Origin of the sequence: Rugamonas rivuli (assembly GCF_009380165.1) — a bacterium.
GTDB classification, from domain to species: domain Bacteria; phylum Pseudomonadota; class Gammaproteobacteria; order Burkholderiales; family Burkholderiaceae_D; genus Rugamonas; species Rugamonas rivuli.
This window is the reverse complement of the sequence record NZ_WHUF01000001.1, coordinates 513951-629293: the sequence shown is the minus strand read 5'-3', so window position 1 is coordinate 629293 and position 115343 is coordinate 513951. Positions and strand designations below refer to the sequence as shown.

The window sequence follows — 115343 nt, the reverse complement described above, 5'->3', positions numbered from 1 at the left end:
CCTGGGCCGCTTGCTGCAGCAGCGCGAGCTGGGCACCGCGGCCGAGGTGGTGCATTACCTGGAGGAGAAAGCCGGCCTGGGCGCGCGCTCGCTGTTCGGACCGGGCCGCATCACCGCCGTGAAGGAAGACACGACGGGCGGCTTCGACGTCGGCAAGGTCAGCATTGAAAGCGACGACGGCCTGTGCACGGTGGTGTACCAGAACGAATCGCTGCTGGCCTGGAACAGCGCGCAGGGCCAGCCTATCGGCATGGCGCCTGACAGTCTGGCCTATTTCGTCGAAGGCGAAGGGCAGCAAGTGTTTTCCAACGGCGACCTGCTGCTGGCCGACGGCACGCTCAACCCGCAAGTCCAGGGACGTCCGGTCAGCGTGATCGGCATAGCCGCAGCCGCGCCATTGCGCATACCGGGCGGCCTGATCCTGGATAGCTTCATGGAACAAGTGGGCAAGCTCGGTTATCTTGGCCCCTATCTGCCGCTGTTCGACAACGGAGGTGTCAAATGAAAAAACAATACCGCATCTGCATCCTCGCGCCGGTCAACACCGACCAGTTCAACCAGATGCTGCTGAACGCGGTGCAGCCGGTGATACCGGACGATGTCACGGTAACGGTGCGCAATCTGTCGGCGGGCCACAACTGCATTGAAAGCCGCATCGACCTGCTGCACAACGGCTATCCGGTGGTCGAGGCGGCGCGGCAGATCGCCCAGGATGGCTTCGACGGCATCTGGCTCAGCGACTTCGACATGTGCGGCGTGGAAGCGGCGCGCGAAGCCATCGACATTCCCATCATCGGCGGCTTCCCGACCTCGGCCTTCACCGCCCTCGCCCTCAGCGAGCGCTTCTCCATCATCACCATCCTGGAAAGCACGCTGGCGATGCAGCGCGGCCACGTGCCGGCCTATGGCTTGAGCGAGTCCTTCGCCTCCATCCGTTCGATCAACATCCCGGTCGACAAGCTGAGCGACCTGGACCTGGTGGTCAAGCTGACGCTGGAGCAAGCCACGCTGGCCGTGCAGCAGGATGGCGCGCAATCCATCCTGCTCGGCTGCACCGGCTTCGTCGGCGTCGCCGCCGAGGTCACGAAGCGCTTGCAGGCGGCCGTGGGCATGTATGTGCCGGTGGTCGATCCCAACCAGGCCGGCTTCAGCTTCCTGGTGTCGCTGGTGCGCATGGGCTTGCGTCCAAGCCGGGCCAGCTACAGCAAGTACGCCGGCTAGACCTTCCCGGATTCGTCCGCCTCCGCGTCCTGCGATGGACGAATCCGTCCGCGCGGTTTTCGCCGCGCAGCCGCGCTCCCTCTGGGCGCGGCGCCATCCGACGATGGCACGCCGCTTGCTGTAGATCCTCCTGTGTCCGTTACGTCGCCGCTCCGGCGGCGGCCGGATCCTGAGGTTCTCACAGCGAGGTTATCCTGGAAAGCACACTACAGACAGATCCGACCGCGGCCGTCGTCACGCTGTGGTCCGAGATCAACCCCGTGGCCGCCTACCTGTGCGGATGCCTGCCCACGCTGTCGACGCTGTTCAAACCCACGGCCCACAACGTCAAGGAAATGCGCTGCCGCATCCACGCGCTGCGCCAGCAATTGCCGGCCGTCGCCGACGTGCACCTGCGCGCCACCGCCGATGCGTTGCTCAGTTCCTTGCAAGCGCAACTCGACCTGCCGCATCCCAGCGGCGCCGGGCCGTCCGGCGCCGGCATGGGCGGCGTGCGCGCCGCCGCAGACGGCCTGATCCGCGTCTTCCTCGAACGCGACACGCAATTGCCCTGCCTGGCCGATTATCTGGATGCGGTGCACGAGCTGGTCAACTTCGAAGCGCTGCGCTGGTGGGGCCATGATTTCAATGTGATGGTGCGGCGCGAGTGCCTGAACGCGGCGCATCAGCTGCGGACCGCGCTGGCGCGGCTGCAGCAGGCGTGGCCGGAATTCAGCGGCCGCATCAACGCCATCCTGGCCGCGCTGCGCGAATACCAGATGCTGTTCGATGTCGAGGGCCTGGGTTCCGACAGCTTCAGCGTGTACTGGCCGGTGCTGAGCGCCTGGGACGCCATCGCCGGACCGGCGCGCGCGCCCGGCTTCCCGGCCTGCCTTCAAGCCTGCTATCAGCTGCAGGAAAGCCCGCGCGAGATCGCCGCCCTGGCCCAGGCCTGGCTGGAGCAGGAGCTGCCGCTGGCGCAGAACGTCGCCCGCAAGATCGCCGCCCTGCCCTTCGCCGCCGGCGCCGGCAGCCTGCAGGCGGTCTGGTGCCGCGTCAACACGCACTACGCGGTCGACTGCCACGCGTGGATGGCGCGGGTCACGCGCGCCTGCGACGACTACGGCGCCCGCTACCTGGCCATCCGCGATACCGGCGCGGTGTTCGGCGACGACACCTGGCGCTGCCCGCCGGCGCCGCGGCAGACGTCGATGTTCGCCATGATCAACGCGCTGGCGCGTGGCGCCTCGCGCAGCCAGCGGCTGGCCATCTCGCCCCGCCTGGCCGCTTCGCCGCTGCTGGGCCTGCAAACGGCGCTGGCGGTGCCGATGAGCGAAGGCATGGCCTTTTGCCTGGAATTCGAATACTGGGATGCGGCCCGCCAGTTGCTGGCCGTCGCCGCGCCCGATCCGGTGCAGGCGGCCTACCTGTCGCTGTACGGCGCCATCCCGGAAACCCAGGCCGAGGGCGTGCTGTGCGCCCAGCTGGAAACCTATATCCGCCGCCTGATCCGCTACGTGCGCGCGCTGTGCGACGTCCGCGTCCACAACGGCGAGATGACCTACACCGACTTCATCGCCTGGGCGGCCGGCACCACCGGCCTGTCCATGGAAACGCTGCACAACGAATGCTTCGGCCTGATGGCCTCGCCGGGCCGCGCCGCCAGCCACGCGGTCGGCGCGGCCGCCTACGCCTTGCTGCGCCAGCAAAACCAGGCGCGCGGCGTCAGCGCGCAAGCCTTCCATTCGGCCGCATCGCGCCAGCGCGTCTATCCCTGGCCGATCGGCAAGGCCTTGCTGGCGCAAGGTACGACCTTTCAATCCGGCGCCGGCTAGTTCCGACGGCGCCGCCATCGGCCGCCGACGGGCGGCACGATGTCACATAGACCATTCCGGCGACGGCCGGGACTTGGAGAGTGCCATGCCCGCAGCAAAAAATGGAAGCGACCTCGATGCTCAGTCCCGGGAACTCAAAGGCCGGTACAGAAGGCAGTTGTTCGAGGCCATGGAAAGGCACATGAAACAGCAGGAACGCGACCAGGCCGGTCCGCAGCGACGCGTGGCCGCCAACGCAAGGCTGGCGCAACCGTCCGGGCCGCTGCGCGTGGGCATCGTCGGCGGCGGCATGTCCGGCATGTACACCGCGCTGCTGCTGGAACACCTGGGCATCGGCTACCACCTGTTCGAGGCGTCGGGCGAGCGCATGGGCGGCCGCGTGAAAACCCACTACTTCAACGATGGCCCGCACCAGTATGCGGAAATGGGCGCCATGCGTTTCCCCCACACCTGGATGCAAACCCGGCTGTTCAACTTCTGGGATTACCTCAACAAGACCAGCGGCGAAGTGCCGGGCGCCCGCACCATTCCCCGGATTCCCTACATCCTGTACGACCACAGCACGGCCGCCGATGCCGGCAACCTGCTGTGCTTCAACGGCCGTCCGCCGGCCACCCGCAACGCCGTCGCGGAAGATAATTCTCTGCTCGGCTTCGACGATTTCTTCAAGGCCGATGAATACGCCTACTTCAAGGACAGCCAGGGCCGCCTGAAGCCGGCCCAATCGCTGCTGACGGCCGCGCTGGCGCCCTTCATGGAGCTGCTCGAAGCCGGCGAGATCGACGCCGCCTGGGACCGCATGCTGCGCTTCGATGCCTATTCCGGCCGCAGCTATCTGCAGGAAATCGGCGACGGCACACGGCCCTACCCGGCCACCATCGTCGACTACATGGAGACCGTGCTCAGCTACACCGGCGTGTACGACCTGGCCTTCACCGAAATGTTGCTCGACAATTTCTCCTTCGAAGAAAAAACCTGGTCGGCGATGGAAGGCGGCACCGACCGCGTCACCCAGGAAATGGTCAAGCGCATTCCGGCCGAGCGGGTGCAGATGGGCGCGCAGATATTCCGCGTCGAAGACCGCGCCGGCCGCACGGTGCTGCACTATCAGCGCGGCGACGGCGCGCTGCCGCAACAGGCGGAGTTCGACCACGTCGTCATGACCTTGCCGTTCAGCGCGCTGCGCTTCGTCGACACGCCGGCCAGCTGGTCGCCCGCCAAATACGACGCCATCCGCACGCTGAAGATGACCAACGCCGTCAAGATCGCGCTCGGCTTCAAGACCCGCTTCTGGGAAAGCGCCGGCCCCCACAGCGCCCACATGGCTGGCGGCCAGAGCAACACCGACCTGCCGGTGCGCAGCGTGGTCTACCCGTCGTTCGGCATCGGCGAGCCTGGCCCTGCCTATCTGCTGGCCAGCTACTGCTGGCAGAACGACGCCGACAAATTCGCCCACCTCACCGAGCAGCAGATGTTCGACGCCTGCCTGCGCCACCTGGTCACGCTGCACGGCGAAGTCGCGCGCGAGCAGTACCTGGGCCACGGCGCGGCGGTCGCCTGGAACCAGGAACCGCTGGCCGGCGGCGGCTTCGAGTTCTTCGGCCCCGGCCAGTTCACGCGCAAATTCCTGGCCGCGCGCGAACCGCAGGGCGGCGTCCACTTCGCCGGCGAGCATCTCGACATGGTGCACTACTGGATCGCCGGCGCCTACGACTCGGCCTTCCGCTGCGTCTGGGAAGTGCTGGTGCAGGAAGGCTTGATGGACCGCGCCATGATGACGCGCCTGCGCGATGCGCTGGGTGGCGGCCTGATCCTGCCGACCATGATTCCGTATTTCGGCGACGCCGGGCTCGAAGCGCTGGCCCGCGACGTCTTTTTCGACCAGGCCCAGGCCTGATCCCGTCACATCTTTCCTTCCCACCTTGAACAGGAGCATGCCATGAACCATCACGACAAATCCTACGGCGGCGTCGCCGCCTACACCGCCGGCCTGCGCGGCCCGGTCCACAGCCACCAGCAAACCGCCAGCGCGCCGGCAGCCCTGGCGCGCGCCAGCGACGTGTCGGCGCCACAATTTGTCTTCAGCGGCCTGACCGCGACCGACCTGAACTACGATACCAGCGAATACCCGGTAGCCGGCACCTTCGCCGGCGTGTTGCCGCCATGGCTGAACGACATCGCCACCATCCCTGCGGACTGGCAACGTACAGCGGAGGACGCCCAGGCCGCCGGAGTTCGCGAGACACAGCGGGTGGCCGCGATGGACTACATCAGCAAGAACGTGCCCGGCCAGAAGTACACCGGCCCCAGCACCGCCCAGATCATCGCCCAGCGCTACACCCAGGGCATGTGGACCGGCGACACCAGCATCTTCAGTCCGGCGCAGATCACCGCGCTGACCACGCACTGGATCGCCGACGACGCCGAGCTGGCCCGCCAACGCCTGGGCGGCGCCAATCCCAACGTCATCAAGCTGGCCGACTCCTCCAACTACGACATCGCCGCCTGGATCGCCAAGGCCGGCAACGGCGCCGCGCTGGCCGGCCTGCAGACGACGCTGATCAACGCCCAGCGCGACGGCTGCCTGTTCGTCTGCGACTACCGGCCGGTGCTGGGCGCCGCCGTCACCGGGCAACTGGTGGTCAAGGGCCGCCACCTGGCCGCGCCGCTGTGCTTCTTCACCATCGGCAGCGACAACACGCTGATGCCGCAAGCGATACAGATCTCCGCCACCGACCCCGGCGCCTACATCTTCACGCCGACCGATCCGGCCGACACCAAGGGCGACGCCTGGCTGCTGGCCAAACTCTGGGTAGGTTCGGCCGACCAGCAATGGTGGTTCAGCGGCTCGCACCTGTTCAACACCCACACCATCGACATGTTGTTCGGCACCGCCGCGCTCAACCAGATCCAGACCGGCGCGCTGGCCGCCGAACATCCGCTGGTGATCCTGGCCAAGCCCTTCCTGGAAAAATCGTTCAACGTCAACAGCGGCGTGATCAACATGCCGGGCACGCAGGGTAAAGGCATCTATCAAAAAGGCGGCTTCTGCGACAACGTGCTGCCGACCGGCCGGGTCGGCCTGTACCAGGTCATCAACAGCCTGTACCAGAACTACCGCTTCGACCAGAACGCCTTCCCGGCGCAGATGGATAGCCGCGGCCTGAACGCCGGCGCCATCACCAAGGTTGCCTTCCCTTACCGCGACGACGGCCAGCGCTGGTGGACGGCGCTGAACGGCTTCGTCGCCGCCATCGTCGCCGCCGGCTATGCCAGCGACGACGCGGTCGCGGCCGACTCCGGCCTGAACTCGTGGATGCGCACCGTGCAAGGCGCCTTCAACCACGACGGCACGGCCCGTTTCACCTGGACGCCGACCAAGGCTTACCTGACCAGCGTGTTCAGCAACCTGCTGTTCACCTGCTCGGTGCAGCATACGTCAGTCAACAACAATATGTTCAACGGCTGGGGCTTCACGCCCAACGGCGCATTCGCCATGCAGGCCGCGCCGCCCGCCAATGCCGCCGCCGTGTCGTCCCAGACGGTGCTGGATTCGCTGCCGGACCCGCAATCGCCGGCGGCGCTGGCCAATGTGATCCAGCCGCAGATCTCCTTCGTGATGGGCGGCACCTCCACGGTCTCGGAAACGCTGGGCGTCGACTCCGGCAGCCCAGCCGCCATGCAGGCCGTCTATCCCTACGCGGCCGGCTCGGCGCAGCAGGCGGCGGTGAGCGCGTTCTGGAATGTGGTCTGGGAAGGCGGCTCGTCGGTGGCGGCCGCGATCAGCGCCAACCAGCAGGCCCGCATCGCGTCCTGGCATGGCGCCTTGCCGGTGCCTAACAGCCTGGCCTACTACTACCTGAGCGCGGAGCTGGTCTCCTGGCAGTCGCCGCAGTACCTGAACGCGGCGACCACCAACGCCATCCAGATCTGACCGCTCTCATCCCAACATCGACCATCGACCATCGAGGATACGCCATGCCGCTCAATTATCTACTGTCGCATAAACAATACCGCCGCCAGTTTGGCGCCCCCGAAACCGTGGTCGATGCCAAGCAGGCGGACGCCGCCGGCGCCAGCCTGCTGCGCGTGCAGGCGGCCGGCGCCGGTGAAACCGTCGCCACCTACCTGAACAAGCGGCTCGCCGAAATCGGCGTGCGCCATGTCATGGCCATACCCGGCGACTACATCAGCGAATGGGTGGAAACCCTGGACACCGAAGGCAATGCCGGCCTGATCCGGGTCCACCCGAACAATGAAATGTGCGCCACCTACGCCGCCGACGGCTGCGGCCGCGCCACGCCCGGCTCGGTGGGCTGCGTCGCCACCACCTACGGCGTCGGCGCGCTGAACGCCGTGCAGGCGGTGGCCGGCGCCTTCGTCGAAAACGTGTCCATGGTGCTGATCAACGGTTCGCCGTCGGCCGCCCAGTTCAACTCGCAGCGCGACCAGGGGGTGCTGTGGCATCACATGTTCGACGGCGCCTTCACCGACCTGCGCGTGCTGCGCGAAGTCACGCGCATGGCCGTGCGCATCGACAATCCCGCCTATGCTCCCGACCTGATCGATGCCGCCCTGACCGCCTGCATCACCGACTCCAAGCCGGTCTACATCGAGATCGGCAACCAGATGGAATTGCTGCCGGTGCCCTCCGTGGCGACGCGTCCCAAGCTGCTCAAGTCGCCCGTGCCGCTGCCGCAGATATCGCTGGACGAAGCCGTCGCCGCGACCCTGCCTGTGCTGCTGAAGGCCAAGCGGCTGGTGGTGCTGGGCGGCGTGGAAATCGCCCGCTTCGGCCAGCAGACCGCATTTGCCGACCTGCTCAAGACGCTGCAGGCGCCATATCTGTCCAGCCTGCTGGGCAAAGGCATCCTCAGCGAATACGACGCGCCCTACTTCGCCGGCACCTACAACGGCAAGAATTCCCAGGCCAATGTGCAGAACCTGGTGCGCGGCGCCGACCTGATCCTCAGCCTGGGCGTGCAGGAGACCGACTTCAACTTCTCCGGCCTGGCCAACACCGACTACGACCCGGCCATGCCGCCCAAGTTGCCGATGAGCGCGGCCATCGAAGTGCGCATGGGCGCGGCACGCCTGCATGGCGGCCAGGCGGGCGGCCTGTACTGGGGTGACGTTGCCCTCGGCTCCTTCATTCTCGCGCTCAACGACGTCATCGCCAATCCCGGCGGCGCGACCATGCAGCGGCTGTGCGCCGCCTACCCATCGCTGCTGCCGATCCAGCAAGCGCTCCAGCAGGCCCAGGGCAAGCTGCCGGCCGCGCCCTTCCCCGGCATCGAAGGCCCGGTGTGGGATATTCCCGTGCCGTCCACCTACGCGCCCGACGCCCAGATCACCTGGGACAGCTTCAAATCGCTGCTGCACCATGGCTATCTGAACACCTTCGGCAACGACGAGAACGGCGAAGCTCCGGTCGTGCTGGCCGACACCGGCCTGACCTTCTACAACCTGAACAACATCAAGTCGCCGCAGAACGGCTATATCGCCCAGCTGGCGTGGGGGGCGATCGGCTACTCGCCGGCTGCCAGCTGCGGCGTCAAGCTGGCGCTGCAGGCCAACGGCAGCAAGCGCCGCGTGATTTCCGTCTCCGGCGACGGCGCCTTTGCCGAAAGCTGCAACGCCATCGGCACGCTGGCCGAAATGGGGCTCGACAATGTGGTGTTCGTGATGGCCAACGGTGTGTTCGCGATCGAGCAATTCCTGATCAACCCCCAAGCCTTCAGCAGCAGCCCGCAGGCGCCGGCCTTCGCGGCATTGACGCGGGTGCCGCAGACCGCGCTGTGGGACTGGGTGGCCCTGGCCAAGGGCTTCGGCGGCGTCGGCTACGAAGTGACCAGCAACGCCGAACTGGCGGAAGTGATCGGCAAGATCAAGGCCGGCTCGCCTCCGCCGCCGCAAGCGGGCGGCGCATGCGCCACCGGCTGCTGCACCTTCGACGACGGCACGCAGCCGGCGCCGCGCTCCACGTTCACGCTGGTGGCGGTGCGCAACGTCTGCAAAGACCTGCCCAGCAACACGCGCTGGAAACTCGGTGGCGACGCCCCCGACTCTCCACACGCCATCGTTTGAACTGAAAGGACGCCATCCATGAGCAAGAGCATCCAGGACCTGCTGGCGGAGCAGGACGATCCTGTCATTATCGAATACCTGGCCATCATCAAGAACGGCCTGCCCAAGACCAAACAGCCGAAGAAAATCGCCATCGTCGGCGCCGGCATGGCCGGCCTGGTGTCGGCGCAGCTGCTGGCGGAAGCCGGCCACGAAGTGACGATCTTCGAAGGCGACAGCCGCATCGGCGGCCGCATCCTGACGCTGAGGGGCGAACGCTACTTCGGCCGCCAGGATCTGTACGGCGAGGCCGGGCCGATGCGGTTGCCGCTGCAGATCCACCATCTGCTGCGCACCTACATCTGCAAGTACTCGGTGCCGGTCAACTTCTTCTACCAGGTGGACGTGCAGCGCGACACCATCAAGCCGCAGGACCAGCACGCGGTGTTGTGCGGCAGCGCCATCGCCACGCCGCCGGCCAAGGCCTACCAGTCGTGGACCTATGTGAACGGCATCAAGCTGCGCACCGGCGACTACCTGCACCAGGAATATCCGGCCAAGGCGCTGGGCTACGACCTGACCAACCTGCCGGAAGCGCAGCAGCGCATGAACGGCCCCGCGCTGCTGGCCAGCGTGACCGACTTCGTCAAGGACTTCGTCAACGCCGCGCCGCGCGACAACTGGCCGGAAGCGATCGCCCGCTACGACAGCTATTCGATCAACGGCTTCCTGCGCAAGTACTCGCTGCTGTCGACGGAGGGCGTGGAGTTCGTCGAAGTGATGCAGAACCTGGAAAGCCGGCGCGCGCTGTCCTTCGTGCAGAACCTGATCGAAATGTCGCTGATTAACTCCGACAATATGTACTGGGAGATCACCAACGGCACCGACAATCTGGTGCGCGCCTGGATAGCGCCGCTCAAGGCCGCCGGCGTGCAGGTGTGCTTCAACCAGTGGCTGAAAGGCGTGGAATGGTCCGACAGCGGCGAGCGCGCGCACCTGGCCTTCCAACCCTACGACGCCAAATGGGACGGCACGATGACGCTGGGCGCGGAGCTGGCCGTGTCGGGGCAACCCGCGCGCATCAGCGCCGACCACGTGATCCTGACCGTGCCCACGCCCTGTCTGCGCACGGTGGACTTCAGCCCCATGCTGCCGCATAGCAAGCGCAAGATGATACGTGAGCTGTACTACGACTCCGCCTCCAAAGTCCTGATGAGCTTTGACGAGCGCTTCTGGGAAACCCGCGACAACATCTGGGGCGGCGGCTCGCTGACCGACCTGGCCAACCGCACCATCTACTACCCCAGCCACGGTTTCGGCGAAGCGGCCGGCGTGCTGTTGGCCAGCTACACCTGGGAAACCGAGGCGCGCGGCTGGGGTTCGCTCAACAACGCCCAGCGCATCCAGTTCGCGCTGGACGGCGTGGCGCAGGTGCACGGCGACTACGTGCGCAAGCACTTCATCGCCGGCCACTCCGTCAACTGGGACGAAAGCCCGCTGGCGATGGGCGAAGCGGCGATGTTCGCGCCCGGCCAGCTCAGCGAGCTGCAAGCCGATGTCGCGCCACCGGTCGGCAATCTGCATTTTGCCGGCGACTGGACCACGCTGCGCCACGCCTGGATCGAAGGCGCAATCGAATCCGGCATCCGCGTGGCGCTGGAGATCGAGCCGACGCCCGCCGCCAAAGCCCAGCCGCTGATGTTCACGGCGATACCGCCCACCATACTTTGATCGGGAATCCATCATGGTTAAGCAAATCACACCACCGAACGTGCACTACCAGGTCGCCGTCCACCCCGAACGCCATGAGCTCACGGTGCATATGCGCCTGAACGGCGACTTCGCCCACGGCGCCATGCGCCTGGAAATCCCCACCTGGGTGCCGGGCGACTACAGCTTCGCGCCGCTGGCGCGCGACCTGTTCGAACTGCGGGCCCACGACACCGCCAGCGGCAAGCCGCTGGCCGTACGGCGCGACGGCTGGCAAGCCTTCGTGGTCGACGGCTGCGAGGGCGACGTCAGCGTCAGCTACCGCGCCACGGCCTATGCGCCTGAAATCGGCGAGCAGTCCGGCATCCTCGATAGCGACTACGCGGTGCTGATGGGCGCGCGCTATCTGCACAACGCCAACCACACCGGCACCTGCACCGTCAGTTACGAGCTTCCCCAGGCCTGGCTAGGGACGATCCACCATCCATCCGGCGCGGTGCAGCTGGACGCCCACAGCTGGCGCTATCCCAGCTACGAAATCCTGCTCGACACGCCGGTGGTGATGGGCCGCTATCGCCTGTTGGAGCGCAACGTCCAGGGCACGCCGTTCTACTTTGCCTTTGTCGACGGCGGTGTCGGCATGGAGGAAAGCGTAGATGCCTTCGTTGACCGGGTCGCCAAGGTGTCGGCGGGTTTCGGGCGCATGTTTGGCGGCTTCCCCTTCGAGGACTACACCTTTGTGCTGAGCCTCAATCCGGACAACGAGTGGGGACTGGAGCACCTGACCAGCACCATGTGCGGGCTGGGGCCGGACGTCTTCGTCGACCCGGACCAGAATGCCATCGGCGTGCGCGTCTGCGCCCATGAGCTGTTCCACGCCTGGAATGTGCGGCGCCTGCGCCCTGCTCCCCTCATGCAGCTGGAGCATGCGCTGACCTGCGGCAGCTTCAGCGAAGGGCTGTGGATGGCCGAAGGCTTTACGCGCTACTACGAGTTCCTGTCCTGCGCCAGGGCCGGCGTCTACAGCCCCGAGCAGTTCTTCAGCTGCGTGGTCGGCTATCTGGAACACCTGCGCGCCGTGCCGGCGTATGAGCGCGTGAGCGCTGCGGATTCGTCGCTGGCGACCTACCTCAATCACAGCCCGAAATTCCCGGGTCGGACCGCAAGCTGCATCGACTACTACGACAAGGGCATGCTGATCGCCTTCGACATCGACGCCACGCTGCGCCTGGGGCCACGCCAGCAGACGCTGGACAGCACCTTCCGCGGCTTCTTCGACGAGTACCTCAGCGGAGGCCCGCAATACGAGGGCTACACCAACGCCGACGTGATCAGCTACTTCAATGGCCAGCGCGATGGCCTGGGCAAGTTGATCGAGGCGGCGGTCTGCCATCCGGCGGGCTTGACGACGGATACGCTGCTCCCGCAGCTGGGGTTCACCCTGCAGCACACCACGGTGCGGCAGCTGGGCATCATGTTCCTGAACCAGAACGCGCCGGCCATCTACAACGTGTTGGACGACACGCCGGCGGGCGCCAGCGGACTGGCGGCGGGCGATGTCATCATCGCCGTCAATGGCTTCCCGTACACGCAGGCGGCTTTGTCCTGGGCCGCCGGCCATACGGAGCCGGTGACGCTGGAGGTGCGGCGCGGCCACCGGCAGCTGTCGTTCACGGTGGTGCCGGCGCCGCAACGCAAGATCGGCAACCTGGTATGGGAAGGCGACGCGGCGCAGGCCGCCCGCATCGGCACCTGGCTGGAAAGCCATTTCGAACCGGCGCCGGGCCAGCGTTTCGCTACCGATTTCTACGAGAACTTCCACGGTATCGAAACGGTCTTGTAGCAGCGTCGTTGCGCAGCTGCTGCGCGCTGGATTAGCCGCCGTAGAGTTGTACGCCGCTGCGTTCCGACGAACGCAGCGCCTCTCCCGCATGTTCGCGCATGCCCTGCTCGTAGCGGGCGATGGCGTGGTCCAGCGTGCAGGCACCGGTGGCGGCCATCGATAGCTGCCGAACCAGCAGGTCCGCATCCAGCAGCGCGGTATTGCAACCCAGGCCGCTGGCTGGACTCATCACATGCGCTGCGTCGCCAAGCAGCGTCACCCTGTCCTGCAGCCAGACCTGCGGCGGCGGGGCCTGGCGCACCGGCAGCATCGCGCTCATGCCGGCGGGCGTCGCGGCAAACAAGGCACGCAGTCCCGGCGCCCAATCGGCGCTGACATCGGCGATGCACTGGCGGATGTGCGCATCGGTGGCGGGCAGGCTCGCACCGGCAGCCAGGCCGAGTCGCTCGCGCATGCCGATCATGGCCCAGTACAGATAGTTCCTGGCGGGCGTGAGGCCGTACTCCGCAACGCCGGCGGCCAGCGAGAACCGCATCGCATCGATCACGACCGCCAGCCCGGTAGCGAAAATCACCGTGGTGCCGCCGTACAGCACTGGTGCGATCTGGTGGTGGCCGCCGGCATCGAACGGCACTTTGCCGTAGATGCATACCGCGCCGGTATCGCGGCCCTGCGCCTCCGGGAAGCATTGCGCCGCCATGCGCGAGCTGCCGCCATCGGCGCCGACCAGCAGGTTGCTCCGGTAGCTGCTGCCGTCCGCAAAATCGAAAGCCACCTCGTTATCGTCGTGCTGCCGCACTTCACGCAGCTCCTTGTTGAAGTGCACACGGTCGGCGATACCGCACATCAGCACCTCGCGCAGGGTCTGGCGGTGCACCTTGAGCTCTGCGCGCTCCTCTTTGTGCTCGCCGTCCTGCCAGGCTTCGATCCACTGGTTGGCGCTGTTCAGCTGAGTATCGAGCGCATGAACGTTGGGCAGGTCATCGGCGCAAGTGGCCGTGAACAATTCAAACAGCTGCGGCGGCAGGCAATGCCGCAGCGCCGCCTGTCCATCCGCATTGATACGGATGCGGAAGCCTTGCGAGCGGCTGTCCAAGGCCGAATCGCGTTCAAACACATCGAACGGAATGCCTTGCTGCTTCAGGCCCTGCGCCAGGCACAAGCCGCCCAGCCCACCGCCGATGATCGCGACATGAAACGTATTCTTCTGCATGATTGATATGTCCTTTCCTGTTTTGACAGTCGTCAGTATTGGACAATCGGGCCATGCAGTGATAACGTTGTTTGGTCTATAAATAATGAATTTGAGCCATGCCAAGGAATTTGAGCGAACGGCGCGACGGACCTGCCCTGATTGCGCTGTGGGGCGACACCAGCGAGGATAAGGAATTCCAGCTCGGTACGCGGGAGTACGATTGGCACCACCACCATCGCGGCCAGGTGTTTTGCGTGGAGAGCGGTTTGGTGCGCGTGCGCACCGCCAGCGGATCGTGGCTGCTGCCGCCGCATCGCGCCGGCTGGATACCGCCGGGCGAGCCGCACCAGGTCAGCATCACCGGCGCGATGAGCGGCTGGAGCCTGCTGCTGACACCCGCTGCCAGCGTGCAGCTACCGCCGCATCCCACCGTCATCGGCGTTACCGAAATCATGCGCGCACTGGTGCGGCAGGCGGTCGACTGGGCCGGACAAAAGGCGCTGACACCACCGCAGGAGCGCATCATGGCCGTGCTGCTGGATGAATTGCAGCAGCAGCCGCAAGCCGCCCTGCACCTGCCGATGCCGAAAGACCGCCGGCTGCTGCGCATCACGACCGCCCTCGCCGCCGCGCCTGCGGATGAGCGCAACCTGGCGGAATGGGCGGCGTGGGCGGGCCTGTCCGCGCGCAGCATGAGCCGCCTGTTCCGCAGCGAGACCGGATGCAGCTTCGGCCAATGGCGGCAGCAGCTCCTGCTGTCCATCGCGCTGGAGCGGCTAGCCCAGGGCGTATCGGTGAACGCGGTGTCCGATGCGCTGGGCTACGCCACGACCAGCAACTTCATCGTCATGTTCAGGCGCCACTTCGGCGACTCACCGGGACGCTATTTTCGCGCCGCCGCTCATCCCTGACCGGGCAGCGGCGACGATCCGCGCGCTGCGCTTGCGCCACCACACCAGCACACCCGTCACGGACAGCGTCGCGACGATCACGCCCATCAGCGAAATCAGCACCCGCCCCGGTATGCCGAGGATGCGGCCCGAATGCAGCGGGAACTGGGCCTGCACGAAGATGTCGGCCGCCGTCCCCTTCCACGGCTGGCGGTCGCCGAGCAGCGCGCCGCTGCGGCCATCGTAGTACAGCTGCCGGTGGCCTACGCCGCCGGCGCCCTGCTCGTCCTGCGGCTGGAAGAACGCCACCGTGTAGATGCCATACTCCCGTGAATACGACATATTCCCCGCCGGCTCGCGCCAACCGCGCCGCGCCGCTTCCGGGGAGGCCTGCGCCAGCACCTGCTGGAATGTCAGCCCGGCGGCGAAAGGCCGGTTCGGCGCGTTCGGGCTCCGCACATCGAACGGCGAAGGCGTGACGTTCGACACCAGCGACATCACCGGGAAGAACACCTCCCGGTAGAGGTTCAGCGAGAACGCGGTGAAGGCGATGATGAACAGCAGAATCCATGTCCACAAACTGAGCGCGCGATGCAGATCGAAATTGAACTTGGTGCTGCCTGCGCCGAAGCGTATCAACCATGCGGGCCGCCAGCGCTGCCACCAGCTCTTGGGCTTGGGCCCGGCCGCCGTAACCGCAGTCAGCGCCGGCGTCCGACGGCGAACCGGCAGCGTCAGATAGAAGCCGACGAAGCTGTCCACCGTCCAGATCATCGCGATGCCGCCCATCAGCCACAGGCCCCATTGCTCGATGCCCCACATCTGCGGAATATGCAGCGTGTAGTGCAGCTGGTAGAGGAAGGATACGAAGGTCTCGCGCGTGATCGGCCAGGCCGCGCCCCACTTGCGCGTGCCCAGCTCCGCTCCGGTGACAGGGTCGACGAACACCTGGTTGTACGGCGCCGGATACAGCTCGCCGGTGGCCGGGTTCACGCGGGGCTCCACGTAGAAATCGAGCGAATGCCCCGGTTCTGCCGCCATCGGTATCGACAGCACCTGCATCTGCGGATGGCGCGCTTCCACGGCCTGCGCCAGTTGCAGCGCGGGCAGCGCCGGGCCGGTGCCGGGAGCGTTGGTCAGGTGCGGGTTAAGCAGCTCATCGAGCTCGTGATCCCAGGAGATCACCGCGCCGGTGACACCGCTGATGAAAAGGAAGCCGGCGATCAGCAAACCGGCCCAGCGATGCAGCAAAGTAGCCAGGCGCCGCATCATTGCACCGCCCGCAAAGATTCAGCCGTCGGCGCGCTTTCCTGCCGGGCGATACGGCGCAGCGCGCCCATCTCGCCCAGCAGCAGGGTCGCGCCCAACGCTGCGCTCAGCGCGGCGGCTATCGCCATGCTGGCGATCAGGCCATTCAATCCCCACACCGGCGGCAGCAGGAACAGCAGCGGTATCAGCATGTAGCCGTGCGGCGCCAGTACCAGCCAGGCCGCCTTGCGGCTGCGCTCCGCCGCCTGCAACGCCACCACCGCCACCATGTGGAAGCCGAACAGGCAGAAAGCCAGATGGAACACGCGGCAAGTCGTCACCGCCAACTGCTGCACGGCCGGATCGGTGGTGAACCAGGTGACGATCACCGGTGCGAACACGATCACCAGCGCGGAATAGACGATGGCAAAACCGCTGCAGATGGTGAGCATCAGACGCGTCGCTTGCAGGAAGCGCGCACGCTGGCCGCCTCCCCAGCTAAAGCCGAGCAAGGCTTGCGCTCCCAGGCAGAAGCCCACCAGCGGCAGGCTGCCGCCGGTGAGGATGCGCAGGCCTATCGCCACCGCTGCCACAGCGGTATCGCCATAAGTGGCGGCGTTACGGTAGATCAGCGCGAAGGCTACGGCCGCCAAGCCGGTGGACATGGCCGCCGGAACGCCGACCGATACCACCTGCCACAAGCCCTGCCAGTCGATTTTCACATGGCGCAGTGCGACATGGATTTTGCCGACGCGTTTGTAGAAGTAGACGGCATAAGCCAGCAAGGCGGCCAATGCGGAGATCAGCGTCGCCCAGGCCGCGCCTGCCACACCCATCTCGTAGTGGAAAATCAGGATGGGATCGAGGATCACGTTCAGCGCGAAGGAGCCGATCAACGTCCACATGCTGAAGCGCGTGTTGCCCTCCGAGATGGCGATGAAGTCGCACAGCATCTGCAGCAGTATCAACGGTGCGCTGTAGCAGAAGATGGTGGCGTAGACGGTCGACGCGGGCATGGCGTCGGCCGTGGTGCCCATCGCGGCCAGCAGCGCAGGCAGCAAGGGGATCAGCACGGCCGCCATGACGCAGCCGGCGGCCGCCAGCAGCACCATGACGGTGCTGGCGGTGCGGTTGGCCTGCTGCTCGTCGCCGGCGCCCAGCATGCGGGCGACGCAGCTGGCCACACCGACGCCGGCCCCCTCGCCTATCGCGCCGAACACGATCAGCAGCGGAAAGCAGATGCTGATCGCGGCAATGGCATGTACACCCAGCTGGCTGACGAAAAACGCATTCGCCAGCTGGTGCATGGCATTGGCCGACAAGCCGATCACCGCCGGCAGCGCCAATGTGAACAACAGGCGCTTCAGGTGCGGCGACTCCATATCCGGCAAGGCGGCACTAACGAAACTCATTCGACTTCCTCCATTACAGCGTTGTCAGCGCGAGCGGGACGCGGCGGTTTGGCCGCCAGTTTGTCCACCAGCGACAGCGCGATTTCGTGCGAGCGTATCGCCAGCACGGACAGCAGCGTATCGGCCAGGCCGTGTGTGGTCTCGGAAGAACCCTGCACGAAGATCGGCGCCTGCACGTGCGCGGGCGTGGCCAGCTGGTAGTGGCGGCCGATGGTGAAGCCTTCCAGCTCGTGTTCCAGTTCGGCCAGCAGCGAGCGGCTGGTGTCGCGCAGATAGCCGGTGGCGGCGATCACGCGGTCGTAGCGTTCCTGGCGCAGGCCTGCGCCTGCCTGGGCCAGCGACAGCGTCAGGCTTTGCGTATCGCAGTCCACCTGCTCGATAGCGCAGGAACTGAGCACCCTCACCCGTTCGCTGCCATCCACGCGCTGCGCGTACAGCATGGCGCTGATGCGTTCAATCAGGTCGCCATCGACGACGGCGTAGTTCGTGTGGCGGAATTCCGCCAGCAGCGACTGGCGCACCTGCTGCGATTGACCGAAGAAGAAATCGGTGTAGTCCGGATCGAAGATGTGGTTGATCGACGGGCCATCCTCCGATGGCTTCAGCGTGGAGCCGCGCAGGATCAGGTCCACCTTGGCGTTCGGATAACGCGACACCAGGTCGAGGAAGATCTCCGCCGCGCTCTGGCCGCCGCCGACCACCGCCAGCCGATGCTCGCCTGCCGCGTCGAGCGGACGGCGTTCGATCTCGCTCAGGTAGCGCGACGAATGGATGATGCGGTCATCGTTCTTCTCCGCCAGGCAGGCGGGCACGAACGGCCGGCCGCCGGGCGCGAACACCAGGCTGCGCGTGCGGCGCGTGCGCTCGCGGCCCGCCGCGTCGGCGGAATGCACCTGCAGCGCAACCACGTCCCGGCCCTTGTATTCCGGGACCACGCGGGTGACGCTTTCGCCGTAGCGGCAATGGGTGTCGAAGTGGCCTGCGGTCCAGCGCAGATAGTCGTTGAACTCGATCCGGCTCGGGAAGAAGGTCTTCTGGCTGATGAAGGCCTCCAGCCGATTGTGCTGGCGCAGATAGTTCACGAACGAGTAAGGGCTGGTCGGATCGCGCAGCGACACCAGATCCTTCAGGAAGGAGATCTGCATATCGGTCCCCGGCAGCAGCATGTCGCCGTGCCAGGTGAAGCGCGGCTGGCGCTCGATGAAGCAATGCGACAGCTCGCGGCCGCGCTCCAGCAGAATCTCGTCGAGCGCAATCGCCAGCGCCAGGTTGGACGGGCCGAAGCCGACGCCGACGATGTCGTAGGTGCTAGGTTCAGTGTACATGGTCTGCTCCTCAGGCTTTCGGGCTCGGATGCCACAGGCGGTTGCTGAAGAACTTCTCGCGCAGCAGCATCACCAGCGTGGCGCGCTTGTGCGGGAAATCGAAGTCCTTGACGGCGGCAAAGCCCGAGCGCTCCAGGTTGCGCACCTGGCGATGGTGGCTGGCCGCAGGCTCGCCGACGATGCGCTGGGTGCGCGGCTCGTCCAGGAACATGTAGTGCATCAGCGACGGCAGCCAGGCGCTGATGTACTGGCCGCCCGAGTAGGCCTGCTCGCCCACCAGCACGTGCCAGCCGCGGTCGTAGTCGTCGGCCGCGTAGTAAGGACCGAGGCGGTTTTCCTGCGCCCAATACACTTCCATGTAGCCGAAGGGCACGCGGTCGAACTCCGCGATCAGCGGCAGCATGTGCGGATCGGCCAGGCGGCCGCTCAGGTAGGCGCGCTGGTAATCCAGGTCGCCCTCTTCCTGGAAGAACTGGGCCACGCGCGGATCGTTCATCCATTTGTGCATGGTGTGCAGGTCCTGCTCGACGTCGGCGGCGCGGAAGGCGATGGTCTGGCCGAGCCATGGAATGAAGCGCTCGTACACATAGCCATGCGGCTTGGCCGGGCGCTGCGGGTGCCAGCGCTCACCGGTGCGTACATGGTTTTGCGGGTAGATGGCCGGCGCCTGCGGCAGCCAAAGCTGCGGCAACTGCCAAAGCATCGCCGGGGCCACCGTCATCGACGGGCCGCTTTCACGGGCCACGCCGCTGCGCAGCAGTTCGGCCTTGATCTCCGGCCATTCGCCTGCGTGCAGGCGCAGCGCGGTCAGTTCCGCGCGGCTGGCGCTCAGCGATTCCAGCGCCGCCAGCAAGGCTTGCTGCAGCAGCGCCGGTGGTTGCGGCGCTCCCGATTTACGGGCCAGCCAGCACTCGTTGCCGATATCGACGTTCAGTTGCAGCACCGGCTGGCCGTTGCGGGTGACGGCCAGCGTGTCGCCGGCATGGGCCACGTCCAGCGCTTGTCCGGACAGGATCGCGCTGCTGAAGTGCGCGGGGTTGACAGTGTCGTTCATGCTTTATCCTTCGTATAAATCGTATGGAGGAATGGCTGGCACCGTGTTACCACACGTAGCGGGCTGTGATTTGGGCCTGGCGTTGAGCGGCGAAGTTACAGGTGCCGTCGGTGCAGTTACCCAGGTAGACCTTGTTGGTCAGGTTGTTGATGTTGAGTGCGAAGTCCCAGTGGCCAAAGCGATAGCCGAGTGCTGCATCGGCCAGCGTTACGCCGGGGTTCTCGAAGGTGTTGGCGTCGTCGCCGAAGCTGACGCCGATGCGGCGCACGCCCAAGCCGGCACGCCAGCCGCCATCGAAGCTGCGCTCCGCCCATCCGGCCAGGTTCACGCGTGGCACCAGCGATGGGCGCTTGCCTTCGTTGCCGTCGTTATTGCGGATGATCTTTGCATCCAGTCCGGTGAAGGAGCCGTTGACTTTCCAGTTCTTGTCCAGCTTTGCTTCCGCTTCCAGCTCCAGGCCGCGCACGCGCACTTCTCCGCGCTGGATCTGGGCGCCGACGCCCAGGTGGTCCGGGTCGGCGGTCAGCACGTTGCTCTTGCGAAGATCGAACACGGCGGCGGTCAGCAGGGCCGGACGATCCAGCGGCGCCCATTTGACACCCAGTTCCACCTGTTTGCCTTTTTCAGGCACGAAGTTGCGGCCATCGAAGGTCTGCCCCATCACCGGGCGGAAGGAGGTTGCATAGCTCAGGTAAGGCGATACGCCGTTCGGTCCGAGCCAGGTCACGCCCAGGCGGCCGGTGGTGGCGTTGTCCTTCTGGCTGTTCTTCGCGGCGTTGAAGTAGTCGTCGTTGTCGATGTTGCTGCGGTCGCGGCGCAGGCCCGCCGTCAGCAGATACTGGCCGTCGAACTTCATCTGGTTTTGCGCGTAGATGCCGGTTTGCGTCAGGGTGCTGCGCTTGTCTTCGTACTTGTCCGGCACGCCCACAGGCTGGCCGTAGACCGGCGCGATCACGTCCAGCGCTGGTGCTTCACCGAGGTAGTTCTGGCCTTCCTGCACGGCGCGGCTGTAGTCGATACCCGCAACGAAGGTGTTATCGATGTTGCCGAAGCGGCTGGTCCACTCGACGTTCTGGTCGGCCGCGAACACGCGCGCCTTCTGCTGGGCCGAGAAATTGGCGCGGTCGATGGTCCGCAGGTCGTCGTGCAGCGCGGTCATGTACAGGCTGTGGTAGTCGACCTTCTCGGTCGCGTAGCGCAGGTTCTGGCGAACCTTCCACGCTGGCGAGAAGCGTTTTTCGAACACATAGCCCACGCTGCGCTGTTCAGTCTTGAAGTGGTCCAGCCCCGGCTCGCCGACGAAACGGCTGGCGGGAATCTGGCCATACGGACCTGGCTTCTGCGTGCCCACCGAAGGCAGGTAGAAGTTGGGCGGCACGTTGTCGTTTTGCAGATAGGCCAGCAGCGTCAGCGTGGTGTCGGCATCCGGATGCCACGTCAGCGACGGCGCGAAGTACTGGCGGTTGTCCTTGGTGTAGTCGATGGCGCTCTTGGCTTCGCGGGCCAGCATGGTCAGGCGGTACAGCCACACGCCCTGTTCGTCCAGTGGCCCACCGATATCGGCGGCTACCTGCTTGCGGTCGTAGCTGCCGTAAGTGACTTCGACTTCACCCAGCCGGCCTGCGGTCGGGCGCTTGCTGACGGCGTTGACCATGCCGCCCACCTCGGCCTGGCCGTACATGACGGAGCTTGGGCCGCGCAGCACTTCCAGGCTTTCCAGGCCATACGGCTCCATCGTGAAGCCGGTGAAGCCGCGCGTCGGCAGATTCAGGCCGTCGCGGAATACGCCGTTGGAGCCGGTTTCGAAGCCGCGTATCATGTACTGGTCGAAGCGCGGATCGACGCCGAAGCTCTCGGTCTGCATGCCGGCCGTGTAGCGCAGCGCTTGCGGGATGCCTGGCGCCTTTTGCGCATCCAGCCGCTCGCGGTTCAGTACCGAAATCGATTGCGGCACTTCGATGATGGATGTATCGCCCTTGCTGCCTACGCTGCTGCGCTTTGCGACACCATCGGCCTGGCCTTGCACGACGACCGTGGCCATCGTGGCCTCGGCTGGGGTTGCGGCTTCCACCTCGCTTGCGCCGGCGTTCATGTGATAGCCGCCCATCAGCAGGATGGCGCTGGCTACGGCGCGGGCTAAAGGTGTCAGGTCTTGCTTGTTCAACTGATGTCGCATCGGGTAAAGCCTTCTTTTTCAGGGGGTGGATGGTTATTGGGCCAGCGATTGCGCGACGCTTTGCGCAAAGCTCTGGTGGAACTGCGGATCGGCGATGATGCTCAGGTGCGTGCTGCCGGGGATCGGATGTACCCGTTCGACCTTGCCGGACTGCTTGCGCCAGTCGATCACGTTCATCCCGCGCAGCAGCGAGTCTTCCGCAATCCAGGCGTGGATGCGGCAGTCGAGCGGCTCCAGCGTGTAGTCGCGGAACACCAGCGCGTTCTCCATCAGCGTCCAGAAGATATGTTCGCGGCTGCCGATGTCCGGGCCGTCCAGCGGCAGCGATTCCGGGCTGTTGTTCACGTAGTGCAGGAACTGGGTGTAGACGGTGGCGTCCATGCGGCCCAGCAGCAGCTGCCAGCGGTCGCGCATTGTGCTGACGGCCAGCCATGCATCGATATCGCTTTGCAGGCGCTGGCGCAGCGACGGCTCCAGAGGCTTTTCGCCGCCGACCGCAAACTCCGCATCGAGCGCGCAGACGTCGAGCATGCCGACGAAGCGTACGTCGACGCTGTCGCCCAGCAGCCGTGCCGCTTCGTACGCCAGGATGCCGCCCCACGACCAGCCGAGCAGCATCACCGGCAGGCCGGCGCTGTGGCTGCGGATATGGTCGGCGTAGCGCGCCGCGAGTGCCGATACGGCCAGCGGTTCGCCGTCGCCGCCGGACAGCGAGTGGCAGATAAAGCCGGTGGCCGGCTGGTCGGGGCCGAGGTAGTTCACCAGCCCCGTGTACTCCAGGGTGCTGACCAGCAGGCCGGGGAAGCAGTACAGCGTAGGCTTGCTGCCGCCACGGCGCAGGCATACGACCTCGCTGCCGGCCAGGTTCCGGTCGGTGAGCGCGCGCGCCAGGCTGGCGATGTCCGGATAGTTGAACAGATCGACGATGCCCAGGCCGTGGTCGGGCAGCCGCTTGTCCAGCATGGTCAGCACGCGCAGCGCGCTGAGCGAGTCGCCACCCAGTTCGAAGAAGTTATCGGCGGTGCCAACCTGCTGCAGTTGCAGCACTTCCTGCCAGATCGCCACCAGTTGGCGTTCCAGGTCCGTCGACGGCTCCACCACTTCGCGCCGTTCCTGCGTCGGCAGCGGCAGCGCCTTGCGGTCGATCTTGCCGTTGGGCGTGAGCGGCAGGCTGTCGAGCATGACGATGGCGGCGGGCACCATGTAATCCGGCAGTTGCGCGGCCAGGCGGTGTCGCAGTGTTGCGCCGTCTATCGCTGCGCTCTGGTCGGCCACCGCATAGCCAACCAGCCTTGCGCCTTGCGGCGTCTGATGCAGCACGACGACCGCTTCACGCACGCTATCCAGCTTGCCGAGGGCCGCTTCTATCTCGCCCAGTTCGATACGGAAGCCGCGCACCTTGACCTGATGATCGAGACGGCCCAGGTATTCGATGATGCCGTCGGCACGCCAGCGCACCTGATCGCCGGTGCGGTACATGCGGCCGCCGTCGGCCGTGAACGGATCGGGGATGAAACGGTCCGCCGTGGCGGCAGGCTGGCCGTGGTAGCCGCGCGCCAGGCACGCGCCGCCGATGTGCAGCTCGCCCGCCACGCCGGGCGGTACGGGATTGAGGTCGGCGTCGAGCACATACGCCCGCCGTGGACCGACGGCACGGCCGATGGGCGCGAAGGCGCCGTCGAAACTGGCGCTGGCCGTGGTCTTCCATGCCAGCGGCGAGATCACGGTTTCGGTCGGGCCGTAGCCGTTGATCAGGCATTCCGGCGACAGTGCGCGCTTGAGCTGTTCGAAGGTGGCGCGCGGCATGCCCTCGCCGCCGAAGGACAGCAATCGCAAGGAGGCGGCGTCGCTGCGGCCTTCGGCCCATTCGGCCAGTTGCTGTACATAGCTGGTCGGGAAGCCGGCATTGTTGACGCGGTGCTCGCGCATGGCCGCATGCGTTTCGGCCGCGCTCCACAGCGCGCCGCCGCGCAGCACCACGCACCCGCCCACGATCAGCGGTACGATCCAGCGTTCATGGGCGCCGTCGAAGCTGATCGACAGGAAGTGCAGCTCGCGCGATGCGGCGCTCATTTCGTACAGTTCCGCCGTGGCCTGGCAATGCAGCGACAGCGGGCCATGCGCGACCGTCACGCCTTTCGGCCTGCCAGTGGAGCCGGAGGTGTAGATGATGTAGGCCATCTGCTGCGGCGAAACGTCCACCTCGGGTGCGGTCGCCGGGAATGCCGTCAGGTCCAGCGCATCGACGGCGATGGTGGCGCCGGCGGTCAGCGGCGGCAGCTGGTCCCGCAGCGAGGTTTGCGTCAGCAGGCAGAAGACGGCTGCGTCGTTGAGGATGTATTCGATGCGTTCCTGCGGATAGGCCGGGTCGATGGGCACCAGCGCGCCTCCTGCCTTGAACACCGCCAGCAAGGTGACGATCATGCCGACGCCCCGCTCCAGCGCCACGCCAACCCGCGTTTCCGCACCGACGCCGATCGACACCAGATAGTGCGCCAGGCGGTTGGCGGCAGCATGCATCAGCGCGTGGCTCATCGTATCGCCGCCACAGACCAGCGCATCGCCCTCGCCGTGCAGCGCCAGTTGCTGCGCCATCAGCTGATGCACCGGCACCGGCGAGTAGCTGGCTGCGGGCCAGGGAGCGCTCAACCGCGCCAGCGCCTGGGCGTCGACCAGTTGCAGGCCGTCGAGCCGGGACTGCGGCGCGGCCAGGGCTTGCGCCAGCAGGGAGCGCAGCCGATCCATCAGCGCGGCGGCGGTGGAGGCATCGAACAGCGCCGCCGCGTACGACAGCGTCAGGACGTACGACGGCGTCGACGCGTGGCTTCCGCCGACGCGCTCACCGGCGCGCAGCAGCAGGTCCACGCGCAGGGCCTGGTCTTCATCGATCCGCGTGGCGATATCCGGCGATGGGCGCCGCGCCGCATCCTGGCTGCGCCAGGCATAGCCGACCTGGAACGGCAGCTCGTGCTTCTGGAAGCCGTCGGCATTGAGGCGTTCAAGGAGTTTGTCGAACGGCAGCGCGGCATGAGCGCGATTGCGCGCGTCTTCGGCACGTACCGCCTCCAGCAGGTCGGAGAAGTTCATGCTGCTGTCCAGCGTCAGGCTGGAGACAAGGACATTTTCGAACGGACCGATAACGCCATCCAGCGCCGCCGGCCGTCCGCTATCGAAGGTCGCCATGCGCAGGCTGGTTTGCATCGTGTGGCGATACAGCAGCACCGCGAAAGCGGCGCGTACCACCTGTTCGGCCGGAACGTCACGCCCGGCGCAGAAGGCCCGCAGCGCCGCCGACTGCGCGCCGTCGAGTTCCATCCCGATCTGGGCGTCGGCATAGGTACGGACTGCCGTGCGTGGCCGGTCCAGCGCCAGTGCCAGCGACGGCGAGCCGCCGGCCAGCTTGGCCATCCAGTAATCGTAGTCCGGCGTCAGCGTGCCGGCGCCCAGCTGCTCCAACTGGCGCGCGGCGTGCTGGTGAAATGCCTGCGGTCCGACCGCCGGCAACGGTTCGCCGGCGATGCCGCGCAGGAGTTCATCGGCCAGGATTCCGGCCGAACCGGCGTCGGCCAGCATGCGGTGCACGGCCAGTATCAAGGTCGAACCTTCCAGCCAGGCCTTGATGCCGGGCTGGCGTTCCAGGTCGAAGTCCTGGCGTTCCGCCCAGCTGGCGTAGTCGCCGCTGCGCTCCAGCAGCAATGGCGCGGCGCTGCCCAGGCGCTGTTCGATATCGCCCCAGGCCAGCCGATGGAAGGTGGTTTGCAGGATCGGATGGCGAGCCTGCAAGGCGGTCAGGCCGTAGGCCAGCAGCGCGCGGTCGATGGGCTTGGGCCAGCGCAGTTCGATGCGGATGTGCAGGCGCTGCGAAGTCTGGGTCAACTGGGTCAGGAACCACAGGCTGCGCTGGGCCGGCGATACCAGTTCGATGGTGGCGTCTTGCGGCAGCTTGTTACCCATGGCGCGACTCCCCGCCGGCCAGCGCCAATTGCAGGCTGTGCTCGCGCAGATCCAGCCAGACGGTATCGATATGCGCCAGGCATTGTTCGCGCGCGGCGCGGAAGCCGGTCGCCCGCCACCCGGCAGGCACCGGTTGTTGCGCCGGCCATACCGAATACTGCCGCTCCGTGTTGATGACCACTTCGTAAAGACGCTCGTGCTGCATGTCCGCTCCCATATCAAGCAGTCAAAATTAACAATAAACCAATCGAGCTGAATGATAATGACTATCATTTCGATTTGCAAGAGCGATTCGTAGTAACACTGCTATGAGAAGGGGCATGCTGCACAAAAAATATGCTCGCGGCTGCCGGTTGGTCGTAAGATGAAGGAAAGATCATTTTCCGTATCAACTTATGCATATGCGCCTCCCGTGTCGTGCAATTGGCTACGGTTCTCCGGTCCTTCCGCGGCGCCGCGCGTATCTGCTTACGCTGCTGATCGCGGGCTTGCCTATGGCGACGCCGGCCGCCCGCGCCGACGCCCCGCTCTCCGTCACGCTCACCATCCACGACTACCCGCCTTTCATCGGCCTGGACCTGCCCTACGGCGGCCTGCTGACGCGCGTGGTGGTGGAAGCGTTCAAGGCCAGCAACGTCACCGTCAAGTTCGAGCGCGTGTCCAGCAACCGCGCCATCACCGGTGTGATGATGGGTTTGTACGACGGCGGCTTCGGCTGGGCGCACACGCCGGAGCGCGACCGCAAGCTGTTGTATTCGGACACCTCGATCTACACCTTCCGCATGGTGTTCTTCCAGCGCCGCGACATGCAGATGAACTGGAATTCGCTGGCCGACCTGGGCAAGTACCAGATCGGCACCACCCTTGGCGACCACTACTCGGAAGAGTTCTCGGCATTGCACGCGCAACACAAGCTGAAGGTGCAGGAGGCTGCCGGCGATTTGAACAATATGCGCAAGCTGCTGCTGGGCCGCATCGACCTGTTCCCGATGGAGGAGGAAGCCGGCAAGATGCTGATGCAGACCTCGCTGACGGAGGCCGAGCAAGCGCGCCTCAGCTACCAATCCAAGCCGATTTCGGCGGTGCCCACCTACGTGGTCTTGCGGCGCGACTTGCCGAACGCGCGCGAGCTGCTGGATCGTTTCGAGCAAGGCTACCGGCAGCTGCAGGAGAGCGGCCAGCTGCTGCGCCTGCAGACCGAAACGCGCAAGGCCCTGTTGGCGGCGACGCCGCAGAAGCGCACTTCACCCTAGCTGTTTTTTTCGTCCGATCCAAGGAGAAGCACGATGCGTCCACCTTCGATACGAACCATACCGTCAACAGTGGCGCTGGCTTGCGGCGCGCTGGGCGCGGTCCCGGTGCAGGCGCAGGTCCAGAACGGACCCATCGAACAGGTGCTGGTGACGGCGCAGAAACGCTCGGAGGCGTTGCAAAGCGTGCCGCTCAGCGTGACCGCGCTGGACCAGCGGGAGCTCGAACACATGGGCGTCGAGCACGTGTCGGACATCGCGCGGCAGACGCCCGGGTTGACGGTGGTGTCGTCCGGGCCGGGCCAGAACATCCTCATCATTCGCGGCATTTCGTCGGTGGCGGGGACTGCCGGCACGGTCGGCTACTATCTGGACGATACGCCCATCGCAGCATCGAGCAACGCGGCGTTGCTGTCGCTGCGCGGCTTGATCGATCCGGCCATTTTCGACATCGCCCGCGTCGAGGTGCTGCGCGGCCCGCAAGGTACGCTGTATGGTTCCAGCTCCATGGGCGGCACCGTCAAGTATGTGAGCTCCCAGCCGGACCTGAATCGCCTGGGCGGCAAGGCCAGCGCAGTGCTGTCCCACACCCAGGGCGGCGGCTGGAACGAGGAAGGCAATGCCAGCGTCAACGTGCCGCTGGGCGATGGCGCGGCGGCGGTACGCATCGGCGTCTACTACCGCAACCAGGATGGGTATATCGACCGCTACCCGGTTGCGCTCAACGACATCCTGGCCATTGCACCCGGCGGCGCGCGCCAGGCCAACGTCAACACCGAGCGGACCAAGGGTGCACGGCTCGCGCTGCGCCTGAACCTGGGCGCGGGCCTGGTGGCGAATGCATCGCTGTACTACCAGCACATGCTGCTCGGTGCGCCGTTCCAGATCGATGCGCCACCGGGCAGCCTGGATGATTTGATCCAGACGCGGCTGGTGCCCGAGCCCAGCGTGCAGAACTCCACGCTGTCCAACCTGACGATACGCAAAAACTTCGCGCGCTACGAGCTGGTGTCGTCCACCTCCTACTACAACCGGCGCGTGTCGGTCGACGAGGATGCGTCCAAGGTGCTCTACTACTTCTTCTCGCCGACGCCGCAAAGCTCGGTCTACCCCGGCGGCATGCATGGCGATTACATCAACCGCGAGTTCACGCAGGAAGTTCGCATGGTGTCCGATTTCAGCGGGCCGCTGCAAATGATCGCCGGCGCCTACTACCACCACGTCGATGCGCCGCTGGCCTCGGTGATCCCCGTGCCGGACGGTTACAACAGCAAGTTCGGCACCGATTACGGCAGCTTCTTCAAAGGTGGGCGCCAGGCCACGGTGCGGGAGACCGCGCTGTTCGCCGAGGGCAGCTATCAACTGGCGCCGGCATGGATCGCGCGGCTCGGCGTGCGCGCCTTCCGCGTCAGCCAGGGTTTCGCGCAGCAAGGCGACGGCTTGTTCAACGGCGGACCGTCCGCCATTACCGGCAGTTCACGCGATCATGGCTACAATCCCAAACTGAACCTCTCCTGGCAGGCGACGCCGGATGCGATGCTGTATGCGACCGCCTCCAAGGGCTATCGTCCCGGCGGCCCCAACAACCCGGCGCCCGCCGCGCTGTGTGCCAGCGAGGTCGCCAAGCTGGGCCTGAGCGCCAGCGCCCTGCTCACCTTCTCGCCCGACAGTTTGTGGAACTACGAAGTCGGCGCCAAGACGCAGTGGCTGAACCGTCGGCTCACCGTCAACGGCTCGGTCTACACGATAGACTGGAGCAAGGTGCAGCAGCAGATCGTGCTGCAATGCGGCTTCAACATCACGGCCAATTTCGGTTCGGCGCGCAGCAAGGGCGGCGAACTGGAGGCGGCCTTCCAGGCCACGCCGCGCCTGACGCTGCGCGCCACGGCGGGCTACGTCAACGCCACGCTCAACAACGACGTGCCGGGCACCGGCGCCAAGCAAGGCGATGCGTTGTTGGACGTGCCGCGCTGGAGCGGCAGCGCTGCGGCCGAATACAGCTGGAACGTGGGCGAACACCACGCAGCGTTCGGCCGGCTGGACGCCACCTACACCGGCGGCGCCAATTCCCTGTACGACCGCAGCAGCGCCTTCTATCGCCGCGCCGGTTTCTCGCAGCTGAACTTCAAGCTGGGCTGGCAGCCGGTCGGCAAAAGCCCGAGCTGGAACGCCACCTTCTTTGTCGATAACCTGCTCGACAAGATTGGCCAGACCGGCCTGCCCGTTGCGATCTCCGCCGACCTGCCCAGCACGCGCCGCATCGCAATCAGCCGGCCGCGCACGATCGGCCTAAGGCTGGGCAAGACGTTCTAGACGGACTCCGGCAGTTTTTCGATCAGCTTGTCCAGCGTGATCGGGTAGTCGCGCACGCGCACGCCGGTCGCGTTGTAGACCGCATTGGCGATCGCAGCGCCGACGCCGCAGATGCCCAGCTCGCCCACGCCCTTGGCCTTCATCGGCGAGGAGATCGGATCGGTCTCGTCGAGGAAGATCACGTCCTGGTGCGGGATGTCGGCATGCACCGGCACCTCGTAGCCGGCCAGGTCGTGGTTGACGAAGAAGCCGCCGCGCTGGTCCACCACCAGGTCCTCCATCAACGCCGCGCCCGCGCCCATGGTCATGGCGCCTATCACCTGGCTGCGCGCCGACTTGGGATTGAGGATGCGGCCTGCCGCGCACACCGCCAGCATGCGCCGGATGCGCGTCTCGCCGGTGGCGGCGTCGACGGCAACCTCGACGAAGTGCGCGCCGAAGGTCGATTGCTGGAACTTCTTGTCCAGGTCGCCGTATTCCATCTGGTCTTCGGCGACCAGTTCGCCATCGGCGGCGGCCTCGGCCAGCGGCAGCGAGCGCCCGCCCGCGCTGACGCGGCCGTCGGCGAAAGCGGCATCGGCGGGATCGAGGCCCAGCTTCTGCGCCGCCGCTTCGCGCAGCTTGACGCAGGCGGCATACACGCCGGCCGTGGAACTGTTGGCGCCCCACTGCCCGCCCGAGCCGGCCGACACCGGGAACGAGGAATCGCCCAGCTTCACCACCACCCTGGCCAGCGGCACGCCCATCATCTCGGCGGCGGTCTGGGCGATGATGGTGTAGCTGCCGGTGCCGATGTCGGTCATGTCGGTTTCCACCGTGACGACGCCGTCGCGGTCCAGCCGCACGCGCGCGGCGGACTTCATCAGCAGGTTGTTGCGGAAGGCGGCGGCCACGCCCATGCCGATCAGCCAGCGGCCGTCGCGCAGCTTGCCGGGCTGGGCGCTGCGCTGGCTCCAGCCGAATTTGTCGGCCCCCGTGCGCAGGCATTCAACCAGCCGCCGCTGTGAGAACTTGCGCTCCTTCTTCTCGGGATCGGAGCTGGTGTCGTTGATGATGCGGAACGTGACCGGGTCCATTTTCAGCTTCTCGGCCATCTCGTCCATCGCGATTTCCAGCGCCATCAGGCCCGGCGCCTCGCCCGGCGCGCGCATGGCGTTGCCTTCGGGCAGATCGAGCACGGCCAGCCGCATCTTCGTCATGCGGTGCGGGGCCGCGTACAGCAGCCGGGTTTGCTGGACGGCGGTCTCGGGTCCGCCGCCCGGCAGGTCGCCGGACCAGCTCTCGTGGCCGATGGCGACAAGCTTGCCTTCGCGGCTGGCGCCGAGGCGGACGCGCTGTATGGTCGCCGGCCGGTGCGTGGTGTTGTTGAACATCAGCGGCCGTTGCAGCGCTACTTTCACTGGCCGCTTCGCCGCTCTCGCGCCCAGCGCCGCCAGCAGGGCTTCTGCCCGCACGAACAGCTTGCCGCCGAAGCCGCCGCCGATGTAGGGCGAGACCAGGCGCACGTTTTCTTTCGGGATGCCCAGCGTTTTGGCCAGGTCGCCTTTGCCCCAGTCTATCATCTGGTTCGCGGTCCAGACGGTGAGCTTGCCGCTTGCGTCCCAGGCGGCGATGGTGGCGTGCGGCTCCATCATCGCGTGCGACTGGTCGGGCGTGCTGTAGCTGGAATCGAGCCGCACCGGTGCGCCGGCGTAAGCGCCGTCGAAATCGCCGGTGATGCTGTCCTTGTTGCCCTTGCCTTCGGGCTGGACCGCCTGGTCCTTGGCCGCCGCCAGGTCGTAGGCGCCCTTCTGCGGCGTGTACTTGATCTGCACCAGCTGGGCAGCGGCGCGGGCTTGCTCGAAGGTCTCGGCCACCACCAGCGCCACGGCCTGGTGGTAGTGCTGGATGTCCGGCCCCGCCAGCAGCTTGGCGGTGTTCATTCTTCCCTTGCCCAGCTTGCCGGCGCTGTCGGCCGTGACGATGGCGATCACGCCGAGCGCGCGCGCGGCCTTGTCCAGAGAAATCGAAGCGATGCGGCCCTTGGCGATGCCTGCGCCGACGATGTAGCCGTAGGCCGCATTCGGCGCGGCGGCGTGCTGCTCGTAGGCGTAGATTGCTGCGCCGGTGGTCTTGAGCGGGCCGTCGATACGGTCGACCGGCTTGCCGATGATCTTCAGCTGGTCGATGGGATTGGTGGTGGCGGGCGTGGTGAATTTCATGGTGTCAGCCTTTCTTCGCTTCCGCCAGCACCGCGTTGAGCGTGCGCTGGACCAGGGTGAGCTTGAACGCATTGTCGGCCGTAGTCTTGGCACCGGCCAGCAGCTGTTCGGCCACGGCCTTGCCGCCTTTGGGCATGCTGGCGTCGGCCGCCGGCATGCGCCACGGCTTGTGGGCGACGCCGCCCAGCGCGACCTTGCCGCTGCCGTCCGGCTGCACGATGGCAGCCACCGAGATCAGCGCGAATGCATACGAGGCGCGGTCGCGCACCTTGCGGTAGATGTGCGTTCCGCCTGCGGGCTTGGGCAGTGTGACGGCGGTAATCAGCTCGCCGGCTTGCAGCGCGTGCTCGATATGCGGCGTATTCCCGGGCAGTTTGTGGAAGTCGGCGATCGGTATCGTTCGGGATGAGCCATCCGGGCGCACCGTCTCCACAGTTGCGTCCAGCAGGTGCATGGCGACCGCCATATCGCTGGGATGAGTGGCGATGCAGGCATCGCTGACGCCCAGCACCGCGTGGTTGCGGCTGTAGCCGCCGATGGCCGCGCAACCGCTGCCCGCCACACGCTTGTTGCACGCCAGATTCGTGTCGTAGAAGTACGGGCAGCGGGTGCGCTGCAGCAGATTGCCCGCCGTGGTGGCCTTGTTGCGCAACTGGGCCGAGGCCCCGGCCAGCAAGGCCCGCGACAGCACGGCGAAGTCGCGCCGCACGCGCAGGTCGGCGGCCAGGTCGGTGTTGCGCACCAGCGCGCCGATCCGCAGGCCGCCTTGCGCCGTAGCTTCGATCTTGTCCAGTCCGAGGCCGTTGACGTCGATGAGGTGGGCTGGCGTTTCGATTTCCAGCTTCATCAGGTCGAGCAGATTGGTGCCGCCGGCGATGAACTTGGCGCCCGGCACGCGCAGCGCCGCAGCGGCCGCCTCCGCAGGCGATTGCGCGCGTTGATAGCTGAAGACCCTCATGCTGTCCTCCCTGCGACTTCGGTGATGGCGTCGATGATGTTGGAATAGGCGCCGCAGCGGCAGATATTGCCGCTCATGCGCTCGCGCAGCTCGTCCGCGCTGAGCAGCGGCTTCGCGTTCAGATCGGCGCTGACGTGGCTGGGAATGCCCTGCTTGATTTCGTCGAGCACGGAGACGGCGGAGCAGATCTGCCCCGGCGTACAGTAGCCGCACTGGTAGCCGTCATGCTTGATGAAGGCTGCCTGCATGGGATGCAATTTGTCCTTGTTGCCCAGGCCCTCGATGGTGGTGACTTTGGCGCCTTCATGCATCACCGCCAGCGTCAGGCAGGAATTGATGCGGCGGCCGTCGACGATGACGGTGCAGGCGCCGCACTGGCCGTGGTCACAGCCCTTCTTGGTGCCGGTGAGGTGCAGATGCTCGCGCAGGGCGTCCAGCAGCGTGGTGCGGGTGTCCAAGCTCAGGTGCTCGATCTTGCCGTTGATCTGGATGGTGTAGCGGGCGGTGATCGGGTCCGGATTGGGGGGCATGGCTTGCTGGGCGGCGGCCAGCGGCGGCACCGCTGCGGCAGTGGCGGACAAGGCGCCTGCGATGAGCAGATCGCGCCTGGCGTGGTTGATGTCGCTGAAGTCGTTCATGAGATCGCATCCTCTGGCTGGTATCGGCGATCTCCATGGTAAACGTTTTCCGGCGCAAGAGTGTTCGTTTGTTCACACAACCGCTGCAAAGCACCGGTGGTTGCGGTTTTTAGCTCGTTTCGCCATGCAGGGCGCGCACTTCCGCCTCGCTGAATCCGGCTTTCAGGCGGGCTTCGACGTTGAACGGGCCGCGCGGCGTTGGCGCCTTGTAGCGCACCGCCAGCTCGGCGTAGGTGGCGCGCGGTTCCAGGCCGCGTTGCTGGCACAGGTAGTTGTACCAGCGGTTGCCGATCTCCACGTGGCCGACCTCGTCGCGCAGGATGATGTCCAGGATGGCCGCCGCCTCGCGGTCGCCGGCCTGGGCCAGCTTGGCGCGCAGCGGCGGGATCGCATCCAGGCCGCGCGCTTCCAGCGTGCGCGGCACCAGCGCCATGCGGGCCAGCACGTCTTCCGTGGTCTTGCCGACCATTTCCCACAGGCTGTCGTGGGCCGGGAAGTCGCCGTAGCTGTAGCCCAGCGTTTGCAGGTGGGCGGCCAGCATGGCGAAGTGCGTGGCCTCCTCGGCCGACACGCGCAGCCAGTCGATGTAGTACTCCATCGGCAGATCGGGGAAGCGCCACAGTGCATCGAGGGCCAGGTTGACGGCGTTGAATTCGATATGGGCCAGCGCGTGGATCAGCATGGCGCGGCCTTCCACCGTGGCCATCGAGCGGCGGCCCACCGACAGCGGCGGCACCAGTTCCGGCTTGTCCGGGCGGCCGGGGATGGCGCCGTGTGCCTGGAGCGCTGCGGCAGGGTCCAACCCGCACTGCCCGGCTTGCGACGCCGCCGCCATGGCCGCGACGGCAGCCACTTTGGCGCCGGGATCGCTCTCCAGCAGGCAATGCAACGCGTAGGCACGCAACTCGGTGGGGCTGGACATGGCTTTCCTTGAACCTGAAAAAAGGACGCAGTATATACGGTCAGCAGTCGACGGTCTCATCAATTGCGGATAAGTCTACATTACTGAGGCTTCAAGCAAGGTCAGCGTTTGCAGCTGCGTGTCCAGCCTTGCGCGCAGGCCGACGGGGATGGTGAACTGGTTGCGGATATGGCCGAAGGAATAGCCTGCCACCGCTGGTCGAGTCAGCGGTAGCAGGTGCTGGTCGATGGTGTCGTCCAGCGATAGCGCGCTTTCGCCGTCGGCGCCTTCGCAGTTTTCGAAGATGCCCAGCACAACGGCTGCGGCGTTGCGGTAGCCTTGGCTTAGCTGTAGCTGCGTCATCATGCGGTCGATGCGGTATGGTTCTTCGTTGACTTCTTCCAGATACAGGATGCAGTCTTTGAAGTCCGCCGCATAGGGCGTGCCGGCCAGCGCGCTGACCAGCGACAGGTTGCCGCCGATGAGCCGCCCGGTCGCCACGCCATCGTGCACGGTGCGCGGCGGTGGGTTGTCTGCGCACATGGCGATGGTGTAGTTGTCTTGCGGCGCCATCAGCACGCTGCGCATCTGTGCCACCGAGTATTCCGAAAAAGTGGACGAGCCCACTGGGCCGTGAAACGTCACCAGCCCCGCCTTCCTGAGCAACGCCAGATGCAGGCAGGTGATATCCGAATAGCCGATCAGCACTTTGGGATGGGCGCGGATCAGCCGGTAGTCGATATGCTCCAGCAAGGAGATGCAGCCGGAGCCACCGCGAACCGTCCACACCGCCTTGACCTCGGGATCCAGGAACATCGCATGCAGATCCGCCATCCGCTGCTCGACCGTGCCGCCGTAATTGCCGTAGACGTAGTTGATGTTATCGCCCAGCCGCACCCGCAGACCCAGCGATTCGATATTGCTGACCGCCTGCGCCAACGCCGCATCATTGGTATGGCCGCCTGGCGCGATCAGGCCGACCAGATCGCCTTCTCGCAAGCGCGCTGGCTTAATCAATTGCATGTTCTTCCTCCCCACGGGCGCGGCGGCGGCAGGCAAGGCGCCCGCCCCCAGCACGGCGGCCAGCGCGTTGCCGAACTGCCGCCGGCTGTAGGCTCCCGGCATTACAGGAACTTGTACTTGAGCAGGATATTCAGCGAACGTCCGCGTGGATCGGCCACCCGTGGATCCCAGCCCGCGCCCACCACTTCATCCACATTATGCGCGGTGAACGGCGGATCGGTATCGAGCAGGTTCTGGATGCCCAGCGTGATCGTGACGTTCTTGAAGCCGGTGTACGTGGCCGACAGATCGTACTTGGTGTAGGCCTTCACGTCCGGATTGAAGCCGGCGGGCGGCGCGGACTTGCCGGCGTTGGGCAGCTGGTCCTTGTAGCCGGAGCTGTAGTTCTGGATCAGCATGCCGCTCCAGTCGCCGCGCGACAGGCTGATGCTGGCGTTGTGCTTCCAGCGCAAGTACAGGTCGCGGGTGTAGAAGTTGCCGACGTATTCCTTGTACGGCTGGCCTTCGATCTCGGCGAACTTGAAGCTCTGCGTGTAAGTACCGTCGAGGTTGACCGCCCACTTGTAGCTGTCGATCTTGCCTTCGCCGCGCAGGCTGAGGTCGGCGCCACGCGTCTTGGTGCCGGCCGCGTTGATCCAGCCTGCATCGACATACGCAATCGTGTTGTCCGGGTTGCGGACGATGTTCTGCGACAGCAGCGCCGCGTTGGCCAGCACGATCTGCGGCGTGCGGTTGAGGATGCGGTTCTGCGAGTTGATCGCCCAGTAGTCGATCGATGCGGAATAGCCGCGCACCGGTTCGATCACCATGCCCAGGCTGCCCTGCTTCGAGGTTTCCGGCTTCAGGCCGGGATTGCCGCCGCTGAAGTACGGCAGGCGAGCAATCGCGCAGAATGCCGGATCGCCGGGATGCTGCGGGCAGAAGATCGGATCGATGGTGCCGTTCGGCAGCTCTTGCGACAAGCGGCCGGAATACAGTTGCGTAAAGCTCGGCGCCAGGAAGCCCTTGTTGGCCGAACCACGGAACAGCAGCACGTTGTTCGGCTGGTAGCGGAACGAGATCTTGGGATTGGTGGTCGAACCGAATACGCTGTAGTGATCGCGGCGCAAGGCCAGCTGGGTTTCCAGCTCCTTGGTGATGGGCACGATCAATTCGGTGTAGACCGCCTTGATGTTGCGGCTGGCGTTGTTCAGCGCGGCGTTCCCCGGCGACAGCAGGATCTGCGTGGCGTCCACGTCTTGCCCGAAGTCGTAGCCTTCGCGGCGCAGATCGAAGCCCACCGCCATCGACAGCGGGCCCGATGGCAGTTGCCAGACTTCGCCGGACAGGTTGCCATCCAGTTGCGTCAAGCTGGTTTTACCGTGCTGGAAGGCGCCGCGGAACTTGGTCGACTCGATCAAGTCCATGGCTTCCTGCGTCTGCGTCTGGCCGGCGCTCAGCCACGGGTTGATCTTGCCGCCGCCCAGCGCCGAGTAGATCTTGCTGGTGTAGCCGTAGCCGTCGAGCAGCGCGGTCTTGGTGGTGCTCTCGCCGTGCGACAGCCCGGTGCGGTAATCCCATTTGCCGAACAGTACGCCCTCGGCGCCGATCAGCAGGCGCGCATTGTCGGTGACGTTTTCCTGGGTGCGGTAGCCCCAGGGATTGGCCCGCCACTTGTAGATGATGGGCTTGGTCTTGTCGAAGCTCGGGATCAGGGCCGACAAGTCCTGGTAGTAGGCGCCGCCCACCGGATAGGCGTTGCCGGCCGCCAGCGAAGTCTGGATCTGCACCGGCGTCAATTGCGCGGTGGCCTTGGTGTGGCCATACAGCGCTTCGACGAACAGTTTATGATCGGCGTTGAGCTTGAGCGTGCCCCGCGATACCGCATTCAGGCGTTCGACCGGGAAGGCGATGATGTAGTCGGCGCCGTAATCGTAGGCGCAGGAATAGGTGCTGCGCGTGGCGGCGGTGACGTCCTTCCACAGTGCGGTCTGGTACTGCGACATGCCGGGGATGGAATCGCACTTGCCCTGCAAGCTCAGGGCATTCGCTTGCAGATAAGTGGTGCTGTCGCCCGGCACCTTGAAGCCCGCGCCCAGCGCCGTGCCGGCGCCGCTCAGTTGCGTGGCGTATGGCGTGCCGGTGGTGTCCGGCGACAGGCCGCGTGCGGGCTGGAAGCCGTTGGCAAACGCGCGGTCGTGCGAGCTGAGCTTTTCGTTGTTGTCATAGGTGACGCTGCCCATGACGTTATAGCCCTCTTTCTCCAGGGAGCCGATGCCGCCCAGCAGAGACAGCCTGCGCGTCGCGCCACCGCCGTGCTGGGTGAAGTTGTCGTTGAGCGAAGCCTCGAAGCCGTGATAATCGGTGCGCAGGATGAAGTTGATGACCCCGCCGATGGCGTCGGTGCCGTAGATGGCCGAGGCGCCGTCCTTGAGGATCTCCACGCGCTGGATAGCGCCCAACGGGATCGCGTTCAGGTCGACCGCCTTGGCGCTGGCGCCGAAGGTGGCGATGCGGCGGCCGTTGAGCAGCACCAGTGTGCTGTTCGGTCCCAGCCCGCGCAGCGAGGCATACGATGCGCCGCCGCTGACGCGGTCTGCATCGGCGCCGAAGACGTTATTCCCCGAGGTCATATTGTCGGCGCCGGTGCCGTTGGCGGACAGGCTGCGTATCAGCTGCTCTGTGCTGGTGATGCCGGATTTCTCGATGGTGTCGAAGCCGATCACCTGGACCGGCAAAGCGCCCTCCTTCGCCAGACGCTTGATGCTACTGCCGGTAATTTCCACGCGCTGCATGACTTCCTGCGCGAACACGGTACCCGCAGCCGGGACGAACACGCCCATCAGCGCAATCATATGCGCCAGTTTTTTAACCTTCACGGTCTCTCCCTGTGGTGAATCTGACTAGTTATCTGTTCAGATTAGCGCCTTGCTTCATTCGCCAGCCAATGAAAATAGCTTTTGCGGCCATAACTTTTGGTAATGAAGTGGCACTCTTACCCGCAGCATGCCAGTGACCGGAGGTTTCAGGAATGGCACTTGTATCATTTATGACACATTTCTCGGGAATAAAGACTAGCCGAGCAAGGCGCGGGCGGCATCGGCGATGCTGCGGGCCAGCTGGCTGGCGCCGTGGGACAACGGCGCGTGGGCCGGCGTGAGGAGGTAAAGCTGGATCGGGATTTCCGGCGCCCATGGCCGGCTTTGCAGGCGGCCGCGTCCGGAGGCCGCCGTGAACGGATCCACCACCGCCATGCCGCCGCCGGTTTCCACCAGCGAACGGGCGATCTGGTAAGTCTGCACTACAGTGTGGAAATGCGGCTGTATGCCCTGCGCTTCGCAGGCGGCCAGCACCAGGTCGCCGAGCGGGTCGTTGTCGGCGTAGCCTATCAGTTCACCTTCCAGCTGCGGTGCGGAGAATGGCTGTGTCTCTTGCGCGGCGGACCAGCGGCCAGGCGGCGCGATCACCGTCATCACGCCCTGCGCGATGGGCTCGGCGACGATGCCGGGATGGCGCGGGTCCTGCAGCGACAGGCCCAAGTCGGCCTCGCCCAGGCGCAATGTGTTGACGATTTCGCTGGTGTGGTGGGTCGCCAGTTCGCAGCGGGTGTCGGCGAAGGCGCGGCGCCAGTTGCTCATCGCTTGCGGCAGCACGCTGGCGGCCACGGTCGGTGTCGAGACCAGCCGGATGGTTTCCACTGTACGGCCCTTGAGGCTGGCCGCCAGGCGGCGTATGCCTTGCAGGTCGCGGTTGAGTTTCTCGGTCTCGGCGAACAGGCGATGCGCCTCCGGCTTCGGGTACAACTTGCCGCGCACGCGTTCGAACAGCGGCATGCCCAGTTGCAGCTCGCAGTGCTGCAGCACCTTGGTGACGGCCGGTTGCGAGATGTGCAGCACCTGGGCGGCGCCGCTGATGGTGCCAACTTGCATGATCGCGTGGAAAACTTCAATGTGACGCAGCCGCATCTTCCTCTTTCGCTATGACGATGCGCTACTGTAGCAGGAGTGCCGCCCGGACGCTGCCTTCCGCTTGCGCGAGCAAGGCTCGGGCCCGCGCGATCGGCACCTGGCATTTCAGCACCACGATCGCCACCTTGACGTGAAAGTCGCACTGCTCCAGCACGAAATGGGCGCTGGCCTCGTCGGCGCCGGTGGCGTGCCGGGTCAAGGCCACGGCGCGGCGCACCAGCTTGGCGTTGGTGGCCTTCATGTCGACCATCAGATTGCCGTAGACCTTGTTGAGTCGGACCATGATGGCGCTGGAGATGGTGTTGAGCGCGATCTTCTGCGAAGTGCCGGCCTTCAAACGGGTGCTGCCGGAGATCACCTCCGGCCCGGTGTCCAGCGTGATGCCGAGCTCTGCCCGCATGGCGACTGGCGCGTCGGGGTTGTTGGCAATGCCGATGGTGAGCGCGCCGGCGGTGCGGGCCGCGTCCAGCGCGCCCAGCACATAGGGCGTGCTGCCGGAAGCGGCCAGCAGCAGGACCACATCGTTCGCTTGCGGCAGCAAGGCGGCCAGGTCCAGGAAGCCCTGTTTGCTGTCGTCCTCGGCGCCCTCCACAGCCTTGAACATGGCGCCCTTGCCGCCGGCCAGCAGCGACAACGCGCGCTCATGCGGCCAGGAGAAGGTTGGATGCAGCTCCACGCCGTCCAGCACGCCGAGCCGGCCGGATGTACCGGCGCCGACGTAGATCAGGCGGCCGCCGGCCGCGATGCGCGGTGCGGCCGCATCCACCGCTGCGGTAATGGACGGCGCCGCCGCCTGGACCGCGGCGATGGCGTTGAACTGGTCGGCGATCAGCGTATCGACCAGTTCGGCAACCGGATACTGGTCCAGGCCGGCATGTTCCTGGCTGGGGGTTTCGGTATTGAGCATGTAGCCAGTGTAATCTCGAAGCTCGGCGCGCAGCCATGAAAGCTTGCCGGGAGGGCATTCCGAAAAGTTATACGGCAAGAGCCGGTTTTCATTGGCGACTGTCCGTCACCCACAGTATTCTTGCTTCCATTGAGAACAAGAGGGCCAACATGAAACGTGAAATGCAGGCCTTGATGGGGATGTTGCTGATGGCGGGCGTCAGCGGTGGCGGCCTGGCCGCTACGCTGGACCAGGAACTGGCGGCCATCGCGGCCGACCCGGCGATGCCGCTGGCGAGCCTGTCGGTGCTGGCTGTGCGCGGCGGCAAGGTGCAGTACCAGTATCAAACCGGCCGGCGCCGCATCGGTGTCCATGCCGCGCCGGCCACGGCGGACACGCTGTACCGCATCGCATCGATCTCCAAGATGATGACCACTTTCGGCTTGATGAAGCTGGTGGAGCAGCACAGGCTGGCGCTGGATACGGATGTGGGCGAGTATCTCGGCTATCCGCTGCGCAATCCGCATTTCCCGGAGCAGGCCATTACCTTGCGCATGCTGCTCACGCATACTTCGTCGCTACGCGATGAGGCCGGCTATTTCTGGGGCGCCGAGGTCGCCATCCGCGACAAGCTGACCGGCGGCGAGGCCGGCGTGTGGGCCAGCAACGCCGGGCCGGGCGCGTATTTCACGTACACCAACCTGAACTGGGGCGTGATCGGCACCATCATGGAAAAAGTCAGCGGCGAGCGTTTCGACCGGCTGATGAAACGGCTGCTGCTGGAGCCGATGGGCCTGCGCGGCGGCTACAACCCCGCCGAATTTTCCACCGCCGAGATCGACGATGTGGCGACGCTGTACCGCAAGCGCACCATCGACACAGAACGCTGGAATCCCGACGGACCCTGGATTGCGCAGGTGGACGACTACAGCGCGCGCCCTCCTGCCGCGCCCGCAAACATCGGCAACTACGTCATCGGCAGCAACGGCACGCTGTTCAGCCCGACGGGCGGTCTGCGCATCTCTGCCTCCGACATGGGCAAGATCATGCTGATGCTGATCCATCATGGCCAGCATCAGGGGCGGCAGATCCTGCAAGCGGAATCGGTGGCGCTGATGTTCAGCCAGCAGTGGAAGTACGACGGCGGCAACGGCGATACGTATCGCGGCCTGTATCAAAGCTGGGGCTTGGGCAGCCAGCGTTTCGGCGACGGCAGCCTGGTCGAAGGCGGCGGGTTCAGCGCGGCCGGGCATCTGGGCGAGGCTTATGGTTTGATCTCCACCTTCGTTGTCGACCTGGAGCGCGGCAACGGCATGGTGTCGCTGATCGGCGGCACGGGCGCCGATCCGGAACGGAATCCCGGCCGCTATTCGGCGATGACCCGCAGCGAAGAGCGCATCCTGACGGCGCTGTATCGCCGCGCGATACTCGGCCAGTGAGACCATGAGCGAGATCATCGTCATCGGCGGCGGCGTGGTGGGTCTGACCTCGGCGTGGTGGCTGGCTGAGGCCGGTTATCGCGTGACGCTGGTCGAGCGCGAGGCCGGAGTCGGCAGCATGGCGAGCTTCCGCAACGGCGGCCAGCTCAGCTACCGCTACGTGGCGCCGCTGGCCGATGCGGGCGTGCCGCTGAAGGCGCTGCATTGGCTGGTTCAGCCTGATGGCCCGCTGCGCTTTCGGCCGGAGGCGGATATGCGGCAATGGCGCTGGCTGGCTCAGTTTCTGCGCAACTGCAATGCTGGCGCCAACCGGCGCACCACAGCCACGCTGCTGCAACTGGGCGAACACAGCCGCCAGGCGATGCGCGAGCTGTCGCTGCACCTGCCCTTGTCCGAGTTCGGCTGGCGCGATGCGGGCAAGCTGGTGGTCTACCGCAGCGCGCACCAGTTCGAGCGCGCCGCCAAGCTGGCCGCCAACGATGCCGAGGTGCTGACGGCCGCGGGCGCAGTCATGCGCGAGCCCGCGCTATCGGCGCTGCAAGGTGATCTGGCGGGCGGCATCTTCAATGCCGGCGAGGCGGTGGCGGATTGCCATGCCTTCTGTGTGGAGCTGGCGCGGCGCTTGCAAACGCACCGCAACTTTGCCGGCGTGATGCATCGCGATGTGACGGCATTACGGACCGAGGGGGGCAAGGTGACGGGACTGGATACGACGTCCGGCCCGCTGCGCGCGGACCAGTTCGTGCTGGCGGCCGGCATACAAAGCCGCGACCTGGCGGCCACGGCGGGCATCTATCTGCCGCTGTATCCGCTCAAAGGCTACAGCCTGAGCGCGCCCATCCGCGCGCATGACGTGGCGCCGGCGATCAGCGTGACGGACTTCGAACGCAAAGTGCTGTACGCGCGCATCGGCGAGCAATTGCGGATGGCGGCGATGGTGGACATGGTGGGCGCGGACAACCGCATCGACCGGCGCCGCGTGCAAAGCCTGGTGCGGCTGGCTAAGGAAGCCATGCCTGACGCGGCCGACTACGACCGCACCGAGGCGTGGGCAGGTTTGCGTCCCGCCACGCCGAGCAGCGCGCCCATCATCGGTGCGACCCGTTACGATAATCTGTGGCTGAATGTCGGCCACGGCCCGCTGGGTTTCACCTTTGCGTGCGGCACCGCCAGCCTGCTGGCCGGCATGCTGCGCGGTGCTGCCGCACCCATCGCACTGGATGGGCTGACGCTGCGCCGGTGACGATCAGGACTTTTGCTGGAACAGGCGCAGGATGCTGGAGAAGTCTTGCTGTCCATGGCCCTGCTGCGTGTGCAGTTGATACAGCTGACGTGCCAGGCTGCCCAGCGGCGTGACCGCCTGCGCCGATTGCGCGGCTTGCTGCGCCAGGCCCAGATCTTTCAACATCAGCGAGCTGCCGAAGCCGCCCGCATAGTCGCGCGAGGCCGGCACGTTGTCCATCACGCCCGGCCACGGGTTGTACAACTCCAGCGCCCAGTTGCGGCCCGAGCTTTTTGCCATGATCTCCGATAGCACCTTCGGATCGAGACCGTGAGCGACGCCCAGGTTCAACGCTTCCGAGGTGCCGGCCATCAGTATCCCCAGAAGCATGTTGTTGCAGATCTTGGCGACTTGCCCTGCGCCGGGGCCGCCTGCGTGGAAGATGTTCTTGCCCATCTGTTCCAGCACGGGACGGGCGCGTTCCAGCGCGGCCGTCTCGCCGCCGACGATGAAGGTCAGCGTGCCGGCGGCTGCGCCGGCCGTGCCGCCCGACACCGGTGCATCGATCATCGCCAGGCCGCGCTCGGCTGCTGCTGCGGCTACTTCGCGCGCGGCATCGGCGGCGATGGTGCTGCAATCGATGAACAGGGCGTTGCCGGTGGCGTGCGCCAGGATGCCCTGCTCGCCAAGGTACAGTTCGCGAACGTGGCGGTCCGCCGGCAGCATGGTAACGACCACGTCCGCCTCGCGCACTGCGGCCAGCGCGGATGATGCGGCCCGCGCGCCGGCGCTGTGCAGGCTCTCCATGGCTGCCGCCGACAAATCGAAGACCGACACGGTGCGGCCCGCGCGCAGCAGGTTGTGCGCCATCGGTGCACCCATATTGCCCAGTCCGATAAAAGCGATATGCATATTGTCTCCTTGTTTTAGTTCAGGTCGGCCAGCGGATGCTGCGGGCCGGGAGCCTGGAAAAATTCGTCCACGACGGCAAGCGCTTCGTCCAGCGTGCGCGGCGACCATTGCGGGGCGTTGTCCTTGTCCACCAGCAGTGCGCGCACGCCTTCCGGGAAGTCCGGATGGGCGCAGCATTGCAGGGCGACCACCAGTTCCATCCTGAACACGTCCGCCAGGCTCAGGTGGCGACTACGTTTTTGCAGCTCCCACACCAGCGCCGCCGACGATGGCGCGCCCTTCGCCAGGGAGGCCGCAGCGCGCTGCAACCAGACCACATCGCCCTGATAAGCGGTGATGGCGGCCACCACTTCGCCCAGTTCGCGGCCGGCGGTCAAGGTATTGATGGTATCCCAGTTCTGGCGCACTTCCGATACCGGAAGCGCGTCAGTGGCCAAGCTCAGCGAGCGTAGCACGCGGTCCACCACGCCGCTGGCGTCGCCCTGCCATTCGGCGGCGGCCAGCGCGGCGATGGTCGCCTCGCGTTGTTCCTGCGGCAGGAAGTAGTCGCCGAGGCCGGTGAACAGCGCGTCATGCGCGTTCAGCGCGGCGCCGGTCAGACCGAGGAACAAGCCGCTGCGGCCCGGCATGCGCGGCAGGAACCAGCTGCCGCCGACATCCGGGAACAGGCCGATGGTGATCTCCGGCATGGCGATGCGCGTGGTCGGCGTGACGACGCGGTGGCTGGCGCCCGCCAGCAAGCCCAGTCCGCCGCCCATGACGATGCCGCCGCCCCATACCACCAGCGGTTTCGGGTAGGTGTGGATCAGGTAGTCGAGCCGGTACTCTTCGCTGAAGAAGGACTGCGCCAGCTGATTGGGCATGGCGCTGGGCTCGGCCAGGATGGCGTTGCGCAGCGTGCGCACGTCGCCGCCGGCGCAGAAGGCCTTGTCGGTATTCGATTGCAGCACCACGCAGGCGATCCCGTCATCCTCGGCCCAGTCCCGCAGGGCCTGGTAGATCATGCGGATGATGTTCAGCGTCAACGCATGCAGGTTGGCCGGCGAGTTCAGCGTGATGATGCCGACGGCGCCACGGGTTTCCAGCAATACGGCCGGTGCGTAGTCGAGATTGGCCGATTCACGCATTGCGCCACCGTGCGGCACGTTTTTCGAGGAAGGCTTGCACGCCCTCTTTCTGGTCCTGCGTGTCGAACAGATCGACGAAGCGCTCGCGCTCCTGCGGCAGCAGGTGCTGCGGCGGCAAGCTGCGCGCGCCCTGGATCAACGCTTTGCAGGCCGTGACGCTGCTCGGGCTCTGGCGCCAGGATTTTTCGGCCAGGGCCAGCGCCGCGTCCAGCGCGGTGCCGCTGGCGACAACTTCTTCAACCAGGCCAATGGCCAAGGCGCGCTGCGCATCAATGCGCTCGCCGCACAAGATCATGCGCTTGGCCCAGCCTTCGCCGACCAGCCACGACAGCAGTTGCGAGCCGCCGGCGCAAGGCAGCAGGCCGACCGCCGCTTCCGGCAAGGCCATCTGCGCGTGCTCTTCCGCGATGCGGATATCGCAAGCCAGCGCGCACTCCAGGCCGCCGCCCATGGCGTAGCCGTTGATGGCGGCAATGCTGACGCCACGGAAGCCGGACAGCGCTTCGAACGCCGCGCCGAAGCGTTGCGCCATGGCGCGCGCCACGGCCTTGTCGCCGTCGGCAAACAGTTTCAGGTCGGCGCCGGCCGAGAAGAACTTGGCACCGCCGCCGGTGATGACCAGCGCGTAGATGTCGCGTTCGTTGTTCAGGTCGGCGACCAGTTCGGCCAATGCTGACAGGCTGTCCAGCGTCCACGTGTGGGCTGGCGGGTTGTCGAGCGTTACCACGGCCGTGTGCTGGCGCCGTTCCACTTGCAGGTTTGCGTAGGTTTTATTCAATTGATATTCTCCGTGGCGCCCTCGCGCAGGATGGCCCTGCTGATGATGAGACGCATGATTTCGTTAGTACCTTCAAGAATTTGATGCACCCGCGTGTCGCGCACATGGCGCTCCAGCGGATACTCGCGGATGTAGCCATAGCCGCCATGCAGTTGCAGCGCTTCGTTGGCGACGGTGAAGCCGGCGTCGGTGGCGAAGCGCTTGGCCATGGCGCAGTAGACGCTGGCGTCCGGGCTTTCATGGTCCAGCTTCCAGGCGGCCAGCCGCACCATCTGGCGCGCGGCCACCAGTTCCGTCACCATGTCGGCCAGCTTGAACTGCAGCGCCTGGAACTGCGCCAGCTCGCGGCCGAACTGGATGCGTTCCTTGATGTAGCTGCAGGCCCGCGCCAGCGCCGCCTGCGCCGTGCCGACCGAGCAGGCGGCGATGTTGATGCGGCCGCCGTCCAGCCCCTTCATCGCGATCGCAAAGCCCTGGCCTTCCTCGCCCAGCAGGTTGGCGGCCGGGACGACGACGTTGTCGAAGTGGATGGCGCAGGTGGGCTGGCTTTTCCAGCCCATCTTCTCTTCGTTCTTGCCGAAGCTGATGCCCGGCGTATCGGCCGGGACCGCGAAGGCGGAGATGCCGGAGGCGCCGTCGATGCCGGTGCGTGCCATCACCACCAGCAAATCAGTGCTGCCGGCGCCCGAGATGAAGGCCTTGCTGCCGTTGAGCACGTAACGCTCGCCCTGGAGTTCGGCGCGGGTGCGCAGCGATGCCGCGTCCGAACCGGCCTGGGCTTCGGTCAGGCAGTAGCTGGCCAGCGCCAGGCCGCTCGCCAAGCGCGGCACCCATTGCTCGCACAGGGCCTGGCTGCCCCAGCGCGCCACCATCCAGGTCGCCATGTTGTGGATCGACAGATAGGCGGTGGTGGAGGTGCAGCCAGCGGCCAGTTCCTCGAAGATGATGGCCGCCTCCAGCCGCGACAAGCCCAGTCCGCCCAGGTGCTGCGGCGTGTACAGTCCGCAGAAGCCCAGTTCGCCTGCCTTGGCGAGCGCGTCGCGGCTGAAGTAGCCGTCGGCATCCCAGCGGGCGGCGTTGGGCGTGAGCTCGCCCTCGGCAAACTCGCGCGCCGCCTGCTGGAATGCCCGCTGCTCTTCGTTGAGCGCGAAGTCCATGATCGTTACTTCAGGCTGATGGTGGTGTTGACTTGCCCGACCGACGCCGCGTCCGCGAACCAGCGTTGGGTGATGGTCTGGGTCTGGGTGTAGAACAGCACCACCTGCTTGCCGTACGGCCCCAGGTCGCCCAGCTTGGAGCCGCGCGAACCGGTAAAGCTGAACAGCGGCACCGGCACCGGAATCGGCACGTTGATGCCGACCTGGCCGACGTCGATGTCTTCCTGGAACTTGCGCGCCGCTGCGCCACTTTGCGTGAACAGCGCGGTGCCGTTGCCGTTGGGGTTGGCGTTGACCAGGTCGATGGCCTCGTCCAGCGTATCGGCCTCGACCACGATCAGCACCGGGCCGAAGATCTCCTGATCGTACACGGCCATGCCTGGCTTGACGCCGGACAGGATGGTCGGTGCGATGAAGTTGCCTTTCGGGTAGCCGTCAACCTGGACGTTGCGGCCGTCCAGCGCCAGCGTGGCGCCCTGCTCCAGTCCTTTGGCGACCAGCGCCAGCACGCGCTCCTTGGCGGCGCAGGAGATGACGGGACCGAGATCCGGATTGTCCTTGCCGGCGCCGACCGACAGCGCGGCGGCTTTTTCCACCAGCTCCGGCAGCCATGCGCGGGCCTCGCCCACCAGCACGGCGACCGAGGCCGCCATGCAGCGCTGGCCGGCGGCGCCGAAGCCTGCGCCGAGCAGCTGGTTCAGGGTTTGTTCCTTGTTGGCGTCCGGCAGCACGACGGCGTGGTTCTTGGCGCCCATCATGCACTGGGCGCGCTTGCCGGCCAGCGTAGCGCGCTGGTACACATGCTTGCCCACATGGCTGGAGCCGACGAAGGAAACGGCGCGGATATCGGGATGGTCGCACAGGGCGTTGACCACGTCCTCGCCGCCATGCACCACGTTGAGCACGCCGGCCGGGATGCCGGCTTCCAGCGCCAGCTTCACCAGCTTGACCGTCACCAGCGGATCCTGCTCCGACGGTTTCAGCACGAAGGTGTTGCCGCAGGCGATGGCCATCGGGAACATCCACAGCGGGATCATGGCCGGGAAGTTGAACGGGGTGATGCCGGCGCACACGCCCAGCGGTTGCAGCACGCTGTAGGTGTCGACGCCGCCGGCCACGTTCTGCGCGAACTCGCCCATTTGCAGGCTGCCGATGTTGGCGGCGTGTTCGACCACCTCCAGGCCACGGAAGACATCGCCTTCAGCGTCCAGCAGGGTCTTGCCCTGTTCGGCGGTAAGCGTGGCGGCCAGGTCGGCCATGTTTTCGCGGATCAGCTGCTGGTACTTGAGGAAGATGCGGGCGCGCGCGCCGATCGGCGTCTTGCGCCAGGTTTTGAAGGCGCGCTGGCCGGACGAGACGGCTTGGGCGACTTCCTCGGCGGTGGCGAATGGCACCCGCGCAAGCACTTCCTGGGTGGCCGGGTTGACGACGTCGCGCCAGACGGTGGTGCGGGATTCGACCCATTCGCCATTGATCAGCAGGGGTACGGTAGGAACAGCTTGTGTCATCGTCGGTCTCCTCGTGGTTTATCGAAAGCTTGCTTTATTTGCTAATTATTTGCATTATTCGCTTATTAAAAACCTGCGTAAAGACGTAAAAATGCGAGGAATTGCGAAGTCTTTGCCGAAAAATTGCGAAGGTTGCGAAGATGTCTAAGGTATTCATGGGCGTGCGCTTGCAACGCCTGCGGGAGGAGCGCAAGCTGACCCAGGCCGCGCTGGCCAAGATGCTCGATATCTCGCCGAGCTATCTGAACCAGATCGAACGCAACCAGCGGCCGTTGACCGTATCCATCCTGTTGCGGGTGGGCGCGGTGCTGGGCGTCGATCCGCAGATTTTCTCGGAGCATGACAGCGCCGGACTGGTGGCGGACTTGCGCGACGCCTTCAGCGAACTGCCGGACGCCGATACCTCGCTGGCGGAGCTGAAGACGCTGGTGGAGAATATGCCGGGCGTGGCCCGCGCCGTGGTGCAGTTGCAGAGCCGCTACCGCATGGCCGCCGAGCGGGCGGCGGCGCTGGAATCGCAGTTTGACGACGGCAATCGCGGCATCAGTGTGGCCCCGCCCTCGATCGACGAGGAAGTGCGCGACTATCTGAACCAGCGTCAAAACTATATCGATGAACTGGACCAGGCTGCGGAGCTGATCGTCGACGCCAGCGCGGCCGCCTTGCAGCAAAGGCTGGCGGAGCGGCATGGCGTGACAGTGCTGGCCTCGCACCAGTCTGGCCCTTCGCTGGAACGACGCCGCTACGACGCCGTCCAAAAACTGCTGTGGCTGCCCGATACGATCAGCGAAAGCCAGCGGGCGTTTCAAATGGCGGCGCAGTTGGGGCTGCTTGAACTGCCGGGTGTGATCGAGTCGCTGGTGCAGGCCGCGTCCTTTTCCAGCGACGCCACGCGCGACGGCGCACGGCTGGCCCTGTCCAACTATTTTGCCGGGGCGGTGCGCCTGCCCTACCGGCGCTTTCTACAGGCGGCCGAGGCCTGCGCCTACGATATCGAGCTGCTGGCCGGACAGTTTGGCGTGGGTTTCGAGGCGGTTTGCCATCGGCTCAGCACAATGCAGCGGCCGGGTTTTGCCGGCTTGCCGGTGTTCTTCGTGCGCGTGGACCGGGCCGGGAATATCTCCAAGCGGCAGTCGGCGGCGGCTTTCCACTTCTCCCGCGCGGGCGGCACTTGTCCGCTGTGGGTGGTGTACGAGGCGTTCAGCCTGCCTGGTCAGGTGCTGCGCCAGGTCGCCCGCATGCCCGACGGCAGCACGCATCTGTGGATCGCGCGCCAGGTCAGCAGCGGCCCGGCCGGATTTATGGCGCCGGGCAAGTCATTCGCCATCGCCCTGGGTTGCGATATCAGCCAGGCGCATCGCATGGTCTACGCCAAGGGCCTGGACCTGGCCAATCCCGATGTCGCCACGCCGATCGGCAACGGATGTAAGGTTTGCGAGCGCAATGACTGCCCGCAACGCGCTTTTCCCTCCATTTTGCGACAGAAAGCTGCTATCTCCCGTCTAACGTAGCAAATGGACATTGCCTCGCGGTACAATCCTGTATGCAACTAGGATTTCCCCATGAGAAATACCCAGCCATCCACTGAGCTTCCACAGATGGCGCGCGCGGTGTCGGTGCGGCGGCTGTTCCGCCACGGTAATCGGCGCGAACAACTGACCATCACAGCCTTGTGGCTGGCGTCGCTGGCCGCCAGTATCGGGCTGGGGCTGGCTTCCGTGATCTACAAATGGTCCGGCCTGCCGCTGGAGCTGGGCGGGACCGAGCTCTACATCACCGTCTACCCACCGCTGGTGATCTGCCTGCTGTGGACGCTGACCTGCGGCTGGTGGTGGGGCGCGATTCCCGCCTATCTTGCGACCTTGACGCTGGCCCTGTACGGCGGCATGCCGTGGCCGTGGGCGCTGATGTTCAGCGCCGCCAACCCGCTCGGCTTCGCCGTCATGGGCCTGGGCTACCGCGCGATCGCCATCAGCCGCAATCTGACCAGTATCGGCGCGATGCTGTTTTACGTGCAGCTGTCGTTTGTGGCTTCCATCTTCAGCTCCAGCGGCGCGCTGGTCTGGTGCTATACCAACCGTATCGATTCGACCGCCCTGCTGCCGATCTGGCAAGGCTGGTGGCTGGGCGCCTTTCTGCAAAGCGTGTTTCTGTGTGCGCCGGTGATGGCCGTGCTGTGGCCGCGCCTGGAGCATTGGCAGCAGGCGCGGCCGCAATTGCTGGCCGATGCCGGCGCCGATCCGCGCGGTTCGGTGCTGCGGCTGCTGGGCTGCGTCGCCATCGGCGTGCTGGTCTACGGTTTCGTGACGCTGAAACTGGCTGACAATCTGCTGCAGGTGCAGGCGGCCGGCATTCCTGCGGCGTTGGCGCGCTCGCTGGAGGTGGCCCGAGATACGACCTGGGCTTTCTACTGGGTGTTTGCGCTGATCATCGTGTTCATCGCCGTCTTCGGCTACCACATGTTCATCCACTGGCAGACGCTGACCAACAAGCTGCTGAGCGACCTGCGCCATGCCAACCAGCGGCTGTACCTGCTGGCCGGCACCGACAGCCTGACCGGCCTGCACAACCGCCGCGTGGCGGACGAGCGCATCGCCTCCGAGTGGCAGCGCGCCCAGCGGCTGGGGCTGCAGGCGGCGCTGGTGATGATAGACATCGACCATTTCAAGCAGATCAACGATCGCCACGGCCATCCGACCGGCGACGAGGCGATCCGCATCCTGGCGTCGGAGATCCGCGCCCTGTCGCGCGAGATCGACAGCGCCTGCCGATATGGCGGCGAAGAGTTCCTCATCATCCTGCCACAGGCCGATGCCGAGGGCGCCTATACCTTTGCCGAACGGCTGCGCACCACCGTGGCGGCCATCCCCGTGCCGAGCGAGCATGGTGCCTTCCACTTCACGGTCAGCGTCGGCATCGCCTTGTTCGACGCGGAGGAAAGCAGCCATGACGCGTGGATAGAGCGCAGCGACAGCGCCCTCTACCAGGCCAAGCGCGAAGGCCGCAACCGGGTGGTGTCGCCGGCTGCTGTGGCCGCCTGAGTTTGGTTCCCCAGGAACTCAGCACTGTCCTACACCGACACCGCACGCGCACCTATACCTGTACCGCAACGCTCCAAGCATGATGAGTCCTGTCACCGCGTTACCGAATGCGGGACCTTACTCACCATCTGGAGACCACCATGAGCTACCTAGACCGCGATACGTATGGCATTTACAGCGACACCTCGGACAACAGCGGCCCCGGCCCCCGCCTGATGGGCGCCGACACGCTGATCGGCGAGGACGTCTACAACCACCAGGACGAAGACCTGGGCGACATCAAGGAAATCATGCTGGACATGCGCCATGGCCAGGTCGCCTATGCGGTGCTGTCCTTCGGCGGCTGGCTGGGCATGGGCGACAAGCTGTTCGCCGTGCCATGGCAGGCATTGCAGCTGGACACCGCCAACAAGCGCTTCCTGCTGGACGTCTCGAAGGACCACCTGAAAAATGCGCCAGGCTTCAACAAGGATAACTGGCCGGACATGGCCAGCACCGAGTTCAGCACCCAGATCCACGACTTCTATGGCACCCAGCAGAACGTGCCGGGCGCCCGCACCGCCAGCGGCAGCGTGATGGGCAGCAGCAGCGGCAGCCTGCAAAGCGATCCGGGCTACAGCGGCAGCAGCTCCAAACCCGGCAGCGGCAGCGGCAACCTGTAGCAACTGGCCCACAGAACGCGCACATTGGCTCGTCAAGGCATGCGATAGCAAACATGCCTGGCGGGCATCTCTGGTCTAATTGTTGCATTGACAGCAATTAGACCGACCATGCAAAAATCCCTCGCCATTCCCCTGCTCGCGCTGGCCCTGTGTGCCGGCAACTCCCTCGCGTTTGAACCGCTGCCGCCGGAAACCATGGACGATACCCGCGTCTTCAAGGTCGAAGTGCTGCAGGTGACGGATATCGAACCCTATCAGGAAGCCTATAACGGCTTCCTCAAATCGCTGCAAACAAGCGGCCTGGTGGCCGGCAAGAACCTGAGCATTAACCGCGTGGCGATCGATTTCGACGTCGAAAAAGGCGGCTTCTGGAGCAAGCTGGGCGTGCTGCTGCGCATCCGCCAGGAGACCGGCCGCATCGTCAACGCCAAGCCGGACCTGGTGCTGACCATCGGCACGCCGGCCACCAAGTACGCGCGCGGCATGCTGGCCGATGCGCATATTCCGCTGGTATTCACGGCGGTAGCCAATCCCGAGGATGCGGGCTGTGTGTCGCTGGTCGACGCCGGCGAAGGCGTGACTGGCTCCACCCTGTACACCGACATGTCGGACTCGCTGAAGCTGGTCAAGGATGTGTTTCCCAATGTGCGCCGCATCGGCATGGTGCACACCGACGACGAGAACGGCGTGGCCAACGTGGCGGCGGCGGCGCGCAACGGCAAGCCGCTCGGCCTGGATGTCAGCGCGCGGCTGGTGAACAAGACCGACCATATCGCGCCATCGCTGAAGGAACTGTATGGCGCCGGCCGCGGCGTCGAGATGTTCGCCGTGCCGCTGGACACCTACTACGGCCTGCACCGCTACGAGGCGGCCATCGACCTGGGCGAATTTGGCATCGAGAACAAGGTGCCGGTGGTGACGCTGGCGATGGTGCGCGTACCCGGTGCGGCGCTGTACGTGGGCGCGGACTTCACCCAGGTCGGCCGGCTGGCCGGCAACCAGGCCGCCAAGATCCTGCAGCGCCACACCAAGCCGGACGTGATGCCCATCCTGCGCCAGGAGACACCGACGGTGATGGTCGACCCGGCCCGCATGGCGGCGCTGAACGTGAGCCTGCCACCGGCCATGGCCGCCCGCAAGACCGAGACCAGCAGCGGCTTCTGGCAGATCGACCTGGCCAAATAAGCGCACCAAAACCGGGCATTTCGTCTGGCACGTTTCTTGATAGAAGTTAAACGTGTTCAACAGGGAATGTCCGACATGGCTAACTTCTTCAACGAAATGACCGCCGACGGCCTGGCCCACCATGCCAGCGCCGAGGTCCGCGAACACTACCGCGAGTTTTGCGGCTGGCTGCAGCGCCAGCCGGCCGAGACCATCGAGCGCAAGCGCGCCGAGGCCGACCTGACCTTCCGCCGGGTCGGCATCACCTTCGCCGTGTACGGCGACGATGCGGGCACCGAGCGCCTGATCCCCTTCGATACGATACCGCGCATCATTCCGGCGGCCGAGTGGAAGCAGCTGCAGGCCGGGCTGGTGCAGCGCGTCCGCGCGCTGAACATGTTCATCCACGATATCTATCACGACCAGAACATCATCAAGGCGGGCATCATCCCAGCCGAGCAGATCTACAGAAACGCGCAGTACCGGCCGGAGATGCAGGGCATCAAGGTGGTGTCGGATATCTATGCGCACATCGCCGGGGTCGACATCGTGCGCGCCGGCCAGGGCGAGTTCTACGTGCTGGAAGATAATCTGCGGGTGCCGTCCGGCGTTTCCTACATGCTTGAAGACCGCAAGATGATGATGCGGCTGTTCCCCGAACTGTTCGCCCGCAACAAGATCGCTCCGGTCGACCACTACCCCGATTTGTTGCTCGATAACCTGCGCTCGGTCGCGCCCATGGGCATCAACGACCCGACCGTGGTGGTGATGACGCCGGGCATGTACAACTCGGCCTACTTCGAGCACGCCTTCCTGGCGCAGCAGATGGGCGTGGAACTGGTCGAGGGCAAGGACTTGTTTGTCAGCGATAACACGGTGTTCATGCGGACCACGCGCGGCCCCAAGCGAGTGGATGTGATTTATCGCCGGCTGGACGACGATTTCCTCGATCCGCTGGCGTTCAGGTCGGATTCCTCGCTGGGTGTGCCTGGGCTGCTGTCGGTGTATCGCGCCGGCCGCGTCACGCTGGCCAACGCCATCGGCACCGGCGTGGCGGACGACAAGTCGATCTACCCTTTTGTGCCGGACATGATCAAGTTTTATCTGTGCGAGGAGCCGGTGCTGAACAATGTGCCGACCTATCAATGCCGCAAGAAAGAGGATCTGGCCTACACGCTGGCTCATCTGCCGGAGCTGGTGGTCAAGGAGGTGCATGGCGCGGGCGGCTACGGCATGCTGGTCGGGCCTGCTTCGAGCAAACAGCAGATCGAAGACTTCCGCCAGCGCCTGCTGGCCCGGCCGGACGGCTACATCGCCCAGCCGACGCTGGCGTTGTCGGCCTGCCCCACCTACGTCGAGAACGGCATCGCGCCGCGCCATATCGACCTGCGCCCGTTTGTGTTGTCGGGCAAGACCATCTCCATGGTGCCGGGCGGCTTGACCCGCGTGGCGCTACAGGAAGGTTCGCTGGTGGTGAACTCGTCGCAAGGCGGCGGCACCAAGGATACCTGGATTTTGGAACGCTAAGGAGACCCCATGTTAAGCCGCACCGCCGATCATCTGTTCTGGATGGCGCGCTACACCGAGCGCGCCGAAAACACTGCCCGCATGCTGGACGTCAATGTGCAAACGTCGATGCTGCCGCAGTCCGACGAGGAAAACCTGCAGGGCTGGCGGGCCATGCTCGGCATTTCCGAGCTGCAGTCCGCCTTCGACCGCAAGTACGATACGCTGGAAGCGCGTGCCGTCATCGATTTCATGGTGCGCGACCCGGACAATCCCTCCTCCATCGTGGCCTGCCTGACCGAGGCGCGCGAGAATGCCCGCGCGGTGCGCGGTACGCTGACCACGGAAGTGTGGGAAATCCAGAACCAGACCTGGCTGGACATGCAGAAGCGCTTGAACAGCGATCTGCTGGAAACCGATCCCAGCAAGTTCTTCGAGTGGGTCAAGTTCCGCTCCCACCTGTCGCGCGGCGTCACCGTGGGCACCATGTTGCGCGACGAGGCCGTGCATTTCATCCGGCTGGGCACCTTCCTGGAGCGGGCCGACAACACCGCCCGCATCCTGGATGTGAAGTTCCACGGCGGCAGCGCCGACAGCACCGGCGAGGCCATGACCCAGCGCGATTTTTATTACTGGGGTGCGTTGCTGCGTTCGGTATCCGGCTTCGAGATCTACCGCAAGGTGTACCGCGACGTCATCACCCCGGCGCGCATCGCCGAGCTGCTGATGCTGCGTGCCGACATGCCGCGCTCGCTGCTGGCCTGCATGGACGAGGTGGTGCAGAATCTGCGCGAAGTACGCAACGATGTATCCGCCGACACCGAGCGCTGCGCCGGCAAGCTGCACGCCGAACTTCAATTCGGCAAGATCGATGACATCCTCGCGGCCGGCCTGCACGACACCCTGACCGGCTTCCTGTCGGACATCTATCAACTGGGCAACCGCGTCAGCCGCGATTTCCTGGTGCCGCTGGCGGTTTGACGACACGAGGCCATGTTATGCAACTGACGATACGTCACGAAACCCGCTACACCTACAGTACGCCGCTGGCCTACACCATCCAGCAATTGCACCTGACACCGCGGGTGGAGGCGCAGCAGCATGTGCTGTCCTGGCATATCGCCATGCCCGGCCATGTGCATGGTTACACGGACGCCTACGGCAACCTGTCGCACATGATGACGATGAACCTGCCGCACCAGGGGCTGACCATCGTGGCCGGCGGCGTGGTCGAGACCAGCAGCCCGAAACAGGGCCGCATTCCCAACGGCGACAGCCTGTCGCCGCTGATCTACACGGTGTCCACGCGGCTGACGGAACAGACGCCCGGCATCCTGGAGCTGGCGGCATCCTGCCTGCCGGACGGCAAGGCGCAGACCAAGGACTTGATGTGCCTGGCGGAGCACATCTTTGGTGCGGTCCGGTATCAAAGCGGTGCGACCGCCGTCACCACTACGGCCAGCGACGCGCTGGCGCTTGGCGAGGGCGTGTGCCAGGATCATGCCCACCTGTTCCTGGCCTGCTGCCATGCGCATGGAATACCGGCGCGCTATGTGTCCGGCTACATCGACCCGGAAACCAGCGACCACGCGGCCAGCCACGCCTGGGTGGACGCCTGGGCCGAGGACCGCGATTACAGCGGCTGGGTCAGCATCGATGTGACCCATGCGCGCCTGATGACGGACGCGTATTGTCGCCTGGCCATCGGCCGCGACTACGACGCGGCGGCGCCGGTGCGCGGTGTGCGGCGCGGTGGCGGCATGGAGTCGATGAGCGTGGATGTGCAGATCGTGCCCCAATGAGGGGTGTACAATATTTATTCTTCTAATCAATAACTTGTAACGATGACCTATTGTGTGGGCATGCGCCTGGATGCCGGGCTGGTGTTTTTATCGGATTCGCGCACCAACGCCGGGGTGGACCAGGTGGGCACCTTCCGCAAGATGAGCGTGTTCGAGATTCCCGGCGAGCGCATGATGGTGATGATGACCGCCGGCAATCTGTCGATCTCGCAATCGATACGCCAGCTGGTGGCCGAACAGCAGAATGCCGACGGCCGCAGCATCTGGACCGCGCCCAGCATGCACGAGGCCGCCCGCATCCTGGGCGACGCCGTGCGCCAGGTGCACGAGCGCGAAGCCAAGGCGCTGGCCGAGTTCGGCATCGACTTCAATGTCAGCATCATTTTCGGCGGCCAGATCAAGGGCGAGCGCTGCCGCTTGTTCCAGATCTATTCGGCCGGCAATTTCATCGAATCGCACGATGAAAGCACGTATTTCCAGATCGGCGAGGCCAAATACGGCAAGCCCATCATTGACCGCGTGGTGACGCCCGCCACCAGCCTGGACGACGCCGCCAAGTGCGCGTTGATCTCCATGGATTCCACTTTGCGCTCCAACGTGTCGGTAGGATTGCCCCTGGATTTGCTGGTCTACGGTAACGAACAACTGGCCGTGACCCATTTCGTCACCATCGACGAACGCAACCAGTACTTCCAGATGATACGCAACACCTGGGGCCATCAATTGAAGAGCGTGTTTGAAGGACTGGACAAGCCGGTCTGGGATGCCGCGCCTGAAACCACCGGCAACGTGTTGCATTCAGCCGCCACCGGCAGCAAGCCAGTGCGCGTGGCGCCGCCGGCCGGCGTGGCGCTGCCGCCACCGTCCAGCACGCCGCTGCAGACACTGGCGCAGCAATTCCATGACGGACAGCAATAGCAGGCCGAGATACTGCATAATTGCAACACTCCAGCACGTAGCGCATGGCTGGAAAGAGTATGATAAATAAAAAAACCACCTTCATGGAGCGATGCATGTCTGACGCAACCCCGCCGGCATCCGAGGAGACTATCTTTTCGGTCGATACTTTGCTCAAGTACATGGGTAATGACGGCAAGGCGTTGACCATCGTCTCGAAGATCGTGCGCGACGCCTGCGCGCCCGGCATGACGCCGGTACAGCAAGCCGCCGCCGCGCTGCGCGAAGAGCGCTACACCGACGCCGGCAAGACGCTGCACAGCCTGCGCGGCTCGATCGGCACACTGGGCGCCAAGCGGCTGGTGGTGGCCTCGCTCAAGCTGGAGCAAGCCATCGCCGAGCGCCACCTGGATCAAATTCCCCCGCTGTTTGCCACGCTGGAATCCGAGTACCAGCTGGTATTGCAGTCAGCTGATGCCTGGCTGCAACGCAACGCCCCGCAAAGCGGACAAACAGCCCAGGCTTAGCACTGGCTCCATACCACTATCACCAGTGGTAACTGCACGGTTTTCTCTGCCGTTGGCGATTCCTGCGCCACACTCAACTATTTATCACGACGCAAAGATTGCGCTCAACTAAGTTCGGGCATATTGTTCAGTAAATATGAATTTTTGCTTGTGCTGCAATGCAACCAAGGACGCCGTGCCACGGCTTTCCGACGCCCCTTAACGAATGGTTACAATTGTTACCCTGATTATCGTCTTGCAATCCGGAGCCGCAAAAGCTTCGTGATAATATCCCCTCCGGATTGGCAAGCGACAGCAGACTAGCAAGGCCGTACCTAGTGTGCGCCATGTTTTTTTGCAATTTTGTAGAATAGAAAGAGGAAATTATTGCGTCAGAGCATCTTGCGCAATTGATAATTTGTCCCAGCGCAAGTATAATGGTGCAATGCGACGGAGCGCGGAACACGCGCCCGCCGGACTTGAAGTGCCGCAGCAGACGGCCTCAGGTTTTAGCCTTGGACAGAATTGTAGGAAGGCTTTCCTCGCCGACAGTGGTACTGCTTTAACCAAGGGTAACTAAAATATGGAATTATTCAACAAGTCTGGCGTGCTGGTATCGTCGGTACTGGTTCTGGTGGGCGCGCTGATCGCCTGTCAGGCGCAGGAAGACGCGGTACCCTCGCCGACCGTGATTGAAGCCATGGCGACGCAATTGGGGCCGCAAGGCCAGGCCGCCGCCGAGCGCCGGCTGCAGGAGTGGGCCGATCAGGGCTCGCCGGTGGCCCAGCGCGAACTGGCGCTGCGCTACCTGTCCAACCCGGCCAAACGTAACGAGGCCATGCAGCTGTTCGAACGCGCCGCCAATGCCGGCGATGCCCAGGCGGCCGTTGGACTGGTTGGCATGTACCACGGCAATACGGCGGCCGTGCAAGGCGGCGGCAACGCCACCATCAGTGCCAGCCGCGTGATCAAAGAAGCCGCCAACGTGAACTACATTCCGCGCTGAGCGACTTGCCTGCCCTGCCATAGAGCCGCAACACCACACGGGTGCTGCGGCTTTTTTATTTTCTTGCTGATTTATACTTTATAAAACATGAATGGGAGTCGTGTATGGACAGGTTGCGTGCGCTGGAAGTATTCGTCGAAGTGGTGCGCAGGGAAGGTTTCGCCCGCGCAGCCGATGCACTCGACACCTCGCCCGCCAATGTCACCCGCTACATCAGCGACCTGGAAGCGCATCTGCAAACCCGGTTGCTGAACCGCAGCTCGCGCAAGATGTCGCTGACCTCCAGCGGCGAGGCGCTGTTCGAGCGCGCCAAGTCCATCCTGGACGATGTGGCCGAGGCCGAAGCGATCGTTTCCTCGGCCACCATGCAGCCGCTGGGCGTGCTGCGCATCAACGCGCCGCTCAGTTTCGGCGTGCTGCACCTGGCGCCGCTGTGGGCCAAGTTCATGAAGAAGTATCCCGACGTGCAACTGGATGTGGCGCTGATCGACCGCGTGGTCGACATCGTCGAGGAAGGCTATGACATGGCGATCCGCATCTCGCGCGCCGGGTCGGCGTCCAACGTGGCGCGCAAGCTGGCCACCTCCCGCAACATCCTGTGCGCCGCGCCCTCCTACATCGCCGAGCACGGCATGCCGCTGCAGCCGTCCGACCTGTTGCGGCACCGCTGCATCGGCTACAGCTACGCAGCCACCGCCGACGAATGGCAGATGCTCGACGCCCAGAACCAGCCGCACGCGGTCAGGGTGGCGTGCGTCATGCACACCAACAATGGCGACACTGCGCGCAGCGCCGCCCTGGGCGGCCTGGGCGTGATCTGGCAACCCAGCTTCCTGGTCGGCGCCGACTTGCGCGCCGGCGACCTGGTGCAGGTGCTGCCCGATTTCCACATGCCCGATATCGATGTGCTGGCGGTCTACCCCAGCCGCCGCCACCTGAGCGCCAAGGTGCGGGTGATGATCGATTTCCTGGTCGAGGAATTCGCCGGCACGCCGCCATGGGACCGCGTTGACTGATTTTCAGCCATAAAAATCCCCGGTTCCGTTTGACGCGGATCATACGACCCGTCTGCGCCAGCGCAGATACTCGAATGTGCTGACCACACAGGAGGGAATGGGGCGATGGATCAACGCGAACTATACAGGGAGCAATTGCACGCCTTCACGCGTCAGCACCGGGCGGGGCATTGGAGCGGCAGCTTCGCGCAGTTCATGGAGCAGGTGCTGCCGGCGGCGCCCTGCCAGTTCGTGCGCAGCTCGCATCAATACATCTGGGACATGTTGTGCTGGAGCGGACAGCAAGGCGAGGACGGCAAGCTGCGCTGCACGTTGTTCGCGGACGAACTGTTCGGCATCGACGATGCGCTGGCGCGCGTGGCCGATTACTTCAAGGCGGCGGCGGCCGGGTCCGAGGTCGGACGGCGGCTGCTGCTGTTGCTGGGCCCGCCGTCGGGCGGCAAGTCCACGCTGGTGATACGGCTCAAGCGCGGGCTGGAGGAATACAGCTACACCGATGCCGGCGCCCTGTTCGGCATCGCCGGCTGTCCGGTGCATGAATCGCCGCTGCACCTGGTGCCGCACACCATGCGCTCCGGCTTCCGCGAAACCTATGGCGTGGAGGTGGCGGGCGAATTGTGTCCGCACTGCCGCGCCCGGCTTGAGCACGAGCTGAGCGGCGACTTCCTGCGCATGCCGGTCGAGCGCATTTTCATTTCCGAAGCCGGGCGCAGCGGCGTCGGCACCTATGCGCCGCATGACCCGAACACCGCCGACATCGCCGACCTGGTCGGCTCGGTCGACCTGTCCAAGGTGGCCGAGTTTGGCGACGAGGGCGATCCGCGCGCGTGGTCGTGGTCCGGCGCCGTGTACGCCGCCAGCCGCGGCATGCTGGAGATGATCGAGATCCTCAAGGTCAAGCGCGAGTTCCTGTACCTGCTGCTGACGCTGACGCAGGAAAAAAACGTCAAGGTGGCGCGCTTTCCGCTGATCTATCTCGACGAGACCATCCTCGCTCACACCAACCTGGCCGAGTTCCGCAAGTTCCTGCAGGAGAGCGAGAACGAGGGTTTGCTGGACCGCATGGTGATCGTGCAAGTGCCCTACACGCTGAACTATCGCGAAGAGGCGCGCATCTATCACAAGCTGATCCTGGCGGCCGCGCCCGCTTTCCGCAGCGTGCACCTGGACCCGCATGTGCTGCACGCGGCGGCCGTGTTCGCTGTGCTGACCCGGCTGCACGAGGGCGAGGAACGCGACGGCGAGCTGGCCAAGCGGGTGCGCATCCATGCGGGCGAGGATGTGGACGGCGTGCACCAGGCCGAGGCGCAGCGGATACGCAGCAAAGACCGGGCGCCGGACGAAGGCCTGGCCGGTGTGTCGCCGCGCTTCGTGATCAACGCCCTGTCGAACGCCATTATCCAGTCGTCCCGCAGCAGCCTGACCACTATGGATTTGCTGCTGGCGTTAAAGGACGGCATCGAGAGTGATGCCCGCATCGAATCGGCCCGCAAGCGCAAATGGGTGGACTACCTCGTGTTGACACGCAAGGATTTCTACAATCGCTGGGTCAAGGAGGATGTGCACAAGGCCTTGTTCGTCTCCTTCGAGCAGGAGGTGGAGGAACTGCTGGGCAAGTACCTGGACGAGGTCGAGGCCATGCTGGACAACCGGCAAGTGAAAGACCCCATCACCTGCGAGGAGCGGCGCCCGGACGAACGCTTCCTGCGCGCGGTCGAGGAAAAGATCGCGATCTCCGATTCGGGCAAGCAATCGTTCCGGCAAGAGGTGGTGCGCAAAGCCATGAGCGCCTACAAGCGCGGCCAGCCCTTCGGCCTGGGCAGCCATGCGCAGTTGCGCGACGCCTTGCAGCAATACCTGTTCGAACAGCGGCGCGACGTGCTGCGGCTGGTCAGTTCCAGCAAGCGTCCCGACGACGATGTGCGCGCCAAGATATCCGCCGTCGAAGGCCGGCTGGTCGACGAGTACGGCTACGACAGCCACGGTGCGCGCGAGGCGCTGAACTATGTCACCACGCTGCTGGCGCAGGAATGAGGCCGGACGATGCAGACCCGCCAACCCGACTGGTACGAATTGTTTTCCCGCGGTGCGCGCGACTGGTTGCGGCATAACGACAAGGTCCGCAGCGCCGTGCGCGACCATCTGCCGGACATCATTTCCTCGCCCGACCTGATGAGCGAGGCGGGCCAGCGCAGCGTGCAGGTGCCGCTGCGGCTGCTTGAACACGCACGTTTCCGCCTCGCCGAGGGGAACAGCAACACGGCCGCCGGCCAGGGACCGGGGCAGCCTGGCGACCTGCTGTTGCCGGCGGACGATGAGCACGGCGACGGCAGTGGCGCGGGCAATGCGCCGGGCGAGGTAACGCTGATGATGGAGCTTGCCATCGATGACATCCTGGACTGGTTGTGGGAGGAGTTCCAGTTGCCGTCGCTGCAGCCACGCGGCCAGGCCACGCTGGAACAGCCCGAGGTCTTGCAGCGCGGATGGGACAAACACGGCGCCCGCTCGCGGCTGGACCGGCGCCGCACCGTCAAGGAGGCGATCAAGCGGCGTGCCGTGCAGAGCGCGCCGGCGTCCTTCACTAATGACGATCTGCGCTTCCGCCAACTGGTGGAACGGCCGCGTCCGAGCAGCAGCGCAGTGGTGTTCTTCATGCTCGATGTGTCGACCAGCATGACGCAGCCCGAACGGCGCCTGGCCAAGACCTTCTTTTTCCTGGCGCTGCAAGGCTTGCGCCGCAGCTACCGCCACGTGGAGCTGCGCTTTCTTGCGCACGCGGCGCGCGCCTGGGAGTTCAACGAGCGCGATTTCTTCGAGGTCAGCGGCATGGGCGGCACCATGGCTTCCACCGGCTTCCACCTCGCGCAATCACTGCTGGACGAGCACTATGATGCGGCCAGCTACAACAGCTACCTGTTCTACGCCTCGGACGGCGACAATTTTTCGGAAGACCGGACGGCCGCCAGTCAATCGCTGGGACAGTTGGCCGGCCGTATGAACTATCTCGGCTATGTCGAAACCCTGCCCGGCATGCCGCGCATGCTGGAAACCGAGATGGGCCGCCTGTGGAAAGAGCGCGAGCGCCAGGGCTTGCCGCTGTCCAGCGTGGTGCTGACCCAGGCTGAAGACGTGGTCTCCGCGCTGAAGCAATTCCTGGTGCGGCAGGCGGCCGCGGAGGAGCGTGCATGAGTACGCTGGAGGACTACACCGCGCGCATCGAGCAACTGGCCGCTGAACTCGGGCTGGAATACTATCCGGTGGATTTCGAACTGGTGCCGCAAAACTTCATGCTGGAAATTGCGGTCTATGGCGTGCCGGTGCGCATGCATCACTGGTCGTTCGGGCTGCGCTACATCCACCAGCTGCTGCATCAGAACATGGGACACTCGCGCATCTTCGAGGTGATGTTCCCCGGCGATCCCTGCCGGGCCTACCTGATGAATCAAAACAGCCTGGCCGAGAATACGCTGGTGGCTGCCCATGTCATCGGCCACGCGGACTTCGTCCGCCGCAACGCCTTGTTCGAGCGTTTCATGAAGATGGCGGGCGGGCACATCCTGGAACAGAGCGCCGCCAGGGCGCACCGGCTGGAGCAGGCATTGACGCGCCACGGCCGGCCCGCCGTCGAAGCCGTGCTGGACGCGGCGCTGGCGCTGGAACCGCACATCGACATCCAGCAGGAGCTGTATCGCCCGCCCTACCCCGTCGCCACGCCGGCGGAGCCGCCGCTGCCCGGCCCCTTCCAGCAGCGCTATCAGGCTTTGCCTGGTGGCGAACCGGCAGGTGCCGCGCCGGTGGATCGGCCGGGCCAGCCGCCATATCCTGAGTACGACCTGCTGTGGTTCATCGCCCGCCACGCGCCGGAACTGCAGGATTGGGAACGCGATATCCTGCTGGCGGTGCGTGAGGAATCGCTCTATTTCTATCCGGTCCATGCTTGCCAGATCATGAATGAAGGCTGGGCATGCTACTGGCACGCGCGCCTGCTGCGCGAGGCGGAATTCCTGCCGCACGCGCTTTATCTACAAGCGCTCAAGGTGCATTCCGACGTCGTGCGGCCGTATGCAGGCGAACATCAGCTGGCCTTGGCGATCAATCCCTACCATCTGGGTTTCTGCATGTGGGAGCATATCGTCGAGCGGCATGGCATCGAGGCGGCACGCCGCATTTGCTCGGAAGAGGACGATTTCGGCTTCATCCGCAACTACCTGGACGCGCCGCTGGCGGACCGACTGAATTTGTTCAGCTATCAGGTGCGCAAGGATGGCGAAACACGTGTGCTCAGCCGTGACATACAGGCTGTGCGGGAGGCTATCCTGCGCCCCCGCTACAACTACGGAGCGCCGCGCATCGCCGTCGACCGCGTACACGAAGATCAAAGCCTGGTGCTACGGCACGACCATGCCAGCGACGGCCGTGGCCTGGACTTGGCGGCGGCGGAACAGGTACTCAACTACGTGGCGCGCATCTGGCACAAACCGGTCACGCTGCATACAGTGGACTTTCGCGGTGCGCAGCGCGTGCTGACGGTCAGCCACCCAGATAGTGCACATACCAGCGCAAAGCCTGCCTGAGTCCACGCCGCAGATCGTGGGTCGGCATGTAGCCCAGCAATTCCCTGGCCTTGGCGATATCGGCCTGGGAATGCCGGACATCGCCGGCGCGGAACTCACCATACTCGGGCTGGAAGTCGCGCAGGTGGGGATACCGCTCCACCAGCAGGCCGTGCAGCATCAGATAGAGTTCGTTCAGGCTGGTGCGGGAATTGAGCGCGACGTTGTAGACCTGGTTGACGGCATCCTTGCGGTCGGTCAGCGCGGCCAGCAGATTGGCCTGCACGGCGTTGGCGACGTAGCAGAAATCCCGGCTGCTTTCGCCGTCGCCGTTGATGACCAGCCGCCGCCGTCCTATCATCGCCGCGATCCACTGGGGGATGACTGCGGCATAGGCGCCGGATGGGTCCTGGCGCGGACCGAACACGTTGAAATATCTAAGGCCTATCGTTTCGGTGCCGTAGCAGCGCGCATAGACATCCGCGTACAGTTCGTTCACATATTTGGTCAAGGCATAAGGCGACAAAGCCCTGCCGACATGGGCCTCCTGCTTGGGCAAGGCCGGGTGGTCGCCGTAGCTGGCGCTGGAGGCTGCATACACGATGCGCCGCACACCGGCCAGCCGCGCGGCCTCCAGCACATTGAGCCAGCCGCCGATATTGATGTCGTTGCACAGCAAGGGCTCGCGCAGGGAGCGCGTCACCGAGCCCAGCGCGGCCTGGTGCAGCACGAAATCGGCTCGGTCGCAGGCCTGGGTGCAGGTTGCCATGTCGCGGATGTCGCCTTCGATCAGCTCGAAGCGGCGCCAGGCTTCCGAGCCGACGGCATCCCTGACCTGGTCCAGGTTGTGGTGATAGCCGGTCAGGAAATTATCCACGCCGGCGACGCACTGGCCAAGTTCCAGCAGTGTCTGCAACAGGTTCGAGCCGATGAAACCCGCCGCGCCGGTGACTACCCAGCGGTACTGCCGCTGCTGCAGCTGCTCGCGCGCGTCCTGGTAACTGGTGGTGGCCGGCGTGCCATTTTCATAGTCGGCCATCACAGCCTCCAGACGCTGAGCCCGCTCTCCCGCAGGTCCCGCTCGTCGAACTGGGATTTGAGGTCGATGAAGCAGCCGTCCTGCACGATCTTGGCGCGGATCTGGTGCAACGGCCTTTCGGTGAGTTCTCGATGCGCCACCGCGCTGATCAGGGCCTCGGCGCAAGGTAGCGCCTCCCAGGACTGCAACTGCACACCGTATTCGTGGTGGGCCTCGTCCGGGTCCGCCACCGGGTCGTGGACGTGGACCTGCAAGCCGTAGGACTCCAGCTCGGCAATCAGGTCGGCCACCTTGGAATTGCGCAGATCCGGGCAGTTTTCCTTGAATGTCAGCCCCAGCACGTTGACGTGGCAACCCTTGAGCTTGAACCCCGCACGCACCATTTCCTTGACGGTTTTTTCAGCCACGAACTTGGCCATGCCGTCGTTGATGCGGCGCCCGGCGAGTATCACGTGCGGATGGTAGCCCAGCATCTCGGCCTTGTGCGTCAGGTAGTAAGGATCGACGCCGATGCAATGTCCGCCCACCAAGCCAGGCCGGAACGGCAGGAAGTTCCACTTGGTGCCGGCCGCCTGCAAGACCTCCAGCGTATCGATATCGAGCCGGTCGAAGATGATCGCCAGTTCGTTCATCAGTGCGATGTTGAGGTCGCGCTGGGTGTTCTCGATCACCTTGGCCGCTTCCGCGACCATGATGCTGGAGGCGCGATGCACACCCGCGCCCACCACTTCCTCGTACAGTGCGGCGACGCGTTGCAGCGTGGCGTGGTCGTCCCCCGCGACGATCTTGCGCACCGTTGCCAGCGTGTGTTCGCTGTCGCCGGGGTTGATGCGTTCGGGCGAGAAACCGACGTGGAAATCGCGCTGCCATCGCAAGCCCGAGCACTGTTCCAGCACGGGGATGCAGATTTCCTCGGTCGCGCCGGGGTAGACGGTGGACTCGTAGATCACGACCGCCCCAGCCTTCATGTAGCGCCCCACCGACTGGCTGGCGCCGATCAGCGCGGAGAAATCCGGATTGTGCGCGGCGTCGACCGGCGTCGGCACGGCGACCACGATGTAGTCGGCTTCGCTCAGCGCGGCGGCGTCGCAACCCATCTCCAGCCAGCGCGCCGCCGCGAACTGCGCGGCGGAGACTTCGCCGCCCGGATCGATCCCGCGCCGGTAACTGGCGACCTTGCGCGCCGACAGGTCCACGCCGATGGTGCGGCGGCGCGTGCCGAAAGCCACCGCCAGCGACAAGCCCACATATCCCAATCCCACCACGGCTACGACTTCCATAAGTCACCTCGCGTCCAAGCGTTGGCCACACGTCTCGGCCGATTCTACGGAGCGTGTCCGCCGCGCTGTTGAGGTGGCGCAAACGGCTGCCGATTGCAGGGCAAGGCGTGTCCGTTTGCGACCGATCAAAGGGCGGCGCGATCAGACTTCCTACTCTAGTCATACCGTTCGCCAGGGAGAGTCTCATGTTGCGTGTCTTGTGGGTATTGCTGCTGCTTGCCGGTTGCGGCCGCATGCAAAGCGACGAGCAACTGATGTCGGAGGCCAGGCAATATCTGGCCGCCGGCGATACGCGCGCCGCCGTGATCCAGCTCAAGAATCTCCTGCAACGCACCCCGTCGAGCGGCCCCGCGCGGGTGATGCTGGGGCAACTGTATCTGGGCGCCGGCGACGTCCTGTCGGCAGACAAAGAGTTACGCCGCGCAATGGATCTGGGCATGCCACCCGCCAACGTGCTGCCGCTGCTGGGCAAAAGCTTGCTGCTGCAAGGCCAGTACGCCAGGCTGCTGGAAGACATCAAGGCTGATCCGAAGCAGCCGCAACTGCAGGTCTTGCGCGGTCACGCCCTGGTCGGGCTGGATCGCGTGGACGAGGGGCGCGCAGTCTTCGCGCAGGTGCTGGCCGAGCATCCTGGCCAGCCAGGTGCTTTGCTGGGCCAGGCCAGGCTGGCGCTGGATGCGCATGATCGGGAGACGGCCCTGCGCCTGATTACCCAAGCCCTGCAGGGGACGCCCGACGACGTCGACGCGCTGCGCCTGCAAGGCGACCTGCTGCGCACGTTGGGGCAGACTGCAGGGGCATTGACGGCATATCAGCACGTGCTCAAACTGGGGCCCGAGCTGGTGCAGCCGCATATCGACATCGCCAGCCTGTACATTCAAACCGGAAAGCTGAACGAAGCCAGGGCCGAACTCGCCGTTGCGCGCAAGATTTCACCGAACAGCCTGATGGCCGCCTATACCCAGGCGCTCCTCGATTTCAGGGAAGGCAAGCTGGCGGCCGCGCAGGAACGTCTGCAACTGGTGTTGCGCGCAGCCCCGGATCACTTGCCCAGCAATCTGCTGATGGGAACCGTATTGCGCGGCCTCGCCAACTACCCGCAGGCCGAGCAGCACTTGAGAAAATTTTTGGACGCGCAGCCCGGTCACGCCTATGCGAGCAAGCAGCTGGCCGCGGTGCTGATGGCAACCGGTAATCCCGAGCAGGCGCTGGCCATCGTCGAGCCGCTGTTCGACAACAACCAGCAGGATCTGGAAATGATGTCGCTGGCCGGCGAAATCTATATGCGGCTGAGGCAATATCCCCAGTCCGCCAGCTATTTCGAGAAAGCCAGCGCGCTGGCACCGCAGACCTCGATGCTGCACGCGGCCATCGCCGTCAGCCACATCGGCATGGGCGACACCGCGCGCGCCGTCGCCGAGCTGGAGCGGGCTACCAGCCTGGACGGGAAATCTTCGCGCGCCGGCGTGCTGCTCGCCCTCACCCACCTGCGCAACAAGGACTACGCCAAGGCGCTGACCGCCGTCAAACAACTGGAAAGCCAGAATGGCGACAACCCCATGGTGCAGAACCTGAAAGGCGGCGTGCTGCTGATGAACCGCGACCGCGCCGGCGCCCGGACCGCCTTCGAGCGCGCACTGGCGCTCGATCCCGTGTATTTGCCGGCGCTGGACAACCTGACGCAGATGGACCTGGTCGATAAGCGGCCCGAGCCAGCAAGGCTGCGTCTCGAGGCGGCGCTGTCCAAGGATGGCAAGAATGCCGACATCATGACGGCGCTGGCGAACCTGGCGATCTCGCAGGGCCATGCGGCGCAGGCCGGGGGCTGGCTGGAGCGCGCGGTCCGGGAGCATCCGGACGTACCGGAACTGAACCTGATGCTGGCGCAGTTCTATGTGCGCAACAAGGAATTGCCCAAGGCGCTGGTGCTGACGCAAAAGCTGCTGGCGACCAACCCGGCCAACGCGGAAGCGTTGTCCTTCATGGCTGAGCTGCAACTGCGCAACCGCAACAACGATGCGGCGCTGGACCATCTGGTCAAGCTGGCGGTGGTCCAGCCCAGCTCGCCCCAGGTACAGGTGCGCATCGCGGTCCTGCGCAGCGCCACCGGCGACAACGATGGCGCACTGCAAGCGCTCAACAAGGCGTTGTCGCTGCAGGCGAACTATGCGCCCGCGCAGGTCGGCCTGGTCACGTTGTTGCTCGAACAGCGCGCCTACGGCAAAGCCATGCAGGCAGTGCGCGGCTTCCAGAAGACCGCTGGCGACAGCGCGCTGCCCTACAAGCTGGAAGCCGATGTGCAGATGGCACAAAAGAATCTTCAACCGGCACTGGCGCTGTACCGCAAGGCGTATGACATGCAGCCGTCAGGCGCGCTGTTGATACCGCTGCACGGCGCCATGCTGCAGGCGGGCCAGTCACGCGATGCCCGCAGCCGCGTGCTGCAGTGGCTCGATGCCCATCCGGACGACCAGACGACACGCCTGTATTTTTCCAGTAGCCTGCTGGCCGACAAGGATTTCACCGCTAGTCAAGCTCAGCTGGAGCTGATTCTCAAGCAGTCGCCGCGCCATGCGATGGCGCTCAACAACCTGGCATGGTTATATCAGCAGAAAAAAGATCCGCGCGCGCTGGCGCTGGCCGAGCAGGCATATCAGTTGGCGCCGGCGGACGCATCGGTGATGGACACGCTGGGCTGGCTGCTGGCAGAACAAGGCCGGCTGGACCGCGCGCTGCCCTTGCTGAAGTCGGCCGCCGCCACCGCCCCCGCCAACAACGACATCCGCGATCACCTGAGCGCTGCGTTGGCGAAGTCCGGCGAACAACGCGCGGCTCGCCCGCGTTGAGGAAGTCCGTGCGCCTGCCGCCGTGGTGCAACCGCTTGCTTTCGCTGGTGTTTTTCGGCGGCGCGATTACGGTTCTGAGCGTCTATCCCCTGCATGGCAGCTGGCTGCCGGCGATCGTGATGGGTTATGGCACGCTGCTGTGGTGGCGGCCTGCGTTGTGGCTGCTGGCCTTGCCGGCTTTGCTTCCCGTGCTGGACCTGGCGCCGCATACCGGCTGGTTCTTTGTCGAGGAAATCGATGTGCTGCTCTGCCTGACGGCTGGCGCCTGCTACTGGCGTCTCGACCGCTCGGCCTTGCAGCCGCACTTTCCGCCGATGTTCCATCTGAGTTTGTGGGGATTGGGCATCGCCTGCTGCATTGGCTTGTGGCGCGGCTTGCAGCCATTGCCCGCCATCGACGCGAATTCCTTCAACAACTATCTGAGTCCCTACAACGCGCTACGGGTAGGCAAGGCCTGGTTCTGGGGCTTCGTACTGTTGCCGTCGTTAAAACAGGCGGCGGGACCGGCGCTCGACGGCTTGCGCAGATTCTTCTTGCCCGGCATGCTGCTCGGACTGTCGGGCGTACTCATGGCCGCCATACACGAGCGTTGGCAGTTCCCGGGCCTGCTCAATTTCGCCAGCGACTACCGCATCACCGCGCCGTTCTCGGCCATGCATACCGGCGGCGCGGCCTTGGATGGCTATCTTGCGATGAGTGTTCCACTGCTGGCGGCCTGGCTGTTCGGCACGCGTTCCGCCGTGCGCCAGGCGGTGGCAATGACGCTGCTGCCTCTGTCGCTCTACACCGGTCTCGCCACGTTTTCACGCGGGCTCTACCTCGCTTATGCCCTCGCCCTCCTCGTGCTGGCAGGTTTTCCGCTGGCGGCCTGGTCACGAACCGGCGTGTTCAGGCATCGTTGGCGGACCATGGCCACCGCGTTGGCGGCAACCTCGCTGCTCGCGTGCGGGCTCAGCCTGGTGTTTGCGAGCAGTGGTTATCGCGGCTACGCCGCGGCGCTGGGCTTGTTGTCGGTAACCCTGGTACTGTCGACCCGCACCTTGCATCCCCCGCTGCTGATCAGCGGCCTGACATGCGGCCTGGGCTTGGCCGGCATGCTGGCCTGGTTGCTGCCGGTTGGCGAACCTGCCGTCGCGATCCTGAAAGCACCGTATCTCATGTTCCTGTGTTCAGGTCTGGCTTTCGCGCTGAGCTGGCAATATTCCCGCACGCTGTCGCTGCTGGCCGTGCACGCACTCGCCGGCCTCATGGTCGGCACGGTATGGATCGCCTACCACCACGCGGGCGCTGCAACGCTTGCGCCCAGCGCCGGACTGATACTGATGGCGATGTCTCCGATCACGCTCAACCTTCTGAAGCGACGCCCCGCTTGGTACCCCAACCGCCGCAACGTGACGGCGCTCATGGCCGCCTCGGCCGTGCTGGCCGTCGCCATACCGACCTGCCATGGCTACTTCGTCGCCGAACGTTTTGCCAACGCGGGCAGCGACCTGTCCGCCCGCGTGAGCCATTGGAGCCGAACCTTGGCCTTTATGGACGATAACCTGGATACCGCCATGCTGGGCGCAGGATTCGGCAAGTTTCCATCGCTCTATTACTGGCGCAACCAGCAGCACGAGGTGCCGCCCGGCTACCGCTATCTGGAGCAGGACGACAACCGCTATCTGAGACTGACAGCCGGCGAATATCAAGCCGGCTACGGTGAAATGCTGCGCATGCTGCATATCGTTCCCGTGCAACCAGAGACCGCCTATGTGCTGGCACTGGACGCGCGCAACAGCGGTCCACCGGCTTTTCTGCACGTGAATCTATGCGAGCGGCAACTACTGTACCCGCAAGGCTGCATTGCCATCCCATTGCGTCAAATTTTGCGCGCACCCAATTGGCAGCGGCTGCAATTTCCACTGGCGTCCGGCCTGCTCGGCGCTTCAACGCGGCCGGTGCAGCTGGAGATATCCGTGGAGGGCGAACATGCCGCCCTGGATATCGACAACGTCAGCCTGCGCGGATCAGCCGATCAGCAGGAACTGGTGCGCAATGGCGGCTTTTCCGACGCAAATGATTACTGGTTTTTCAGCAGCGATCACCACCACCTGCCTTGGCATGTCAAGAACCTCGGTTTGAACCTGTATGTCGAAATGGGCTGGCCGGGTTTGCTGGCCTATGCCGGCCTGCTCTGCAGCGCCGCCGCCGAGCTCTTGCGGCGGGCGCAAGACGCCGCCGAGCGCGCCGAAGCCGCCGCCTTCCTTGCCGCGCTGGTGGCGTTGCAGACAGTGGGCCTGTTCGACAGCCTGTTCGACGTGCCCCGCATCACCGTGCTTTTCATGCTGTTGTTGTGCGCCGCCGCCCTGCGGCCTGCGCATCCCATTCCTTCCACCGCGAGTCCCCCATGCTAAGACATCACCTTTGTTCCCTGTTGCTAGCGCTGAGCCTGCTTCCGTCGGCATCCGCAGACGAACTCAGCCGTACAATCGGCCTGGTCAAGCCATCCGTCGTTGGCATCGGCAGCTTCCAGAAGACCCGCAGCCCCGCCCTGTCCTTCATCGGCTCCGGCTTCGTCATCGAAGACGGCTTGACCATCGTCACTGCAGCCCATGTCGTCAACGAACTGCTGCGAGCGGACTTGGGCGACACGATGGGCGTGCTCGTGCGCGATGGCGATAGCGCGCAGTTCCGTGCCGCCACCATCACGATGATCGACAAGGAGCATGACCTCGCCCGCCTGCGCGTGCGCGGTACACCGCTCCCTGCCCTCAAGCTGGGCAACTCCGCCGCAGTCCAGGAGGGGAAGTCCCTGGCCTTCATGGGCTTCCCGCTCGGCATGGTCCTCGGGCTACGCCAGGTCACGCACCGGTGCACGGTATCCGCAATCACGCCGGTAGCCGCGCCCTCGACCAGCTCCAGCAAGCTCGACGTTAAAGTGCTCAACCAGCTGCAAAAATCGTCCTATGTCGTGTTCCAGCTCGACGGCACTGCCTATCCTGGCAACAGCGGCAGCCCGCTGTTCGATCCCGACACGGGTGAAGTCATCGGCGTGGTCAATATGGTGTTCGTCAAAGGCGTCAAGGAGACAGCCATCAGCGCGCCCAGCGGCATCGCCTACGCCATCCCCGCCAGCTTCCTTGCGCCGGCCACGGAACAGTAGGCTCAGGTCTTGCCCGCGATCAGGCGCCCGGTGATACCCGGCTCGTCCCAGGTGGGGAAGAAGTACGGATAAAAGGAACGCTCCGTGGTCTGCTGCTCCATCAGCCCGCCGAACTGGCGGATCTGCTCTCCCATGTACTCCAGCTCCAGCCGCAGCAGCACGGCCGGTGCACCTACCCGCGGGCAGGCGCGCTCGCCGCCGAAGTCCCGGAAGCCGAGCATGCGCTTGTAGAACATCACATGGCGCGGGTTCACCTCGATCACGTAATCGGTATAGCCATGGATGTTGCGCGCATAGATGTACGAGATGTGGATCAGCGCCGCGAACACGCGTTTGGACACGCCCTTGTCGATCGCCAGCTTCGAAGGCTCGCACAGGCGGCGCCGCTGTTCGCGCAGTTCGTCCAGCTTGTCGCGGAAAATTTCGTCGGCGGGCAGGCCGACTTCGTCGTTATCCAGGCACAGGGACATTGTTCCCACCGTCTGGCCGCCAGTCTCGGCGAACAGCGTTATCTTGTTCGGCGCATGAATGGCGTTGGGATCGACCGAGTAGCCTCGCCATCCGTACATCTTCTTGAGCAACAAGCTGGCCGCTTCGCGGCGGCCTTGCGAGTTGGCCATGCGGATATGGAAGATCTGTTGGTCTAAGGTATGGTCCAATTCCTGATTGGCTACGCCTTCGCCGACCACGAGGTCGCGCAGGCCTGGACCAGCTTCAAAAGAAACTATCGCGTCGTCATATTGCACGGTTGGCATCCTGTCAGGTCTGTCGGCCAGCTGCCGAAAACGGACAAACTGGGCTCATGCTCTTCAGACCTGCCTTTTGGATGAAAAGTTCCCCAACAATCAAAATATTTTTTTGCGTTTCAGAACCAGCCTTCCGGGATCACCAGCACGTCGCCCGGCAGCACCGCCACATTGGCAGAAATATCGCCATCGCGCAACAGGTCCTGCAGCCGCACCGGTATGCTTTGCCGCGTGCCGTTCACGGTGCGGATGATATTGGCCTTGTTACCCGAGGCAAAATCCGTGATCCCCCCCACCGCGATCAGCACATCCATCAGCGACATGCCTTGCCGGTAAGGCAGCGCCTGCGGCTTGGCCGCCTGGCCGATGACACGGATCTGCTGGTTGTACGGCCCGACGAAGCTGTTGACGATGACCGTCGCCATCGGTTGCTGTATGTATTTTTCCAGCGCCTTCTCGACATCGCGCGCCAACTGGGTGGACGTCTTGCCGGCCGCCTGCAGATCTTCGACCAGCGGCGTGGTGATCTTGCCATCCGGCCTGACCGGCACGCTGACCGAAACCTCAGGATTGCGCCAGACATTGATGCTGATGACATCGCCGGCGCCGATCAGATAGTCGCCCTGCGGCGCGACCGCTTCTTCAGGCAGCAGCACGGCGCGGTGCGCACATCCGGCCAGCAGCACCAGCCCGGCCGACAAGGCCATACGCAGAATTGGATGCATGACGTCTCTCGCTTGAATAGTCTGGCTTCCATGATTCAGAAAAGCCGTCCGCCTCTGCTTGATCTGTCTCAACTACTGCCCAGTTAAGAAAAATCCGCATTTTTCGAGCCATATAATTTAGCTTCACTTCCCCCAGATCACCGGAGAAACCGTGCCATGGAGCAGATGATTAGCCAGTTGTTAATCAGCTTGCAGGGGATATGGAAATATCGCTGGCACGCGATCGCCGTCATGTGGCTGGTCGCCGTCGCCGGCTGGGCCAAGGTCGCCACGCTGCCGGACGATTACCAGACGTCGGCGCGTGTGTTTGTCGATACCCAGAGCATCCTGAAGCCGCTGCTGTCCGGCATGACCAGCGTGCCCAACGTCGAGCAGCAGGTCTCCATCATGAGCCGCACCTTGCTGAGCCGTCCCAACGTCGAACGTGTCATGCGCATGGTGGACCTGGATTTGAACGCCAAGACCCCGCGCGATCACGAACAACAACTGGACGAGTTAATGAGCAAGATTAAAATCGGCGGCACCGGTACCTACGACATCTACACCATCACCTACAACAACCGCAATCCCAAGCTGGTGCGCGACGTCGTGCAATCGCTGTTGACCATATTTGTCGAAGGTAGTTTCAAAGGCAAGAATGGTGAAACCAAGAAAGCCGTGCAATTCATCGACGACCAGATCAAAGCCTACGAAGACAAGCTGATCGCGGCGGAAAACTCGGTCAAGGAATTCAAACTCAAGAACAACGGCCTGCTCCCCCGGCAGGGTGTGGACTACAGCAACCAGCTGATGCAGTCGTCCGACGCGCTCAATACCGCCAAGCTGGAGCTGGTCGAAGCCGAACAGGCGCGCAACGCCATCCGCAGCCAGGTCAGCGGCGACGAACCGGTGCTGGGCGCCGACCTGAATCCGGCCAACATCGACAACCCCGAGCTGGACAGCCGCATCTCCGCGCTGAACAAGAACCTGGACACCCTGCGCATGCAGTACACCGAGCTGCATCCCGACATCGTTGCCGCCAAGCGGCTGGTGGCCCAGCTGGAAGCGCGCAAGGTCGAGGAAAGCAAACTCAAACCCGCCGGCGATCCCGGCAAGAATTACAGCCCCATGCTGCAACAGCTCAAGGTGGCGCAGACCGAGGCCGACGCCAAGGTCGCGGCCATCAGCGCCCGCGTGCAGGAGTATGCGGCCCGCCACCAGCGCCTGCTGGCGCAGGCCAACGCCGTGCCGGAAGTCGAATCCGAACTGGCCCAGCTGAACCGCGATTACCTGATCAACAAAGACAACTACGAGAAGCTGATCGGCCGGCGCGAGGCCGCCAAACTGTCCGGTGAACTGAGCTCCGCCACCGACATGATGACCTTCAAGATCATCGATCCACCCACCATTCCGCTGACGCCGGTCGGGCCCAACCGGATTCTGCTGTCCAGTCTGGTCCTCGGCGGCGCGCTGCTGACGGGCGTCGCCGCGGCCTTACTGATCAGCCAGGTGCGGCCCACCTTCCTCAGTCCCAGCGAATTGCGCGAGCGCACCGGCCTGCCGGTGCTGGGCACGGTGTCGATGAACTGGACCGAGAATCAGAAAATCAAACGCCGGCGCGGCCGCTATGCCTTCGGCACCGCCCTGTCCTGCCTGTTTGTGGCTTATGGCGCCGTCCTGGCGGTGGCCGCGTTGCGATACTAGGAGTAGCGTATGGAGCAATCGACCGAGCAAGCGATGCAACGGGGCGGCGCCCCGCGCCATATCGAGATCAACCTCGAACGCCTGAACCAGCTGGGCATGGTGACGCACGATGGCGGACGCACGGCCGTGGCCGAGGACTTCCGCATCATCAAGCGGCCGCTGCTGCGCAACGCGCGCGGCGACCACGATGTCGCGGCGCTGCGGCACGGCAATTTGATCGTCGTCACCAGCGCCTTGCCCGGCGAAGGCAAGACCTATTGCGCTGTCAACCTGGCGATGAGCATCGCGATGGAAATGGACATCACCGTGCTGCTGGTCGATGCCGACGTCGCCCGGCCCTCGGTGCTCAAGGTGCTGGGCCTGCCTGCCGAGCCCGGCCTGATGGACATCCTGCTACGCGAGCAGACCGAACTGTCCGACGTCATCCTGCGCACCAATGTCGCCACGCTGAGCATCTTGCCGGCCGGCCGCGCCAACAAGCACGCCACGGAACTGCTGGCCAGCCGGAGCATGAGCCGGCTGCTGACCGAGATTGCCGAGCGCTACGCCGACCGCATCGTCATCTTCGATTCGCCGCCCCTGCTGATGACCACGGAGGCCAGCGTGCTGGCGGCGCAGATGGGGCAGATCGTCATGGTGGTCGAGTCCGAAACCACCAGCCAGCATGCCGTCAAGGAAGCGCTGCGCCACATCGAACAGTGCCCGCACGTCAGCCTGATCTACAACAAAAGCAAGGCCTTCCCGGGCGGCGAATACTATGGTTATTATGATTAGCCTGGCCCCGAACGGCGCCCCTTATCGCTTGAGCATACTGGTGTTGCTGTCGCTGCCGGCCTGCGCCATACCGGCCGAATGGACCATCGTGCCGTCGGTGCGCGCGCGCCTGTCCTATACCGACAATATGAACCTGGCGCCGCCAGGCCAGGCACGCGGCGAATTCACCACCGAAGTGTCACCCGGTGTTTCCATCGACGCTAACGGACCCGGCCTCACACTGCGGATGGACTATTCTCTGCAGAGAACCCTCCACACCCGCCAGGCCGACCGCAGCACCCAGCAACTCGACGCCAGCGGCCACGCCGACCTCGTGCGCGACTGGCTGTCCATCGACGCCCGCGCCGGCATCAGCCAGCAGAACATGTCGGCCTTCGGCCCGCAGTTGCTGGACCCGAGCCAAACCACCGGCAACAGCAGCACCGTGCGCACCACCAGCATCAGCCCGGTCCTGCGCCACTACTTCCACGGATTGGCGACCGCCCAGTTGCGCTACGACTATCAGCGCGTCAGCAGCGGACGCCTGCTCGGCGTGCGCAGTGACGGCCTCAATCTGCAACTGACCGGCGACAACGGCGGCCAGGGCTGGAACTGGGATCTGCGCGCCGACCGGAAAAACATCGACGACGCCGTGCTGCCGCCCGTTACCATGAGCGACACCGCGCTGACACTGAGCTATCCCGTCAACAGCCGCCTGTCCACCTTCGTCACCGGCGGCTATGAAAAAAGCGACTACCACTCCACCGGCAAGCAACCGGAGGGACGCTACGGTTCGGTGGGCGGCAACTGGACGCCATCGCCGCGCACCCGGGTTTCCGCCAGCGTGGGCCGCCGCTTCTTCGGCAACACCTACAACCTGGACGCCGAATACCGCCTGCGCAGCATGGCCTGGACGCTCAATTACAACGAAAACATCACCACCACGCACGGCGAGTTTCTCAGCATTCCACCCACCGGCCTCAGCGATTTCCTTTACCAGCTATGGGCCACCCGCATTCCCGATCCGCAGACGCGCTTGCAAACCATCAAGGTCTTCCTGCTGATTTCGCAGATGCTGGGTCCGGACGGCAACGTCAACTTCTTCAGCCACCGCTACTATCTGCAAAAAGACTGGCGGCTGGCGACCGTCTACAGCGGCCCGCGCAGCGCGCTGGCATTCAACCTGTCGACCACGCAGCGTACGGCCCAAACCAGCAGCGCCATCGACAGCCCATTACTGGGCCCGGATGAACTGGCGCTGGAAGACCGCACCCGCCAAAGCGCCGCCCAGGCCGGCTGGAACTGGCGCATGTCGCCCCGCAGCAACCTCACCGTCGGCGCCAGCCATAGCCGCGCGGAATCGCTGACCACCGGCCGCAGCGACCGCAACACCGCATTGACGCTGACCCTGACCCATCAGCTGCGCCCCAAGCTCAGCGCCAGTGTCGATCTCCGGCATGTTCGCCACACCAGCAATGCCGGCGGCAACTACCGCGAAAACGGCATCGGTGCGGCCCTGATGGTCGCGTTCTAGAGGAGTCAACCATGCCACGCATCGTCTGCGTCGTCGCCGCCCGGCCCAACCTGATGAAGATGGCGCCCATCCTGCGCGCGCTGGCGCGCACCCTGCCACAGCTGGAAACCGTGCTGGTGCACACCGGCCAGCACTACGACGACAACATGGATGGGGAATTCTTCACCACGCTGGCGCTGCGGGCGCCGGATTTCCGTCTGCAGGTCGGTTCCTGCAGCCATGCACAGCAGACCGCACAGGTCATGCAGCGTTTCGAACCGGTGCTGGAGCAAGCCGCGCCGGCCGCCGTGCTGGTGGTCGGCGATGTCAACTCGACCCTGGCCTGCGCACTGACGGCCGCCAAGAAACAGATACCGGTCTTCCACGTCGAGGCCGGCCTGCGCAGCTACGACCGCGCAATGCCGGAAGAAATCAACCGCCTGCTCACCGACCAGTTGTCGACCCTACTGTTCACGAGCGAGGCCAGCGGCACGATCAATCTGCAGCGCGAAGGCATATCGCCGGCGCGCATCCACTTCGTCGGCAACGTGATGGTTGACACGCTGCAGCACGAGCTGCCCCACGCCACGCCGCCGAAAGAGGTGCTGAGACAGGCGCATCTGGCCGGCTTCGTCGACCACAACGGCAGCTACGCGCTGCTGACGCTGCATCGTCCATCCAATGTCGACGATCCGCGCCGCCTGCGCACGCTGATCGAAACCATCGTCAAGCTCAGTGCCGACGTGCCCATCCTGTTCCCCTTGCACCCGCGCACGCGCGCGATGCTGCAGCTCCACGAGCTCAGCGGCCTGCTGGACACGCCCGGCGTCGCCTGCCTGCCGCCGCAGTCCTATCGCGACATGCTGGGCCTGATGAAGCATGCCCGCGTCGTGCTGACGGATTCCGGCGGCGTGCAGGAGGAAACCACCGCCCTCGGCGTGCCCTGCCTCACCTTGCGCGACAACACCGAACGCCCCGTCACCGTCACCGAGGGCAGCAACGCCATCGCCGGCCGCGACCCGTCCGTCATCCTGGCGCTCGGCCGGGACATCCTGCGCTACGGCGGCAAGGCCGGCCGCATCCCGCAACTATGGGACGGCCACGCCGCCGAACGCATTGCCGACCACATCGGCCTGTGGCTGAACAACCAGGATGACCACTGATGCGCAACGCCCTGTCGATCGACGTCGAGGATTACTTCCAGGTATCCGCTTTCGCTGACCATATCCAGCGTGCCGACTGGTCCGCGCTGCCCTGCCGCGTCGAACCCAATGTCGAACGCATACTCGCGCTGCTGGCCCAGCGGCAAACCCACGCCACCTTTTTCACGCTGGGCTGGATCGCCGAACGCTATCCCGCGCTGGTGCGCCGCATCGCCGACGCCGGCCATGAAATCGCCAGCCACGGCTACGCCCACCTGCGCGCCAGCGAACAGACGCCCGAGCAATTCCTGGACGACGTCAACCGCAGCAAGCAGCTGCTGGAACAGTTGACCGGACAAGCCGTGCTCGGCTATCGCGCCCCCAGTTTCTCCATCGGCGCCGACAATCTGTGGGCCCTGGACAGCCTGCAGGCGGCGGGCTACCGCTACAGTTCCAGCATCTATCCGATCCACCACGACCACTACGGCATGCCCGACGGCGCGCGCTTCGCCTGGCGGCCGCGCGGCGCGCACGGCGTGCTGGAGCTGCCGGTCAGCACCGTGCGCATGTTGGGGCGCAACTGGCCTGCGGGCGGCGGCGGCTACTTCCGCCTGCTGCCCTACGCCGCCTCGCGCTGGGCCTTGCGACGCATCAATTCGGCCGACCGCCAGGCTGGCATATTCTATTTTCATCCGTGGGAACTCGATCCCGGTCAACCCCGGCAGCGCGGCATCGCGCTCAAGACCAGGTTTCGGCACTATCTCAACCTGCACAGGATGGAAGGCCGCATCGCCCGCCTGCTGCACGATTTCTCGTGGGACCGGATCGACCGCATCTTTCTGGGGAATGCATGATGCAATGGAGCGTCGCACAGCTGGGAACGCATGATCACGCGCGCTGGGACGCCTTCGTTCAGCGCTGTCCCAGCGCCACCTTCTTCCACCGCGCCGGCTGGCAGCAAGTGATCGAAGACGTCTTCGGCCATCCCACCTGGTATCTGTACGCCGAGTCGGCCGGCCAGATCCAGGCCATCCTGCCGCTGGCCCAGATCAACAGCCGCCTGTTCGGCAACACCCTGTGCTCGCTGCCTTTCTGCGTCTACGGCGGCATCGCCGCGCTGGAGGATGGCGCCGCGGCCGAGCTCGACCACGCCGCCCAGCAGCTTGCGCGCCGCCTGCGGGTCGATCACCTGGAGTACCGCCACCAACAGTCTATCCACGCGGACTGGCTGCACAAAGACTTGTACGCCACCTTCCGCAAGCCGCTGAGCCCGGACCACGAACAAAACCTGCTCGCCATTCCGCGCAAGCAGCGCGCCATGGTCCGCAAAGGCATGGCCGCCGGGATGGGCAGCGTGATCGACGCCGAGACCGACCGTTTCTACGACAACTACGCCGCCAGCGTGCATAGACTGGGAACGCCGGTATTCAGCCGCCGCTACTTCCGCGCGCTGCAGCAAGCCTTTGGCGACGACTGCGAAATCCTCAGCGTGCAGCAAAACGGCAAGGCCATCTGCTCCGTCATGAGCTTTCATTTTCGCGATGAAGTCCTGCCCTACTACGGCGGTGGCGGCGACGCCGCCCGCGCGCTCGCCGGCAACGACTTCATGTACTGGGAAGTGATGCGCCGCGCCGTCGAGCGCGGCCGCCGGCTGTTCGACTTCGGCCGCAGCAAGTACGGCACCGGCTCGTTCGCGTTCAAAAAGAACTGGGGCTTCGCGCCGCAGCCGCTACGCTACGACTATCAACTGCATCGCGGCAAAAAACTGGCCGACGTACAGCCGCTGAACCCGCGTTTGCAACTGCTGATACGGGCCTGGCGCCTGCTGCCCCTGCCGGTGGCGAACGCACTCGGGCCGCACATCGTGCGCCAGCTGGGGTAGCGTCATGCGCGACTTGCTGTATCTGACCCACCGTATCCCATTCCCTCCCAACAAGGGCGACAAGATACGCGCCTATCACGTCCTGCGCTACCTGCAACGCCACTTCCGCGTCCACCTTGGCAGCTTCATTGACGACGCCGCCGACCAGGTCCACGCCGACCACCTGGCTAGCGATTGCGCCAGCAGCTGTTTCGTCCGCCTGCACCCGCCCCTTGCCCGCCTCGTGAGCCTTCCGGCCTTGTGGCGTGGCGACGCGCTCAGCATCGCCTACTACCGCCACCCCGAACTGCGCGACTGGGTCAAAGGCACGTTGAGCCGGCATCGCATCGACATCGCCATGGCCTTCTCCGGTCCCATGGCGCAATACCTGCCCGCGCGCACGCAACACGGCCCGCTGCACCGCGTGCTGGACCTGGTCGATGTCGACTCGGAAAAATGGCAAAACTACGCCGATCATCGACGCTGGCCGTCGTCCGCGCTGTACCGGCGCGAAGGCCGCAGCCTGCTGGAATTCGAACGCGCCGCCGCCCGCAGCTTCGACCAGGTGCTGCTGGTCTCCCGCGCCGAAGCCGCCCTGTTCCGCCTGCGCGCGCCGGAATCGGCCCACAAGACCGGCTACTTCAACAACGGCGTCGACAGCAGCTATTTCTCCCCGCAGCCCGGCTTCCCCGATCCCTACACCAACGCCCGCGTGCTGGTGTTCACCGGCGCCATGGACTACCCACCGAACGTGGAAGCGGTGGTCTGGATGGCCGAACAGGTCATGCCGGCATTGCGGCAGGAATTCCCCGATGTGCAGTTCCATATCGTCGGTTCCAGGCCCAGCCCGGCCGTGCAAGCGCTGACACGCCAGCCGGGCATCCACGTCAGCGGTGCCGTGCCAGATATCCGCCCCTACCTGCACCATGCGGCGCTCGCGGTGGCCCCGCTGCAGATTGCGCGCGGCATACAGAACAAAGTCCTGGAAGCGATGGCGATGGGAAAAACAGTGGTCGCAACGCCGCAAGCGCTGGAGGGCCTTTCCGCCGTGCCAGGACGAGACCTGATCAGTGCCGCCGGCGCGGCCGAATTCATCCACCACATCAGCCGGCAGCTGCGCAACCCGGGCGACCTCGGCGCCGCCGCCCGCCAGCGGGTGCTGAACGACTATCAATGGGGGAAAAACTTGCAACGACTGGGCGTCGTGCTGGGCGTCACCGAATCCCATCCATCCCAGGCGGAGCAGTCGCCATGACCGCCGCCCTGTCGCCAGTAACGGCGCCGGTCCCCATCCCGCCGCCACGTCCCGGAAACCACTGGACACATGCCTGCCTGCTGCTCGCGCTGACTGGCCTGATCGCTACCTACTGGGCGACAGTTGCCGCCATTGCCGAGTTGTGGTGGCATTCCCAAACCTTCGCCCATGGCTTGCTGGTGTCGCCGGTCTGCGTCTGGCTGGTATGGCGCCAACGCGCCGGGCTCGCCGCTTGCCCGCGTCATCCATCGCTGTTCATGCTGTTGCCTCTTGCAATGCTGGGTGCGCTCTGGTTTCTTGCCACGGTGGCCAACGTGCCGGTGTTGCAGCAGTACTGCCTGGTCCTCATGATCGTCGCGACTGTCGTGCTGGTGCAAGGCCGGCGCTACGCGCGCGCCATCGCTTTTCCGCTGGCCTACCTGGTGCTTGCCGTGCCGTTCGGCGAAGTCTTCATCCCACCGTTGATCGAATTCACCGCCGCCTTCACGGTGGCCGCGCTGCAACTGGTGGGCATACCCGTCTTCCAGGACAACAACGTCCTGTCCCTGCCGAGCGGCAGCTGGTCCGTCGTCGAAGCGTGCAGCGGCCTGCGCTACCTGATCGCGTCGGTCGCGCTCGGCACGCTGTACGCCCACCTGAGCTACCGCAGCCGCTTCCGGCAGGCCGCCTTCGTCGCCGTAGCCCTGGTGCTGCCCATCGTCGCCAACGGCCTGCGCGCTTTCCTCATCGTCCTGATCGGCCACCACAGCAACATGACGCTGGCCGTCGGCATCGACCATTTGATTTACGGCTGGCTATTCTTCGGCATGGTCTCGGCGCTGATGTTCTGGGTTGGCGCCCGCTGGCGCGACGATGTCATGCCCGCGCCAGCGAAGGCCAGCGCGCTTCCGGCAACCCCGCCTCAGGCAGTCCATCCGGCAGCGCTGATCCGGGCGACGCTGGCCGGCATGGCGATAGCCGCAGTCTGGCCGCCGCTGGCCTATCTCGCGCTGCGCGCGCCGCCGATGGAGCAAGAGCAGCAAGCGCAGCTGTCGTTGGCGCCGCCGCCCGCGCCATGGCAGGCCAGCGAGCTGTCGGCCAGCGATTGGCTCATCCCCCATGCGGGCGAGCCGCTGCGTTGGAGCGCCAACTACAGCAACGGCGACCACCAGGTCGCGCTGCAACTGACCTGGTACCGCCACCAGTCCAAGGACAAGGAAATACTGACGCAAGTGTGGAAAACGCCGCCGTCCGCAAGCCCTCACTGGAAGCAACTGGCCGACACCACCCGCCAGATCGACCTGGCCCGGCGCCGCGTCACCGTCCGGCAGACCATCGTGCAGGCCGGCGACGTCAAATTGCTGGTGTGGCGCTGGTACCGGACTGCCGGCCGCGACACGGCCAGCCCGCTGCTGGTCAAGCTGCTGCTGGCCCGCAGCAAGCTGCTGGGCAAGGATGACGACGGCGCAGAGATCGCCCTCGTCGCCCGCTACGACGAACAACCGGCCCAAGCCGCCATCCCCATGCAGCGCCTGCTGTCGGACATGCTGCCCGCCATCGATCAAGGACTCGCCCATGTTGCCGGACACTGAGATGGCCGCCGCGCCGCTGATCGTGCACTTGATCCACCGCCTGGACGTGGGCGGCCTGGAGAACGGCCTGATCAACCTGATCAACCACCTGCCGCCGGGCCGCTACCGCCACGCCATCGTCTGCCTGCGCGACTACACCGACTACCACCTGCGCATCGAGCGGCCCGGCGTGGAAATCATCAGCATCAACAAGCGCGACGGCAAAGACTGGGGCCACTATCTGCGCCTGTTTCAGACGCTCAAACGCCTGCGCCCGCTGCTGATCCACACCCGCAACCTGTCCGGCATCGAAGGCCAGCTGCTGGCGGCCTGCGCCGGCGTGCGCCTGCGCGTGCACGGCGAGCACGGCCGCGACATCGACGACCTGCACGGCCTGAGCCTCAAGTACCGCTGCCTGCGCAAACTGCTGCGGCCGCTGATCGGACACTTCATCGCCGTCAGCAAAGACCTGGAAGCCTGGCTGATCGGCACCATCGGCGCGCGGCCGCAGCACGTCACCCACATCGGCAACGGCGTCGACAGCCTGCAATTCCATCCCAGGCTGGGGCCGACCGCCGCCGTCGGCCCCGCCGGCTTCCTGTGCGAGGACGCCTACGTCATCGGCAGCGTCGGCCGCATGGCCGAGGTCAAGGATCACCTGTCGCTGGTGCAAGCCTTCATCCTCTTGATCGCCGAGCACGCATTGCCGCGCAACCGCCTGCGCCTGCTCATCGCCGGCGACGGCCCGTGCCGCCAGGCCTGCCTCGACCTGCTGCGCCAGGCTGGCATGGAAGAGCTTGCCTGGCTGCCCGGCACCCGCGACGACATCCCGCAACTGATGCGGGCCATGGACGTGTTCGTCCTGCCATCATTGGCCGAAGGCACGTCCAACACCATCCTGGAAGCGATGGCGAGCGGCTTGCCGGTGGTGGCCACCGCCGTCGGCGGCAATCCCGACCTGGTGCACAGCGGCTGGACCGGCACGCTGGTGCCGCCCCGTTCGCCGGCCATGCTGGCCGACGCCATCAACGACTACTACCGCCTGCCCGCGCTGGCCGCCAGCCACGGCCAGCGCGGCCGCCGCCGCGTGCTGGCCGAGTACAGCCTGATCGCGATGGCCGACGCCTACCTGGCCGTCTACGATTCCCTCGCCGCCCCACCGCAACGCGATCGATGAAAGGATAGCCATGTGCGCCATCGCCGGAATCTACGACCTCCACCATCACACCGACATCGACGCCGGCCTGCTGCGCGCCATGACCGACATCCAGTTCCACCGCGGCCCCGACCAGGGCGGCGTTCACCTGGAGCCGGGCATCGCCCTCGGCCACCGGCGCCTGTCCATCATCGACCTGAGCGGTGGCCAACAACCCTTGTTCAACGAAGACCACAGCGTGGCCGTGGTCTACAACGGCGAGATCTACAACTACCGCGAGCTGATGCGCGAGCTGCAGCACTACGGCCACACCTTCCGCACCCAGTGCGACACCGAGGTCATCGTCCACGCCTGGGAGCAATGGGGCGAGCGCTGCGTCGACCACTTCCGTGGCATGTTCGCCTTCGGGCTGTGGGACCGTCGCCAGCAAAGCTTGTTCCTCGCGCGCGACCGGCTCGGCGTCAAGCCCCTGCACTATACCGTGCTCGACGACGGCCAACTGCTGTTCGCCTCCGAACTCAAGGCGCTGCTGACGCACGACGGACTGCGGCGCGAGCTGGACCCGCTTGCGGTCGAGGAATATTTCGCCTACGGCTACATCCCCGAGCCGCGCACCATCTTCCGCCAGGCGCGCAAGCTGGAGCCCGGCCACACGCTGCTGCTGCGCAAAGGCCAGCCGTTGGCCCAGCCACGGCGCTACTGGGATATCCCTTTCGCCACGCAGGCACCGCGCAGCGAAGCCCAGGCCAGCGATGAATTGCTGCAGCGCCTGCGCGAAGCCGTCCGCATCCGCCTGGTGGCCGAGGTGCCGTTGGGCGCCTTCCTGTCCGGCGGCGTCGACTCCAGCGCCGTGGTGGCGATGATGGCGCAGGAGTCCACGAAGCCGGTCAACACCTGCTCGATTTCCTTCGGCGATCCCCAGTTCGACGAGACCGCCTACGCGCAGCTGGTGTCCGATCGCTACGCCACGCGCCATCACACGCAGACTGTGGAGCAGCACGACATCGACCTGGTCGACCAACTGGCCGGCCTGTACGACGAACCCTACGCCGACAGTTCCGCTCTGCCGACCTACCGCGTCTGCCAGCTGGCACGCCAGCGCGTGACGGTCGCGCTGTCCGGCGACGGCGGCGACGAGAACCTGGCCGGCTACCGCCGCTACCGCTGGCACCTGCACGAAGAACGCTGGCGCACCATGCTGCCGCTAGGCCTGCGCAAACCGCTGTTCGGCACACTCGGCCGGCTCTACCCCAAAGCCGACTGGGCGCCGCGCCCGTTGCGCGCCAAGACCACCTTCGAAGCGTTGGCGCGCGACACGGTATCGGCCTACTTCCACAGCGTCAGCATCATGAGCGACGCCATGCGCAAAGCCCTGTTCAGCGAGCGCCTCAAGCGCGACCTCGACGGCTACCACGCGGCCGACGTGCTGCATCGCCATGCGCGCAACTGTCCCTCCGGGCACGCCTTATCGCGGGTGCAGTACCTGGACCTGAAAACCTATCTGCCGGGCGACATCCTTACCAAGGTCGACCGCGCCAGCATGGCGCACGGCCTGGAAGTGCGCGTACCGCTGCTGGACCACACGCTGGTGGAATGGATGTCCGGCCTGCCGCCGGAGTTGAAGTTGCGCGGCACTACCGGCAAATACCTGTTCAAGCGCGGCCTGGAGCCGCATCTGCCGAAGGAACTGCTGTACAGGAACAAGATGGGCTTCTCGGTGCCGCTGGCGGACTGGTTCCGCGGACCGCTGCGCAGCCACCTGGAGCGCAGCCTTGCCAGTCCCGTGCTGGCCGATTGCGGCCTGTTCAATCTCGACCAGGTTCAGCAACTGGTCGCGCAGCACCTGTCCGGCCGCTCCGACCACAGCGCCCCTCTGTGGTCGCTGCTGATGTTCGAATCGTTCCTGCGCCAGTTGCCGGCCGCCGCGCCGCGCAACTGCGCACGAAAGGCGGCATGACCATGCGCGTGCTCCACATCCTCGACCATTCGCTGCCGCTACACAGCGGATACACTTTCCGCACGCTGGCGATCCTGCGCCAGCAACGCGCGCTGGGCTGGCACACCACCCACCTGACCAGCGCCAAGCAAGGCGCCGGCCCGGGCGAGCAGGAAGTCGACGGCTGGCATTTCTACCGCACGCCACCGCTGCGCAACTGGTGGTCGCGCCTGCCGCTCATGCGGCAATGGAGCGTGGTCGCCGGCCTGCACCGGCGCCTGCTGCAGATCGCGCCCAGGATCCGTCCCCACATCCTGCACGCGCACTCGCCCGCGCTGACCGCCCTGGCGGCGCTGCGCGCCGGGCGCGCACTGGGCATCCCCGTAGTCTACGAAATCCGCGCCTTCTGGGAGGACGCCGCCGCCGACCATGGCACCAGCCGCGCAGGCGGTGTCCGCTACCGGCTCACGCGCGCGCTGGAAAACTACGTGCTGCACCGCGCCGACGCCATCACCACCATCTGCGAAGGCTTGCGCAGCGACATCGTCGCCCGCGGCATACCCTCCGCCAAAGTCACCGTGATACCGAACGCGGTCGAGAGCAGCCGACTGCCGCCCCCGCCCGCCATGCACCCGCTGGCGCCCGCGTTTGGCCTGCGCCTGGGCGACGGGCCCGTGCTGGGCTTTATCGGCTCCTTCTACGCCTACGAAGGCCTGGCGCTGCTGATCGTCGCGCTGCCACGGCTGCTGAAAGACGCACCGCGCCTGCAGTTGTTGCTGGTCGGCGGAGGGCCGCAGGAAGCCGAGCTGCGCGCGCTGGTCGACAGGCTGGACCTGCGCGCCACCGTCAAGTTCGCCGGCCGCGTGCCGCACGAGCGCATCGCCGACTACTACCAGCTCACCGACATCCTGGTCTACCCGCGCCTGCCGATGCGGCTGACCGAGCTGGTCACGCCGCTCAAGCCGCTCGAAGCGATGGCGCAAGGGCGGCTGGTGCTGGCCTCCGACGTCGGCGGCCACCGCGAACTGATCGAGCACGGCAAGACCGGCATGCTGTTCAAGGCCGGCGACGCGCAGTCGCTGACACTGCAATTGCTGCAATTGCTGCGCCATGCGGAAACCTGGCCGGCGCTGCGCAGGCAAGCCCGTGCCTATGTCGAGAGCGAGCGCAACTGGCCCGCCAGCGTTGCGCGCTACGCTCCTATCTACCAGCGCCTGTGCGCGCAGGCGCCATGAACGCGCCAGCTGGCCGCGACGCCGGCGCCACGCCGGACGGCATCGCCGGTCTGCGGATTGCGCTGGTTGGACCGCTGCCGCCCCCCGCCGGCGGCATGGCCAACCAGACCGCGCAGCTGGCCAGCCTGCTGCGCGACGCCGGCGCCATAGTCGATGTAGTGCAGGTCAACCCGCCGTGGAGGCCGGCCTGGGCCGCATCCGTGCGCGGACTGCGCGCCGCGCTGCGCCTTCCCCCGTATTTGTGGCACTTGTGGCGGGCGGCAGGCCAGGCGCAACTCTTCCACGTGATGGCCAACTCCGGCTGGTCATGGCACTTGCACGCCGCGCCCGCTATCTGGATCGCCCGCCTGCGCGGCAAAGGCGTGTTGCTCAACTATCGCGGTGGAGAGGCCGAAGCCTTCCTGGCCCGCCGAGCCTCACTGGTCCGCTTCAGCATGCGGCGCGCACACCAGGTAGTGGTGCCGTCCACTTTCCTCGCCGAAGTCTTCAGGCGCCATGGCGTGAGCGCGCAAATCGTCCCCAACATCGTCGACCTGGCGCTGTTCCGGCCGTCGGACTGCGCCGCCCCGCACGCGTCCATCCTGATCGCCCGTCACCTGGAGCCGCTGTACGACCATGCGACGGCCTTGCGCGCCTTTGCCATCGTCCGCCGCAGCCTGCCGCACGCCCACCTGACCATCTGCGGCGAAGGCCCCGAGCTGCAGCGGCTGCAACAACTGGCGCAGATACTGGACGTCAGCGACGCCGTGCACTTCGCCGGCAAGCTGGACAATGCCGCCATGGCCGGGCAATACCGACTCTGCGATCTGGCACTTAATCCCAGCCTGGCCGACAACCAGCCGATTTCCATCCTGGAAGCGTGGGCCAGCGGCGTGCCGGTCGTCAGCACCGGCGTCGGCGGCGTTCCTCATCTGGTGCGCGACCAGATCAACGCCGTGCTCGTTCCGCCGCAAGACCCGGCGGCGATGGCGCAGGCCATGCTGTCCGTGCTCCAGCATCCATCCCGCGCGTGGTCGCTCGCCAGCGCGGGCAGGCAGGCAGCCCGGCGCTACGCCTGGCCCCAGGTCGCTCCGTTGCTGATGGCGCAGTACCGGCTGGTGTTGAAACGCCCGCCCGCTGTCGGCTACACGGCGCTGGTATCCACCCTGCTGTTCCCCGTGCATGAGATGCTCAAGCGGCACCGCAGCGTCAGCCTGCGGCGGAACATGGAGCGCAGCCAATGGTGGTCGCCGCAGCAACTGGAAGCGCTGCAGCTGCAACGCCTGCGCGCACTGTTGCTGCATGCCTCCGAGCACGTGCCTTACTTCCGCCAGCTCTACACCCGACTCAACTTCGACGCCAACCGCGTCCACGACCTGCGCGACCTGCGCTGCCTGCCCATACTGAACAAAGCTGAAATCAACCGCCATCGTGACGACTTCGTCGCAGAAAACGCCGGTCCGCTGCGACGTTTCAACACCGGCGGCTCCAGCGGCGAACCGCTGATTTTCTTCCAGGGCAAGGATCGCGTCAGCCACGACGTCGCCGCCAAGTGGCGGGCCACGCGCTGGTGGGGCGTCGATATCGGCGACCGCGAAGCGTTGATGTGGGGCTCGCCCATCGAACTGAACGCGCAGGACCGCTGGCGCATGCGACGCGACCGTCTGCTGCGCAGCCTGCTGCTGCCGGCCTTCGACCTGTCGCCCGCCCGCCTGGACGATTACCTGGGCCGGCTGCAACGCCTGCGCCCCGCCATGCTGTTCGGCTACCCGTCCGCCATGTGCCTGCTGGTCCGGCACGCGCACAGCCGCCGGATTGCGCTGGACGGCCTGGGCGTCAAGGTCGTGTTCGTTACGGCCGAACGCCTGTACGACGAACAACGCGCGCTGCTGGAGCGAGCCTTCGCCGCCCCGGTCGCCAATGGCTACGGCGGACGGGACGCGGGTTTCCTCGCCCACGAATGTCCGGAAGGCGGCATGCACATCACCGCCGAAGACGTCATCATCGAAATCGTCGATGCCCAGGGCGCGCCGGTCGCGCCGGGCGACAGCGGCGCCATCCTCGTGACGCACCTGGCCAGCCGCGACTTCCCCTTCATCCGCTACGCCACCGGCGACGTCGGCGCGCTCGACACCCGCCCCTGCCCCTGCGGACGCGGCCTGCCGCTGCTGAAGCGGGTCGAAGGCCGCGTCACCGATTTTGTCGTGGCGCGCGACGGCACCGTCATGCACGGCCTGGCGCTGATCTACGTGCTGCGCGACCTGCCCGAAATACGCGCCTTCAAAATCATCCAGGAAAGCCTGGACACCACCCGCGTGCTGCTGGTCAGCGTGAGCGGACTGCCCCCGGCCCTGCGGCTGAGCATCATCAGCCAGTTCCGCGCCAGGCTGGGGGCGTCCGTGGAGATACTGATCGACGAGGTGACGGACATCCCGGCGGAAGCGTCGGGCAAGCACCGCTACGTCATCAGCAAAGTTTCGTCCCATTGAAGCCGGAGGCCCTATGCCCATCGTTTCCTACACCGTGCTGAGCCTGCTGTTGGCAATCTCGCTCTACGCGCTGCACAAGCTGCGCAGCATGCACATCATGCTGTACGACGTGCGCGACCAGGCGCACCACGACCAGGCCGGCCTGTTCCGGCAGCTGGAGGCCCTGCAAGGTCTGTACATCGAACTCGATCTCCGCCACAGCCTGCCGCCGACGCGGGGCTGGGCCGCGTCGCCCGACTTTTTGCTGGAAGTGGCCCGCCATGCGCGCACCCTGCGGCAGGCGACTGTGCTGGAGTGCAGCAGCGGCGTTTCCACCCTGGTGCTGGCGCGCTGCATGCAGTTGAACGGCGGGGGCAAGGTCTACAGCCTGGAGCACGACGTGCATTTCGCGGCGCAGACCCGCGCCCAACTGCGCCGCCACGGCCTGCAGGATTTCGCCACGGTGATCGACGCGCCGCTGACGCCGTACGACCTCGATGGACTATCCTGGCCCTGGTACGACCTGGCGCAATTGCCGGCGCTGCCGAGCTTCGATCTGCTGGTGATCGACGGGCCGCCGCAGGCCACGCGCGCACAGGCGCGCTACCCGGCCGGGCCGCTGCTGTTCCCTCGCCTGACGGCCGGCGCCGCCGTCTACCTCGACGACGCCGCACGGCCGGACGAGCAAGCTATCCTGCGCCGCTGGCGGCAGGAATTTCCGAAGCTGGCGCATTCGTCCCCTGGCTGCGAAAAGGGCTGTGCCGTGTTGCGCTTCAGCTAGCGTTCCGCCGCCACGGTACGCACGATACCGGTCTCCTCTGGATGCGCACTGTGATAGCGTTCGCGCGCGGCGCGCATCCTGGCCAGATGGCCGGCCACGTTGTCGTTCCGCAGTTCGACGCCGAAATCGTCCTGCGCCTCGCCGCGCCCGAACATCCGCGCCACGATCATGGCGCCGACATTGCTGCGGTAGTGAGACGTTTCCCAGTAGTACTGCATATCGGACTGCTTGCTGACCTGGGGTACGGCCTCCGTGGTCACGCTGTTGAAGCCGGAAAAATCATGGATGCGCACATCGCAACCCGCCGAGCGATGCCGCTGTACCAGCTCCGCCAGGCCTGTCTGCCAGGCTTCCATCGCGGGCCATTTTCCGGCCCAGTACAAGCCGTCGATCGTCATCGCGTGAGTGGGGTTGATGTACAGCCGAATGACGGTCCCGGCCTTGCACAGGGCGGCCACGCTGCTGTCCAAGGCCACTGTCGCCGAGACGGTCGGCCCCGCCCCACGGATGAATTCGCGGACTCTGGGCGCCACGGCCGCTCCGGTTCCTCCCTGACTGTCGATGCGGTCGCGCACGCAGACAGCGTCGCGCTGGCCGTACAAGGCCAGACTCGAATGACAGGCGCTGCCAAAAGTGCCGCGCAGCAAACGGATCGAATCGGCCGTCATATCGAAGCTCAATGCCCGCCTGGCGTTGATCAGTCCGCGCCGCCACAGGTACAGCGGGCCATCGGCCACCAGTTCGCGGTCGAAGTCCGTGTTACCGATCTCCATGGAAAACGATGGCGCATCGATGCCCCACACCACAGTTTTCAGCTGCCCAACCTGGGCCGCGTGACGCACCATCGCCATCGCATCGCCCAGTGACGCGCCCGACAGCGCGCCATTGAACACAGCCTGGCCGGCAAAAGCCATCGCGCGCGGCGGCAGGCCCAACTCGGTACGGGAATTGCCGGCGTACAGGACGGCAGGCTTGAACTTGGCCAGCGCATAAGTCTTGCCCCAGGCACTCAATTTTTCCCGGCCCGGCTGCAAACGCAGAACTTGCGGCGTTTGCCACTGGTGGGTCAGGTAGGGATCGACCAGATAGTTCAGCGTCGTCACCGTGCCGATCACCAGCGCACTGCTGCCACAAAAGACGGTAACGTAACTACGCGGGTCCATGATCAAAATTGGAAATAGAGGAACTCGCTAACCCGGTTCATGCTAAACACGCAAGCAAGAAACAGCATGGAAAACGCCAGCCCCCAGTAACTGTGCGGGCACCAGCTCCACAGCAAGCAGCTTGGCGTACCCAGCAGCTGCTCGATGCACGGCGCGTAGTGGCGGAAGATCTGCTGCGTATTCGGCGCGGCAAAGGCCAGGACCATGGCAAGCAGCAGCGCCGGCATAGCCACGCCGCTGAAGTCGATCCAACGTATGCCCTCGAAACTGCAGCCCACCGGGAAATAAGATGCGTACGCCTCCAGCCCGTGCGGTAAGGCCACGCCATTGCCTCCCACCATGGCATGCAGGATATCGCCGGCGGTCGACAGGTCTGGCGCGCGGAACACCACCCATGCAGCCAGCACCGCGAAAAAGGTCAACATCCGCCCCCAGCAGCGCGGCGGCCCCTGCCCCGCCAGCGCGCCCCAGCCATGATGCATCACCAGATACACACCATGCAGGCCGCCCCACACCACGAACGACCAGCCGGCCCCATGCCACAGGCCGCCCAGCAGCATCGTCAACATCAGGTTGCGATAGCGGCCGTGGCGATTGCCGCCCAGCGGCACGTACAGATAGTCGCGCAGGAAGCGGGACAAGGTCATGTGCCAGCGGCGCCAGAATTCAGCGATGTTCGCAGCTTGATACGGGGAGTTGAAGTTAAGCGGCAGCTTCACGCCGAACAGCCGCGACAAGCCTATCGCCATATCCGAGTAACCGGAAAAGTCGAAATACAGCTGGAAGGCGTAGGCCAGCGCGCCTATCCAGGCTTCCACCAGCTGCGGGTGCGCATCCACGGCGAACACCGGGCCGGCCAGCGTCGACAAGGGATCGGCCAGCAACACCTTCTTGGCCAGGCCGACGACAAAGATCGAAAGGCCGACCGCCATATCGGCCGCGTTCAAGCCGGGCGGCCGTTCGAACTGCGGCATCATCTCCTTGTGATGCAGCACCGGTCCCGCGATCAGGTGCGGGAAGTAGCTGACGAACAAGGTGTAGTGCACCAGGCGATACTCCCCGGCCAGCCCGCGATAGCAATCGACCAGGAAGGCGATCTGCGTAAAAGTGAAGAACGAGATGCCGATCGGCAGCAGTACCTCCCAGGCCTGCAGATGCGCGCCAGTCAGCGCATTGACGCTGCCGATAAAGAAATTCGCGTACTTGTAATACCCCAGCAAAGCCAGATTGGCCGCCAGCGCGAACACCAGCCAGCGCCTGCGCCGCGCCGCGACGGCCGCCAGCATGCGTCCCGCGACCCAGTAGTTGAAGAGTATCGACGCCATCAGCAGCGGCAGATAGCGCACATTCCAATAACCGTAGAAAAACAGCGACACCAGTGCCAGCCACCCGGTGGCCCAGCGCGGCCGCACGCGTGCCAGCAAGGCATACCCGGCCAGCACGAACGGCAGGTACAAGAACAAGAATCCCGACGAATTAAACAGCACGGCGCGTCCCCTGTTCCCGCCGCGTCCTGTGATACAGCTCGGTATAGCAGGCAACCATTTGTTCGGCCACGCGCTGCCAGCTATAGCGTTCGACCAGCGCCCGCACGGCCGCGCGCTCTGGCGGATTACCCAGCAGTTCCAGGACGGCTTGCCGCAGGCCCGTCGCATCATCCCAATGCAACTGACGCAAGGCGAAGCTGCTATCGGGCAGGTTGAGCGCGCTCTCGTTCGTCATCACCACCGGCGTACCCGCCGCCAAGGCCTCCAGCACCGACAGCGGGAATACTTCGCCGTGGCTGGGCAAGGCCAGCACCGAAGCGCTGGCGTAGGCGCTGGCCAACAAGGGATCGTCATGTTCCAGCTGGCCCAGCCAACGCACCCGTGGCGCCGCCAGCAGCTGCTGCAGATAACTCTGGTGCTGGCGTTGTGCCCTGCCTATCAGTACCACCGGCAATTCGGTCGACGCCAGCGCCTGCACCAGCCCCAGCTGGTTCTTGTAGGGAGAGATCGCCCCCACCATCAGCACAAACGGCCCGGTCAATCCCGTGCAGCGCCGGAACTCCTCCTGCCGCGCACCGAAGAAATGAGGGCTGATGCCGTTGGGAAGCACGCGTATCTTGGTCTCCGGCGTATGAAACGCGCTGACGATGGCGTCACGCTCCGCCGGCCCCAGCGCGATCACCAACTGCGCCAGCTGCAAGGCGCGCTTGGTCTGCGCGTAGCTGGTCTGCACGGCCCAGCCCGTCAGGCGGCCGGTCAGACGGTCCGCCAGCCTGGCGCGCATGCCGTCCATCCTCGTCCAGCCCGGAGACAGCAAGGCCGACAGCACGACCGGCACGCCGAGGTCGGCAGCCAGCTCCACCAGCCGGTGATTGCCGTTGATTGCAGAGAACACGTGGATCAGGTCGAACTGATCCAGGCGCTGGCGATTGGGATCGACCAATTCCACCTCCAGCCCCGGCGCGGACTGGGCCTGCAAAGCGTCCAGCGTCGAGCGCACCTGCACCTGGAGGCCGCCCTCGCGCTGGAACAACATGGGATATGAAAGGATTCCTATGCGCATATACGATCCCTTATTTGCCGAGCATTGCCCAGGCCTTGCGTCCCGCCAGCGTGCATTCGGCGGCTAGTTCGTGCCGGAAGCAAAGTACCGCCCCCAGCCACGGCAGCAAGGCGGACAGCGCCGCGATCATCAGTTGGTTCAACGCGTACGCCGGTTGCATCGGATAGCAGGCGACCAGCAACAGCGGCCCGCACAGGCTGACGGATGCCACCAGCGCGCTGCACCTGACCGCGACAATCAAAGCCCACAGCTGCAAGCCCGCCAGCCGCCGCAGATACATAAAAGTCCAGCAGCTTCTGAATACCGCGCCAACCACCACCGCCCAGGCCACCCACTCCAGGCCGAATGGCGCCGCCAGCAAAACGGCCACGACGCGTACCGGCACCGACAGCGCTTCGAGCTTGGCCTGTGTACGCACGGCCCCCATCGCCACGAACAGATAGCGCGCCATGCTGAACATGCTATACAAGGCACTCGACAGACATATGACGCGTATCAATGGGACGCATGCGTCCCACTGGTCGCCGTACAGCACCCGCACCACGTCCGGCGCCATGATCGCCACGAAACCGAAGAAGGGCCAGGCCAGCACCGTCATGTAACTGGCGGTGGTCAGATAGGCCAGCCGCAGGTCGCCGCCTGCACGCGCCTGCGCGGAGAACAGCGGGAACAGCACCGGCGAGATGGCCCCCGTCACCAGCTGGTTGAACACGTTGACCACCCCTTGGGCCTTGCCGAAAATGCCAACCTCGGCAACGCCCATCATCTTGCCGATGATCAGGTCCGGCGCAGCGACTCCGAGCTCGTCGATAACGCTGCTCGCGGTGGAGATGGAGCCAAACGACAATATCGCCTTCATCCCGCGCCGCGCTGGCAGCCAAGGCAGGCCGCGCGGCCAGCAGCAGATGCTCGCCGTCAGCGCGGCGACGGTGCCGGCGACGGCGCCCCACACCAGGCTTAAATAGCCGTATCCGAACCACGCGCCAGCGACGGAAACCAGCAATTGCGTCACGCTGCTGGTGATGTTGATCCCGAAGATCGCGGAAAACCGCATCTGCCGCCGCAGATACGGCAGTGCCAGCGAACTGAAAGGGATCAGCAAAAAATTGATCGACAATAGTTGCAGCACCGTACTCAAGCGCGGATCGCGATAGAAGCGCGCCGCCAGGCCGCTGCTGAGCAGCACCGCCAGCGCCAGCGACCACGCGACGCACAGGCTGGTGCCCAGCGCCGCCCGCAACTTTTCTTCGGTCAGCTGTTTTTCCTGGATCACGTAGGACCCGACGCCGAAGTCCCGCACAGCCTGCGCCAGGCCGGCCAGCACGGCGCCGACTGCGTAGACGCCGATCTCGGCCGGTGTGAGCAGCCGCGCGAGTATCATCGTTCCGGCCGTGTTCAGCACCAGCAAGGTGTATTTCTCGGCGAAGGAAACCAGGAAGGACCAGCGCGCCTGCATCGCCGCGCCTCAGATCAGCTGATCGTAAAAGGCAAGCACCTGCTTGCCCACCACCGCGCAGCTGTAGCGGGAGACCGCCTCTTCCCGCGCCAACCGTCCCATGCTCCGCCGCCGCTCCGCATCGTCCAGCAGACCCGAGACAGTGGCCGACGCCGCCTCAAGATCGTGCACCGGCACCAGCACGCCGCCCTGGCTGTCGCGCAGGATATCGGCGCTGCCCGGCACGTCGGTCGCCACCACGGGCACGCCACAGGCCATGGCCTCGATGGTCGCAATGCCGAAGCCCTCGTTCCAGCTCATCAGGATGTGCAGGTCCAGCGCCGGCAACACTGTTTCAATCGACGCGACAAAACCGGTGAAGACGACGAACGGCGCCAGTCCGGCCTGGCGAACCCTTTCCTTCACGGCCACCTCCAGCGGCCCGCTGCCGGCCATGAGCAGATACAATTGCGGATGGCGCTGACGCAGCGACACGAACAACTCAAGCAATGCCATCGGCCGCTTCTGCTCGGAAAGACGCGCCGCGGCGCCGATCACCAGCGCATCCTCCGGCAGTCCCAGCGCCGAGCGCGCGGCATGGCGCAAGCCCTCGCCCGGCTTGAAGCGATCGACGTCGACGCAGTTCGGTATCACGGCGACGCGCGTGGAGGCCCGCAGATATGGCCGGTAGATCGCCATGAAGTGTTCCAGCGCGGACTGCGATACCGCGTACACCCCGCGCACGCCATCGAAGGCTTGCCGCAACAAGGGCCGGTGCCAGGCGCTGATCTCCGCCGCCGGAAAGGCGTTATGCACGCTGACCACCGCAGGCAAACGGCAGTAGCGCGCCAGCCACAACACGGAAGCGCCATAATTCGTCCAGCACCAGGCCACATGCACCAGGTCCGCGCGAAACGCCCGCAACCGCCGCGCAGCCCACAGCCGCGCCCGCAGCAGATTCCAGCGGCGCCACGCCCATTGCTCGAAAAAACGGGGCGGATCGAACTCCGCCACCGTGATCTGTTCGCGCGCCAGCTGCGCCGCCCACGCGTCGATGCCTGCGAAGCGGCGCAGCGCCAGGCTGCCATCCGCACCAGCCTGCCGCAGATAGCGGACCTCCTGCGCCATGCGCATCTCCATGCCGCCCAGTTCGCCCGAGTAACTGGTGATCAAGACCTGGCGGCCAGTGCCCCGCCGCCCCAGCCTGGCTTCAAAAAAATAGCCACGCAGATAAGCCAGCTCCCAGCGGCGCAGAAACAGCCGGTCGCCGGCGCCAGTCAGGCGAGCCCGCAGATAGCCCAGGCATTCCAGCGCATAGCGCGCCAGCATCCAGCGCGGTACCCCCAGCCATTCGGGAAACGTGCCCGGCCGGTCCTGTCGGTACTTGCCGCGCCCGTAGCGCCATGCCTTGTCGAGCACGTATTCGGCAGTCAGTTGATGCCGACGGATGTAATGCCCCACCCGCGCCAAGGGACAAAACCAGGCCGGATAGCCGGCTAGCGCAAGCCTGCGGGTCAGCTCGGTCTCGCCGCCCATGGCGTAGGCGCCACCGTTGGGACCGATCATCGTGTCGTAGCGATAGCCGGCCGCGAACACCGCCCGCCGCACCGCCATGTTCGCGCCCCACACCAGCCCGGGGAAGACTGGACCGTCCGGCAAGTCGGGGGCGGTCAGGCCGAACGTCAAGCCGGTCGGCACCAGGCGCGGCAGCCACTCGGGCGGCGGATGCGCCCAATCCGGCTCTATGGCGCCGCCGAAGACGGCATACTCAGGATGGGCGGCGGCGCAGGCTTCCCACTGCCGCAGCCAATCCGGCGCGGGCGTCGCATCGTCGTCGCTGAAAATATAGAGGCCCTCGCCGCGGTCGTTGCGCAAGGCCCATTCCACCGCCAGGTTCAGCGCCGCGTTCTTGCCTGGATGCGGGCTGCGCAACAGATGCAGCGGCAGCCGGTCCTGATAGCCGGCGACCAGCTTGCCCGTACCGTCGCTGCTGCCGTTCTCGACGACCAGCAACTGCCAGGCCTGGCGCGGCGCCTGCAAGCGGCAATATCCCTCCAGCACCCTGGACAAGGTCTGCTCGCCATTACAAGTCGCCATGAGAACGGTCAACAAGGGTGCATCCTCGCTATCCTATGATTGCAGCACGTGACAATCCAGTGTAGTGACAGGCTCAATGGCATCGTTGAGCCGCATCAACGAGTTTCCCCGGCCATGCGCGACATACTGATTACCCTCATCGTCTTCGGCAGCCTGCCGCTGATCTTGCGCAATCCCGTCAACGGCGTGCTGATGTGGGTGTGGATCAGCGTGATGAATCCGCACACGCAGGGCTGGGGCTTTGCCACCACCTTCCCCTTCGCCTTTATCGTCGCCGTCGCCACGCTGTTCAGCGTCGCCCTCTCGCGCCTGCCCAAGGCGCTGCCGATGTCCGGCATCACGTTCACGCTGATCACGCTGGTGTTGTGGATGAACGTCACCACCCTGTTTGCCTTGTATCCCGAACCGGCCTACACGCAATGGAGCAAGGTCATGAAGATCATGCTGATGAGCCTGGTAACGATGACGGTGATACGCAGCCGCGAGGACATCCAGCGCCTGATGTGGGTGTTGACCATGTCGATAGGCTACTACGGCGTCAAAGGCGGCATCTTCACGATACGCAGCGGCGGCGTCGACCGCGTCTGGGGGCCGGAAGGGACTTTTATCGGCGACAACAACGCCATCGCGCTGGCCCTGATCATGACCATACCGCTGATGCACTACCTGCAGCAGCGCAGCGAGCAGCGCTGGCTGCGGCGCGGCCTGAGCGCGACCATGCTGCTCAGCGCGCTGGCGGCCCTCGGTTCCTACTCGCGCGGCGGCCTGCTGGCGATCGCCGCCATGGTCGTCTTCATGTGGCTGAAGAGCCGCCACAAGCTGGCCGGCGGCGCGCTGATCGTCCTGCTGGCGCCGCTGGCCTTCCTGTTCATGCCGGAGCGCTGGAGCGAACGCATGGACAGCATCGGCACCTACCAGGAAGACGAATCCGCGATGGGCCGCATCAACGCCTGGTACATGGCCTGGAACCTGGCCAGAGACCGCTTCTTCGGCGGCGGCTTCGAAATCGCCGAACCGGGCACTTTCTTCCTGTACGCGCCCAATCCCACCGACATCCACGCCGCCCACAGCATTTACTTCCAGGCTTTGGGCGAACATGGATTCGTCGGGCTGGGGCTGTACCTGCTGCTGCTCGGCATGACCTGGCGTTCGGCAGCCTGGATCGTACGGCACAGCAGGAACCAGCCGGAACTGGAATGGGCCCAGCAACTTGCGACGATGATACAAGCCAGTTTCGCCGGTTTCGCAGTCGGCGGCGCCTTCCTGAGCTTGCTGTATTTCGACGTTCCGTACTACTTGATGGGCGTCATCGTCGCCACCCGCCTGCTGGTCGCAGGCCAGCAAACCTCAGCCAGTCCGGCCATGCTGGGCCACGTCGGCGGCGGGCGCCATGCCATCGGGCAGCCATGAGCCGGCGCCTGTCGATACTGGTCTATCACCGGGTGCTGGCGCAACCCGATCCGCTGCTGCCCGAGCTGCCGGATGCCCGCCTGTTCGACCGCCACATGGCCTTGCTGAAGCGCTGTTTCCGTGTCCTGCCGGTAAGCGAGGCCATCACCCGCTTGCATCAGGGGACGCTGCCGGCGTGGGCCGCTTGCATCACTTTCGACGACGGCTACGCCGACAATGCCGAATGGGCGCTGCCGGTGCTGCAACGCCACGGGCTGTCCGCCGCCTTCTTCATCGCCAGCGACTACCTGAACGGCGGCCGGATGTGGAACGACGATGTAATTGCCGGCGTGCGCCATGCACAGCAACAAGTGCTGGAGATACCGGCGCCCGGCTGCGCGGCGCTGCCGGTGCAGACGTTACGCCAGAAGCAGCTGGCCGTTGACCGCCTGCTCGATGCGCTGAAATACCTGCCCCCGCGCCAACGCCATGATCTGGCGCGCGGCATGGCGCCAGCGCCGGCCGAAGAATTAATGATGCGCGCACATCAGCTCCGGCAATTGCAGGCGGCCGGCATGGAAATCGGCGCGCATACGGCGTCGCATCCGATCCTGGCGAGACTGCCGGATGCCGACGCCTTGGCCGACATCGTCCGAGGCAAGACTGCACTGGAAGCCATTACGCAAACGCCGGTCACGCTGTTCGCCTATCCAAACGGCAAGCCAGGCCTGGATTACGACCAGCGCCATGTCGCCATGGTCAAGGCGACGGGTTTCACGGCCGCATTCAGCACCGTGTCCGGCGCCGCCGATGCCGCCAGCGACCCGCTGCAACTGCCGCGCTACACGCCCTGGGAACAGGACCGTCCGCGCTTTCTGCTGCGTCTACTTGCGAACCGGCGCATCTGACCGGGCCAGCCACTGCTCCAGCATCATCAGCACCCACACCATCGTGCCGTGATAGGCCGGGTGCTCGGCGATCAGCGTGCGCATCAAACGGTCGATAAAGTCGGCCCGGATGATCTGCCGTTTCTTCAGGTCGCTCAAACTATCGAGCACCAGCCCTTGCAAGCCTGCGTCACGCTGCAACCAGTGGCCGAACGGCAACCCGAAGCCATGCTTCTTCTTGCGCAGGATCGCCGGCGGCAGATAGCCCCTTAGCGCCCGTTTGAAGAAGTAACGCAGTTGCGTGCCGTTCAACTTGTCCTTCGGCGACAACCGCCCCGAGAACGCCAGCATCTCGTCGCTCAGGAAGGGAAAAGCTACCTCCACGCCGCCCAGTTCGCATGCCAGGCTGACCTTGCGCAAATCGTTGTCGGCCAGCGTGTAGCGCAGATCCAGGGTCTGCATGCGATTAATCTGGCTCAGCCCCTTGCCCTGCCAGTAGCAATCGTTCAGTTGGCCGATGGGCCCGCTCTCGTCCACGCCGGCCAGGAAATCAGCATGCAGCACCTCCGCCGGCCCATAACGCTGCAGCAGATTGTAGGTTTCCAGCCGCGCAGGCATAGGCATCAGCGCTTGCTCGATATAGCTGCGCGCCTTGCGCAACATCGTCAAGTCCAGCTGGCCGGCCAGGCCGAACAGCAAAGGCTCCAGCGCCACCTGCCGAAATGCCGACGGCAACTGTTCGTAGCGCGAAAGCACGGCCTGGTGCGCATAGCGCTCGTTGCCGCCGAACAGTTCGTCGCCGCCATCGCCGCCCAGCAAACGCGTCACGCCATCGGCGCGCGCCATGTTGGCACAATAATAGGCAGGTACGGCGGACGAGTTGCCGAAAGGCTGGTCCGAAGCGGCCGCGAGGCGCGGTATGGCGCTGGCGACGTCGCCGGCCGTCACGTACAGCTCATGATGGTCGGCGCCAAAATGGCGCGCTGCAATGCGGGCGTAGCGCATTTCGTCATAGCCCGCGACATCGAAACCTATCGAGTACGTACGCGGCGCCGTGCCGCTGACGCTGGCCAACATGCCGGCCAATGTGGAACTGTCCGTCCCGCCGCTCAGGAAGGCGCCGGTCCTGGCGCCGCCGGACGAACGCCGCACTGAGCCCTCCAGCGTGCTCAGGAATTGCCGCTTGAGCTCGCCAAAGGACATATTGCTTTCTTCCTGATACTCCATCTTCCAATATTGGCCAGTCTCCAGATGACCGTGGCGGTACTGCACATACTCGCCAGGCTGCAGGCGGCGCTGGCCGCGAAACACGGTGCGAGGCGCCGGCACCGTGTGGAAATACAGATAATTGTAGATGGACTGCGGGTCCAGCGTCTTCACGGCCATCGGGTGGGCCTGCAGCGCCGCAGCCGATGAACCGAACAACACGCCCTGCGTCAGCTGCTGATAGTGCATGGTGTGCACACCGCTGCGGTCGATGGCCAGCAGCAACTGGCCGCCCGGCTCCGCCATCGCGCACACCGCGAACGGACCGGACAAGGCTGCGCAAGCCTTCGCGCCATGAATCTGCCACAAAGCGGAAAAACGTTCAGCAAGATTCTCGGCGCAACCATTCAACAGGGGACGCCCCCACACCGCCACCAGCACGCCACCACTGCCGTGTACGCTGGCACTGCCCGCAGCGGCCGCCACGGCGATGCCGCCCCGTTGCGCGGCGGCGATGCGGATCGGGCTATCGTCAAAACGTACCAACGGCGCCGCCATGCCGGCCAGCAGGTGCTGGACCGCTGCGCCTTCCGTAGTACCCAGATAGCCGCACAAGCCACTCATACCAACACCTCCAACGGCGCAGGATGGCCGAGAAACGCAGTCGGGCTCGCCGTCAATCCATAGGCTCCGGACTGCAGCACCACCACCAGGTCGCCGGCCTCGGCGCGCGCCAGTTCCATGCGGTCGGCCAGCAGATCCAGCGGCGTGCACAGCGGACCGACCACCGACACCGTCTCACGCGGCCCGCCATGCACACGATTGCCGATAACGACGGGATAGTTCTTGCGGATCACCTGGCCGAAATTGCCCGATGCCGCCAGATGCTGGTGCAGGCCTCCATCGGTAATCAGGAACGTCTGCCCATGCGAACGCTTGCGCTCCAGCACGCGGCAGACATAGATACCGCCCTCCGCCACCAGATAGCGGCCCAACTCCAGGATCAGGGTGGTCTTTGGCGAGGCCTGCCGCAGCAGGTTCAGGCACTGCGCCACGCCATCGGCGACAGCGGGCAAGTCCAGCGCACGCTCACCGGGGAAATACGGCACGCCAAAACCACCGCCGATATTCAACATGCGCATCGGCGCGGGCGCATGCTCAGCCAGTCGCAAAGCCAGCTGCACGCTGAGCCGCTGCGCCTCGCAAATGGCTGCGGCGGAAAGATTCTGTGCGCCGCAAAACAAATGGAAACCGTGGAAATCCAGGCCAAGCAACACCAGCTGCCGCAGCATCGCAGGCACCCGCGCCGCATCGACGCCGAATTGGCGCGGGCCGCCGCCCATCTTCATGCCCGCCAGCTTCAATTCGAAATCCGGATTCACGCGCACCGCCACGCGCGGCACCATGCCCAGTTCGCCACCTATGCGGGCGGCGCGTTCCATTTCACCCTCGGACTCCAGATGCAGGAGCACGCCCGCCGCCACCGCACACCGCAACTCCTCATCGCGCTTGCCAGGCCCGGCAAGACTAATGCAATCGGCCGGCATGCCCGCATCCAGCGCCACCTTCATCTCGCCGCCGGACGCGACGTCAAACCCATCCACCAGCCCAGCCATCATCTGCACCAGCGCCGGCATGGGATTGGCCTTGACGGCGTAGTGCAGATGCACGCCTTCCGGCAGCGTCTGCCGCAGCGTGACGACGCGGGTGGCGATATGGCTGCGTTCATAGGCATAGAACGGCGTGCGGCCGACGCGCTCCGCCAGCCGCGTCAGCCGGATGCCCCCGAGCAGCAGAACATCCTCCAGTACCGGGAACTGGTTCAACGCGACGTGCTGCGGCGCATCCAGCGGCGCCATCACGGCTCGCACCGTGAGCCGGCCAGTTGATCGGCCAACAGCTTGCGGTCGATCTTGCCGTTTGGATTGCGCGGCAAAGGCGTCTGGCGAATCTCAACCGTCGCCGGCACCATGTAGGCAGGCAGGGCCTGGCGGCAGGCAGCCAGCAACGCCGCGCTGTCGACGGCGCCTTGCGGCATGGCGGCCGCGATCAGGGCGATGGATTGGCCCAGCGTCGCATGCGGCACGCCGAGCGCGGCTGCCTCGGCCACCAGACCGGTCGCGTACACCACTTCCTCCACCTCCGTCGGACTGACGCGGTAGCCCGAGGTCTTGATCATGTCGTCGCTGCGGCCGATAAAGTACAGGTAGCCTTCGTCGTCGCAACGCACGGTGTCGCCGGACCAGACCGCCAGTTCGGGCACCGGCAGGCCACCCAGGCGGTCGGGCAGCGGACGGAAGCGCTCGGCAGTGCGCTGCGCATCGTTCCAGTAGCCCATCGCCACCATCGCGCCGCGATGCACAAGTTCGCCCGGCTCGTTGGGCGCACAGCTGGAGCCATCGCCGCGCAGCACCAGGATTTCCGCGTTCGGAATCGCCTTGCCGATGGAATCGGGCCGCCGGTCCAGCTGTTCCGGCGCCAGAAACGTGGAACGGAAGGCCTCGGTCAAGCCATACATCAGGTAGATCTGCGTGTACGGCAAGCTCTTGCGCAGCGCCGCCAGCGTGTGACGCTGCATGGCGCCGCCGGAGTTGGTGATGTAGCGCAGCCGCTGCGCGTGACGCCAATCCAGCTCCGCCAGCTGCATCCACAGCGGCGGCACGGCGGCCAGCCCGGTGATGCGCTCGTGTTGGACGGCATCGAGGATATCGCGTTGCAGCAGGTGGTTCAGCAGCACCGCGCAGGCGCCGACGGCAAACGCCGTGGTCAGCTGGCTTAGCCCGTAGTCAAAACTCAACGGCAACACGCACAGGATGCGGTCTTCCGGCGTATTGCTCAGATAAGAAGAAACGCTCAGCGCCCCGGCCACCAGATTGCGGTGCGACAGCACCACGCCTTTCGGCCTGCCCGTGCTGCCCGAGGTGTACAGTATCGCGGCAACGTCGGTATCGATGCACGCATGCGGCGCCAGCTGCGGCGCATCGCGCATGCAATCGCGCCATGCCAGCAACTGCTGTCCATCCGGAGGCGCCAGGGATTCCATCGGACCGATGACGATCACCTTGCGCAACGCCGGACACGTCGCCAACGCTGCCGCCAGGATATTGTACCGTTCGCGCGTCGTCACCAATATCCGCACATCGCAATCGGCCAGGATGTGCGCGACCTGGTCCGGCTTCAGCACGGGATTGACCGGCACGAACACCGCGCCGGCCGCGGCCGCGCCGAACATGGCTACCACTGCCTCTTCGCGCTTTTCCATGAAGACAGCCAGCCGCTCGCCACGCCCCAGTCCGTTGTGCACCCAGGCGGCCGCGGCCACCTGCACCATCTGCGCCAGCGCGACATAGTTCAGCCCGACACCCTGGTAGGACAGTGCCTGCCGCCTGGGCTCGCGCTGCGCCGACTGAAAAATTAATTGGTGAACTAACTGCGTCATGGCGACACCCCATAGAAGGACTGCCCCCTATGATTGAGATAAATCGCCCCTCGGTTCTTGATCTCGCTCAAGCATGGCGTTCGCTTGTGCTGGCTCAAACTCGCTGCATCGACAGAGGAGTCTAATTCGAATTCCGCTCACATTCAGACTCGCCGCCATGACCACCGGCCTGCGTCAAACTTATGCGCAACTGGGTTGGCTCAACGCCATCCTGTATTGGCTCGGCCACTTGCTGGCGGCGGCCAGCGCCGGCTCCTGGGCGCTGCATCGCTACCATTTTGTGGCCCAGTACGTCGGCGACATCCCGCTGTTCGGCGCACGCGGGCTGGACATCGAAATCCGTGAGCAAACCTCCGCGGATGCCAGGCCGCCCGACTATCCCCGTCCGGACAGCGTGGTGAGCCAGCGTTACGCCCAGGGCGCGAGCAGCCTGGCGGCCTGGCGCAAAGGACAGCTGGCGGGCTTCCTGTGGCTGATTTCCGATACCTATCTGGAAGACGAAGTACGCGTACGCTACCGGCTGGCGTCATCGCGCGCGACGTGGGATTTCGATGTCTGGGTACGGCCGGAGGAGCGCGTGGGCTGGGTCTTCCCGCGCCTGTGGGAAGCCGCCCGGCGCCAGCTGCGGCAGCGCGGCGTGCGCTGGACGTGTAGCCGGATTTCCGCCTTCAACCCCGCTTCGATGCGGGCGCACGCGCGCATCGGCGTGGTCCGGCTGGGCGGCGCGCTCTTCCTGCGCTGCGGCCGCTGGCAATGGATGTGGGCGACCCTGGCGCCCTATTTCCATCTCTCGCGCCATCCATCCGATTGCCCGCAGTTGACGCTCGACACCAGTTCGCTGCAAGACATCGCCCCCTAGGAGGCTACATGCCCGTACCCAATCAAGTTTGCCGGATTCTGCGCGCCACGCTGGGTCTGGGCGCCAGGCCCCTGGATCAGGAAACACTCTTGCTCGGCAGCCTGCCCGAGCTTGATTCGATGGCGGTCGTCAACCTGATCATGGCGCTGGAGGAGCAATTCGGCTTCACCGTCGAGGACGACGAAATCAGCGCCGTCCACTTCGCCACCGTCGGCACCCTGACCTCTTTCGTGGAAGGAAAACTGACGTGAGCATTCGTCTTCAGCGGCCCCACGCGGAACCCTTCTTTCTGCCGGCGGATGTGGGCGAACGCTTTTGCCTGTACCACCCGCCGCACCCGGATGTGCCGCTGCGCGGTTCGGTGCTGTATGTGCATCCGTTCGCGGAAGAGCTCAATAGAAGCCGGCGCATGGCGGCGTTGCAGGCGCGCGCCTATGCCCGCGCCGGCTATGGCGTGCTGCAGCTGGACCTGTACGGCTGCGGCGACAGCAGCGGCGACTTCGCGGAAGCCCGCTGGCACCTGTGGCTGGCCGACCTCGCGCTGGGCTGGCGATGGCTGACGCAGCATTGCCCAGCGCCCGCCTACCTGTGGGGTCTGCGCCTCGGCGCCCTGCTGGCCTTGCAGTTCGCGACGCGAGCGCGGCCGGCGCCGGCGGGGCTGGTGATGTGGCAAGCGGTCGTCAGCGGACGCGCCCATCTGCACCAATTCATGCGCCTGAACAACGCGGCCCGGATGCTGGGCACGTCCCAGTCCGCGCCGTCGCTGCCGGCCAAGGCCAGCGAAGTGGCCGGCTACATGCTGGCAGCCGAACTGGCCGACGCCATCCAGCAGGCCGAAGCCTCCAGCGCGCCGCCGTGCGCTGTGCAATGGCTGGAACTATCGCCGCCGGAACAAGCCGCCGCATTGCAACCGGCGTCGGCCCTGCTGCTGGAGCGCTGGGAACGCGCAGGCGCCGAAGTGGACGCCTTCCCGCTGCCCGGCGTCCCCTTCTGGTCTACGCCGGAAATCGCCGAAGTCCCCGAACTGATCCAGGCCACGCTGGCCGCCATGCCGGTGCAAACGGTATGAACGGGCAACGCCGGGCGGTGTATTTCTCCTGCAGCGATTGCTGGCTGGTCGGCGTCGTGGATCTTCCGGCCGTGCCCAAGCCACGCGGCGTGCTGATCGTCACGGGCGGCCCGCAGTACCGCGTCGGCAGCCACCGCCACTTCGTCCTGATGGCGCAGGAACTGGCCGCGTCCGGCATCCCGGTGATGCGCTTCGACTATCGCGGCATGGGCGACAGCGAAGGCGATCCGCACAACTTCGAACAAGTGGACGACGATCTCGACGCTGCCATCGCCGAATTCTTCAGGCTGATGCCGGTCATGAAGGAGCTGGTGCTGTGGGGGCTGTGCGACGGCGCCACTGCCGCAGCCTGCCACGCGGCGCGCGATCCCCGCGTCGCCGGGCTCGTCATGCTCAACCCCTGGGTGCGCACCGAACACGGTCATGCCCGCGCAACGCTGCGCCATTACTACGTGCAGCGCCTGCTGGAACGCGGCTTCTGGCGCAAGCTTGCCGGTGGCACGCTGCACATCGGCCGTACCGTGCATTCCGTCATCGAACTGGCGGCCGCGGCGAGACAACGGCCGAACGCGGGTGAAAGCGCGAAGTCCGCGCCTTCCTTGCCGCAGCGTCTACACCGCGCCCTGTCCGAGTTCCAGGGTCGCATCCTCATCGTGCTCAGCGGCGCGGACCTGGGCGCCAGGGAATTTTCGGCGCTGCCGGACCACCATCCTCACTGGCGCAAGCTTCTCGCCGGCCCACGCGTGCAACTGAGCCACGTTCCGCACGCCAACCACACCTTCTCCAGCAAGCACTGGCGTGCCGACGTTTCCGCTGCCTGCCTCGCCTGGATCTCATCATGGTAAAACGCGTACTGATGATCGCCTATCACTACCCGCCCATGAGCGGCGGCAGCGGCATCCACCGCACGCTGGCGTTCACGCGCTATCTGCCGCAGCACGGCTGGCAGCCGCTGGTATTGACGGTCCACCCGCGCGCGTATGAAGACATCGGCGCCGAAGACGATCCCCCCCATGTGCCAGTGCACCGCAGTTTCGCGCTGGACAGCTCCCGCCATCTCGCGCTGCGCGGGCGCTACCTTGAACTGCTGGCCCAACCGGACCGCTGGATCTCCTGGTGGCTGGGCGCCGTGCCGGCGGGCCTGCGGCTGATCCGCAAATACCGGCCGGACGCCATCTGGTCCAGCTATCCAATCGCCACCGCCCACCTGATCGCGCTCAGCCTGCACCGGCTCAGCGGCATCCCGTGGATAGCCGACCAGCGCGACCCCATGGTCGATACCGGCTACCCGCCCGATCCCCGCCGCCGCCGCATCCACGGCTGGATCGAGCAGCAAGCCATGCGCCAGGCCGCCGCCGTCGTGTGCGCCACGCCGGGCGCCTTGCAGCGGCTGGGCCAGCGCCATGGATGCGCCAACGCACAACGCCTGGTGCTGATCGAAAATGGCTACGACGAATCCAGCTTCATCGATGCCGAGACTGCACCGGCCCCGGCAACATCGCCGAACGGCCCGTTCACGCTACTGCACAGCGGAGTCATCTACCCATCCGAACGCGACCCCGGCCCCTTGTTTGCTGCCCTGGCCAAGCTGCGCAACGAAGGCCGCCTCGCCCCCAGTGATTTCCGTCTGCGCCTGCGCGCCAGCGCGCACGACGATCACCTGCGTGCATTGATGCAGCGCCACCCGGGCGCAGCCGATCTGGTCGAACTGGCTCCGCCGCTGCCTCACCGCGAGGCCCTGGCCGAAATGTTGGGCGCCGATGGCTTGCTGCTGCTCCAGGCCGCCAACTGCAACGACCAGATTCCGGCCAAGCTCTACGAATACCTGCGCGCCGACCGTCCGCTGCTGGCCCTGGCCGACGCCGCCGGCGACACCGCAGCCGCCCTGCGCCACGCCGGCATCCACACGATAGGCCAGCTCGACAACGCCAGCGACATCGCCGCCCAGCTGATGCGCTTTCTGCAGCTGTGCCGCACAAAGCAGGCGCCGCGCGCCGCGCCCTCCCTGATCCTCAGCCATTCGCGCGCCGCCCGCACCCGCCAGCTGGCCGCACTGCTGGACCGCGCCAGCGCCCAGGAGCCGACATGAACCTCAACGCCCGCCTGACCTGTCCCGCCCTATTGATACTCGCCTCCGGCATCGCCGCAGCCATGCCGCCGCAAGCCGCCATCGAAGACTGCGGCAGCTACGTACGCCACGATCCCGGCGGCGACTACACCAACGCCACCGACCGCGAAGGCCTGAGCGTGGTCGAAAATTACCATTTCACTCCGGAAGTCGAACGGCTGGTGCGCGGCGCCACCGGCCCGCTCGGCGCCGACATCAGCTACACGCTGGAGCACTTCCCCAACCACCACCGCGCACTGGCCGCCATGACCAAACTGGCGCTGCGCGACAAGAACCGCAAGCCGGTCGGCGCCCGCTACTCGATCGACTGTTTCTTCGACCGCGCCATGCGCTTCCGTCCCGACGACGCCCGCGTCCGCGCGCTGTACGGCGCCTACCTGCTGGGACTGGGCCAGACCGCCGCCGCGCTGGACCAGCTGAAAGAAGCGGCCCGCCTGGAACCGGAAAACCCCACCACCCACTACAACCTTGGACTGCTCTACCTGAAACGCAAGGACTACGAACTAGCCCGCGCCAGCGCCCACAAGGCCTACTCCATGGGTTTCCCGTTGCCGGGCTTGAAGAACCAGCTGACGGCGGCCGGCCAGTGGCGCGAATCGGACTAGGCGTTACTTCAAGCCGTGATGGCTCATCAAGTCGTACAAGGTCGGACGGCTCACCCCCAACAGCTCGGCAGCCTTGACGATATTGCCGTCGACCCGCGCCAGCGCCTGCACCATCACCTTGTACTCGGCCGCCTCGCGCGCCTGGCGCAGGTTGACGCTGGCATCGCCCTCGGCGCCGTCCGGCAGGCCCAGGTCCAGCGGCGCAATCTGCGGGCCATCTGCCATGATGACGGCCCGCCGTATGCAGTTTTCCATCTCGCGGACATTGCCCGGCCAGGGATAGGCCTCGATCGCTGCCAGCGCCTCGGGACTGAAATGCAGGGCCGAGCGTGACTCGCTGGCGCAGAACTTGTTCTTGAAGTGATGCGCCAGCAAGGCGCTGTCGCCGACCCGCTCCCGCAGCGGCGGTATCGACAGCACGATCTCGCTCAAGCGGTAGAACAAGTCCTCGCGGAAGCGGCCGCTGTCGGCCAGCGATTTCAGGTTCTGGTGCGTGGCGCAGACGATGCGCACGTCGATGCTGATCTCGTGGCGGCCGCCGACCCGCTCGATCACGCGCTCCTGCAGGAAGCGCAGCAGCTTGGCCTGCAGCGGCAACGCCATGTCGCCGATCTCGTCGAGGAAGAAGGTGCCGCCGTGCGCCAGTTCCAGCTTGCCCAGCGTCTGCCGCTGGGCGCCGGTGAACGCGCCTTTCTCGTAGCCGAACAACTCGCTTTCCAGCAGCTGCTCGGGGATGGCCGCACAGTTGATGGCGACAAAACGCTTGTCATGGCGCGTACTCAGGCGGTGCAGGCCGCGCGCGATCAGCTCCTTGCCGCTGCCCGAATCGCCGAGCAGCATCACCGACGCCGACGACGGCGCCACCCGCTCCACGCTGCGGCACACCTTCAGCATGCCCGGGTCGCGGCTGATGATGCCGGCCAGCGGCGAATCGGACTGGATTTGCAGCATGCGCCGGTTTTCCTGCTGCATGGTGTGCAGATAGAAGGCCCGCGCCACCACCAGCGACAGCGTGTCGGCATCCAGCGGCTTCTGGTGGAAATCGTAGGCCCCCATGGCAATCGCCTTCAGCGCATGCTCACGCACCTGGTTGCCGGACAGGATGATCACCTTGGTATCCGGCGCCGCCGCCAGCATCTGCTGCAACAAAGCCAGCCCCTCACGTGCGCCGTCCGGATCGGGCGGCAGGCCCAGGTCCATCGTGACCACCGCTGGCTGGTGCCGGCGCAGCTGCGCCATGGCCGACTCGCGATCGTCAGCCACCACGACTTCATAAGCGTCCAGGCTCCAGCGCAGCTGCTTCTGCAAACCCGTATCGTCTTCCACCACCAGCAATTTACTTTTTCCCATAGTCTCGCTCCGAAGTTCAGGCGGCTGCGGCATCGGCATGCAGGGGCAGCACGAGACGGAAAGTAGTGCCGCGCGACTGCACGCTGCTCACCTCCAGACGCCCGCCGATTTCCCGCGCGTACTCGTGGCTCTCGAACACGCCTATGCCCATGCCCGCGCTCTTGGTCGATACAAACGGCTGGAACAGGCGTTCGCGGATGAATTGCTCGCTCATGCCGTGGCCCGTATCGCTGAGTTCGATCACGGCGGCAGCCCCACTGCGCGACAAGCGCAAGGCCACGTGCCCGCTGCGGGGCGTCGCCTCCACCGCGTTCTGGATCAGATGACCGATCACCCGCTCCAGCCGCTGGCGGTTGGCCAGCACCACCAGCTCCGCCGCGCACAGTTCCAGCACCGGCCTTGGCTCCAGCTGCGCGCAATCGCGCACCAACTGCTCCAGCAGGGGCACCAGCGGCAAGGGCTCCGCGCGCTCGGGCTGCTCATCACGACGCAGCTTCAGCAGCAGCGTCTTCATCTTGGCCAGCGAATGCGCCAGCGTTTCCAGCATGTCCTCCTGAAACGCCGGATTGCTCTTGTGCCGTTCGGCATTCACCAGCAGCAGCGACAGTTGCGACACCAGGTTCTTCAAGTCATGCACGACAAAGGTGGACATGCGGTTGAACGATTCGAACTGCCGCGCCACCGCCAGGCTGTCGGCCGAAGCCTGATGTGCCAGGTAGCTGGCGGCCTGCCTGCCGGCGATCTTGAGCACGTCCCGCACCTCCCAGTTCAGCAGCAGCCTGGTGCGCGGCGGCGCCAGGCAAATGAAACCCAGCAGGCTACGTTCCAGCATCAGCGGCACCACCAGCCAAACGCCATCGTCGCCGGCCAGCCAGCGCGGCAAGGCCAGCCCGCCGTAGCGGCCCGGATCGGCCCGCCACTCCGGCATCTCGATCACCCAGCCGCGCGCGGCCAGGAAGCCGCACAGCGCGCTATCGGCCGCTTCGGCAACAGACGGCGGCGGCATGTTCCAGCGGGCCACGGCATGAAAATCGCCGTCGTCGCGGCGCAGCCACAGCAGCCCGGCGGGACTTTCCACCAGCTCCGCCACCGCCTGTATCGCGCGCTGCGCCAGCGGCGCGCTGTCCTCGGCCATGGCGTGGGTGATGCGTTGCCATTCCTGCCGGTAGTCGTAGCGCCCCTGGTAGAAGTGCTTGCTGATGAAGACCTTCAGCTGCGAGCGGGCGGTGCCGGAAAACAGCACGCCCGACAGCAGCAGCCCCGCGCCGAACAGGCAGGCCAGCTGCATCAACGTGCCCCACTCGCCGCCGATGTAGCGCAGATACCAGGCGCTGCCTGCCATCGCCAGCAAATACAGCGCCGAACCGAGCAGCGCCACCGAGCGGAACATCATCTGCCGCGACAGCAACAAGCCCTCGGCCCACACCGGGTTGCGCGCCACGGCCAGCGCCAGCAGGGGCACGCTCAGCGCGTTGACAGCGCCGCGCGCGGCCCAGATTTCCTCGTTGATGCGGCGGAACAGCAGCGCCTCGCTGTACAAATAGAAATCGTAGGCAAACAAGGCGCCCATGCCCAGGCAGGCGAACTTGATACCCCAGCGCCCATCCGGCGGCGTGCCCCGGTACAGGTGCTCGACCAGCAGCATGCCCATCACCGCCAGCCCCAGCCGGATCGCCACGAGCGCCAGCACATGCTGGCTGGCCGCCGCCACCCAGCCCGCCAATGCCAGCCCGCAGACCGTCAACAGCCAAGCCCACCGCCGACCACCGCCACCGGCCAGCATCAGCAGCAAGGCCAGCCAGACAGCGGTACGCAACGCCTCCAGTCCATCCAGCGCCGCCAGCCAGGCCGTCCACCGCAGCGCGCCGCCGGTTGCGACCGCCGCCCAGACCGCCGTGGCCAGGCAGGCTGCGCCGAACAAGCCTGCCCGTCCGCGCTGGTATCGGCCGGCACGCAGAAGCAAGGCAGCCAACAGAAAATATGCCAGCGCAGCCAGGCCATAACTGATGCCGGCCACCAGCGGCCAGGACATCAGCGCCCGCCCTTGCCGAACAACACCACCTGCACCGTATCAATCAGGATCAGCAGGTCAAGGAACAGGCTGTTGTTCTTCACGTAGTACAAATCGTATTGCAGCTTGCGCAGCGCATCGTCTACCGACGCGCCGTAGCTGTAGCGCACCTGGGCCAGGCCCGTGATGCCCGGCTTGATGCTGTGCCGCACGTTGTAATAGGCGATCTGGCCGCACAACTGATCGACAAAATACGCCCGCTCCGGACGCGGCCCGACAAAACTCATCTCGCCCTTGAACACATTGAGCATCTGCGGCAACTCATCAATCCGCAGCTTGCGTATCCAGTGGCCGACGGCGGTCACGCGCGGATCGTTCAGCGTAGCCCATTGCGGCTTGCCGTCCTGTTCGGCGTCCAGCCGCATGCTGCGGAACTTCAACACCTTGAACAAGCGGTTGTCGCGCCCCACCCGCTCCTGCTGATAGAACACCGGCCCGCCATCCTCGATGCGGATCGCCAGCGCCGCCAGCAGCATCACCGGCAGCGCCGCCACGCAGATCGCCCCGCTGGCCAGCAGATCGAAGGCGCGTTTGACTGCGGCCCGCAGCAAGCTCTGGTCAAAGCCGCCGCCGAAAATCAGGTAGCTCGGCTGCAAGGAATCGACCCGGATCTGACAAGCCTCGCGTTCGAAGAAGCTGGCGGCGTCCGTGACCGGCACACCGCCCAGCGCGCACTCCAGCAACTGGCGCACCGGAAACGCGCCATTGCGCCGGTCGCCGACGGACACGACGATCTCATCGGCAGCATGGCGCCGCGCCAAGGCCAGCAGCGACAAATCGGCCGGCAGCAACATCGTACTCGGCACGCAGGACAGCTCGCCGGCCACCGGCACAAAGCCCACCACCTTGAACGCATGGAAGCCGACGCTGCTGGCGGCCAGCTCCAGGCAATCGCGCGCCGTGGCGCCGTCGCCGATGACGATCAGCCGCTGCTCCATCATGCTCGACTGCGCCGACGTGAACACCACCAGCCGCGCCAGCAACACCGCCGCCCCGCCCAGCACGAACACCACGCTGCCCAGCCGGCCGAACTGCACGCCCGGGATCATATTGGCCAGCAGATTCATCAAACAAAAGCCCAGCACGAACGACGGCAGGATGCGCAGCAAGGTGCTTTTGATATCTTCGCGGGATTGATCGTGCTGGTACATGCCGAGCGTGCCCATGCTCAGCACCATCACCAGCGCGAACGCCAGCGCCGGCAGGTATAGCTGGTCGGCGCCATGCCGTCCCTTGAGCCACAACGGCGCGCTGGCCACCGCCGCCGTCAGCAGCACCAGCAACTCCAGCAGCAACAGCATGAAGGCTATCTTGGACACATAGTGGTGGAATATCCTGATCACAATCCGCTCCCCGGCACCAAATAGCGGTGTAATGCCGATCATCGCCAACACTCAGCGGCGACGTCTTGAGCGGCCACAATCGCCCCGCCGGTTCCGGTCCCAAAACCGCGAAAATCGGCAGAATATGACGCGTTCATGACAAATGGTCTATAGTCATGGTTCTCTACCGCATCCAAACGTAATCATGAAATTTGATGTTGCAATTGTCGGCAGCGGACTGGCCGGCCTGTCGGTCGCCCTCCACCTGGCCGAAACGCGCACAGTCGCGATCATTTCCAAACGTGCCCTGAAGGATGGCGCCAGCAACTGGGCCCAGGGCGGCATCGCCGCCGTGCTCG

The 115343-nt window shown here is 65.4% G+C and carries 88 protein-coding genes (2 of these 88 cut by a window edge); 52 read left to right on the top strand and 36 right to left on the bottom strand.

Annotated features, from left to right (window positions below):
• The 8 genes from GEV01_RS02740 to GEV01_RS02705 form a co-directional block, all read left to right on the top strand.
• Positions 1 to 505, top strand: partial view of a DUF917 domain-containing protein gene (locus GEV01_RS02740; RefSeq protein ID WP_152801460.1) — the end only. 701 nt of this gene lie to the left of the window's left edge; the window shows 505 of its 1206 coding nt (coding positions 702-1206); its start codon lies beyond the left edge, outside the window; its stop codon occupies positions 503 to 505.
• On the top strand, positions 502 to 1221 hold the full coding sequence (locus GEV01_RS02735; RefSeq protein WP_152801458.1) for an aspartate/glutamate racemase family protein: 720 nt from the start codon (positions 502 to 504) through the stop codon (positions 1219 to 1221). Before GEV01_RS02740 ends, GEV01_RS02735 begins: the two co-directional genes overlap by 4 nt.
• A gap of 260 nt (positions 1222 to 1481) precedes the next feature.
• Complete coding sequence (locus GEV01_RS02730) at positions 1482 to 3035, top strand: hypothetical protein (protein ID WP_152801456.1); 1554 nt, start codon at positions 1482 to 1484, stop codon at positions 3033 to 3035.
• 181 nt (positions 3036 to 3216) lie between these two features.
• On the top strand, positions 3217 to 4932 hold the full coding sequence (locus tag GEV01_RS02725; protein WP_175022881.1) for a flavin monoamine oxidase family protein: 1716 nt from the start codon (positions 3217 to 3219) through the stop codon (positions 4930 to 4932).
• Positions 4933 to 4974: 42 nt separating this feature from the next.
• The gene (locus GEV01_RS02720) at positions 4975 to 6969 is read left to right on the top strand and encodes a lipoxygenase family protein (protein WP_152801452.1); all 1995 of its coding nucleotides are present in this window, start codon (positions 4975 to 4977) and stop codon (positions 6967 to 6969) included.
• 44 nt (positions 6970 to 7013) lie between these two features.
• A complete protein-coding gene (locus GEV01_RS02715) occupies positions 7014 to 9122 on the top strand; it encodes a thiamine pyrophosphate-binding protein (RefSeq protein WP_152801450.1) in 2109 nt (702 codons plus the stop codon).
• An 18-nt stretch (positions 9123 to 9140) separates the two neighbouring features.
• Positions 9141 to 10832, top strand: coding sequence for a flavin monoamine oxidase family protein (locus GEV01_RS02710; RefSeq protein WP_152801448.1), 1692 nt, complete (start codon positions 9141 to 9143; stop codon positions 10830 to 10832).
• A gap of 13 nt (positions 10833 to 10845) precedes the next feature.
• Positions 10846 to 12654 carry a M61 family metallopeptidase gene (locus GEV01_RS02705; protein ID WP_152801446.1) on the top strand — a complete coding sequence of 603 codons (1809 nt, stop codon included), beginning with the start codon at positions 10846 to 10848 and terminating at the stop codon, positions 12652 to 12654.
• A gap of 31 nt (positions 12655 to 12685) precedes the next feature.
• Here GEV01_RS02705 and GEV01_RS02700 read toward each other — a convergent pair whose 3' ends face one another.
• Entirely contained in the window at positions 12686 to 13867 is a 1182-nt protein-coding gene (locus GEV01_RS02700; protein WP_152801444.1) for an FAD-dependent oxidoreductase, read from the bottom strand.
• A gap of 98 nt (positions 13868 to 13965) precedes the next feature.
• Between GEV01_RS02700 and GEV01_RS02695 the strand changes: the two genes are divergently transcribed.
• On the top strand, positions 13966 to 14760 hold the full coding sequence (locus GEV01_RS02695) for an AraC family transcriptional regulator (protein WP_152801442.1): 795 nt from the start codon (positions 13966 to 13968) through the stop codon (positions 14758 to 14760).
• On the opposite strand, the gene GEV01_RS02690 is transcribed toward GEV01_RS02695, so the two are convergent.
• From GEV01_RS02690 to GEV01_RS02660, 7 genes are read right to left on the bottom strand one after another with little or no spacing between them, the layout of a single operon-like run.
• Entirely contained in the window at positions 14722 to 16011 is a 1290-nt protein-coding gene (locus GEV01_RS02690; protein ID WP_152801440.1) for a PepSY-associated TM helix domain-containing protein, read from the bottom strand. The genes GEV01_RS02695 and GEV01_RS02690 overlap by 39 nt on opposite strands.
• Positions 16008 to 17399, bottom strand: coding sequence for an MATE family efflux transporter (locus GEV01_RS02685; RefSeq protein ID WP_152801438.1), 1392 nt, complete (start codon positions 17397 to 17399; stop codon positions 16008 to 16010). Before GEV01_RS02685 ends, GEV01_RS02690 begins: the two co-directional genes overlap by 4 nt.
• On the bottom strand, positions 17396 to 18724 hold the full coding sequence (locus GEV01_RS02680; RefSeq protein WP_152801436.1) for a lysine N(6)-hydroxylase/L-ornithine N(5)-oxygenase family protein: 1329 nt from the start codon (positions 18722 to 18724) through the stop codon (positions 17396 to 17398). The genes GEV01_RS02685 and GEV01_RS02680 overlap by 4 nt, the downstream gene beginning before the upstream one ends.
• Before the next feature lie 10 nt (positions 18725 to 18734).
• Complete coding sequence (locus GEV01_RS02675) at positions 18735 to 19778, bottom strand: GNAT family N-acetyltransferase (protein ID WP_152801434.1); 1044 nt, start codon at positions 19776 to 19778, stop codon at positions 18735 to 18737.
• 46 nt (positions 19779 to 19824) lie between these two features.
• Positions 19825 to 21954, bottom strand: coding sequence for a TonB-dependent siderophore receptor (locus GEV01_RS02670; RefSeq protein ID WP_152801432.1), 2130 nt, complete (start codon positions 21952 to 21954; stop codon positions 19825 to 19827).
• Positions 21955 to 21987: 33 nt separating this feature from the next.
• Positions 21988 to 25908: a non-ribosomal peptide synthetase gene (locus tag GEV01_RS02665; protein ID WP_152801430.1), complete on the bottom strand. Its 3921-nt coding sequence runs from the start codon at positions 25906 to 25908 to the stop codon at positions 21988 to 21990.
• Complete coding sequence (locus GEV01_RS02660; RefSeq protein WP_235914166.1) at positions 25901 to 26113, bottom strand: MbtH family protein; 213 nt, start codon at positions 26111 to 26113, stop codon at positions 25901 to 25903. The genes GEV01_RS02665 and GEV01_RS02660 overlap by 8 nt, the downstream gene beginning before the upstream one ends.
• Before the next feature lie 289 nt (positions 26114 to 26402).
• Here GEV01_RS02660 and GEV01_RS02655 point away from each other — a divergent pair, with 289 nt between their 5' ends.
• Together GEV01_RS02655 and GEV01_RS02650 are read left to right on the top strand one after the other, a co-directional pair.
• Positions 26403 to 27161: a substrate-binding periplasmic protein gene (locus GEV01_RS02655; RefSeq protein WP_235914164.1), complete on the top strand. Its 759-nt coding sequence runs from the start codon at positions 26403 to 26405 to the stop codon at positions 27159 to 27161.
• A gap of 33 nt (positions 27162 to 27194) precedes the next feature.
• On the top strand, positions 27195 to 29471 hold the full coding sequence (locus GEV01_RS02650) for a TonB-dependent receptor (protein WP_152801423.1): 2277 nt from the start codon (positions 27195 to 27197) through the stop codon (positions 29469 to 29471).
• Here GEV01_RS02650 and paoC read toward each other — a convergent pair.
• The 8 genes from paoC to GEV01_RS02610 all read right to left on the bottom strand — a co-directional run bounded on the left by paoC (position 29468) and on the right by GEV01_RS02610 (position 40046).
• Positions 29468 to 31672: an aldehyde oxidoreductase molybdenum-binding subunit PaoC gene (gene paoC, locus GEV01_RS02645; protein WP_152801421.1), complete on the bottom strand. Its 2205-nt coding sequence runs from the start codon at positions 31670 to 31672 to the stop codon at positions 29468 to 29470. The genes GEV01_RS02650 and paoC overlap by 4 nt on opposite strands.
• A gap of 4 nt (positions 31673 to 31676) precedes the next feature.
• The gene (locus GEV01_RS02640; RefSeq protein WP_152801419.1) at positions 31677 to 32630 is read right to left on the bottom strand and encodes an FAD binding domain-containing protein; all 954 of its coding nucleotides are present in this window, start codon (positions 32628 to 32630) and stop codon (positions 31677 to 31679) included.
• The gene (paoA, locus tag GEV01_RS02635) at positions 32627 to 33268 is read right to left on the bottom strand and encodes an aldehyde dehydrogenase iron-sulfur subunit PaoA (RefSeq protein ID WP_152801417.1); all 642 of its coding nucleotides are present in this window, start codon (positions 33266 to 33268) and stop codon (positions 32627 to 32629) included. Before paoA ends, GEV01_RS02640 begins: the two co-directional genes overlap by 4 nt.
• A 109-nt stretch (positions 33269 to 33377) precedes the next feature.
• Positions 33378 to 34190: a ferritin-like domain-containing protein gene (locus tag GEV01_RS02630; protein ID WP_152801415.1), complete on the bottom strand. Its 813-nt coding sequence runs from the start codon at positions 34188 to 34190 to the stop codon at positions 33378 to 33380.
• A 75-nt stretch (positions 34191 to 34265) separates the two neighbouring features.
• The gene (locus GEV01_RS02625) at positions 34266 to 35294 is read right to left on the bottom strand and encodes a S66 peptidase family protein (RefSeq protein WP_152801413.1); all 1029 of its coding nucleotides are present in this window, start codon (positions 35292 to 35294) and stop codon (positions 34266 to 34268) included.
• The gene (locus GEV01_RS02620; RefSeq protein WP_328595418.1) at positions 35294 to 38050 is read right to left on the bottom strand and encodes a TonB-dependent receptor; all 2757 of its coding nucleotides are present in this window, start codon (positions 38048 to 38050) and stop codon (positions 35294 to 35296) included. Before GEV01_RS02620 ends, GEV01_RS02625 begins: the two co-directional genes overlap by 1 nt.
• 195 nt (positions 38051 to 38245) lie before the next feature.
• Positions 38246 to 39136 (bottom strand): LysR family transcriptional regulator, encoded by an 891-nt coding sequence (locus GEV01_RS02615; protein ID WP_152801411.1) that lies wholly within the window; start codon positions 39134 to 39136, stop codon positions 38246 to 38248.
• A gap of 25 nt (positions 39137 to 39161) precedes the next feature.
• The gene (locus tag GEV01_RS02610) at positions 39162 to 40046 is read right to left on the bottom strand and encodes an N-acetylmuramic acid 6-phosphate etherase (RefSeq protein WP_152801409.1); all 885 of its coding nucleotides are present in this window, start codon (positions 40044 to 40046) and stop codon (positions 39162 to 39164) included.
• Positions 40047 to 40195: 149 nt separating this feature from the next.
• On the opposite strand from GEV01_RS02610, the gene GEV01_RS02605 reads away from it, so the two are divergent.
• Both GEV01_RS02605 and GEV01_RS02600 read left to right on the top strand, forming a co-directional pair.
• Positions 40196 to 41464, top strand: a complete 1269-nt coding sequence (locus GEV01_RS02605) for a serine hydrolase domain-containing protein (protein ID WP_152801407.1) — start codon at positions 40196 to 40198, stop codon at positions 41462 to 41464.
• A gap of 4 nt (positions 41465 to 41468) precedes the next feature.
• Positions 41469 to 42707, top strand: a complete 1239-nt coding sequence (locus GEV01_RS02600) for a D-amino acid dehydrogenase (RefSeq protein ID WP_152801405.1) — start codon at positions 41469 to 41471, stop codon at positions 42705 to 42707.
• A 3-nt stretch (positions 42708 to 42710) separates the two neighbouring features.
• Here GEV01_RS02600 and mmsB read toward each other — a convergent pair whose 3' ends face one another.
• The 5 genes from mmsB to GEV01_RS02575 are packed head-to-tail and all read right to left on the bottom strand — an operon-like array spanning position 42711 to position 48168.
• Complete coding sequence (gene mmsB, locus GEV01_RS02595; RefSeq protein WP_152801403.1) at positions 42711 to 43598, bottom strand: 3-hydroxyisobutyrate dehydrogenase; 888 nt, start codon at positions 43596 to 43598, stop codon at positions 42711 to 42713.
• A 14-nt stretch (positions 43599 to 43612) separates the two neighbouring features.
• Positions 43613 to 44725 (bottom strand): enoyl-CoA hydratase/isomerase family protein, encoded by a 1113-nt coding sequence (locus GEV01_RS02590; RefSeq protein ID WP_152801400.1) that lies wholly within the window; start codon positions 44723 to 44725, stop codon positions 43613 to 43615.
• Positions 44718 to 45503: an enoyl-CoA hydratase gene (locus tag GEV01_RS02585; RefSeq protein WP_152801398.1), complete on the bottom strand. Its 786-nt coding sequence runs from the start codon at positions 45501 to 45503 to the stop codon at positions 44718 to 44720. Before GEV01_RS02585 ends, GEV01_RS02590 begins: the two co-directional genes overlap by 8 nt.
• Positions 45500 to 46660 (bottom strand): acyl-CoA dehydrogenase family protein, encoded by a 1161-nt coding sequence (locus GEV01_RS02580; RefSeq protein WP_152801396.1) that lies wholly within the window; start codon positions 46658 to 46660, stop codon positions 45500 to 45502. The genes GEV01_RS02585 and GEV01_RS02580 overlap by 4 nt, the downstream gene beginning before the upstream one ends.
• Before the next feature lie 5 nt (positions 46661 to 46665).
• Entirely contained in the window at positions 46666 to 48168 is a 1503-nt protein-coding gene (locus GEV01_RS02575; protein ID WP_152801394.1) for a CoA-acylating methylmalonate-semialdehyde dehydrogenase, read from the bottom strand.
• Between the two features lie 140 nt (positions 48169 to 48308).
• On the opposite strand from GEV01_RS02575, the gene GEV01_RS02570 reads away from it, so the two are divergent.
• From GEV01_RS02570 to GEV01_RS02505, 14 genes are all read left to right on the top strand, one after another.
• Positions 48309 to 49679, top strand: coding sequence for a short-chain fatty acyl-CoA regulator family protein (locus tag GEV01_RS02570; RefSeq protein WP_152801392.1), 1371 nt, complete (start codon positions 48309 to 48311; stop codon positions 49677 to 49679).
• A 51-nt stretch (positions 49680 to 49730) separates the two neighbouring features.
• The gene (locus GEV01_RS02565; RefSeq protein ID WP_152801390.1) at positions 49731 to 51209 is read left to right on the top strand and encodes a GGDEF domain-containing protein; all 1479 of its coding nucleotides are present in this window, start codon (positions 49731 to 49733) and stop codon (positions 51207 to 51209) included.
• Positions 51210 to 51349: 140 nt separating this feature from the next.
• Positions 51350 to 51871, top strand: a complete 522-nt coding sequence (locus GEV01_RS02560; protein ID WP_070357253.1) for a PRC-barrel domain-containing protein — start codon at positions 51350 to 51352, stop codon at positions 51869 to 51871.
• Between the two features lie 108 nt (positions 51872 to 51979).
• Entirely contained in the window at positions 51980 to 53056 is a 1077-nt protein-coding gene (locus GEV01_RS02555) for an ABC transporter substrate-binding protein (protein ID WP_152801388.1), read from the top strand.
• A 75-nt stretch (positions 53057 to 53131) separates the two neighbouring features.
• Entirely contained in the window at positions 53132 to 54562 is a 1431-nt protein-coding gene (locus GEV01_RS02550; protein WP_152801386.1) for a circularly permuted type 2 ATP-grasp protein, read from the top strand.
• Between the two features lie 9 nt (positions 54563 to 54571).
• Positions 54572 to 55522 carry an alpha-E domain-containing protein gene (locus GEV01_RS02545; protein WP_152801384.1) on the top strand — a complete coding sequence of 317 codons (951 nt, stop codon included), beginning with the start codon at positions 54572 to 54574 and terminating at the stop codon, positions 55520 to 55522.
• 17 nt (positions 55523 to 55539) lie between these two features.
• Entirely contained in the window at positions 55540 to 56343 is an 804-nt protein-coding gene (locus GEV01_RS02540) for a transglutaminase family protein (protein WP_152801382.1), read from the top strand.
• Between the two features lie 42 nt (positions 56344 to 56385).
• Positions 56386 to 57261 carry a proteasome-type protease gene (locus GEV01_RS02535; protein ID WP_152801380.1) on the top strand — a complete coding sequence of 292 codons (876 nt, stop codon included), beginning with the start codon at positions 56386 to 56388 and terminating at the stop codon, positions 57259 to 57261.
• Between the two features lie 95 nt (positions 57262 to 57356).
• On the top strand, positions 57357 to 57767 hold the full coding sequence (locus GEV01_RS02530) for an Hpt domain-containing protein (protein ID WP_152801378.1): 411 nt from the start codon (positions 57357 to 57359) through the stop codon (positions 57765 to 57767).
• A 562-nt stretch (positions 57768 to 58329) separates the two neighbouring features.
• Complete coding sequence (locus GEV01_RS02525) at positions 58330 to 58752, top strand: hypothetical protein (RefSeq protein WP_152801376.1); 423 nt, start codon at positions 58330 to 58332, stop codon at positions 58750 to 58752.
• A 104-nt stretch (positions 58753 to 58856) separates the two neighbouring features.
• A complete protein-coding gene (locus GEV01_RS02520) occupies positions 58857 to 59768 on the top strand; it encodes a LysR family transcriptional regulator (RefSeq protein ID WP_152801374.1) in 912 nt (303 codons plus the stop codon).
• A 105-nt stretch (positions 59769 to 59873) separates the two neighbouring features.
• Positions 59874 to 61802, top strand: coding sequence for a serine protein kinase (locus tag GEV01_RS02515; RefSeq protein WP_152801372.1), 1929 nt, complete (start codon positions 59874 to 59876; stop codon positions 61800 to 61802).
• Positions 61803 to 61811: 9 nt separating this feature from the next.
• Positions 61812 to 62957, top strand: coding sequence for a DUF444 family protein (locus tag GEV01_RS02510; RefSeq protein ID WP_152801371.1), 1146 nt, complete (start codon positions 61812 to 61814; stop codon positions 62955 to 62957).
• Positions 62954 to 64342 (top strand): SpoVR family protein, encoded by a 1389-nt coding sequence (locus GEV01_RS02505; RefSeq protein ID WP_152801369.1) that lies wholly within the window; start codon positions 62954 to 62956, stop codon positions 64340 to 64342. The genes GEV01_RS02510 and GEV01_RS02505 overlap by 4 nt, the downstream gene beginning before the upstream one ends.
• Here the strand turns inward: GEV01_RS02505 and GEV01_RS02500 are convergent.
• Both GEV01_RS02500 and GEV01_RS02495 read right to left on the bottom strand, forming a co-directional pair.
• Entirely contained in the window at positions 64299 to 65360 is a 1062-nt protein-coding gene (locus tag GEV01_RS02500; protein ID WP_152801367.1) for an SDR family oxidoreductase, read from the bottom strand. The genes GEV01_RS02505 and GEV01_RS02500 overlap by 44 nt on opposite strands.
• Positions 65360 to 66640, bottom strand: a complete 1281-nt coding sequence (locus GEV01_RS02495) for a nucleotide sugar dehydrogenase (RefSeq protein WP_152801365.1) — start codon at positions 66638 to 66640, stop codon at positions 65360 to 65362. The genes GEV01_RS02500 and GEV01_RS02495 overlap by 1 nt, the downstream gene beginning before the upstream one ends.
• 185 nt (positions 66641 to 66825) lie before the next feature.
• Between GEV01_RS02495 and prsT the strand changes: the two genes are divergently transcribed.
• From prsT to GEV01_RS02480, 3 genes are read left to right on the top strand one after another with little or no spacing between them, the layout of a single operon-like run.
• A complete protein-coding gene (prsT, locus tag GEV01_RS02490; RefSeq protein ID WP_152801363.1) occupies positions 66826 to 69486 on the top strand; it encodes an XrtA/PEP-CTERM system TPR-repeat protein PrsT in 2661 nt (886 codons plus the stop codon).
• An 8-nt stretch (positions 69487 to 69494) separates the two neighbouring features.
• On the top strand, positions 69495 to 71882 hold the full coding sequence (locus tag GEV01_RS02485; protein WP_152801361.1) for a hypothetical protein: 2388 nt from the start codon (positions 69495 to 69497) through the stop codon (positions 71880 to 71882).
• Positions 71883 to 71902: 20 nt separating this feature from the next.
• Positions 71903 to 72631 (top strand): S1 family peptidase, encoded by a 729-nt coding sequence (locus tag GEV01_RS02480; RefSeq protein WP_235914150.1) that lies wholly within the window; start codon positions 71903 to 71905, stop codon positions 72629 to 72631.
• Between the two features lie 2 nt (positions 72632 to 72633).
• Here the strand turns inward: GEV01_RS02480 and GEV01_RS02475 are convergent, their stop codons facing one another.
• Positions 72634 to 73386, bottom strand: coding sequence for an N-acyl amino acid synthase FeeM domain-containing protein (locus GEV01_RS02475; RefSeq protein ID WP_152801357.1), 753 nt, complete (start codon positions 73384 to 73386; stop codon positions 72634 to 72636).
• Positions 73387 to 73496: 110 nt separating this feature from the next.
• Positions 73497 to 74102 carry an XrtA/PEP-CTERM system exopolysaccharide export protein gene (locus tag GEV01_RS02470; protein ID WP_152801355.1) on the bottom strand — a complete coding sequence of 202 codons (606 nt, stop codon included), beginning with the start codon at positions 74100 to 74102 and terminating at the stop codon, positions 73497 to 73499.
• 156 nt (positions 74103 to 74258) lie between these two features.
• Between GEV01_RS02470 and GEV01_RS02465 the strand changes: the two genes are divergently transcribed.
• From GEV01_RS02465 to GEV01_RS02405, 13 genes are read left to right on the top strand one after another with little or no spacing between them, the layout of a single operon-like run.
• Complete coding sequence (locus GEV01_RS02465; protein ID WP_152801353.1) at positions 74259 to 75785, top strand: XrtA system polysaccharide chain length determinant; 1527 nt, start codon at positions 74259 to 74261, stop codon at positions 75783 to 75785.
• Between the two features lie 9 nt (positions 75786 to 75794).
• Positions 75795 to 76559, top strand: coding sequence for an XrtA-associated tyrosine autokinase (locus tag GEV01_RS02460; protein WP_152801351.1), 765 nt, complete (start codon positions 75795 to 75797; stop codon positions 76557 to 76559).
• A complete protein-coding gene (locus GEV01_RS02455) occupies positions 76543 to 78072 on the top strand; it encodes a TIGR03016 family PEP-CTERM system-associated outer membrane protein (RefSeq protein ID WP_152801349.1) in 1530 nt (509 codons plus the stop codon). Before GEV01_RS02460 ends, GEV01_RS02455 begins: the two co-directional genes overlap by 17 nt.
• 11 nt (positions 78073 to 78083) lie before the next feature.
• The gene (gene wecB / locus GEV01_RS02450; protein WP_152801347.1) at positions 78084 to 79214 is read left to right on the top strand and encodes a non-hydrolyzing UDP-N-acetylglucosamine 2-epimerase; all 1131 of its coding nucleotides are present in this window, start codon (positions 78084 to 78086) and stop codon (positions 79212 to 79214) included.
• Positions 79214 to 80047, top strand: coding sequence for an XrtA system polysaccharide deacetylase (locus tag GEV01_RS02445; protein ID WP_152801345.1), 834 nt, complete (start codon positions 79214 to 79216; stop codon positions 80045 to 80047). The genes wecB and GEV01_RS02445 overlap by 1 nt, the downstream gene beginning before the upstream one ends.
• A complete protein-coding gene (locus tag GEV01_RS02440; protein ID WP_152802293.1) occupies positions 80047 to 81075 on the top strand; it encodes a FemAB family XrtA/PEP-CTERM system-associated protein in 1029 nt (342 codons plus the stop codon). Before GEV01_RS02445 ends, GEV01_RS02440 begins: the two co-directional genes overlap by 1 nt.
• A 4-nt stretch (positions 81076 to 81079) precedes the next feature.
• Positions 81080 to 82309, top strand: coding sequence for a TIGR03087 family PEP-CTERM/XrtA system glycosyltransferase (locus tag GEV01_RS02435; RefSeq protein WP_152801343.1), 1230 nt, complete (start codon positions 81080 to 81082; stop codon positions 82307 to 82309).
• Positions 82306 to 83880 (top strand): exosortase A, encoded by a 1575-nt coding sequence (gene xrtA, locus GEV01_RS02430; protein WP_175022879.1) that lies wholly within the window; start codon positions 82306 to 82308, stop codon positions 83878 to 83880. Before GEV01_RS02435 ends, xrtA begins: the two co-directional genes overlap by 4 nt.
• Positions 83864 to 85036: a TIGR03088 family PEP-CTERM/XrtA system glycosyltransferase gene (locus GEV01_RS02425; RefSeq protein ID WP_152801338.1), complete on the top strand. Its 1173-nt coding sequence runs from the start codon at positions 83864 to 83866 to the stop codon at positions 85034 to 85036. Before xrtA ends, GEV01_RS02425 begins: the two co-directional genes overlap by 17 nt.
• A 10-nt stretch (positions 85037 to 85046) precedes the next feature.
• Positions 85047 to 86972, top strand: coding sequence for an XrtA/PEP-CTERM system amidotransferase (locus tag GEV01_RS02420; RefSeq protein ID WP_152801336.1), 1926 nt, complete (start codon positions 85047 to 85049; stop codon positions 86970 to 86972).
• A 2-nt stretch (positions 86973 to 86974) separates the two neighbouring features.
• Positions 86975 to 88186, top strand: a complete 1212-nt coding sequence (locus tag GEV01_RS02415; RefSeq protein ID WP_175022933.1) for a TIGR04063 family PEP-CTERM/XrtA system glycosyltransferase — start codon at positions 86975 to 86977, stop codon at positions 88184 to 88186.
• Positions 88183 to 90654 (top strand): glycosyltransferase, encoded by a 2472-nt coding sequence (locus tag GEV01_RS02410; protein WP_152801332.1) that lies wholly within the window; start codon positions 88183 to 88185, stop codon positions 90652 to 90654. The genes GEV01_RS02415 and GEV01_RS02410 overlap by 4 nt, the downstream gene beginning before the upstream one ends.
• A 13-nt stretch (positions 90655 to 90667) precedes the next feature.
• Entirely contained in the window at positions 90668 to 91414 is a 747-nt protein-coding gene (locus GEV01_RS02405) for a class I SAM-dependent methyltransferase (protein WP_152801330.1), read from the top strand.
• On the opposite strand, the gene GEV01_RS02400 is transcribed toward GEV01_RS02405, so the two are convergent.
• The 5 genes from GEV01_RS02400 to GEV01_RS02380 are packed head-to-tail and all read right to left on the bottom strand — an operon-like array spanning position 91411 to position 98674.
• Complete coding sequence (locus GEV01_RS02400; RefSeq protein ID WP_152801328.1) at positions 91411 to 92577, bottom strand: hypothetical protein; 1167 nt, start codon at positions 92575 to 92577, stop codon at positions 91411 to 91413. The two genes, GEV01_RS02405 and GEV01_RS02400, sit on opposite strands and share 4 nt — an antisense overlap.
• A 2-nt stretch (positions 92578 to 92579) precedes the next feature.
• A complete protein-coding gene (locus GEV01_RS02395) occupies positions 92580 to 94064 on the bottom strand; it encodes an MBOAT family O-acyltransferase (RefSeq protein ID WP_328595417.1) in 1485 nt (494 codons plus the stop codon).
• A complete protein-coding gene (locus GEV01_RS02390) occupies positions 94054 to 95100 on the bottom strand; it encodes a glycosyltransferase (RefSeq protein ID WP_152801323.1) in 1047 nt (348 codons plus the stop codon). The genes GEV01_RS02395 and GEV01_RS02390 overlap by 11 nt, the downstream gene beginning before the upstream one ends.
• Positions 95101 to 95137: 37 nt before the next feature.
• Positions 95138 to 96583 carry a lipopolysaccharide biosynthesis protein gene (locus tag GEV01_RS02385; RefSeq protein WP_152801321.1) on the bottom strand — a complete coding sequence of 482 codons (1446 nt, stop codon included), beginning with the start codon at positions 96581 to 96583 and terminating at the stop codon, positions 95138 to 95140.
• Positions 96584 to 96592: 9 nt separating this feature from the next.
• Entirely contained in the window at positions 96593 to 98674 is a 2082-nt protein-coding gene (locus tag GEV01_RS02380) for a glycosyltransferase (RefSeq protein WP_235914148.1), read from the bottom strand.
• A gap of 99 nt (positions 98675 to 98773) precedes the next feature.
• On the opposite strand from GEV01_RS02380, the gene GEV01_RS02375 reads away from it, so the two are divergent.
• Together GEV01_RS02375 and GEV01_RS02370 are read left to right on the top strand one after the other, a co-directional pair.
• Positions 98774 to 100069 carry a putative O-glycosylation ligase, exosortase A system-associated gene (locus tag GEV01_RS02375; RefSeq protein ID WP_152801319.1) on the top strand — a complete coding sequence of 432 codons (1296 nt, stop codon included), beginning with the start codon at positions 98774 to 98776 and terminating at the stop codon, positions 100067 to 100069.
• Positions 100066 to 100956 carry a polysaccharide deacetylase family protein gene (locus GEV01_RS02370; protein ID WP_152801317.1) on the top strand — a complete coding sequence of 297 codons (891 nt, stop codon included), beginning with the start codon at positions 100066 to 100068 and terminating at the stop codon, positions 100954 to 100956. The genes GEV01_RS02375 and GEV01_RS02370 overlap by 4 nt, the downstream gene beginning before the upstream one ends.
• Here GEV01_RS02370 and GEV01_RS02365 read toward each other — a convergent pair.
• The 3 genes from GEV01_RS02365 to GEV01_RS02355 are packed head-to-tail and all read right to left on the bottom strand — an operon-like array spanning position 100933 to position 105580.
• The gene (locus GEV01_RS02365) at positions 100933 to 102765 is read right to left on the bottom strand and encodes an asparagine synthetase B family protein (protein WP_152801314.1); all 1833 of its coding nucleotides are present in this window, start codon (positions 102763 to 102765) and stop codon (positions 100933 to 100935) included. The genes GEV01_RS02370 and GEV01_RS02365 overlap by 24 nt on opposite strands.
• On the bottom strand, positions 102762 to 104000 hold the full coding sequence (locus GEV01_RS02360; RefSeq protein ID WP_152802289.1) for a pyridoxal-dependent decarboxylase, exosortase A system-associated: 1239 nt from the start codon (positions 103998 to 104000) through the stop codon (positions 102762 to 102764). Before GEV01_RS02360 ends, GEV01_RS02365 begins: the two co-directional genes overlap by 4 nt.
• Positions 104000 to 105580, bottom strand: a complete 1581-nt coding sequence (locus tag GEV01_RS02355) for an acyl-CoA ligase (AMP-forming), exosortase A system-associated (RefSeq protein WP_152801313.1) — start codon at positions 105578 to 105580, stop codon at positions 104000 to 104002. The genes GEV01_RS02360 and GEV01_RS02355 overlap by 1 nt, the downstream gene beginning before the upstream one ends.
• 157 nt (positions 105581 to 105737) lie before the next feature.
• Between GEV01_RS02355 and GEV01_RS02350 the strand changes: the two genes are divergently transcribed.
• Genes GEV01_RS02350 through GEV01_RS02325 form a run of 6 tightly spaced genes read left to right on the top strand, consistent with a single transcriptional unit; the run spans position 105738 to position 110241 of the window.
• Entirely contained in the window at positions 105738 to 106439 is a 702-nt protein-coding gene (locus GEV01_RS02350) for a GNAT family N-acetyltransferase (protein ID WP_152801311.1), read from the top strand.
• An 8-nt stretch (positions 106440 to 106447) separates the two neighbouring features.
• Entirely contained in the window at positions 106448 to 106690 is a 243-nt protein-coding gene (locus GEV01_RS02345; RefSeq protein WP_152801309.1) for an acyl carrier protein, read from the top strand.
• On the top strand, positions 106687 to 107508 hold the full coding sequence (locus GEV01_RS02340) for a hydrolase 2, exosortase A system-associated (RefSeq protein ID WP_328595416.1): 822 nt from the start codon (positions 106687 to 106689) through the stop codon (positions 107506 to 107508). The genes GEV01_RS02345 and GEV01_RS02340 overlap by 4 nt, the downstream gene beginning before the upstream one ends.
• Positions 107505 to 108353, top strand: coding sequence for a hydrolase 1, exosortase A system-associated (locus tag GEV01_RS02335; RefSeq protein ID WP_152801307.1), 849 nt, complete (start codon positions 107505 to 107507; stop codon positions 108351 to 108353). The genes GEV01_RS02340 and GEV01_RS02335 overlap by 4 nt, the downstream gene beginning before the upstream one ends.
• A complete protein-coding gene (locus GEV01_RS02330; protein WP_152801305.1) occupies positions 108347 to 109597 on the top strand; it encodes a glycosyltransferase in 1251 nt (416 codons plus the stop codon). Before GEV01_RS02335 ends, GEV01_RS02330 begins: the two co-directional genes overlap by 7 nt.
• Entirely contained in the window at positions 109594 to 110241 is a 648-nt protein-coding gene (locus tag GEV01_RS02325; RefSeq protein ID WP_152801304.1) for a tetratricopeptide repeat protein, read from the top strand. The genes GEV01_RS02330 and GEV01_RS02325 overlap by 4 nt, the downstream gene beginning before the upstream one ends.
• 3 nt (positions 110242 to 110244) lie before the next feature.
• On the opposite strand, the gene prsR is transcribed toward GEV01_RS02325, so the two are convergent.
• The 3 genes from prsR to GEV01_RS02310 are packed head-to-tail and all read right to left on the bottom strand — an operon-like array spanning position 110245 to position 115005.
• A complete protein-coding gene (prsR, locus tag GEV01_RS02320; RefSeq protein WP_152801302.1) occupies positions 110245 to 111591 on the bottom strand; it encodes a PEP-CTERM-box response regulator transcription factor in 1347 nt (448 codons plus the stop codon).
• A gap of 16 nt (positions 111592 to 111607) precedes the next feature.
• Positions 111608 to 113623, bottom strand: coding sequence for an XrtA/PEP-CTERM system histidine kinase PrsK (gene prsK / locus GEV01_RS02315; RefSeq protein WP_175022877.1), 2016 nt, complete (start codon positions 113621 to 113623; stop codon positions 111608 to 111610).
• The gene (locus tag GEV01_RS02310) at positions 113623 to 115005 is read right to left on the bottom strand and encodes a TIGR03013 family XrtA/PEP-CTERM system glycosyltransferase (RefSeq protein ID WP_328595415.1); all 1383 of its coding nucleotides are present in this window, start codon (positions 115003 to 115005) and stop codon (positions 113623 to 113625) included. The genes prsK and GEV01_RS02310 overlap by 1 nt, the downstream gene beginning before the upstream one ends.
• 184 nt (positions 115006 to 115189) lie before the next feature.
• Between GEV01_RS02310 and nadB the strand changes: the two genes are divergently transcribed.
• Positions 115190 to 115343 carry the 5' end (the start) of an L-aspartate oxidase gene (nadB, locus tag GEV01_RS02305; RefSeq protein ID WP_152801300.1) on the top strand. It continues 1460 nt past the right edge of the window, so only the first 154 of its 1614 coding nucleotides appear in the window; the start codon lies at positions 115190 to 115192; its stop codon lies beyond the right edge, outside the window.

Excerpts from the sequence above, each read along its gene's own strand:
- GEV01_RS02735 (WP_152801458.1), top strand. The coding sequence starts at position 502 with ATGAAAAAACAATACCGCATCTGCATCCTCGCGCCGGTCAACACCGAC.
- GEV01_RS02725 (WP_175022881.1), top strand. The coding sequence starts at position 3,217 with ATGAAACAGCAGGAACGCGACCAGGCCGGTCCGCAGCGACGCGTGGCC.
- GEV01_RS02720 (WP_152801452.1), top strand. The coding sequence starts at position 4,975 with ATGAACCATCACGACAAATCCTACGGCGGCGTCGCCGCCTACACCGCC.
- GEV01_RS02715 (WP_152801450.1), top strand. The coding sequence starts at position 7,014 with ATGCCGCTCAATTATCTACTGTCGCATAAACAATACCGCCGCCAGTTT.
- GEV01_RS02710 (WP_152801448.1), top strand. The coding sequence starts at position 9,141 with ATGAGCAAGAGCATCCAGGACCTGCTGGCGGAGCAGGACGATCCTGTC.
- GEV01_RS02705 (WP_152801446.1), top strand. The coding sequence starts at position 10,846 with ATGGTTAAGCAAATCACACCACCGAACGTGCACTACCAGGTCGCCGTC.
- GEV01_RS02700 (WP_152801444.1), bottom strand. The coding sequence starts at position 13,867 with ATGCAGAAGAATACGTTTCATGTCGCGATCATCGGCGGTGGGCTGGGC.
- GEV01_RS02695 (WP_152801442.1), top strand. The coding sequence starts at position 13,966 with ATGCCAAGGAATTTGAGCGAACGGCGCGACGGACCTGCCCTGATTGCG.
- GEV01_RS02690 (WP_152801440.1), bottom strand. The coding sequence starts at position 16,011 with ATGATGCGGCGCCTGGCTACTTTGCTGCATCGCTGGGCCGGTTTGCTG.
- GEV01_RS02685 (WP_152801438.1), bottom strand. The coding sequence starts at position 17,399 with ATGAGTTTCGTTAGTGCCGCCTTGCCGGATATGGAGTCGCCGCACCTG.
- GEV01_RS02680 (WP_152801436.1), bottom strand. The coding sequence starts at position 18,724 with ATGTACACTGAACCTAGCACCTACGACATCGTCGGCGTCGGCTTCGGC.
- GEV01_RS02675 (WP_152801434.1), bottom strand. The coding sequence starts at position 19,778 with ATGAACGACACTGTCAACCCCGCGCACTTCAGCAGCGCGATCCTGTCC.
- GEV01_RS02670 (WP_152801432.1), bottom strand. The coding sequence starts at position 21,954 with ATGCGACATCAGTTGAACAAGCAAGACCTGACACCTTTAGCCCGCGCC.
- GEV01_RS02665 (WP_152801430.1), bottom strand. The coding sequence starts at position 25,908 with ATGGGTAACAAGCTGCCGCAAGACGCCACCATCGAACTGGTATCGCCG.
- GEV01_RS02660 (WP_235914166.1), bottom strand. The coding sequence starts at position 26,113 with ATGCAGCACGAGCGTCTTTACGAAGTGGTCATCAACACGGAGCGGCAG.
- GEV01_RS02655 (WP_235914164.1), top strand. The coding sequence starts at position 26,403 with ATGGCGACGCCGGCCGCCCGCGCCGACGCCCCGCTCTCCGTCACGCTC.
- GEV01_RS02650 (WP_152801423.1), top strand. The coding sequence starts at position 27,195 with ATGCGTCCACCTTCGATACGAACCATACCGTCAACAGTGGCGCTGGCT.
- paoC (WP_152801421.1), bottom strand. The coding sequence starts at position 31,672 with ATGAAATTCACCACGCCCGCCACCACCAATCCCATCGACCAGCTGAAG.
- GEV01_RS02640 (WP_152801419.1), bottom strand. The coding sequence starts at position 32,630 with ATGAGGGTCTTCAGCTATCAACGCGCGCAATCGCCTGCGGAGGCGGCC.
- paoA (WP_152801417.1), bottom strand. The coding sequence starts at position 33,268 with ATGAACGACTTCAGCGACATCAACCACGCCAGGCGCGATCTGCTCATC.
- GEV01_RS02630 (WP_152801415.1), bottom strand. The coding sequence starts at position 34,190 with ATGTCCAGCCCCACCGAGTTGCGTGCCTACGCGTTGCATTGCCTGCTG.
- GEV01_RS02625 (WP_152801413.1), bottom strand. The coding sequence starts at position 35,294 with ATGCCGGGAGCCTACAGCCGGCGGCAGTTCGGCAACGCGCTGGCCGCC.
- GEV01_RS02615 (WP_152801411.1), bottom strand. The coding sequence starts at position 39,136 with ATGCGGCTGCGTCACATTGAAGTTTTCCACGCGATCATGCAAGTTGGC.
- GEV01_RS02610 (WP_152801409.1), bottom strand. The coding sequence starts at position 40,046 with ATGCTCAATACCGAAACCCCCAGCCAGGAACATGCCGGCCTGGACCAG.
- GEV01_RS02605 (WP_152801407.1), top strand. The coding sequence starts at position 40,196 with ATGAAACGTGAAATGCAGGCCTTGATGGGGATGTTGCTGATGGCGGGC.
- GEV01_RS02600 (WP_152801405.1), top strand. The coding sequence starts at position 41,469 with ATGAGCGAGATCATCGTCATCGGCGGCGGCGTGGTGGGTCTGACCTCG.
- mmsB (WP_152801403.1), bottom strand. The coding sequence starts at position 43,598 with ATGCATATCGCTTTTATCGGACTGGGCAATATGGGTGCACCGATGGCG.
- GEV01_RS02590 (WP_152801400.1), bottom strand. The coding sequence starts at position 44,725 with ATGCGTGAATCGGCCAATCTCGACTACGCACCGGCCGTATTGCTGGAA.
- GEV01_RS02580 (WP_152801396.1), bottom strand. The coding sequence starts at position 46,660 with ATGGACTTCGCGCTCAACGAAGAGCAGCGGGCATTCCAGCAGGCGGCG.
- GEV01_RS02575 (WP_152801394.1), bottom strand. The coding sequence starts at position 48,168 with ATGACACAAGCTGTTCCTACCGTACCCCTGCTGATCAATGGCGAATGG.
- GEV01_RS02570 (WP_152801392.1), top strand. The coding sequence starts at position 48,309 with ATGTCTAAGGTATTCATGGGCGTGCGCTTGCAACGCCTGCGGGAGGAG.
- GEV01_RS02565 (WP_152801390.1), top strand. The coding sequence starts at position 49,731 with ATGAGAAATACCCAGCCATCCACTGAGCTTCCACAGATGGCGCGCGCG.
- GEV01_RS02560 (WP_070357253.1), top strand. The coding sequence starts at position 51,350 with ATGAGCTACCTAGACCGCGATACGTATGGCATTTACAGCGACACCTCG.
- GEV01_RS02555 (WP_152801388.1), top strand. The coding sequence starts at position 51,980 with ATGCAAAAATCCCTCGCCATTCCCCTGCTCGCGCTGGCCCTGTGTGCC.
- GEV01_RS02550 (WP_152801386.1), top strand. The coding sequence starts at position 53,132 with ATGGCTAACTTCTTCAACGAAATGACCGCCGACGGCCTGGCCCACCAT.
- GEV01_RS02545 (WP_152801384.1), top strand. The coding sequence starts at position 54,572 with ATGTTAAGCCGCACCGCCGATCATCTGTTCTGGATGGCGCGCTACACC.
- GEV01_RS02540 (WP_152801382.1), top strand. The coding sequence starts at position 55,540 with ATGCAACTGACGATACGTCACGAAACCCGCTACACCTACAGTACGCCG.
- GEV01_RS02535 (WP_152801380.1), top strand. The coding sequence starts at position 56,386 with ATGACCTATTGTGTGGGCATGCGCCTGGATGCCGGGCTGGTGTTTTTA.
- GEV01_RS02530 (WP_152801378.1), top strand. The coding sequence starts at position 57,357 with ATGTCTGACGCAACCCCGCCGGCATCCGAGGAGACTATCTTTTCGGTC.
- GEV01_RS02525 (WP_152801376.1), top strand. The coding sequence starts at position 58,330 with ATGGAATTATTCAACAAGTCTGGCGTGCTGGTATCGTCGGTACTGGTT.
- GEV01_RS02520 (WP_152801374.1), top strand. The coding sequence starts at position 58,857 with ATGGACAGGTTGCGTGCGCTGGAAGTATTCGTCGAAGTGGTGCGCAGG.
- GEV01_RS02515 (WP_152801372.1), top strand. The coding sequence starts at position 59,874 with ATGGATCAACGCGAACTATACAGGGAGCAATTGCACGCCTTCACGCGT.
- GEV01_RS02510 (WP_152801371.1), top strand. The coding sequence starts at position 61,812 with ATGCAGACCCGCCAACCCGACTGGTACGAATTGTTTTCCCGCGGTGCG.
- GEV01_RS02505 (WP_152801369.1), top strand. The coding sequence starts at position 62,954 with ATGAGTACGCTGGAGGACTACACCGCGCGCATCGAGCAACTGGCCGCT.
- GEV01_RS02500 (WP_152801367.1), bottom strand. The coding sequence starts at position 65,360 with ATGGCCGACTATGAAAATGGCACGCCGGCCACCACCAGTTACCAGGAC.
- GEV01_RS02495 (WP_152801365.1), bottom strand. The coding sequence starts at position 66,640 with ATGGAAGTCGTAGCCGTGGTGGGATTGGGATATGTGGGCTTGTCGCTG.
- prsT (WP_152801363.1), top strand. The coding sequence starts at position 66,826 with ATGTTGCGTGTCTTGTGGGTATTGCTGCTGCTTGCCGGTTGCGGCCGC.
- GEV01_RS02475 (WP_152801357.1), bottom strand. The coding sequence starts at position 73,386 with ATGCCAACCGTGCAATATGACGACGCGATAGTTTCTTTTGAAGCTGGT.
- GEV01_RS02470 (WP_152801355.1), bottom strand. The coding sequence starts at position 74,102 with ATGCATCCAATTCTGCGTATGGCCTTGTCGGCCGGGCTGGTGCTGCTG.
- GEV01_RS02465 (WP_152801353.1), top strand. The coding sequence starts at position 74,259 with ATGGAGCAGATGATTAGCCAGTTGTTAATCAGCTTGCAGGGGATATGG.
- GEV01_RS02460 (WP_152801351.1), top strand. The coding sequence starts at position 75,795 with ATGGAGCAATCGACCGAGCAAGCGATGCAACGGGGCGGCGCCCCGCGC.
- GEV01_RS02455 (WP_152801349.1), top strand. The coding sequence starts at position 76,543 with ATGGTTATTATGATTAGCCTGGCCCCGAACGGCGCCCCTTATCGCTTG.
- wecB (WP_152801347.1), top strand. The coding sequence starts at position 78,084 with ATGCCACGCATCGTCTGCGTCGTCGCCGCCCGGCCCAACCTGATGAAG.
- GEV01_RS02445 (WP_152801345.1), top strand. The coding sequence starts at position 79,214 with ATGCGCAACGCCCTGTCGATCGACGTCGAGGATTACTTCCAGGTATCC.
- GEV01_RS02440 (WP_152802293.1), top strand. The coding sequence starts at position 80,047 with ATGCAATGGAGCGTCGCACAGCTGGGAACGCATGATCACGCGCGCTGG.
- GEV01_RS02435 (WP_152801343.1), top strand. The coding sequence starts at position 81,080 with ATGCGCGACTTGCTGTATCTGACCCACCGTATCCCATTCCCTCCCAAC.
- xrtA (WP_175022879.1), top strand. The coding sequence starts at position 82,306 with ATGACCGCCGCCCTGTCGCCAGTAACGGCGCCGGTCCCCATCCCGCCG.
- GEV01_RS02425 (WP_152801338.1), top strand. The coding sequence starts at position 83,864 with ATGTTGCCGGACACTGAGATGGCCGCCGCGCCGCTGATCGTGCACTTG.
- GEV01_RS02420 (WP_152801336.1), top strand. The coding sequence starts at position 85,047 with ATGTGCGCCATCGCCGGAATCTACGACCTCCACCATCACACCGACATC.
- GEV01_RS02415 (WP_175022933.1), top strand. The coding sequence starts at position 86,975 with ATGCGCGTGCTCCACATCCTCGACCATTCGCTGCCGCTACACAGCGGA.
- GEV01_RS02410 (WP_152801332.1), top strand. The coding sequence starts at position 88,183 with ATGAACGCGCCAGCTGGCCGCGACGCCGGCGCCACGCCGGACGGCATC.
- GEV01_RS02405 (WP_152801330.1), top strand. The coding sequence starts at position 90,668 with ATGCCCATCGTTTCCTACACCGTGCTGAGCCTGCTGTTGGCAATCTCG.
- GEV01_RS02400 (WP_152801328.1), bottom strand. The coding sequence starts at position 92,577 with ATGGACCCGCGTAGTTACGTTACCGTCTTTTGTGGCAGCAGTGCGCTG.
- GEV01_RS02390 (WP_152801323.1), bottom strand. The coding sequence starts at position 95,100 with ATGTTGTTCCAGCGCGAGGGCGGCCTCCAGGTGCAGGTGCGCTCGACG.
- GEV01_RS02385 (WP_152801321.1), bottom strand. The coding sequence starts at position 96,583 with ATGCAGGCGCGCTGGTCCTTCCTGGTTTCCTTCGCCGAGAAATACACC.
- GEV01_RS02375 (WP_152801319.1), top strand. The coding sequence starts at position 98,774 with ATGCGCGACATACTGATTACCCTCATCGTCTTCGGCAGCCTGCCGCTG.
- GEV01_RS02370 (WP_152801317.1), top strand. The coding sequence starts at position 100,066 with ATGAGCCGGCGCCTGTCGATACTGGTCTATCACCGGGTGCTGGCGCAA.
- GEV01_RS02365 (WP_152801314.1), bottom strand. The coding sequence starts at position 102,765 with ATGAGTGGCTTGTGCGGCTATCTGGGTACTACGGAAGGCGCAGCGGTC.
- GEV01_RS02360 (WP_152802289.1), bottom strand. The coding sequence starts at position 104,000 with ATGGCGCCGCTGGATGCGCCGCAGCACGTCGCGTTGAACCAGTTCCCG.
- GEV01_RS02355 (WP_152801313.1), bottom strand. The coding sequence starts at position 105,580 with ATGACGCAGTTAGTTCACCAATTAATTTTTCAGTCGGCGCAGCGCGAG.
- GEV01_RS02350 (WP_152801311.1), top strand. The coding sequence starts at position 105,738 with ATGACCACCGGCCTGCGTCAAACTTATGCGCAACTGGGTTGGCTCAAC.
- GEV01_RS02345 (WP_152801309.1), top strand. The coding sequence starts at position 106,448 with ATGCCCGTACCCAATCAAGTTTGCCGGATTCTGCGCGCCACGCTGGGT.
- GEV01_RS02335 (WP_152801307.1), top strand. The coding sequence starts at position 107,505 with ATGAACGGGCAACGCCGGGCGGTGTATTTCTCCTGCAGCGATTGCTGG.
- GEV01_RS02330 (WP_152801305.1), top strand. The coding sequence starts at position 108,347 with ATGGTAAAACGCGTACTGATGATCGCCTATCACTACCCGCCCATGAGC.
- GEV01_RS02325 (WP_152801304.1), top strand. The coding sequence starts at position 109,594 with ATGAACCTCAACGCCCGCCTGACCTGTCCCGCCCTATTGATACTCGCC.
- prsR (WP_152801302.1), bottom strand. The coding sequence starts at position 111,591 with ATGGGAAAAAGTAAATTGCTGGTGGTGGAAGACGATACGGGTTTGCAG.
- prsK (WP_175022877.1), bottom strand. The coding sequence starts at position 113,623 with ATGTCCTGGCCGCTGGTGGCCGGCATCAGTTATGGCCTGGCTGCGCTG.